This window comes from Pseudomonas sp. S3E17 (assembly GCF_024168685.1).
Lineage (GTDB): Bacteria > Pseudomonadota > Gammaproteobacteria > Pseudomonadales > Pseudomonadaceae > Aquipseudomonas > Aquipseudomonas marginalis.
Genome location: NZ_JALJWE010000001.1, coordinates 1,144,809 through 1,260,151 on the forward strand (window position 1 = coordinate 1,144,809; position 115,343 = coordinate 1,260,151).

The following is a 115,343-nucleotide window of genomic DNA, read 5'->3' on the forward strand; positions in this document are numbered from 1 at the left end:
AACAACATTCGCACCCGCCTTCGCCAACTGATACACCGTAGCGGCCCCCATGGCCCCCAATCCCAGTACCACTACATCACACCGCTCGGACATCAACGCTCACCGGTCAAAAAGAAGCCAGTTGAAAGTGAAGCCGATTAAGAATCAACGACTAAAAGAGCATATGCATATTATCAACCGAGCATCACCGGCCGCTCTGCTGCTGCAATACTACGCAGTGCTGAGTCCAAACACGCGCCTCTCCCGGCAACACAGGAGAGGCCGTCTGCCTGCATACCGTTGAGCTATCAGAGGAATAGAAAAAACAACATCATAATGATGGCACTGTCTGATACCGTGCACATAAACACAGCCACTCCGAGGATTGTCATGGGCGCAGGCGCTCCTATTCCGCCGAATGAAATTGAACGGCTTAAAGAGGTCGCGAAATTTTGTCCAGCTGACAGCGAGTACGATACTGTCTTCGATAAAATCGTCGAGATGGTTTCTGCTTACTTCAACGCACCCATAGCGCTGATTTCGATCGTCGATGAGCATCAGCAATGGTTCAAGGCGCGCGTAGGGCTTAAAGAGACGCAGACACCACGAGAAGTGTCCTTCTGCGCTTACTCCACGCTGGAAAACGCCCCGCTGGAGGTATTGGACGCGACGCTTGATCCCCGTTTTAAAGACAATTCCCTGGTAACGGGGCCTCCGTATATTCGTTATTACACAGGCACCCCACTGATTACCGAAGAGGGTTTTACGCTGGGAAGCCTGTGCATCATTGATACAGTCTCACGCGCCGCTATGAGTGAGCGTGATAGCGCGATGCTCAGCGGTTTTGCTGAACTGGTGATGATGCGCATCCACAGCATGCGCGCTCGAAACTTCGTCGACCAACCCACAGGGTTATTTAATCGACTCCGGTTTGAGGAGGATATACGCCAAGCACTCAAGACCCACAGCGCGTGCCAAGCGTATGCGGTTGACATCATCTCGCCAAAGTTCCTCAACGATATCGTGAAGGCGCTGGGTTACAGTTTTGCCACGGACTTGGTCCTGGCAATCAAAGCGCGCCTACAAAAACTATTACCGCCACAGTGTCTACTTTATAAAATTAGCCCGACGCGGTTTGGTTTCCTCCTTGAGGAGGATCAAACGGCCGAGCACATTTGTGAAAACATCCTCAAGGACTTCAAAAAGCCTGTCGAATGCCACGCCATCCCCATACTCATGCAAGTCGGGATTGGCGTCCTGCCTATTCATAGCTCAGGGCTCCAGCAAGACTGGCTTCGCCTGGTGGTCAGCGCTGCGGATGAGGCGCGTGACCGCAGGCTGGGATGGTCGCGCTATGAACCCCATTTTGATGCGGCTCAACAACGCGCGTTCACGTTGTTGAGTTCGTTGCCGGAGGCGGTCAGCGCCGACAAACAGTTCAGCCTGGTGTACCAGCCAAAAATCAAACTGCCCTCAGGACGGTGTCATTCAGTAGAAGCACTATTACGTTGGACACATCCTTTACTGGGGCCCATCAGCCCTGCTGAATTCATACCCTTGGCTGAAAAAACCGCACTCATACCCTCTGTTGGATTGTGGGTGCTCAACGCAATCATCCAGCAAGCGGTTATTTGGAAAGCGCAAGGTGTGCGCCTGCGGATAGCGATGAACATTACCGTCAGCGATCTTGAAAGCGCCGAATTCGTCGACGCGATGATCCATGAGATTCAACAGCACGGCCTGGACCCCGCTGGCTTTGAACTTGAGTTTACCGAAAGCATGCTCATGACCAACCCTGAAGAAGTCATCCGGCAACTGGAGCGTGTCCGTAAGTTTGGCGTAGAGGTTGCTGTTGATGACTTTGGCACCGGCTACAGCAACTGGGCTTATTTGAAGGAGCTCCCGGCCAATACCGTCAAGCTTGACCAATCTCTGATCAGCGGGCTGGGCAGCAATCAAAATGACAAGCAACTGGTTAAAACCCTGATCGGACTGGCTAAGGGGCTCGGCTACCAGGTGGTTGCAGAAGGCGTAGAAAATCAAGAAATCCTGGACCTGTTAATACAGTGGGGATGTTCCGAAGCACAGGGTTATTTGATCGCCAAGCCTATGAGCGCCGAGGCATTAGAAGCCTGGATAGCACAAGGAATCGATGGAGGTCGGGGCCGGTAGAATGACTGCCGGGGACGCGCAAGCAAGGACTCTGTAGATCGCGGAGATCACCTGCATCGTTGCGTCTTCGATCGTTCCTTCATTACGGCATACAACCCAACCGTGATCTGCCATCGCTCGCTCGAATGCCTGGGTACAAGCGCTATGTTCTTCCAGCTTATGGATCACCGTGCTGCTCAGCCCACGCCGTCTTGCCGCTGCCCTCGCCCATGAAATCTCAGGGGCGGTGACAATCCCGACATGCAGGTCTGGCACTTGCACGTTTCGATCAATGTTCAACTGCAGGATCTCTGCAAACGGAATTATCCGGCGAAACGCGGCATCCGACGGGTACCAGCGATCGATCAGGATGATGCTGCCTGGTGGCTGTTTAGCCAGCACCTGCCGGGAAATCCAGGCACGGCTGTCAGCAAAGCGTTCACACACCCGCAGCTCCAACTCCCGGGAGGGACTTCTGACGAGCTGGTTAACAAGCGCCATTGTTCCCTCCCGGTACGGATCGCTTTTTCTCTCGCAAAGCCGGATCACCTTTTTGTTGTCTGCCCTCAGTGCTTTCGTAACGGCCTCCAACAGCGTGGTTTTGCCGGTGCCCTTGGGCCCATCCAGAGAAACAAACAGCGGACGATTCATTCTTCACTTAACAATTGAGATACCGTTTTTTTGCCCTGTCCGGACGCTGGAACTGCTCAGTGCGGTGACGCGAAGGCCCTTATGAACAGAAAGTGATGAACACTCTACCCTTGTTTCGGCTCACGGGGCCCAAATCCACGCTGACAACCGCTGATGAGCATCGGTTATCGCCCATCAGTCATGCGTGATGGCTCATTGCGGCCACTGTTCAAGCAGTATCGAGACGAATTTTTCCGCCGCCGGCGAAAGCGATGCTCCCCGGCGGTAAACCAAGCCCAAGGAGCGGTTCACAACCGGCTCGATCAACGGGACGCTGACCAAGGTTGGATGATCTTCAGCCGGCATGGCCAGGCTCGGCATTGCCGAAACCCCCAGGCCGGCCTCCACCAGGCCCAGCGAAGTCGAGAGGTGCTGGACTTCGTAGAACCATTGCGGCCGCCAACTCAGGCCAGACAACGCGTGATCGAGCAACATGCGGTTGCCGCTCAGGCGTCCTACCCCGATCAGGCGGTAATCGCTCAATTCGGACCAGGTGACCGAACTGCGTCCAGCCAACTCATGATCACGCCGGCACGCCAATACGAAAGGCTCGCTGACCAGGGGCACGAACTCAATGTCCGGATGCTGCCCGCTCATCATGTTGATCCCGAAGTCGGCCTCCCCCCGCAGCACCGCTTCAAGCCCCTCATTGGCACTCAAATCCAGCAGTCGGATGCGGATTTTTGGGTAGCGCTCGTTATACAGGCGAATGACTGACGGCAAGAAATAGAAAGCCGCAGTCGGGATACACGCCAGGGTTACCCGGCCAATCTGGCGTTCGGCCAGTTCACGGATATTGAGAATCGACTCATCGAAGTCATCGAGCAACCGACGTGCCTTCGGCAGAAAGTCACGACCGACACTCGTGAGGCTGACCTTACGCGTGGTGCGATCCAGCAACGAGGTGCCCAACCCCTCTTCCAGTTTTTTAATTCGGCGACTGAGTGCCGGTTGAGACAGGTGCAAGGCATCGGCTGCTTCGTGAAAACTGCCGAGTTCAGCGATTTTCACGAAGGATCGAATGTCATTCAGCTCATATTCCATGTCTTATCTCACCCGCACAAGGCGTCAAAAGGAAACTCAGCGTAAATTTATCATTCGCAAAACGCAATAATCTCTTCAATCTTTGCATTTGAAACATTTTTTAAAGCTTGAGACTCTTGCTCCAAGAACATCAATTACACCGATTGATCAACAAGAGTCAGTATCATGCAAAGAATTCCCTGTGTGCTGATGCGCGGCGGCACCTCGAAAGGTCCGGTTTTTCTCGACTGGGATTTGCCCGCCGCCGTGGAGGCCCGCGACGAACTGCTGCTCAACCTGATGGGCTCCGGTCATGAACTGGAGATCGACGGCATCGGCGGTGGCAGCCCGCAAACCAGCAAGGTTGCGATTGTCAGCCCTTCGCTGCACCCGGATGCGGACGTTGATTACCTGTTCGTTCAAGTGATGGTTTCACAACGCAGGGTCGACAGCGCACCCAACTGCGGCAACATGCTGTGCGCGGTGGGCCCGTTCGCCGTCGAGCAGGGTCTGGTCAAAGGCACCCCGGAGCGCACCCGTGTGCGTATTCGCAACGTAAACACCGGCACCTTTATTCACTCCGACGTGTACACGCCGGATGGCAAAGTCAGTTACGAGGGCGATACCGCCATTGATGGCGTGCCCGGTACGGCCGCACCGGTGCAACTGACGTTCCTCGACGCAGCCGGCAGCAAGACAGGCAAGCTCTTTCCCACCGGTAACACGCAGGACGTGATCGATGGCATTGCGGTGACCTGTATCGACATGGCGATGCCCATGGTGCTTGTCGAAGCCAGCCAACTGGGCAAGCGTGGCGATGAGAGCCCGGCGGAACTGGACACCGATAAGGAATTCCTGCGGCGCCTCGAGACACTGCGGCTTCAGGCCGGCCTGGCCATGGGCCTGGGCGATGTCAGCGACAAAGTGATTCCCAAGCCGGTACTGGTTTCGCCCGCGAAAGCCGGGGGCACGATCCAGGTTCGTTACTTCATGCCGCACAACTGCCACCGCGCGCTCGCCATTACCGGCTCGATTGGTTTGGCCACTGCGTGCGTGATCGAAGGCAGCATCGTTGCGCAGATGCTCGGCGGGATCAGTACGCCGCGCCTTGAAGCGGTGCGGATCGAACACCCGAGCGGCGGAATTGATGTCGTATTGTCCTACACCGGCGTGAACGGTGAGACAATTCAGGCCTCAGTCGTACGCACCGCCCGCAGGCTTTTTTCCGGCTACGTCTACGCCACTGACTCGCAGCGCCTTGCCGGATAAATTCCGATAGTCGTTGGCATTTTTGCATCCGCACAATTCTAAAAATGGGTGATGCCATGAAAGTTGTTAAATCGCTCTACTTCCAGATCCTCTGCGCCGTGGCGCTCGGCATCGTGGTCGGGCATTTCTGGGCCCAGCAGGCCATTGCACTCAAACCCCTGGGTGACGCGTTCATCAAACTGATCAAGATGATGATTGCGCCCGTGGTGTTCTGCACCATCGTCACCGGCATCGCCGGGATGAGCGACAAGCGCTCCCTCGGGCGCCTGCTGGGCAAAACCATGCTGTTGTTCTTCGTCCTCACGGTGATCAGCCTGGTGATTGGCCTGGTCGCGGTGTACGTGTTCCAGCCGGGCGCCGGCATGAACATCGATCCCAGCCAGCTGAGCACCAAAGGATTGGCCCAGTACACGGAGTCGGCCGCAAAGCTTGGGGTGGTGGAGTTTTTCATGCACATCATTCCCGAGACGTTTATCGGCGCCTTCAGTAAAGGTGAAGTGTTGCCGGTGCTGTTTATCGCGGTGTTGTCCGGCTTTGCCCTGTCGTCGCTGGGCGAGCGTGGCAAACCCGTGCTCGACGTGCTCGAATCCGCCTCGCAAATGGTCTTCAAGATCTTTTCCTACCTGATGCGTTTTGCACCGGTCGGCGCTTTCGGGGCCTTGGCGTTCACTGTCGGCCAGTACGGCATCACCTCGCTGGGTTCGCTGGCGAAGTTGATCATGACCTTGTACATCGCCTGCGGCTTTTTCGTCTTCGTGGTATTGGGCAGCATTTGCCGCGCCAACGGCTTCAGCCTGTGGAAGCTGCTGCGCTATTTTCGCGAAGAGTTCCTGGTGGTACTCGGCACCTCCTCCACGGAACCGGTGATGCCGCGCATGCTGGAGAAACTCGAGGCACTGGGTTGCAAAAAAGGCGTCGTCGGCCTGGTGCTGCCCACCGGCTACTCGTTCAACCTGGACGGCACGGCCATCTACCTGTCGTTGGCGGCGATTTTCATTGCCCAGGCCTGCAACATTGATCTGAGCCTGACGCAGATCATCACCATGCTGGCGATCATGCTGCTGTCCTCCAAAGGCGCCGCCGGAGTTACCGGCAGCGGGTTCGTGGCACTGGCCTCGACCCTGACGGTCATTCACGACATCCCATTGGCCGGCCTGGCATTGCTGATCGGCGTTGACCGCTTCATGTCTGAAGCACGCGCCCTGACCAGCCTGGCCAGTAACGCCGTAGCGACGGTGGTGATTTCGATGTCTGAAAATGCCTGCCACCGCGACACGTTGAACCGGATGCTCGACGCAAAATCTTCTGCCGCACCGGGAAAAGCCTGGGACGACCTGAAGGACGCCAAGCGCGTCTAGAGACAACCGGATAACGCTTCCCCCCTGACTTGACTGCCCCCCCCTCCCCGCCAGGCGCGTTGTGCCGCCCGGCGGGTCAGGGCGCGTGCGCCTCGGCGTCAGCCATTTTTACGATAACAACAAGAGAATCGTCCTATGCTCGCTTTCCTTGGCTTGGCCATGGTGGTCGTATTCACCTATCTCATCATGACGAAGCGCTTGTCGCCCATCGTCGCGCTCACCGTGGTTCCCATCGTCTTCGCGGTGATCGGCGGCTTTGGCGGCACCACCGGCAAGATGATGCTCGACGGCCTGAAAATGGTCGCCCCGTCTGCCGCGTTGCTGCTGTTTGCGATCCTGTTCTTCGGCCTGATGATCGACGCAGGCCTGTTCGACCCGCTGATCCGCAAAATCCTGAAGAGGGTCAATGGCGACCCGATGAAGATCGCCGTAGGCACGGCCCTGCTGTCGTTGCTGGTAGCGCTCGACGGCGACGGCACAACGACCTACATGATCACCTGCGCCGCAATGCTGCCGCTGTATAAACGCATCGGCATGAACCCGATGATCCTGGCAACCATCTCCATGCTGTCGCTGAGCATCATGAGTGGCATGACGCCCTGGGGCGGCCCCGCGACACGGGCTATTGCCGCGCTGGGCCTGGATGCCGGCGAGTACTTCGTGCCGTTGCTGCCGACGATGATCGGCGGTGCCCTGTGGGTGATCTTCACGGCCTTCATACTGGGTCGCGCAGAGCGCAAGCGTATCGGCAACGTGCAGCTGCAAAGCGGCGGCGGCGATTGCTACATCGAGGCGATTCTCGAGGACACGCCCCACAAACGTCCGAAGCTGGCCTATGTCAATCTGGTGCTGGTGATCGCGGTGATGGCGGCGCTGGTGATGGGGCTGATGCATTCTGCGATCCTGTTCCTGATCGGCTTCGTGCTCGCGCTGATGATCAACTACCCGCAATTGGACATTCAGAAAGAACGCATCCTGGCGCACTCGGGCAATGCCATGACCGTGGTGTTGCTGGTATTTGCCGCCGGGATCTTTGCCGGGATCTTTTCCGGTACAAAGATGGTGGATGCCCTGGCACAGACCCTTGTCGACTGGATCCCGCCATCCTGGGGGCACCTGTTTCCGCTGGTGGTTGCGATCACCAGCATGCCGCTGACCTTTGTGCTGTCCAATGACGCCTACTATTTTGGCGTGGTGCCGATCCTGGCCAATGCCGCCGCCGCTTATGGCATCGACCCGGTCGAAATCGCCCGCGCCTCGATCCTGGGCCAGCCTGTTCACCTCATGAGTCCGTTGGTGGCCTCGACCCTGCTGCTGGTGGGCATGGTCGATCGCGATATCGGCGACTTCCAGAAGGCCACCGTCAAATGGGCCGTGCTGACCTCCCTGGTCGTCACCGCCCTGGCCTTGTTGACCGGTGCCATCAGCCTGTTCACCTGATCCACCCATAACTCCTGCTGCCTTCCAGCGCGCCTCACTCACGAGGCGCGTGCCGACCTGTACCCCAAATAACAACAACGAGTCATTTGCCATGAACCCTATGTATACCCGTCGAGCTTTGTTTTGCGCGTTAGGCCTGGTACCCGTCGCGGCGGCCAACGGCGAAGGTTTTATTGATGACAGCAAGCTCAAGCTGCAACTGCGCAATGTGTATTTCAACGAGAACTTTCGCGACGAGCACGGCTTGAGTGCGCGGGCCGCCAGAACGGCAAAGAGCGAACGCACCGAGTGGGCCCAGGGATTTTTGCTGGACTATCAGTCCGGATTTACTGCGGGCACCCTCGGCTTCGGCGTGGACGCCCTGGGGCTCTATGGGGTAAAGCTCGATTCAGGGCGCGGGCGCAGCGGCACCGGGCTCATGCCGGTGCATGATGACGGGCGGGCGGCCGGCGAGTTTGCCAGCGCCGGCGCTACGGCAAAAGCCAGGTTCGCCAAAACCACGGTCAAGTACGGCACCTTGCTGCCCAAGACGCCGGTGCTGATTTACAACGATGCACGCTTGTTGCCCCAGACCTACCAGGGCACCCAGGTCAGCAGCAGCGACATCGAGAACCTGACCGTGACCGGCGGACATCTGGACCGTTTCAAACTGCGCGACTCCACCAACAGCGTGCCGATCGTGCCTGATGGCTACAGCGGGGAAAAATCCGGTGATTTCAACTACGCCGGGGCTGAGTACAAATGGGGCAAAAACCTGCGCTTGAGTTATTTCTACGGGGAGCTCGAGCACTTCTACCGACAGAACTTCGCTGGCATCCAGCACGACCTGCCGCTGGCCGGCGGTGTGCTGACCAGCGACCTGCGCTACTTCAACAGCGTTGATAGCGGCTCGGCCTATGCAGGCAAAATCGACAATGACATGTTCAGCGGCCAGTTGTCCTACGTGATTGCAGGCCATACCCTCGGTGGCGGCTACCAGGCCCTTCGCGGTGATGCCGGATTACCCTACATCAGCGGCGCGACCGTCTACTCGTTCAGCAATGCCGGCATCGGCAAATTCATTGAGGAGGACGAGAAGACCTGGATGCTCAACTATGGCTACAACTTCGCCGCCGTCGGCGTGCCCGGCTTGACCTTCTCAACGCGCTACCTGAGCGGCAATGACGGCAAGTCCGCGACCACGGTCAAGGAATGGGAGCGTGATACCGAGCTGGCTTACGTTGTGCAAGCCGGCACGTTCAAAGGGCTGGGCGTGCGCATGCGCAACTATGTCTACCGTTCTGAGTTCTCCCGCGGCCGCGACAGCAATCGCCTCTACCTCACCTATGACATTGCCCTTTGGTAAGTCGACGATCGCGGCCCTTGCGGCCGCTTTCCTACAGATTCAGGTGAGGAACCCCACGCATGCTGTTTAAAAACAAAGTACTGATGCTGGTGCTGGTCCCGGTGGTGCTGTTGTCCACGGTACTGGCGCTGACAACGAGCACCACCTTGCTGTCGAGCGCCGAACAGGAAGTCACGGCGACCCGGGAACGCCTGCTGGATGAAAGCCGGGAACGCTTGAAAGACTACGCCAACCTTGCCCGAACCTCGGTAGCGGAACTGTATGCGCAGGCCGAGACAGGGGGCACAGCAACGCGTGCGCTGGCGATCGCGCGGCTGTCCCGGATGAAGTATGGGGACGATGGCTATTTTATCGGCTACGACAGTCAGGTCGTGCGCCTGTTTCGTGGTGACAGCAGCGAAGGCGTCGGCACCAACATGAGTGAGCGCAAAGACAGGAACGGGCTTTACCTGAACCGGGAAATGGTTGCCGCCGCGAAGAACGACACCCATTTCGTCAACTATTCGGGGGCCCTGATCAATACGGATAAAGTCGTTCCCAAGCTGGCTTACAGCTTTTACCTGCCGGCCTGGGACATGGTCGTGGTCACCGCGATCAATCTCGACCGTATCGAAAGCCAGGTTGCTCAAGTACGAGGGGAAATCCATCAGCGTGTGCGCAGCCTGGTCTACGGGATAACCGTCATTGCCTTGATTGCACTCGGGATCACCGGCGTGCTCGCAGGGTTAATGGTTAAAAGCAGCCTGCGTCCCCTGTCGCGGATTCGCGAGCACCTTGATGAAATCGCAGCGGGCGAAGGGGATCTGACACGGCGCTTACCCATCAGCCGCGACGAGTTCGGCCAGGTGGCCGTGTCGTTCAATGCCTTCGCCGATAAGATTCATGGGCTGGTCGGCCAGATCGTCGGCATGGCCAGAGAATTGAATACATCCGTGACCCAGGTGGCCGAACAGAGCAAATGCATCGATCAGGTCATGGAACAGCAACGCCAGGAAACCGATCAAGTCGCTGCAGCAATCAATCAGATGTCATCTGCGGCGCAAGAGGTCGCCAACAGTGCCCAGAGCGCTTCAGAGGCAGCAGGCGAAACCGATGTGCAGGCCCAGCACGCCAGGCAGGTCGTCAATGAAAGCATCACCCGGTTGGGCAGCCTGACCGAGGACCTGTCCGCGGGAGGCGCCTCGCTGAAAAGCCTGCAAGGCGATGTAGCAGGCATTGTCACGGTGCTGGATGTGATTCGCTCGATCGCCGAGCAAACCAACCTTCTCGCACTCAATGCCGCGATCGAAGCCGCCCGGGCCGGGGATGCAGGTCGCGGATTTGCCGTGGTTGCCGACGAAGTACGCGCGCTGGCAAGCCGGACGCAACTCAGCACCCAGGAAATTCAAGCGATGATCGAGCGCCTTGACCAGGCCACCACCAAGGTCGTCACTGCAATGAATCACTCCGGCGCAGCAGGTCATGGCGCCAGCCTGCACGCGGAACAAGCCGGGCAGTCGCTGGGCAAGGCGGTCGAGTTGATCGTTACCATCAACACCATGAACGCGCACATCGCCAGCGCCGCGCAAGAGCAGACGTCGGTTGCCGAAGCCATCAATCGCAGCGTCCACCAGATAGCCCGCGCGATTGAAAACGTCGCAGACCAGACCCAAAGCGGCGTACACACGGTCGATGAGCTGTACGCCATCGGTCATCGCCTGGAAGGCCTGTTGAGGCAATTCAAGATTTAACCGGTGTGTTTTCGGTGCCCAGTGCGTTGAGGCATTGTCCGCGGCGCTCAAAGCGCGGAATCGGCAACCCCAGGCTTTCGCGCAGGGTCGTCCCTTCATACGCTTTGCGATACACGCCACGGGCCTGTAATAACGGTATGACGTCTTGGGTAAAACGCTTGAATTGCTCGGGGTGCCCGATGTAGATGTTGAAGCCATCCACGGCGCGGGCCTCGAACCAGTCGGCCATTTTCTGCGCGACCGTGTCAGCTGTGCCGACGAATGCGCCGGGACGCAGTTGTCGACCAAACTCTACGGCCTGGCGCAGCGTGAAACCTTTCTCGCGGGCCTGATCGGCAATCCGCTTGGCCGCAGTAAAAAAGCTGCTGCGCGCAGACTCGAGGCTTTCCTGGGGAAACGGCGCATCGAGGTCGTACTGGCTGAAATCATGCCAGCCAAAGTTACGTCCGAATTCCTTCAGCGCGAGTTCAAAGCTGTGGTCGACCTGATGGTAGTGCTGCTCGATTTCACGGGCGTGCTCATCCGTGTCGCCGACGTAAATTTCAGCGCCAGGCATGACCAGTATCTGCTCCGGGTCGCGCCCCCGTTGTGCTGCCCTGCCCTTTACATCCCGATAGAACGCCTGGCCCTGCTCGATACTGGCGGCATGGGTAAAGATCACATCGGCCGTGGCGGCACCCAACTCGCGCCCCTGGGGCGAATCACCGGCCTGGAATATCACCGGCTGGCCTTGGGGTGAGCGTTGGATATTCAGCGGGCCGACCACCGAAAAATGCTCGCCCTGGTGATTCAGGCGATGCAGTTTGCTCGGGTCGAGAAACTGCCCGCTCGCCCGGTCGCGCACGAAGGCATCTTCCTCGTAGGAGTTCCACAAGCCCTGCACAACCTGGACGTGTTCAGCCGCTCGGCCGTAGCGCGTGTCGTAATCGTAGTGTTCGTCCCGGCTGTAATTGCCGGCGGTACCGGCATCGCCGCTGGTCACCACGTTCCATCCCGCACGCCCTTTGCTGATCAGGTCCAGTGAGGCCAGGCGCCGCGCAACGTTGTAGGGCGAGTTGTAAGAGGTGGTCAGCGTACCGACCAAGCCTATATGGCGTGTGCTCACGGCCAGCGCCGAGAGCAGCGTCAGCGGTTCCAGCCGATTCAGGTAATGGGAGGGCGACCCCGGTGTGATGAACTGGCTGTCGACGATAAACATCAAGTCGAACAACGCCGCCTCGGCCTGACGCGCAATATCGATGTACCAATCGACGTTGACGCTGGCGTCAGCCGGTAATTGAGGATCGAGCCACAGGTTATGGCGACCCGGCCCGCCACTGCCCATCGTCAAGGCGCCCAGTTTGAGCTGTCTGCTGGTCATGTTCAGAGTCTTCCTTGGCGCCTTCACGGCTGGTTCTCAGCGACGGCCGGCTGCAGGGACGCCGCGAATGACTGATCGAACAGATTGGCTGCCGGGTACGACTTGACCAACCCTTGGCCGGCAAAAAAGTCCACAGTCTTTTGCGCCTCTACTGGCGACTGCGCCGTCACGGGCTCGACGGTCGTGCGCGCACGGGCAAACCAGGCCCGCGCTATACCAGCGTCCGCACGCGTACGCCTGGCCCACGCATCGGCATAAGCGTCGGTGTTGGCCGGGGTTTGGCGAGCCCAGTCACGCGCCTTTTTCAGGCGCTGGAGAAAATCGCTGATCTGCACACGCTTGGCTTCGACGGCACGGGCGTTGGCTGCAATGAAGCTCTGGGCCGGGATCAACCCGTCAGCCGTCGCGAGCACCCGCGCGCCTTGGCGTTCCTGCTGTGTAACGTAAGGTTCCCAGGTGGCGATAACGTCCACCGAGCCGCCTTCCAAGGCATGGGAGGCATCCAGCGCACTGAGGTAGCGCAACTCCAGTGAGTCCGATGGCACGCCGGCTTTATCCAGCGCAGTCAACAACAGTTGCTGGCTCCAGGAGCCTTTCCAGATGGCCGCACGCTTGCCTGCAAGATCCGCAAGGCTCCTGATCGGCGAATCGTTTTTCACCAGAATGGCCACGCCGTCGAGATTTTGCCGACTGACCGCAATCACCTTGATGGGCGCGCCCAATGCGCCCAGGAATAGCACGGGCGCATCACCCAGCAAGCCAATGTCCAGGCTGCCGACGTTGAGTGCTTCGGCCACCGGCGACCCGGCGGTGAACTGCTTCCATTCAAGCGTATAGGGCAGGTTTTCAAGCACCCCCGCCGCTTCCATCGCGGCCTGGGCGTTGTAGCTTTGGTCGCCCACCACCAGCGTTTGCGCATTCGCGGTCAGGCACAGCAATACGGCCGCCAACCCGGCCGCCAGTCTCGTCAGGTAACGCACGTTCGTCTCCAGATGCCTTGTCAGGCCGTTCAAGTCGATCCGCGCGTACGGTCTCGGTAGTGTTCACAGGAATAATCTGCCCACACCATAAGCACCGGATCGGCCGCTGTAAACTTCTTATAATGCATAACGTAATTCTATAATAATGCGTAATCAGCATTTTAAGGCCGGCGTGCACCATCTGTTTCCAGCATACCCCATGCTCAAACGTCATAATCCCCGCCCCGCCTGCATGGTAATCTCGCGCGACCACGAATAGACATAGATCGTCACGTGACGATGACCAGAGCCAGGAAAGAACATGCCCAAAAAATCTCATTCGACGCTGCGCCGCAACTTCCGCGAATTGCTGGCCAAGCCGAGCTGCGTTGAAACCGCTTCCGTATTCGACCCCATGTCCGCCCGTATCGCGGCAGACCTGGGGTTTGAGGTGGGTATCCTGGGAGGGTCAGTTGCGTCGTTGCAGGTATTGGCTGCGCCCGACTTTGCCTTGATCACGCTGAGTGAGTTCGTCGAGCAGGCCACCCGTATCGGCCGCGTCGCCCAGTTGCCTTTTATTGCCGATGCCGACCACGGTTACGGCAATGCACTCAACGTGATGCGCACCGTCGAAGAGCTTGAGCGCGCCGGCGTTGCGGCATTGACGATTGAAGACACGCTGCTGCCGGCACAGTTCGGGCGCAAATCCACCGACCTGATTTCCATCCAGGAAGGCATCGGCAAGGTCCGCGCCGCCCTGGAAGCCCGTGTCGATCCTGAACTGTCGATCATCGCCCGGACCAACGCCGGCGTATTGCCGACTGAAGCCGTTATCGAGCGTACCCTGGCCTATCAAAAGGCCGGTGCCGATGGGATTTGCATGGTTGGCATCAGCGACTTCGAGCATCTGGAAAAAATCGCCGAAAACCTCACGGTACCGCTGATGCTGGTGACCTACGGCAACCCCAAGCTCCATGACGCCCAACGCCTGGCCAGCCTAGGCGTGCGCGTGGTAGTTGCCGGTCATGGCGCGTATTTTGCGGCGATCAAGGCCACCTACGACAGCCTGCGTGCCCAGCGTCAGTTGACCCACAGCACCTCGAACCTCAGCGCTACCGAACTGACCCATACCTACACGTTGCCAGAGAGCTATGTGGCGTGGGCTGAAGAGTTCATGGATGTGAAAGAGTAATCCCGAACCATCACCCTCCTTGCCTGGGTTGACTGACCCATCCACCTGCCCAGGCTTGGGCCTGCCCTAAGCCTGGTCCTGCCTTCAATTCGCCCGCCTTGGCTGCCAATTCTGGCCATTTGCCTCTATGCTTGCCGGCTTGACCGCCACACCTATCGAAAAGGACTCCGATGTCGACTGAACACGCCCCTAATCAAGCCGTTGCGCTGTGGAATATCCTCGTGGCCTCCGGTCTCGCGTCTTCGCCTCAGGTCGCTGTCGAGCAAATTGCCTGCCTGATTCTGATCAAGTATCTGGAGCACCTACGGTTTGACCGGTCCTGGACCGCGCTGCTGGAGAGCGCCGACCCCGCTCCCCTCCTGGCGGGCAATGTCTTTCGGCGCCTGCGGGACTATGAAGCGATCCACGATGTGTCCGACAAGGTGCGCCTGGACTTGAATGGGCTGTTCAGCGACGCCTATTTCCAGTTGGAATCCTCCAAACCCGAAGCCTTGCTCATGCTGTTGAAGGCCGTGGACGGGCTGTTCAACTTCGTTGAAAAAAGAACGCTTACAGCCCCGTCGGCCGGCAAGGCGTTCGATGATCTGCTCAAGCTCGCCGCCGTGGGTGGAAATTCGCTGAATACCACGCCGCCGCGACTGTCGCGATTTATCGTGTCGTTGTTGGACCCCACACCCGGTGCCCGCTTGATCGATCCCGCTGTGGGCACGGCGCGGTTATTGCTCGACGCCGAGCACTACATGATGAATAGCGGCAGCAAAGCTTCGCGCAGGATCCCTGTGGGCATCGACGTAGACAAGTCAATGGCGCGCATCGGCTGGATGAGCATGCTCTTGCACAAGCTCAATCCCACCCAGTTGCACACCGGTAACAGTGTTTCCCGACTGCTCGACGGTCATGCCGTCAAAAGGTTGCTGCAAAGCGCTCATTACGATTATGTCCTGTGTGACCTGCCACTGGGCAACGTAGGTGATGATGCCCTGCCGGCCAGTGCGGGTTACCTGCCGCCTAGCGCATTCAGTGAAAAAGATAAACTCACCCGCCGGCTGGAGCTGCTGTTCATTTGGCGCTCCCTTGACTTGCTTAAAATCAAAGGCCGTGCCGCCTTGATCGTGCCCCAGGGCGTGCTCTACGGAACCACGCGAGCACAGCGCCGATTGCGCCACGAGTTGCTCGTGCGGCATGTCGTCGAGGGGGTGATTCTGCTGCCGCCCGGAACACTGCCACAAGTCTCTACCCCCGTCGCCTTGCTGATCTTCAAGAAAGTCCAGAGTTCGGAGCATGCCTCAGCGCTGGACACCCACACCGCACCCAAGACCGGCAGCGTGTGGTTTTACGAAGTCGGGGAAGACAAGAACGACCTGTACGACGCCATGGTGCACTTTCGGCGGCGAAATAAGCGGTTGGAAAGCGGTGTGTATTATCAGCCTCTGGATGGGACAAAACAGGCCACTCGCGACTACTTTGTGAACGAAGTCATCGCGCTGTCTACAAACGACCTGGATGGCAGTGCTCCGGGTCGTCAGTTCATGCAGTTCTTCCCAAGCCGGGCCAGCGTTACCAAGCAATGGCGAGTGCCTGTTCGCGAGTGGGTGCCCAACCCCGAATGGCAGGACCTTACCGGTCAAATCAAGGGTTCCCACGACGAGGCCCGACGCGTGCGTCCGGAATACGCGGCAGAGATGGCGCGGCAACTCTATGTCGACGGCGTCCTGCAGGAGGGTTTCCTGGCCCCCCACTGTATCGAGGCCAACCAATGGAGCCTGGATCTCAATGATTACCGCTGGCCTGAAGCGCCGAGGGTTCCTGAGGGCGCCAGCACGCTGGAGCTGCTTGATGAGCTTTGCGCGATAGAACAAAGCATTCTCGACCGGTTGGGCGACTTACGTGGGCTGCTGGAGGCGGGCCAATGAGTGCCGTTTCCCGTTGGCGGGAAGTGCCGTTGCTGCAGGTGTGCAAGCTCAACCCGAGGCACAGCCTGCCCGCCGATGAATTGTCGGTCGACTACGTCGACTACGCGGGCATTGACGATGAAACCGGCGAAATCCTGAACACCAACCAGCGCTTGTTGGCCGACGTCCCTGAAGGCACCGCCATGTTTTGCCAGGGCGATGTGTTGTTTGCCGGCGTCACGTCAGGGCGTTGGATTTCGGCGGTGGTCGGCGACTTGCCACAGGGGGTGGGATTCGGCCCCCAGATGAGCGTTCTACGCCCAGGCCCCCAACTCTCTGCCCACTATCTCTGGCATTTCTTCCAACAACCTTGGCTCCGGCAACTCGCCGCACGCAGTAACACCTCAACGCGCAGCCAGCCCACCTTGTCCCATGGCTTTTTTCGCAACCTGCACATTGCGTTGCCCTCAATCGACGAGCAGCGGTATATCGTCGACGCGCTTGAGCAAGCGAGTGTCCGTCCCTATCGCGAAGCCGTAAACAGAGCCCACCACCTCAAGCGCGAACTGACAACGCGGCTCATGTTGCCGCCTGCCGGGACAACAGGGCCAGGCTGGGCACTGCTGACGTTGGCTGACATCGTTTGGATCAACCCTCACGATGACGGGGCCAAGGCTGGGTACGCAGCGGATACCGAGGTGGCGTTCTTTGCCCACCGGGATCTTTTGATGTCCCACCTACGGCCAACCTTGGTGCGTTTACACGACATGCCCAATCCCGGCCGTGAAGTTCGCACCGGTGACCTGTTGCTCGGAGCACATCCCGACCGGGTTACCTATGGCCAAGTGGGCGTCGTGCCCAAGGGGGATATGCCGAAATTCGCCTCGCGCACATTGACTGTCTTGCGTCCAAAGGATGAGGTTTGCGCTGACTACCTCGCGTCGTTGTTCCGATCGGCCTGGTTCGGCCTGACCGTAACGACCGAACGGCCTCTCGTTGAAAAGTATCTGGGGCGCATGAAGGTTGCACTGCCAACTCGGGCCGAGCAGCGCCGCATCCTTGGAATACTTGACGCGGTGCCTGTGACCGCGCTTGCGCAGGCCAAGAAAAAGTCCCGTGTTCTCTATCATGCAATCGCTAGGGACGCCTTCGACGGCAAGTTGTCCGCACGTTGGCGCGCGCCTTCACCGCCGTATGTGGCGCTATCGGTACCCGACGATGAAATCGACGCCAGTGAGGTTTCACCGGTCTTATCCAGCGCATTCAGGCGTGCCTACCGCACCACGGCGACTGAACAACTCTCCTTGCTCCAACGCCTGGTATGGCGCGGCCTGCGTGGACGCCGCCAGGCGCTGATTGTCGACGACCCTGAAAGCTTCGACGCCTTCTGCACCTCGCACGCCTTGAACCCTCTGCATGAATACGTCAGTCCCAGCCAGATCCGCCGGACCTTGGAACAACTCTGCGCGCTGGGCTTGATCCAGCACATCAGCCTTCCGCCCCGTGGCCAGGGCGATGCGGCGCCCTATCTGGCAGCGTTCCGCGCCTATCGGCAGAGCGCGGACGGGCACGTAAAAGACGGCCTGGCATCACGGGATGCCAAAGCATTGAGAGCGAGCATTCTCGAAGCCGAGTTGGGGTTATAAATGCGCCTGCGTTATCTGAGTATCGACCGTTACCCTCCACTGTCCCACGTCAAGATCAGTTTCTCGAACAAGGCCCCTTGGCCGGTGCTGGGTGATGAAACCAACCGCTGCGGGATCCATTTCATCGCCGGGCTTAACGGAAGTGGCAAGAGCCATCTGCTCAGGGCGATTTCCGCAATCTTCCTGGCAATGGCGGACGGGCAGCTCCCGGGTTTTCCCTTTACGCTGATCTATGAGTTGGGCGCGGATGAACAGTTTTCCGAAATCGTCTTCGACAACCCTGGCAAAAAAAGCGAAGCCGCCATCTGGCAACGCACGGAGAATCCTTTTCCCAAGCATTGCGCCGAAGCCACGTTCACCCAGTGCCTTGCCGCGTTGCGCAAGGGTGAGCATGAGTCACTTGGATTCGTCACGCGGGTACCCAGGGGCAGCTTCCCCCAAGGCGTGAAAGATCTGCTGCCCAAAGTCCTGGCCTACACATCCGGGTCATGGAGGCCCTGGCAAGCCATCTGGCAGCCACCGCTCAGCGCCGATGCGCTCCCCGATATCAACGATCAGGAACTCTACGGCCAGGGCATGGAGCGCCCGGCCGGCTGGACTCATTACGACGAGACCAGCGTACGGCTCGCAGAGTTGCCGAGCCGGCAAAGCAGCCCCTTGGCGTATATCAACCGTGATGCAAGTGACCTGCTCAGTCGGCCTTTCCTGCTCAGCGATAATCGACCTGACGCCGCGCTGCTGGCGGTGGTGCTGCACGATAACCTGGTCGCCCGTAGCGGCCTGGGAGAGCACCGGTTGGCCGCACTGCTGCAAAAAACCGGCTGGCATCAATTGGTCAGTGTGAGCCTGCAGATTGACCTGGATAAAGTGAAAGCCGCGCAGCCGGCGTTCCAGAAAAAAATTCATGACCTGCTGCTGATGGCCGGTGATGTGATTGCCATCCCACATCCAACTCGCTCATTGCGCAGGGTTTATTTCGATATCGACGGCCTTGTGCCTGACACGCGCCAGTCCTGCTTCGACCAGCGCTTTCACCACCAGGGCGTTCAGTATCAAGGGGATGCGCTGGCACTGATGCTGGGGGAAGCCAGCCAAAGCCCATTCAGTCGCTTCCATGAGTTGATTCGCTGGATGGCCCTTGGCCTGGTTGACGATTTTGAGATGTGCATTCGTCGCGATGTAAAAAACCGTCGCGAGGACGCCCTTCAGGACAAAGGCGTCATGGCCTACAGCGAAATGTCGGACGGCGAACAGATGGTCCTGCGTCGCTGGGCCTTGTTTTATCTACTGGCGGGTGAGCCGGACGCGCTGTTGCTCCTGGATGAGCCCGAGACCCATTTCAATGACAGCTGGAAGCGCGAAATTGTCGGCATCATCGAACACGCCATGGGCAGGGACAACAGCGCTGTCCTGGTGGCCAGCCACTCGTCGATTGTGCTGTCCGACGTGTTTGACGAGGAAGTCATTCTGATCACCAAAGACAGCGCCGGCCACTCCAGCGCCGGCACCTTGAACACGCGCACATTCGGTACCGAGCCCGGCGCGTTGTTGATGAAGGTGTTCAAGGCCAAGGACAGCATCGGTTCGCGGGCCAAGGCTCGCATCGAAGCGTTCCTGGAAGAGGTGAAGAATATCGAAGTCCCTCAGCCAGGGGACGTTGCCCGAGTCGAAACCTTGATTGCGCACCTGGGTACGGGTTTCCACCGATCGGAACTGCGGGTGCTGTTGAACCGCTGGAAGGAAAACGACGAAGTCAGGGCGCTCAAGCAACTGCTGCCAACCCTGAAAGAGGGGGCGATGCGCGAAGGCGTTCTCGAGTTGCTCAAGCAACATTACGAGGGCAAACCGAATGTTTAAGACGATTCAATACAGCAAGTGGGCCCCAGCGTTGGCCGCCTGCCAAAAAATGATGCACACCTTTGCCTTATGGCTGTGTGAGCCCACCGTCAATAGCAGCCGACTCACTGAAGCAGAACTCATCAAGGCACTGGGCACGCGGATCGAGGGCGAATGGCTCTGGCACTTCCTGGGGCGAAAGGTCAGCGCAACAACACTGTTGACGCACGCGATTCGATTGGCCGATCTCAGCGTCAGCGACAAAAACCACTTGAAACAGTGGGTGATGAAAACCAGCGATGTGTCGGACTATTTTTCATTGGCGCCCAACACCCTCGTGCTTCCCATCACAAGCCCATTGCAGACCGAGGACGACTGGAAGGCCCTGCAAAAACTGATGGAAGCGTTCTACTCGCCGGGGTTGCGTGAGGGGCTGCCTTATGGTGTGACGGGCAATGTCACTGACGACAAGCCCAGCCAGGTTACCTACGAGTCCTTCAAGCAGGACTTTCTAGAGAGGCACAAAGTCGACCCCGACCCCGATGCTCGTGAGGCGTGTGTGGTGTGCGGGGCTGAGCTGGGCAAGGCACATGTGGATCACTGGGTAGCAAAAGCGCAATTCCCGCTGTTGTCAGTATGTGCACACAACCTCATCCCGATGTGCGACGACTGCAACGAAGCGCCCAATAAAGGACAGGAAAAGGTCCACACCCAGGGCTCGTTCCAGGAGTGGTTCCATCCCTACAAACGGCAACCGGCGGGGAAATTTGCGCTGAAGCTGCTCCCGGTCAGCCTTAAGGTTCAACTGGAAAGTATCGATCCGATTGATGCGCCCCGGGTTGTCAATCTGAACAGCGTGTTCAACCTGAGCGACCGCTGGAGCAAAGAAGTGCGCGCCGAATACCGTAAGGTCCAACGCTTGCTGGAGCGCTGGCAGGTCGATAGAAAGGCGGCCCTGACGTGTCAGGAACTCGACAGGATGGTGCATGACATGGCTAAAGGCCTCAGCGAGGCAGAACCCAATCACGCCGTGCATCAAGCACTGTTTCAAGTGATCTGCGATCCGGCTCGATTTCTGGGGTGGCAAGCCGAACTGGAGGCAGACTTCAATGAAAAAGTCGCACTGGGCCTGGTATGACCCTCGCCCACACGGGAACACCTTGAACGTGGGGCTTCGCGCCAGCCAGGGCCATGACTGACCGGCGCGCCCGGCTTAGCCTACCCAGCCGACAGCCGTCTTGGGAATAACCTCCGACTCATCCAGTTTCGACGCAAACATACTCACGGCCTGCACCGCATCACTGGTGCTGGTGCGGATCTGCAAAATCACCGAACCCGCCTGGTCCGCCAGGTTCACGCCACGTTGCGCGCCTTCCTGGGTGGCGCTCATGCTGGCCACCGCGTCGCGGGTTTCCGAAAGGATCATGCCGATCATTTCGGCGATTTCCGCAGTCGAGCGGCTGGTACGCCCCGCCAATTGCCTGACCTCATCGGCCACCACGGCAAAACCACGTCCTTGGTCGCCCGCACGGGCAGCCTCGATGGCCGCGTTGAGCGCCAACAGGTTGGTCTGGTCGGCGATGCCTCGAATGGTATTGACGATGGCGGTAATTTGCTCGGAGCGGTCGCCCAGCTGCCCGACCAGGCGCGCCGATGCGCCGATATTCTCGGCGATCCGGCGCATCTCTGTCGCCGTATCCTGGATCACCTGGGTACCGTGCTCGGCAAACCGCTCGGTCTCGGAGGAAATATGGTAGGCCCGGGAGGCGCCGCGTGAGTCTTCCTCGAACTTTTCCACGCGTTCAGTGATGTCACTGGCAAACTTGACGATCTTGATCAGCGTGCCGTCGCCGTCGTAGACCGGGTTGTAACTGGCCTCCAGCCACGCGACACGGCCATGCTTGCCGAGACGTTTGAACTGCCCGGTGAAAAATTCACCGTTGTTCAAGCGTCGCCAGAAGTCGGTGTACTCGCTGCTGTTGATCAGGCTGGGTTCGCAAAACAGGCGGTGGTGCTTGCCTTTGATTTCGGCCAGCGTATAGCCCATGACGTGCAGAAAGTTCTCGTTGGCGTCCAGCACCTGACCGTTCAAGTCGAACTCGATCACTGCCATTGCCCGATCCACTGCGGCCAGTTTGCTGCGGGTCGCCGCCTCCTGTTCGACTTTGGCGGTGACATCCAGGGCGTACTTGACCACTTTCAGCACTTGGCCACGCTCATCCAGTACCGGGTTGTAGCTGGCTTCCAGCCAGACGGTTTTGCCGTGGGCATCCACGCGCTTGAAGGTGCCCGATACGAACTTACCGGCCTTGAGCTCACCCCAGAACTGGCTGTAGGCGGGGCTGTTGGTCAGCGCCGGCAAGCAAAAGTCCCGGTGGGATTTGCTCGCCAATTGGTCGCGACTGTAGCCCAGGGTTTTCAGGAAGTTATCGTTGGCACGCAGGACCTTGCCGTTGAGGTCGAATTCGACGACCGCCATGGAGCGTTCCAGGGCGCTGATCAGTCCTTTGTACTCGGTGACTTCGGCCGTCCTGGCCGCCAGTTCGGTTTTGAGTGTTGTATTGAACATGACGAGCCCTCAGCCGTGCGGAAAAACCTGTGTCTTGACTCGCTATCGGCTGGGAAATACGCGACTTTAAGGGGTGCAGCAGGATTATTTTCTGGCGTCAAATTATTGCTTGAGCCCGCAGGATTCAAGGCTTTGCGGCAAGCGAAGCCAAGCGCTCCCGCATGCCGGTACTGGCCGCCGGGCCGGCCTGCAACACGCAGTTCTCCAACGGTACGATATGTCCCTCTGCACTCGCCAACATCGGCTGCACCGGCCGCCCCGTGTCTCGCTCGACCAACTCGACACTGGTGCCCTCTTCGGCGTAATGCCGGTTACCCCACGCCACCAGGGACATCAGCACCATGCGGAAATCCTCGCCCTTGGCGGTCGGCACATATTCATAACGCGGCGGCCGCTCACTGTAGGCCCTGCGCTCCAGCATCCCCGCCTCCACCAACGCTGTCAGGCGACGCGTGAGCATGTTCGGCGCGATGCCCAGGCTGCGCGAGAACTCATCGAAGCGGCGCAGCCCCTGCAACGCGTCGCGCATGATCAGGATGCTCCACCACTCCCCTACCCGGTCGAGGCTGCGGGCGATGGGGCATTCGTCGCGGGTCAGGGACTTGCGTTGCATAAGGATTCCTTGGGGCCGGTGCACAGTTGTGTGATGCCATGTTACTTTCATCATGATAGTGACGTCCATAAGGTCTGGACCCTCAACGCAACCGGAGTCGATTGATCATGAGTAAACGTATCGTTGTGACAGGCATGGGGGCGCTGACACCGTTGGGCGCCGATGTGGAGTCAACCTGGAAGCGCCTGTTGAACGGGCAGTCGGGCATTCGTCGCCTGCCTGAAGAACTGATCGGCGACCTGGCCATCAGCATCGGCGGCCAAGTGCAGAGCGTGCTGCAGGACCCTGAAGCCGGGTTCGATCCTGATCGCCTGTTGGCCGCAAAAGAGCAGCGCAAGATGGATCGTTTCATCCTGTTCGCCCTGGCGGCGGCCGACGAAGCCCTGAAGCAGGCCGGCTGGGCCCCGGACACCGTGGAGCAGCAGGAACGCACCGCCACCATCATCGCCTCGGGCGTCGGCGGTTTTCCGGCCATCGCCGAGGCGGTACGTACCACCGACAGCAAGGGGCCGCGACGCTTGTCGCCGTTCACCATTCCATCGTTCCTGAGCAACATGGCCGCCGGGCATGTGTCGATCAACTATGGCTTGAAAGGCCCGTTGGGAGCGCCGGTCACGGCCTGTGCGGCGGGTGTGCAGGCGATTGGCGACGCTGCGCGGATGATCCGTGCCGGTGAAGTGGACGTGGCGGTGTGCGGTGGCGCCGAAGCGGCGATCCACCGCGTCAGCCTGGGTGGCTTTGCGGCGGCGCGGGCCTTGTCCAGCGACTTCAACGACGCCCCCGAGCGCGCCTCGCGCCCGTTCGATCAAGCGCGGGACGGCTTTGTGATGGGCGAAGGTGCCGGCATCCTGGTGATCGAAGAACTGGAGCACGCCCTGGCACGCGGTGCCCGGCCTATTGCCGAATTGGTGGGCTACGGCACCAGTGCCGATGCGTACCACATGACCTCCGGCCCGGAAGACGGTGATGGCGCGCGCCGAGCGATGACGCAGGCGTTGCGTCAGGCGGGGATCGAGGCGTCCGCGGTGCAGTACCTGAATGCCCACGCCACCTCGACGCCGGTGGGCGACAAGGGCGAATTGGCAGCCATCAGGACCGTGTTCGGTGCCGGTGGCCAGCTGGCGATCAGCTCGACCAAGTCCGCCACCGGCCATTTGCTGGGGGCTGCAGGCGGGATCGAAGCGATCTTCACCGTACTTGCCCTGCGCGATCAGGTCGCACCGGTGACCCTCAACCTGGAACACCCGGATGACCTGGCCGAGGGGCTGGACATGGTGCGCGGTGATGCGCGGCCGATGGCGATTGAATACGCGCTGTCCAACGGCTTCGGGTTTGGTGGCGTGAATGCCAGCGTGTTGTTCCGCCGCTGGGTATAAGCCAGCGGTTTGCCCCTGGGATTGTTTTCGGGGACCATGGCGCCTTTCCGTTACTGCCAACAAGAGGCGCTCATGGCCAACCACGACCTGTCCTACACCCCCGATCCGGATGCCGACTCGATTTCCTCCGACGTTATCGGTTTCAACGGCATCCTGGTCTCCACCCAGATCCCGACCCGCGCCGACGGCAGCCTGGAACTGGGTGACATCACCCTGCAAAGCGAATGCACCCTGCAAGCGCTGAAAGTCGCGCTGGAAAAGGCCGGCAGCTCCATGGACCGGGTCATGCACCTGACCATTTATCTGACCGATATGGCCGACCGGGCCGCGTTCAATGAGGTCTACAAACGCTTTTTTGCCAAGCCATGGCCCGTGCGTGCGGCGGTTGGCGTGGCTGCGCTGGCGGTAGACGGCATGCGCGTGGAAGTCACCGCGATGGCCGCTCAAGCCTGAAGTAATGCCGGTCAGGCATTTCACAGCTACAATGCGCGCCTCAACCGTGACAAGCCTGACTAAAAAAACTATGTCCTTGCCCAAGCATCACCTGGAATTGCTCAGCCCTGCCCGCGATGTCGCCATCGCGCGCGAGGCCATCCTGCATGGCGCCGACGCCATCTACATTGGCGGCCCGAGCTTCGGCGCGCGCCATAACGCGTGCAACGAAGTGAGCGATATCGCTCAACTGGTGGAATTCGCCCGTCGTTACCACGCCCGCGTCTTCACGGCTATCAACACCATCTTGCATGACAACGAACTCGAAGCCGCGCGCAAGCTGATCCATCAGCTCTACGACGCCGGTGTCGACGCGCTGATCGTGCAGGACCTTGGGGTGATGGAGCTGGATATCCCGCCCATCGAGCTGCACGCCAGCACCCAGACCGACATCCGCACCCTGGGCCGCGCCAAGTTCCTCGACCAGGCCGGGTTCTCGCAGTTGGTGTTGGCCCGCGAGCTGAACCTGCAGGAAATCCGCGCCATCGCCGACGAGACCGATGCCGCCATCGAGTTCTTTATCCACGGTGCCCTGTGCGTGGCGTTCTCCGGGCAGTGCAATATCTCCCACGCGCAAAATGGCCGCAGCGCCAACCGTGGGGACTGCTCCCAGGCGTGCCGCCTGCCGTACACCTTGAAAGACGACCAGGGCCGCGTCGTGGCCTTTGAAAAGCACCTGCTGTCGATGAAAGACAACAACCAGAGCGCCAACCTGCGTGCGCTGGTGGAAGCCGGCGTGCGCTCCTTCAAGATCGAAGGCCGCTACAAGGACATGGGTTATGTGAAGAACATCACCGCCTATTACCGCCAGCGCCTCGACGAAATCCTCGAAGACCGTCCGGACCTGGCGCGCGCGTCCAGCGGCCGTACCGCGCACTTCTTCCTGCCCGACCCGGAAAAAACCTTCCACCGTGGCAGCACCGACTACTTTGTCAGCGACCGCAAGATCGACATCGGCGCCTTCGACACCCCGACTTTCACCGGTTTGCCGGTGGGCGTGGTGGAAAAAGCCGGCAAGCGTGACCTGCAAGTGATCACCCATGAGCCGCTGTCCAACGGCGACGGCCTCAATGTGCTGGTCAAGCGTGAAGTGGTGGGTTTCCGCGCCAACATCGCCGAGCCCAAGGGCGAGTTCGAGGAAGACGGCGAGAAGCGCTACCGCTACCGCGTCGAGCCGAATGAAATGCCGGCCGGCCTGCATCAGTTGCGCCCGAACCACCCGCTGAACCGCAACCTCGACCACAACTGGCAACAGGCGTTGCTCAAGACCTCGGCCGAACGCCGTATCGGCCTGTCATGGGTCGCACGTTTGCGTGAAGAGCAGTTGGACGTCACCGCCACCAGCGAAGAAGGCATCTGCGCCAGCGTCACCCTGCCCGGCCCGTTCGGCGTGGCCAACAAGCCGGAACAGGCGCTGGACACCCTGCGCGACCTGCTTGGCCAACTCGGTACCACCGAGTATCACGCCACCCGCATCGAACTGGATGCACCCCAGGCGTTCTTCATTCCCAACTCGCAGCTCAAGGCATTGCGCCGCGAAGTGATCGAAGCCCTGACCGCAGCCCGTGTTGCCGCCCACCCCCGTGGCGGGCGCAAGGCCGAAACCACGCCGCCGCCGGTGTACCCGGAAGCGCACCTGTCGTTCCTGGCCAACGTCTACAACCAGAAAGCCCGCGACTTCTACCACCGTCACGGGGTGAAGCTGATCGACGCAGCCTTTGAAGCCCATGAAGAGAAAGGCGAAGTGCCGGTGATGATCACCAAGCACTGCCTGCGTTTCTCCTTCAACCTCTGCCCTAAACAGGCCAAGGGTGTCACGGGCGTGAAGACCAAGGTCGCGCCGATGCAGTTGATTCACGGCGATGAAGTGCTGACGTTGAAGTTCGACTGCAAACCCTGCGAAATGCACGTGGTGGGCAAGATCAAGGGGCATATCCTTGGGTTGCCACAACCGGGCAGTGTGGTGGAGCATTTCAACCCGGAAAATATCATCTTTCAGGGCACGCACTGACCCTATGGGAGCGGGGCCACCACCAGCCCCGCTGCAACCCCGCCGCCGCCAGCAGGATCGCCGCCACCCCCAGCCATTGCAGCCAGCCCAGGCGATGCCCGAAGGCAATCCAATCGACGAAGATCGCCGCAATCGGGTAGATAAACGACAGAGCGCCAGTGATGGCTGTGGGCAGTTTCTGGATCGCGCCATAGAGCAACACATACATCAAACCGGTGTGCACCACGCCGAGCGTGACCAATGCAGCCCAGGCGTTGGTGGTGGCAGGCAAGCTGTTCCAAGGCACCAAGGGCGCCAGTAACACAGCGCCGGTGGTCACCTGGATCAACGCCATCAAATGCGGTGGTACGTCCTTCAAACGCTTGATGATCAGTGCGGCAATCGCGTACAGCAATGCCGCGCCCAGCGCCAGGGCAATGCCTGCAAGGTAATCGTCGCCGGTTGGCTGATTACCATGGGCGGTGACGATCGCCAGCATTCCCAGGAACGCCAGGCTCAGCCACGCCAGTTTCTGCACGGTGATCTTTTCTCCCAGGAACAGCGCCGCCAGCATCACCAACATGAACGGCTGCACGTTGTACACCGCCGTGCTGATGGCGATCGAGGCGCGGGAATAGGATTCGAACAGCAGCAACCAGTTGCCGACAATCGCCACGCCACTGAGCATCGCCAGGCCGAACGTGGCCCAACTGAGCAGGTCCAGGCGCAGGTAGCCGAGCACCGCGCACACCAGCAACAGGGTCAGGCCGCCGATCACGCAGCGCCAGAACACCACTTCGATCACCGATACGCCGGACACCAGCACGAACCAGCCGATGGTGCCCGAAATCAGCATGGCGGCGATCATTTCCCACGAACCGCGACGGATGGATGAATCCATGATTGATGCTCCTCAAGTGAGGCTCAATTATGGCAATCTGCTTGTGCGCGGCTCCAGTGACTAAAAAAGGCAAAATCCCGCAATCACCTTTTCTTATTAGGCGAACACCATGATCGACACCATCGACCAGCAACTGATCGCCGCCTTGATGGATGACTCGCGGCTGTCCCTCAAGGCCCTGGCGGGCATCACCGGGCTGTCCTCGCCCAGTGTGGGCGAACGCCTGCGCCGCCTGGAAGAACGCGGCGTGCTGACTCACTACACCGTCGACATCGACCCCAGGCACTTCGGTTACCTGCTGCAAGCCATCGTGCGCATCCGCCCCCTGCCCGGCAAATTGCAGGAGGTGGAGCGGCAGATCCAGGCGATCCCGGAGTTTACCGAATGCGACAAGGTCACCGGCGAAGACTGCTTTATCGCGCGCCTGCACGTGCGCACCATGGACCATCTCGACAGCCTGCTGGATCGGATCAATGCCTATGCCGAAACCAACACCGCCATCGTCAAGAAAACCCCGGTAAAGCGACGTTTGCCGCCGCTGACCAACGACTGAACCGCAACACACCGATTCTTGTGGAGAGTGGGCCGGGTGTGGTGAGCAGGCTTCCTGTGGCAGGCGGGCTTGTTGTGGCAAGCAGGCCTGTTGTAGTGAGCAGGCTTGCTGTAGTGAGCGGGCTTGCTGTGGTGAGCGGGCTTGCCCCGCGCTGGGGCGCGAAGCGGCCCCTAAACCTGACTACTCACTATGCCTGGATAAACGCGGTGCCTTTATTGGGGCTGCTTCGCAGCCCAGCGCGGGGCAAGCCCGCTCACCACAACAGCCCCGCTCGCCAAAGGAGCCTAGTCGTGAAGGGCCTTGGCGGCGGGCAGCAAACTTTGAAACTTGCGATAACGCGCCTCCAACACCGGCTGCTGCGTCAGGTCAGGTATGTACCGGGCTTTGACCGGCATCCCCGCCGCGAGCAGCTCCGCCCCCTGCCCCATCGCCACAAACCCGAGCTTCGCCGCGCCAATACACGCGCTCAATTCACTGCCCTGCAACGTGAAGATCTCCCGCTGCAGGATATTCGCCAGCAGCTGCGCCCAGTACTCACTGCGCGCACCGCCGCCCACCAGGGCAAAGGCTCCCACGTCGGCGCCGGTCGATTGCACCGCGCGCAACGCATCGAGCAAACCGAAACCCACCCCTTCCATCACCGCATAACCGAGCATCGCCGGTGTGCAGTCGTGGCCCAGGTTCATGAAGCCGCCGCGCAGCAAAGGATCGTTGTGGGGTGTGCGTTCGCCGGCCAGGTACGGCAGGAACAACGGCGTCCCCAAAGGCACGTGCTGCTCAATCGGCAACTGCGCCTGCACCTGCTCCAGCAACGTCTGTTCATCCGCCATACCCGTCAGCCGTGTGACCCAGCGCAGGCAACTGGCGCCGGCGAGCATGGCGCCCATGGTGTACCAGCGGTTGGGCAGCGCGTGGCAGAAGCTGTGCACTGCACTGGCCGGATTGCCTGCAGCGTGATCGGTGATCGCAACAATGGCGGCGCTGGTGCCAAGGGTAATAAAGCCATCACCGGCGTTGACCGCGCCGATGCCGACCGCCGCCACAGGGTTGTCACCGCCACCGCCGGCAATCACCACCTCAGCTGACAGGCCCAGTCCCGTGGCCGTCAACAACGCGCTCGCCGCACCACCCTCCACCAGCCTGGGCAATTGCCCGGGCGTAAGGCCTGTAGCGCGAACCATAGGGGTAAACCATGCCCGCCGCGCCACATCCAGCCACAACGTACCCGCCGCGTCGGACATCTCGCTGATGCGCTCGCCACTCAAGCGCAAGCGCAGGTAATCCTTGGGCGACAGCACGCAGTCAATCGCCTGGAACACCTCGGGCTCATGCCGTTGCAGCCACAGCAGTTTCGGCGCGGTCAGCCCGGCCATGGGCAGGCTGCCGGTGACGTCGGCGAAGCCGGGACCCAGTTGTTCGGCCTCGGCCACGGCACGGGAGTCGTCCCACAGGATCGCCGGGTACAACACGCGGTTGTCCGCCCCCAGCAACACCGCGCCGTGCATCTGCCCCGACAGGCCGATACAGGCCACGCGGGTAAACGCCTCGTGTCCGCGCAGTTGCGCAAACGCCTGCAAGCAGGCTTGCCACCAGTCTTCCGGCGCCTGTTCAGACCAGCCGCTGTGCCGGCGCGACACGCTCAAGCGCACGCCGGCATGGGCCAGCACCGCGCCCGTGGGGTCCATCAGGATGGCTTTGAGTTCCGACGTGCCCAGGTCAATGCCCAGGGAAACAGGACTGTTCATGCGTGTGTTATTCCCATCAATGACAGCCACAGGAGTTACGTAACTGCAGGGTCGGCGCCAGGCGCACGCTCTGGGCCGCTGCGTCAGGCGACGCCATGCGTTGCAGCAACAGGTCGACCGCGCGGGCGCCAAGGGCCTTGACCGGCTGTGCGATCAGGCTCAGGCGCGGCACGAAAAAATCCGCCCAGTCAAAATCATCAAAGCCCACCAGGGCCATTTGTCTCGGCACGTCGAGCTGCGCGTCACGCAGGGCGTGCATCGCGCCGAGGGTCATCAGGTTATTGCCGGCCATGATCGCCGTGGGTGGCGAAGCCAGGCCCAGCAACTGCACCGTGGCCTGGCGCGCCGGCTCGGTGTTGGAGCCGCCGTTGACCAGCAGCTGCGGATCGAAGGCCAGCCCCGCCGCGTGCAACGCCGCGCGGTAACCCGCTACCCGCTCATCCGTGGTGCTGAACCCCGTGCGCCCGGCGATAAAGCCGATGCGGCGGTGCCCGTGCCCGATCAGGTGTTCAATCAGGGCCTGGGTGGCCTGGGTATTCTCCACCCCGACCTGGTCAAACTGCTCGCTCATCATGCGGTCCACCAACACCGCCGGAATCTCGTTGGCGCGCATGTACTCCAGGGCCATCGAACCGTTCGACGGCGCCAGCACAATACCGTCGACCCGCCGATGATGCAGCGCCGTGACCACCCGCAGCTCCTGCTCCGGGTCGTCGTGGGTGTCGACAAACAGCATCATGTAGCCGTGTTTGGCGCACTCGGTTTCAATCGCGTGCACCGTCTCGCTGAAGTAATGGTTGGACAGCGCCGAAATCGCTACGCCAATCGTGTTGGTACTGGACCGCGCCAGCGAGCGCGCCAGGGTGTTGGGGATATACCCCAGTTCCTGGATCGCCCGCCGCACCGCCAGCACCGTGGCCGGGCTGACCTTGCGGGTGCCGTTCAACACGTGTGACACGGTCGACGTCGACACCCCCGCCCTGCTTGCCACGTCATCCATGGTCACCACGACGCTGTTCCTCTCACGCTATCAATGTTTACTCGACCAGCCACTGTACGTACCGACGTTGTCGCGGGTGATCAGTTTTGGCGTGAGCAGGGTCACCGCTTCGGCCGGGGCCTTGTCGTTGAGCAGGTCATTGCCGACATTCACCGCCGTCTGCGCCATAGCCCACGGGTCCTGGCTGGCTGACGCCTGGATCTGGGTGTCGGTCTTCAACGCGTTCTCGATATCCGGCGCGCCGTCCACCGACGTGATGATAATGCCGCTGCGCTTGAGCTGCTTGGCCGCCAGGTCGCTGCCGATGGCCTGGGGGTCGTTGATCGCAAACAGGCCGTCGATTTTCGGGAAGCGCGTGAGGTAGCCCTGCATCACGTTCAGGCCGCCTTCGCGGGAGCCTTTGCCGTCCTGGTCGTCGGACAGCACCTTGATCTCCGGCGCGCCGGCCAATGCGGCTTTACAGCCTTTGACGCGGTCGGTCACGGCGGTGACTTGCGGACCGTTCTGGATAATCACGTTGCCCTTGCCGGCAAGCTTGTCCACCAGGTATTGGCAGGCCAGCTTGCCGGCTTCGACGTTGTCGGTCTGCACGGTGGCATTCACGCCCTTGGCGTCCACATCCACCGCCACCACCACGATGCCGGCATCACGGGCTTTCTTGATCGCCGAGGCCATGGCTGAAGGGTCGACGGCGTTGATCAGGATCAGGTCGACCTTGGACGAGATAAAGTTATCGATCTGCGAAAACTGCTTGCTCAAGTCGTAGTCGGCGGACACCGAGGTGACCTTGACGTTGGGGTTCAGCTCCTTGGCCCGGGCCGTGGCGCCATCGGCCAGGGTCACGAAATACGGGTTGCCGAGCGAGCCCATGCTGATGCCCAGGGCCTTGAGTTCGCGGGCCTCTGCGGCTTGGGACATCAGGGCAGCCAAGGCAATGACGGGAAACATGCGTTTAAGGTTCATGCGGGTCTCTCTTGTGATTGTTGTATGAGTGAAATCAGGTCCGTGCACCGGACTGGCGGTAGCGATCCAGCGCGACCGCGCCGATGATCACGATGCCCTTGATGATGTATTGCCAGATGTCCGACACCCCCAGCAGCACCAGGCCGTTGGTGAGCACCGCGATAATCAGCGCGCCGATCAGCGTGCCGCCGATGGTGCCGACACCGCCGGTAAAACTGGTGCCGCCGAGGATCACCGCGGCAATCGCATCCAGCTCGTAGGATTGCCCCAGTTGCAGGCCGTTGGCGGCGAACAGGCGCGAGGCGCTCATCACCGCCCCCAGCCCGGCCAAGGCGCCGGACATGGCGTAGACGAACAGCAGCACCTTCCACACCTTGATCCCGGAGAGCCGCGCCGCTTCGGGGTTGCCGCCCACCGAATAGATCTGCACGCCCATCACCGTGCGGCGCAGGATGAACCACGACAGCGCCACCACCGCCACGGCGATCACCACCAGCCAGGGCACGCCGAGGATCGAGTCGTTGCCGATAAAGGCAAACGGCAGGTCGGGGTTGAACACGGTCTTGTCGTCCGCCAGCAGACGCGCCAGGCCGCGCATAGCGGTGAGTGCACCAAGGGTGACGATAAACGGCGGCAGGCGCATGAAGGCAATCAACCCACCGTTGACCAGGCCCAGCAACAGGCCAAAGCCAATACCGGCCGCAATGCCGAACATGCCGAACTGCGGCGACATCGACGCCTGCAACGCCACCACGGCCGACGCCGCCAGGATCGCCCCCACCGACAGGTCGATACCCGCCGTGAGGATCACAAACGTCATGCCCGCCGCCAGCACCACGTTGACCGAGGCCTGCTGGGTGATGATCGACAGGTTCTGCATGGTCAGGAAGTTCTCGCTGGCCAGGGCGAAGCCCACCAGCAGCAAAATCAGCACCGGCAACATGCCGACGGTGCGCATCAGTTCGCGGGCACGTTCGGCCTTGCCTGTTGTTGCAATCATCGAATCAGCCATGGGCAACCACCTGATCGCCACCGGTGGCGAGGTCAATAATACGTTCCTGGGAGATGACGTGGCCGGAGGCCCCGCCGACTTCGGCCACCAACTGGCCTTCGCGCATGATCAGCACCCGGTCGCAGGTGCCGATGATTTCCGGCAGCTCGCTGGAGATCACCACGATGCCCACGCCGGCCTGCGCCAGTTGATTGATGATGCGGTAGATCTCGGATTTGGAGCCGATGTCCACGCCGCGTGTGGGTTCGTCGAGGATCAGCACGTGGGGCTTGACCTCCAGCAGCCGCGCCAGCAGGACCTTCTGCTGGTTGCCGCCGGACAGCGTGCCGACATTGACCTTGCCCGACGCCACGCGAATCGACAGTGACTTGATTGCATCATTGGCACGTTTCAAGCCATGGCCACGGTCGAGCACACCACCGGCACGGGCATCCGGCACACAGGCGCAGACGTTGATGTTGTCGGCCACGCTCATGTCCAGGAACAGGCCCTGGGCCTTGCGGTCTTCGGTGAGGTACACCACGCCGGCACGAATCGCATCCGCCGGGTTGCGCAGTTGGGTCACGGTCTTGCCCACCACTTCCAGGGTGCCGCTGGTGCGCGGATCGGCGGCGAAGATCAGCCGCGCCAACTCGGTGCGCCCTGCCCCGACCAGCCCGGCGATCCCCAGCACTTCACCGGCATGCAGGTCGAAGCTGCAGTTACGCACGCGCTTGCCATCGGCCATGTCACGCACGCGCATCACCACCGCACCCGGGTCGTAGGCGGCGTGTTCCTTCTTGTAGAAACCGGACAGATCGCGGCCCACCATCATCTTCACGAGGACTTCGGCCGACAGCGCGTCGCGGCTCAGTTCGCCGATGTATTGGCCGTCGCGCAGCACAGAGACACGGTCCGACAGTTCATAGATCTCGGCCATGCGATGACTGATGTAGATGATCGCCAGGCCCTGGCTGCGCAGTTGCTTGATCAGCGCAAACAGGCGGTCGGTCTCGCGGGACGATAGCGGCGTGGTCGGTTCGTCCATCACCAGGATCCTGGCATGGGCGTGCAAGGCCCGGGCGATTTCCACCAGCTGGCGCTCGGCAATCGACAGGCTGCTGACCTTAGTGGCCGGGGTAAATTCGGCGCCCAGGCGTTGCAGCACTTCGACGCAACCGGCTTGCATGCCCTGGCGGTCGATGGTCCAGCCACGGCGCAGTTCGCGGCCCAGGTAGATGTTCTCGGCCACGCTCAGGTTCGGGCACAGGCTCAATTCCTGGTAGATCACGGCGATGCCGAGGGCTTTGGCGGTGGCGGGGGTAAAGGTGGCGACGGGCTGGCCGGCCATGCGGATTTCACCGCCGGGATCGGCCTGGTAAGCGCCGGAGAGGATTTTCATCAGGGTCGATTTGCCGGCGCCGTTCTCCCCCATCAAGGCGTGGATTTCGCCGGGGTAGACCTTCAGGCCGACATTCTTGAGCACGCGCAAACCGTTGAAGGTTTTGCTGATGCCCTGCATCTCAAGCAAGGGTTCAAGGCTCATCAATGAGCTCCTGGTTTTATTATTTTTGTCGTTCAGCCCCCTTTGATCAGAGCCGATTGCCACCGACTCTAATCAGATACATTTACTTACGCAAGCGCTTGCGCAGTCCGTTTGTCGCTAGAAGAAACGTTTCATCAAGCGCATAAAGTGCCATTTTGGCATTTTTAACGTTTTGGCAGCAGGTGCACCAGGGTGTTATCCGCGTGGGCTTTCAAGGCCATGGTCAACCCTTTGCCGCTGCACATGACCGAACGTCGCCTGCCCTGCCTGGCGGCCCGCCGCCCTTTGCCGGCGTACACTCGTTTGAGTGTATCCATACCGAAGTGCGGGCAGTATCTGCTATTGTCCGGGGACCTCATCTCCTCCTCATCGCGTCCACGCGATTTTCTGTGAGCATGCTCTGCGGCCCTGTCATCGACATGGCCGGGCCGATCTGCCTGGAAAACACCGCCATGGACAAACCCGTCACTGGACCACCGCTTGAAGCCCAATCACGGGCTGAAAAAATCGTCGAATTCAAACGCCAGAAAACCCTGCTGAAAACCGGTGCCCTGCAAGACGCAATCTTCAACAGCGCCTACTTCTCCAGCATCGCCACCGATGAAAAGGGCGTGATCCAGATCTTCAATGTCGGCGCCGAACGCATGCTCGGCTATGCCGCCGAGGATGTCCTCAACCGCATTACCCCCGCCAATATCTCCGACCCCGACGAACTGATCACCCGCGCCGCCGCCCTCAGCCTGGAGCTGGACACGCCGATCACGCCGGGCTTCGAAGCCCTGGTGTTCAAGGCCTCCCGCGGCATCGAGGATATTTACGAGCTGACCTATATCCGCAAGGACGGCAGCCGCCTGTCGGCCATGGTCTCGGTCACGGCGCTGCGCAACCGGCATGACACCATCATCGGTTACCTGCTGATCGGCACCGACAACACCGCACGCAAACAGGAAGAAGCCGAGCGTAAAGGCTTTGAGCGCGCGCTGGAGGAAAAGAACCTGGAGCTGGAACATGCCAGCCATATGAAATCCGAATTCCTCGCCACCATGTCCCACGAATTGCGCACACCGCTGAATGCGGTGATCGGTTTTTCCGAGGCGTTGAAGGACGGGCTGGTGGGCGACATGAGTGAGACCCAGCGCGAATACATCGGCGACATCTTTACCAGCGGCCAGCACCTGTTGTCGCTGATCAACGACATTCTCGACCTGTCCAAGGTCGAAGCCGGGATGATGGACCTGGAGTTGGAAGCCGTCGAGTTGGCGGGCCTGTTGTCCAACAGCCTGTTGATCGTGCGCGAAAAAGCCGCCCTGCAACGCATCCAGTTGAAGCTCGAAAGCCAGGGCGACTTCGGCACACTGGCGCTGGACCTGCGCAAGACCAAGCAGATCATCTACAACCTGCTGGCCAATGCGGTGAAGTTCAGCGCGCACGGCAGTTCCGTGACCCTGGCGGTGCGCCAGGTGGCCCGCGCACAGGTCGGGCGAGTGCCCGGCGATTGGCCGATGCACGGGTTTGCCCTGCAACCCAGCGCCCACCAGCAGTTCCTCGAATTGAGCGTCAGCGACACCGGTATCGGTATCGCCGAGGAGGACATGGGCAAGCTGTTCAAGGCGTTCAGCCAGATCGACAGCAGCCTGGCGCGCAAATTCGAAGGCACCGGCCTGGGCTTGGCCATGGTCAAGCAGCTGGTCGACCTGCACGGTGGCAGCGTTGCGGTGGCCAGCCGTGAAGGCCAGGGCGCCCGGTTTGTGGTGTGGCTGCCACTCCACCGCGGCACGGAGGCTGGATGGCCCATATCCTGATCGTCGAAGACAACGAGGCCAATATGCGCCTGGCCCGACTGCTGCTGGTCAACGTCGGGCACACGGTGGTGTGGGCCGCCGACGCCGAGAGCGGGCTGACCCTGGCCCGTGAAGCCCAACCGGCGCTGATCCTGATGGACATCCAGCTGCCGGGCATGGACGGCCTGGCCGCTACCGCGCTGCTCAAACAGGATCCGCACACCGCCCATATCCCGGTGATTGCCCTCACCGCCATGGCCATGAAGGAAGACCGTGAAAAGACCCGATTGGCCGGTTGCGATGCCTACATCAGCAAGCCGTTGCGCTACAAAGAGCTGTACCAGGTGATCGACACGCTGTTGCAACACACCACCCTCTCCCCCCTCAGATGAGTCCTCTCCATGGCCAGCCAACCCGCAACGCTGTTGATCGTTGATGACGAACCCCAGGTTCGCAAGCTGCTGGAAACCCTGTTGCAACATGAGGGCTACCAGACCCTGACGGCGGCCAGCGGCGAGGAAGCCTTGCAACTCGTGGCCAAACAGCCACCTGACCTGATCCTGCTGGACATCATGATGCCGGGCATGGACGGCTACGAAGTGGCCAGCCAGCTCAAGGGCGACGCAGCCACGGCGAGCATTCCGATCATCATGCTGTCGGCCCTCAGCGAGTCGAGTGCACGGGTCAGTGGCCTGGAAACCGGTGCCGAGGAGTTCATCAGCAAGCCGGTGGAGCGGGTCGAACTGTGGCTGCGCGTGCGCAACCTGCTGCGGCTCAAGAGCCACGGCGATCAACTCAAGCGCCATAGCCAGTTGCTTGAGCAGCAACTGCAACACCATGCCGGTGACAGCGCACGGATGAACGTGCACGACCTGGCCCGCCAGGACCTGGAAAACGCCCTGCGCCTGGCCGTGGAACGCGAGGAATTCACCCTGCACTACCAGCCAAAAATCGCGTTGGCCGATGGGCAGATCTGCGCCCTGGAGGCACTGCTGCGTTGGGAGCGCCCGGGTTACGGCGCGGTATCGCCAGGGATATTCGTGCCTATCCTTGAAAGCCTGGGCTTGATCGTGGAGGTGGGCCGCTGGGTGATCCGCAGCGTGTGCCAGCAGATTGCGACGTGGCGGCGCAGCGCGATTGGCGCCGTCGAGGTGTCGGTGAACGTCTCCGGCCACCAGTTGATCGAGGGCGACCTGATTGCCGATATCGCGCGTATTCTCAATGAGACCGGCGTCGAACCCCATTGGCTGGAAGTGGAACTGACCGAAGGCTCGCTGATGGAGAATACCCAGCACACCATCGACAGCCTGCAACGCCTGCACGCCATGGGGGTGAAGATCTCCATTGACGACTTCGGTACCGGCTATTCGAGCCTGGCCTACCTGCGACGCTTCCCCATCGACACGCTGAAGATCGACATTGCGTTTATTCGCGAAGTCACCAGCAACCCCCAGGATGCCGCGATCACCCGCACCATTATCGAGTTGGCCCACAGCCTGAGCCTGCGGGTGGTCGCCGAAGGTGTGGAAACCCAGGCGCAATTGGCGTTCCTCAAGGAGGCGGGGTGCGATCAGATCCAGGGCTACCTGTTCAGCCGGCCGCTGCCCACTGAAGACCTGGAGCGCCTGCTGATCAATCGCCAATGAATTCAAAGCGACGCAATCACATTGAACCTGCAGTCGGCGACACGCCTCGAACGTGAATAGACCACGGCCCTGGATACCCCTCCCGATGACTTTTATTCTATGGATGGCCGTCCTCGGTGCCGTGCTGCTGACCCTTGCCCTCACCTCCTCTTACCTGCGCTGGATGCCTGTGACCACCTCGGCGGTGTGCCTGTTGCTGGGCGTGGGCATCGGCCCCCTCGGCGTGGACCTGCTGCACCTGGATATCAAGCAGTCTGCGCGCTGGATGGAGCACCTCACCGAAGTCGCGGTGCTGTTTTCACTGTTCGTCAGCGGGCTCAAACTGCGCCTGCCCCTGGGCCATCGCACCTGGCGCATCGCGTTCGGCATGGCCGGGCCAGTCATGCTGTTGACCATCCTCGGCAGCTGCCTGGCGCTGCATTACGTGTTTGAACTGTCATGGGGGGTGTCGCTGCTGGTGGGTGCCATTCTCGCGCCGACCGACCCGGTGCTGGCGGGCCTGGTACAGGTCAATAATGCACAGGATTACGATGCGCTGCGCTTCGGTTTGTCCGGAGAAGCCGGGTTGAACGATGGCACGGCCTTTCCCTTTGTGATTTTTGCCTTGGTCTTCATGCAGCACGGCGGCTTTGACGGTGACTGGCTAGGCGGTTGGGCGTTGAAGAACCTGCTGTGGGCGGTGCCGGCAGGGCTGTTGATCGGTTACTGGATGGGCCGGGGCATTGGCCGCACGACCCTGTGGCTACGCGTCAACAACAGTGATAGTACGCTCTCTCCGAATGACTACCTGACCCTCGCCCTGATCGCCCTGGCCTATGTGGTGGCCGAAGCGGTGGGGGGGTACGGCTTTCTGTCAGTGTTCGCCGCCGGGCTCGGGCTGCGTCAGGCAGAGTTCAGGTCAACCGGCAACTCCCACACGCCATCGGAGCATTTGGCGCTGCCGGTGGTGGGTCATCTTGAGGTGGAACCGGAGCACGCCCTGCAAGGGGATGTGAGTGAGCTGGCCGAGACCCAGATCGCCGCCGGCGTAATGATGGGCGACATGCTCTCGTTCGGCAGCCTGGTGGAGCGCTCGATGGAAGTGTTCCTGGTCACGGTGCTCGGCATCGTGCTGGCCAGTCATTGGGATTGGCGGGCATTGCCGTTGGCGGCGTTGCTGTTCTGCGTGATTCGACCGGTCAGTGTGTTTGCAATGCCCTGGGGTCGCCTGGTCGATCGCCAGCAGCGCGGGCTGATGGGCTGGTTCGGGATTCGCGGAATCGGCAGCATCTACTACCTGTTCTACGCGCTCAACCATGGCCTTGTCGGCACCAGCAGCGCGGTGGCGGTGAACCTGACGTTGTCAGTGATCGCCTTGAGCATCGTCGTTCATGGCTTGAGTACCCAGCCGATGCTCGCGTGGTATGAACGACGTGCCCAGGCGAAAGCTCAGTCCTGACGCTCGGTATTACCCACATCCGCCGCGTCATCCAGATCATTGAGCGGTACTTCTGCATCATCCATCAGGGAACCCGGGTCTTCATTGCCCGGATCGTTGAGTTCTTCTTCCAGTTCTTTGGACATGACCGTCTCCTCTAACCGCCTTGGGTATCGATATCGGCATCGGTTTCAGGCTTGGGCTCGCGCTCAGGCTTGAAGTCTGGACTGTAGTCGTTTTCCCTGGCTTTGGGGTCGGCGGCGGGTTTCGGGTCTTTCGGTGCATCGGCCGCCGTGCCTGGGGCCGGTTCGCCGCCGTCGATTGCCGGGTCGTTACGGTTGCTGGTCTGGGGGTCTTTGTCTGTGCTCATGGCTCACCTCGTTTGAAAAACGCAGACTGCGTAAAGGTAAGGTCCCGTGCCGGCCACTGAAGTTCCAATTGCTTAAGAGCCCGGGTTATCCACCTGGATATAAAACGCGTACGCCCCCAGCAACACCCAGAACACCATGAACAACCACGGCGCACGCATGGAGAACAGCAGCGACTTGCGGTAGCCCTTATGGGACGACTCCATTTCGGAAAACAGCGGCGACTCATCGTAGGCCATGCCCATCACCGGCTCGCTGCGCAGCAGTTCGCTCTGCTTGTAGTGCCAGTGATCGATGATTTCGTACGCGGCGCGGATCCCCGGCCAGGCATTCAGGGAACTGAGTATGCCGAGCAGCGTCAGGAACACCGGCACCACCAGGGTGAACAACTTGCCCCATTCCGGGTTGAGGTTGCCCATGCCGGAGACAAAGGCAATCACCAGGAACGACTGCGCGGTCAGGTAGGCATCGGTACGGTTGGCGAGGATGGTGGTTTCGTATTGGATTTCGCGACGGTAGAAGTCCAGGCGGTCCTTGGGCGAGCCGAAGATCTTGGCGTTGTGCTCGCTGTGGTCGGCCAGGTTCGCTTCCGGGGTGTCGGGTGAAATGATTCTGGGCACATCCGTGCTCCCTGCTGGGCTTAAACCCCTTAGAAGAATCGGGCCGTGGCGAAGTTCAAGTTTGTTGTTGCACCATCGCGGTGCGCAAACCGCTCCCTTATGGTGAGCAGCCTTGTCATGGCCTGCCTTTTTTGTGTGATAAGCGGGCTTAATATGGTGATCGGGCTTGTTGTGGTGAGCGGGCTTGCCCCGCGTTGGGCTGCGCAGCGGCCCCAAAAAAACTTGGGAGCGCTTCGCACTCCAACGCGGGGCAAGCCCGCTCACCACAGCAAGCCCGCTCACCACAGCAGTCCGGCTCCCCCAGCAGTCCAGCTCACCACAACAGTCCAGCTCACCCCAGAAGCCTGGTAACCCCAGAAGGCCCGCTCACCACAATGGGAAATCAGCGCGGGATGCCCATTCCGGCACACGCATTGCTTTATCCATTCATCTGCCCGAATACAGGAACATTCGTTACCCCCCGACCCAGAGCCGACCCCATAAGAAAGTAAGGACCAGGCCCGGTGGCACCATCAGCCACGGGCTCATAAAAAAATGCGTTTTTTAAAGCGGCAGTGCCACCCAAGGCAACCCTCGGCACTGACAAGGTACTGGAATGGCTCGATCTTTCTTCGATGAAATGAATGACGCAAACGGCGTGTGCCGTGCGCACTATCAGGACTTCTCCCGCTGGCTGGCCAACACGCCGCCGGAATTGCTGGCCCAGCGCCGTCGCGAAGCCGATCTGCTCTTCCATCGCGCGGGAATCACCTTCACCCTTTATGGCGACGAGCAGGACACCGAGCGCCTGATCCCCTTCGACATCATCCCCCGCAGCATCCCCGCCAGTGAATGGAGCGTGATCGAACGCGGTTGTATCCAGCGCGTCAATGCACTGAACATGTTCCTCGCCGACATCTACCACGACCAGCGCATCATAAAGGCCGGGATCATTCCGGCCGACCAGGTGCTGGGCAACGAGGGTTACCAGAAGGCTATGGTCGGCCTGGACCTGCACCGCGATATTTATTCCCACATCTCGGGGGTGGACTTGGTACGCGATGGCGACGGCACCTACTACGTGCTCGAAGACAACCTGCGCACCCCCAGCGGCGTGAGCTACATGCTCGAAGACCGCAAGATGATGATGCGCCTGTTCCCCGAAGTGTTCGCCAAGCAGCGTATCGCGCCGGTGGACCACTACCCCAACCTGCTGCTCAAGACCCTGAAAAGCGCCAGTCGCCTGGACAACCCCAACGTGGTGGTGCTGACGCCCGGGCGCTTCAACAGCGCGTTCTTCGAACATGCGTTCCTGGCGCGGGAAATGGGCGTGGAGCTGGTGGAAGGCGCCGACCTGTTCGTGCACGACCTCAAGGTGTTCATGCGCACCACCGACGGGCCCAAGGCGGTGGACGTGATCTACCGGCGTATCGACGACGCGTTCCTCGACCCGCAGGCGTTCAACCCTGAATCCATGCTCGGCGTGCCAGGGCTGGTCGCGGCCTATTGCGCCGGCAATGTGGTGCTGGCCAATGCCATCGGCACCGGCGTGGCGGACGACAAATCGATCTATCCCTATGTACCGGCGATGATCAAGTTTTACCTGGATGAAGAGCCGATCCTGCAAAACGTGCCGACCTTCCAGTGCCGCAAGCCGGATGAACTGTCCCACGTACTGGCCAACCTCGCCGACCTGGTGGTCAAGGAAACCCAGGGCTCCGGCGGCTACGGCATGCTGGTAGGCCCCGCTTCCAGCGCCGCCGAGATCGAAGACTTCCGCCAACGCATCAAGGCCCGCCCCCATGCGTATATCGCCCAACCGACCCTGAGCCTGTCCACCTGCCCGACCTTTGTCGAAAACGGCATCGCGCCCCGGCATATCGACCTGCGGCCCTTTGTGCTCTCGGGCAAGGAAACCCGCCTGGTGCCGGGAGGCCTCACCCGTGTGGCGCTGAAGGAAGGCTCGTTGATCGTCAACTCGTCGCAAGGCGGCGGAACCAAGGACACCTGGGTGGTGGAGGGCTGAGTATGTTGAGTAGAACCGCCGCAGATCTGTATTGGATGTCCCGCTACCTGGAGCGCGCCGAGAACCTGGCGCGCATGCTCGAAGTCAGTTACTCGCTGTCGCTGATGCCCCAGGCCGGGCGTAGCGATGGCCTAGACGAACTGGCGATGTCGTTGCTCAGCAGCGGCACCCTGGACAGTTACCTGGAGCGCCACCAAACCCTGGATGCCGAGCGCATGCTGCACTTCTTCGCCCTCGACGAAGAAAACCCGGCCAGCATCTACAACTGCCTGCGCGCCGCGCGGGGCAATGCCCATGCGGTGCGCGGGCGCATCACCGCCGATATGTGGGAAAACCTCAACGCCACCTGGCTGGAAATGCGCAGCATCGCCGCCGGCGGCTTGGCACGCCATGGCATCAGCCACTTCTGTGACTGGGTCAAGCAGCGTTCGCACCTGTTCCGCGGCGCGACCTCGGGGACCATCATGCGCAACGACGCCTATCGCTTCATTCGCCTGGGCACCTTTGTCGAACGCGCGGACAACACCCTGCGCCTGCTGGACGCGCGCTACGAGATGTTCGGCGAAGAGTCGGAAGAAGTCAGCGACCTGTCGGCACGCGGGTATTACCAGTGGAGCGCCCTGCTCCGCGCGTTGTCGTCGTTCGAGGCGTATACGGAGCTGTATCCGAATGCGCTGAATGCGCGGTCGGTGTCGGAGTTGCTGTTATTACGCAGTGACGTGCCGCGTTCGTTGCATGCCTGTATCGAAGAGTTGAGTCATATCCTCGCGGACCTGCCCGGCAGTTACGGGCGCACCGCACAGCGCCTGGCGGCGGAGTTCGAGGCGCGGCTGAGGTATACCGGGATTGATGAGATTCTCGAAGACGGCCTGCATAGCCGTCTCACGGAGTTCATCGACACCGTGCGCGAGTTGGCGCGTGCGATCCACAGTTCCTACCTGGAAGTGGTCTGACGGTTCAGTGCCGGCCCAGGAAATCGAGCAGCAACGTGTTAACCCGCGCGCCCTGCTCGTTCTGGATCCAGTGCCCGCAGTTGGCCAACACGTGCAGCTCCAACTGCGGCACGCATTCGGGCATGCGTTTGAGCGTATGGGCCTCGAATACGCCCACCGGGTCGCGGTCGCCAATCAGGAACAAGGTCGGTTGCAACACCTGGCGGCCGACGAGGAACTCGGTGCGCTGCCAGTTGCGTTCGAAATTACGGTACCAGTTCAATGGGCCGCGAAAGCCCTGTCCGGCGAAGGTTTGTACGTACACGTCTAGGTCTGCCTGTGAACACCAACGCGGCAATGCACCGGGCGTTGAAGTGCCCTCAAGCAACGTGGCGGTGGCCGGTTTCTGCTGTAGAAACACATCCTGGTCTTGCATGAACAGGCGCAAGGTGCGTTCGATATCGGCATCCAGTTCCTGCTCAGCTACACCCGGTTCCTGGAAATACAGGATGTAATTGAAGCGGTCGGCATACAGCTCGCGCATGATGTCGATCACCGGCCGACGAGCACGCCCGGCAAAAGGCACAGACATCGTGATCAACCGAGTGACGCGCTCCGGCTCGAGCAACGCCAGGTGCCAGGCCACCACGGCGCCCCAGTCATGGCCGACCATGGTGACCTGATCATGACCGAAGTGATCCATGGCCTGCTGAATATCGCCACACAGGGTCAACAGGTCATAGTCGGCGATCTCGGCGGGCGAACTCGATGGCCCGTAACCGCGCATTTGTGGGACAAACACCCGATAACCTGCCGCGGCCAACGCCGGAATCTGTTCACGCCAGGAGTGCCAGCACTCGGGAAACCCATGGAGCAGCCAGATGGGGCGACCCTGTTCCGGCCCCGAGACATGCACCCATAGCTCAATACCGTTTACAGGGATCTTTTGCGGGGGCAGTTGGCTCATGGGCGGGGCCTTTCCTGGAGGTTTTGCCTAGCCTGGGGGATCCGTTGTGCAAGAACCAGCATTATTGATGGCAGGAATAGCTCAATAAACCGTCCACCATTCCGGCAACAACTGGCGGACCCGCGCCTCCCCGAACCGATCATCCATCAACATCACCACGCCCCGGTCGTGCTGGCTGCGGATCACCCTCCCCGCCGCCTGCACGACCTTTTGGATGCCGGGGTACAGGTAGGTGTAGTCGTACCCTGCGCCAAAAATCGCCGCCATGCGCAGTTTTATCTGCTCGTTGACCGGGTTGAGTTGCGGCAATCCCAGGGTGGCGATAAATGCGCCGATCAGGCGTGTGCCCGGCAAGTCGATGCCTTCACCGAACGCGCCGCCCAGCACGGCAAAGCCGACGCCTTGGCTGTGTTCGGTGAATTGATCGAGAAAGCCTTGGCGTTCGGCCTCGGCCATGCCCCGCGACTGTTGCCACAGCGGGATCTGCGGGTGAGTTTCGGCGAGCAGTTGCGCCACCTGCTGGAGGTAATCAAAGCTTGAGAAAAACGCCAGGTAGTTGCCCGGTTGCTGGGCAAACTGACGGGCGATCAGCTCGACAATCGGCGCCAGCGAGGCTTGGCGATGCACGAAGCGGGTGGAGATGTCGCCGACGATGCGCACGTGCAGTTGTTCGGCCTTGAACGGCGATTCCACGTCGACCCAGGCCGTGTCCGCTGGCAACCCCAGCAGGTCGGCGTAATAGTGGCGAGGGCTCAAGGTGGCGGAAAACAACACGCTGCTGCGGGCCGCCGTCAAGCGCGGCCGGATGAATTCGGCGGGTACCACGTTGCGCAGGCACAGGGTCGAGCTGCTGCGTTTGCCGCCGAGCTGGCGCTTGCTGATGTCGAAGATAAAGTGCTCGTTGAACAGCTCGGCGACCTTGGTAAATTGCAGGGCTTCGAAGTAGAAGGCTTGCAGGTCACCACTGAGGGCTTCGGGGTGGTCGTTGAAGTAATCGCCCAGGGCGCTGGTGCACAGGTTCAGGGCCTGGAGCAGTTTGTCCGGGCGCAAGCTGTAGGCCTGGTACGGCGCGAGCTGGTCCTTGTGCAGGGCGTTCCATTCGCGGTTGAGGCGCTGCAGGGGTTTCTTCAGCGGCTCGGGCGCGGTGTCGCGCAGGATCTTCAGGCTGTACTGGTCGAGGCTCGCGCTGTACATCGAACGGGCGCGCTCGACCAGGTTGTGGGCTTCGTCCACCAGCACGGCAGCGCGCCATTGGCTGAGTTGGGCCAGGCCGAAGAGCATGGCACCGAAGTCGAAATAGTAGTTGTAGTCGGCAACCACCAGGTCGGCCCAGCGTGCCATTTCCTGGCTCAGGTAATAGGGGCACACCCCGTGATCGAGGGCGACATCGCGAAGGTTGTGTTGGTCGAGCAGGCGGACCCTGGACGCGGCAAGGCGCGCGGCGGGCAAACGGTCGTAGAAGCCCTTGGCCAAGGGGCAGGCGTCGCCGTGACAGGCCTTGTCCAGGTGCTCGCAGGCCTTGTCCCGCGCCACCAGTTCGAGAACGCGCAGGGGCAGGTCGCTGCTGGCCTGCAGCACCTTGGCTGCATCGAGGGCGAGTTTGCGACCGGGGGTCTTGGCGGTGAGGAAAAACACCTTGTCCAGTTGCTGGGGCGCCAGGGCCTTGAGCAGCGGGAAGATCGTGCCGATGGTCTTGCCGATGCCCGTGGGGGCCTGGGCCATCAGGCAACGGCCGGTGCTGACAGCCTTGTACACCGACTCGGCCAGAGTGCGTTGGCCGGGGCGAAAATCGGCATGGGGGAAACCCAAGGTCTGCGCCGCAGCGTCGCGCGCCTCGCGGTGCTGCATTTCCTGGCGGGCCCAGCCGAGAAACAGTGCACATTGCTGGTTGAAGAACGCTTGCAGCTCGTCCGCCTGGAAACGTTGATTGAGCAGGGTTTCGCCTTCGCCGACGATATCGAAATACACCAGCGCTACGTCGATATCCGTGAGGCCAAGCTTCTGGCACATCAACCAGCCGTACACCTTGGCCTGGGCCCAATGCAGTTGCCGGTGGTTGGCGGGCTGGGCAGCCAGGTCGCCGCGATAGGTCTTCACTTCTTCCAGGCGGTTGGCGTCCGGGTCATAGCCGTCTGCCCTGCCCCGCACCTTCAGTTGCTGGTAGTCGCCTTCGAGGGCCACTTCGTTCTGGTAGTGCGCGCTGCGTCGCGAAGCAACGGTGCGATGGCCCGCTATACCTTCCTGGGCGCTGGGCGACGGGGTAAAGCGCAGGTCCAGGTCGCCCACCTTGGCGGTGAACTCACACAGCGCCCGCACGGCTACGCTGTAGCTCAAGCGGGGTGCTCCGCCCAGCGTACGTAGCAGACGGTGACGGGCATCTGGTATTCGCCGCAGAACTCCAGCCAACGCAGCTGGTTGTCTTGCAGGCGGTCGCCAGGCCCCTTGACCTCGATCATGCGGTAGGTCTTTTGCGCCGGCCAGAACTGGATCAGGTCCGGCATGCCGGCGCGGTTGGCGCGGATATCCAGCAGCAGCCGTTCGAACCAGTAGCGCAGGTGTTCGGCCGGCAGGCAGGCCAAGGCTTGTTCCAGCAGGTCCTCACTGAGCAGGTTCCAGAACACAAACGGCGACTGGATCCCCCACTTATCGAGGTAGCGTTGGCGGATGGTGGTCGTGTAGCGCCCGTCCTGCAGTTGCGCAAAACACGCGTCAAACAGGGGGACGCGGCGCGCGTGGAAGTCTTCGCTGTGCAGGTCCGCCGGCCCGCGCTGGAACGGGTGGAAGAACGCCCCCGGCAGCGGCGCGAAGATCGCATCCCAGCACAGCAGGCCGAACAGCGAATTGATCAGGCCGTTCTCGACATAGTGCACCGGTGCATCAGGTGCGCTCAGGTGGGCCTGGACACAGGACTCCACCGACATCAACGGCTCCGGCAGCGCAAGTTCCAGGTCCAGGCGCGTGACTTCACGGGATTTGAGCGTCGGCAGCCGGGGTTCGCCCAGCTTGCGGCGCAGGCGGGGCATGACGCGCAACAGGTGCTGCTGTTCGGCGGCACTTTCCGGTGCTTGTTGCGCGACGCTTGCCAGGGCCATGGCCTGGGCGTAATCCTCCTGGCGCTCCAGCACGCGAATCAGCCGCGCGCGGGCGCCGGGATAAGCGCAGGTGCGGTAGACCTGCTGCGCCAGGTCCAACTCGGCACTGCGCTCGCAATACTGGCCGAGCTGGAACAACAGCTTGGCCCGGCGCTTTTCCAGCCAGGGGTTGTCGGTGTTCAGCGTGGCCACTTCAGCCAGCACCTGCGCCAGCGCCTCACCGCGTTCAAACGCCTGCTGGCATTGGTGCAGGAACAGAAAACCGTGCACGTCGGCGCGGCTGCGCAACCCCCGCGATTCGGCGCAGAACTCGACTTTTTCATAGGTGTAGATGCCCAGGTCGGCGAGGACAAACTCGGACCAGTCCTGATGCAGGTTGCCGAAGAACATCAGCCGCAGGCGGTCGCATAACTCCATCACGGTGAGGCTGTACAGCGTGTCGGCGAGGTCCGGGCACCAGTCGGCGAAACGGCGCGTGTCGGTGAACTGCGCCGCCAACCCGTCCAGCCAATCGGCCTTCTTGCCCTTGGGCTGGTCGATCCAGGGGGCGAAGGTGCTGAGGATCTCGCCTTTTTGCAGCAAGGCGAATAATGCTTCAAATGCCAGAAGATGGTTGTCGTCCACCCATCCCAATTCCCGCAAAGGCGCGGCAGCGGCATGGGGGCAACCGATCTCCACGTAGTGCAGCTTGCCCGCGCGAAAATGCACGCCCTTGCGCATCACCATGCGCACCAACAGCGCCTGGGACGCTTGCGGCAACCTGTCGAATTGCTGAATGAAATGCTGTTCGTCAGGGTCGAGCAGATCGGCATAGCGTTGCCCCAGCCAATGCAGGACCTGGCGGAAGTTATGCAGGTAATAGAGCGGATCGTCGAGGGGATTGGGCATGGCGGGCGCAGGTCAAATACTGGTTATGCATACAGAGTGCCGTTCCCCATACTGTGTTGCAATCGGTAATAGATAAATGGCGCACGCAACTTTTTGTATAAAAGTGATCAGATGGGGGAGTCGATGGCGTAAAATTTATGGCCCGCAGCCTTGGCGCGGGACTTTTCAGGGTTAACGGTAAGGGTTATGAACATGAAGAATTTGGGGCTGCCACTGGTTGCACTCACTTTTCTGGTATTGGCCGGTTGCGCGACGCAAACCGTAGTGACGCTGCAAAATGGCACGCAGTATTTGACCAAAGACTCTCCAAAAACCAAGACGGCCGATGGTTTCTACGAGTTCACCGACATTGCCGGCAAACACATCCGTGTCAAAGCCGACGATGTGGCGACGGTGCGCAAGGAGGACTGATTTCCAGCGGCCCGCACTGATCAAATGTGGGAGAGGGCTTGGCCCCCTCCCACCGTTTTAACCGATCACAATCCCCTCCCCCGACAAGCCAACCACCCCCACCAACGTCACCGAGTCCGCGCCAAAACTGATCACCGTATCCCCGCCCACGACCTTGGCGTGATCACGGTAATCCGCACTCCCCTCAACGTCCCTGAACACCAGCTTGTCCGTTGCTTGATAGCCGATAATCCGGTCCTGGCCAAACGGCCCGCTGAACAAAAAGGTGTTATGCCCGCTGCTGTCGCGGATCGTGTCATTGCCCTTGCCGCCCTCGATGAAGTCCGCGCCCTTGCCGCCCTGGATCAGGTCATTGCCGTCGCTGCCAATGATGTAGGTATCGCCCTTGTGCGGTTCGGCATTGCGGTTGAGGTCCTGCACCCAGGTGGTGGCGCGTGCCGGGTCGGACAGGTTGGCGACGATAATCGTCGAGTCGCGGCTCATCTGCTCATAGAACCCGGACTCGAGGATGCGCGTCATCCCATCGCCATACCCCGTAGGCAAATGGGAGATCCAGGTCGGCAGGTTGGTGATGGAAAACGGCAGCACATTCCACAGCGTCGAAGCGTAGTGGTCGTTGAAGCTGACGATATTGTCGGTGGTCGATTCATGGGGTTTGTCATGCACGCCCAACGACGACCAATTGAAAGTCGAGCCGTCCAGCGCCCGGAACACCGGGTCGTTTTCGTAGCCGATGTTAAGCACCTTGTCGCCGGCGCTCTGGGTCGGCGAGGCGTAGGCCAGGTAGTTGGCGTCCTGGTAGAAACCTGCCCATTTGCTGCTGCTCAAGTCGGCCATGCTGTTGACCGCCAGGCCGCCCAGGCTGTGGCCGCTGACCACCACGTCGTGGCCGCTGAGGCCGTGGGCACTGGCGTAGTCGGCGACGTTCTTGAGCAGGCCGCCAAAGGCTTCGCCGGCGTAGTTCTTGGCGTAATCCTTGGGCCCCAAGGCCGCGAGCAGATCGCTGACCAGATCGCCAATGGAGTCGCTGACCAGCGTTTCCCGAGGGCCCGACGTACCGCGAAAACCGATACCGATTTCCAGCAACTTGCCGGCGTCATCGTACTTGCCCAGCACCTCGACCTGGGCCGTGGTGTAGCCGGCCTTTTCGCCGAAGAACGTGCCGCGGGCGTCGACCTTGCCGGTATAGCCCAGGGTGCTGGCGCTGATGGGCGTCCAGCCTGCAGCCTGTACGGCGTCCAGGGCGGCTTTTTCCGAATCCGGGTTCCAGGGAATGCCGGGAATCACGCCCTGGGAATCCGTGCTGCCCAGCAGTGCGCCCACCAGCGTGGCGGGCAAACCGAGCGCCAGGCCGTTGTGCTGGTAGCCCACGGCAAAGCCGTTATCCAGGTTGTGGTAGGTATACAGCGTGATCGCCATGGCATCGGCGAACAGCGCTTTGGAGCCTTCGGCCCCGAGGTTTTTATAGTCGAACACACCCATGGTCTTGCCTCTCTGTTGTTGGAATTGTCGAGAAAGTCAATTAATGCGGTGCCGGCCCGAACGCCTCATCCACCTTGGCCAAGTCGGTGTCGCGCAGGTTGCCGGCGTAGTAGTGCAATTTGGTCCAGGCCATCAGGTAGTCGTAACGCGCCTGGGCCAGGTCACGCCGCGTGCTGTAGAGCTGTTGCTCGGCGTTCAACGCATCGAGGTTGACCCGCTCGCCACCGAGGATGCTCTGTTTGGTCGACACCACCAGCGCTTGCGCCGAGGCCAGGGCCTTTTGATAGGCGCGCAGTTTGCTCACGCCGGAAAGGCACGCGCTGAACTGCCGACGCAGTTCGATCAGGGTCTCGCGGGTCTTGCCTTCCAGCTCATACTCGGCCTGTTCCATGGCGCGGCTGGCCTGGCGAGTGGACGCGGAGATGCCGCCACCGGCATACAACGGCAGGCTCACTTCGACGCCGATGGTGTTGGTGTCGTAGCGCTGGTTGTAGGTGTTGCCGCTGTCGGACTCCTGCTGGCGCGAACTGGCATACGCAGTGACCTTGGGCAGGTGCCCGGCGCGGTTGCGCTCCACTTCATAACGTGCGACTTCCAGGGCCTGGCGCTGGGACGCCAGCGTGGGGTTGTTGCTGATCGCCAGTTCATGCCAGGTGTCGTAGTTCGCCGGGGTCAAGGTGAACGCGGCAAAGCCTTCGTTCAACGGGGCGAGGTCGTGGATATTGACGCTTTGCACACCGATCAGCGCGCCCAGTTCTCTAAGCGAGGCATCCTGCTCATCCAGCGCCTGGATCTCTTCGGCGGTGGCCAGCTCATAGCGCGACTCGGCTTCGAGGATATCGGTGCGGGTGCCCTCGCCCTGCTGGAACAGGTGCCGGTTCTGCTGGAACTGCTGCTCGAAGGCCTTCTTCTTGGCCCGTGCGATGTCGATCTGGTCCTGGGCAAACAGCGCCTGGGTGTAATAGCTCAGCACCCGCACCAGCAAGGCCTGGCTCTTGTCGCGAAAGCTTTCGTCGGCGAACAGTGCCTGGGCCACGCCCTTGCGGTAGTTGGCGTAGGCCTCATAGTCGAACAGCGGCTGTTGTAGGCTGAAGGTCGAGCCGTAGCTGTTGTAGTTGCGGTCGTCGTGGTAATTGCCGCCGCGCCCGTCGGGCAAAGTGGCCTGGGAGTTGTTGCGGCCCTTGTTGTAGTTATACGACAGCTTGGGCAGCAAGCCGGCGCGGCCGATGGTGCGGTTTTCCAGGCCGGCGTCGCGCTCTTTGATCGCGCCGAGAAACACCGGATCGTTACGCAGGGCCTGCTCGTACACATCGAACGGGCCCATGGCGGCCTGGGCATGGACGCAGGTGAACAGCAAGGCGATGAACACAGCTTTCATGCTCATTCCTCGGTCAACGCGGAGCCGGCGCGGTCGAGCAGCGGCTTGAACAGGTAATTGAGCAACGAACGCTCGCCGGTGCGTACGAACATCTCGGCGGGCATGCCCGGCTTGATCACCAGGCCGTGGAGCGTCTCCAGTGCCGCCTCGCTGACGGTGGTGCGCAGCACGTAATACGGCGCGCCGGTTTTTTCGTCGAGCATCTGGTCGGCGGAAATCAGGCTGACCTCCCCCGGCACACGCGGGGTGCGGCTCTGGTTGAAGGCGGTGAACAGGATATCCACCGGCAGGTGCATGCCGACCTTGTCCACCAGGTGCACCGGCAAATGCCCTTCCACTTCCAGGCGCGTGCCCTGGGGCACGATTTCCAACAGGGTTTCACCGGCACGCACCACGGCGCCTTCGGTGTGCACGCTGAGGTTGACCGCAATGCCGTCGGCCGGTGCGTTGATCTCGCTGTGTTGCAGATCGAAGCCGGCCGATGTGAGCTGCTGCTCCAGGGTCAGGCTGCGCAATTGCGCGTCGGCCAACTGGCTGCGCACGTCCTTCTGGTATTCCTCGCTGTGCTGCTGCAATTTCAGGCGCGATTCAAGGATGCCCTGCTCCACCCGGCCGCTCTCTCCGGTGTTTTGCGCCAGGTCCTGTTGCACCTGGGACAGCTGGCGTTGGTACTCCATCAGCCGGTTGCGCGGGATATAGCCGTTGTCGGCCAGGGGTTGCAGGTTGCTCAGTTGGTCGCGCAGGGACTGGGCCTGGGCGGTCAGGTCGCTGCGGGCGCGGCGCATGCCGTTGAGCTGCGCGGTGGCGCCCTCGATATTCGCGCGGATGCCCGCCTGTTCACGAGCAAAGGCTTCGCGACGGCTGCTGAACAATTGGCGCTGGCCTTCCAGGACCAACGCCAGTGCCGGGTCGGGGTTGCTGCTCAGCTCGGCGGGAAAGGTGATAGCGGATTGGTTGTCGCGCTCGCTCTGCCACCGCGCGACGCTGGCCCAGGCCATGCGGTATTGGGCTTGCAGGGACTGCACGTCGGCCTGGTGCTGGGTCTGGTCGAGACGGAACAGCGGCTGGCCTTGCTTCACCAGTTCCCCCTCCTTGACCAGGATCCGACTGACCACGCCGGGGCTGAAGGTTTGCACCGCCTTGCGTTTGCCCGACACCACCACCGTGCCCTGCACCGGGATGCCCTGGTCCAGGGGCGCAAGGCTGGCCCAGAGGAAAAAGCCACCGGCACCGACCAGGGTCAGCAGCCAGCCCATGCGCGCAAAGAACCGGGCGTCGCGCTCTTTGAAACGTGGTTCAACAGTGATACTGCTCATGCGCCTGGATTCCTTCCGGCTTGATACTGACGGCTGAAACTCACACCGGGTTTATCCTTCGGTGCTTCCTGCTGGCCCGACAACGCCCGCAGCACGTCCTGGCTTGGCCCGAATGCCTGCAAACGCCCTTCGTTGAGCACCAGCAATTTATCGGCCTGGGCCAAGGCCGAAGAACGATGGGTCACCAGCACCACACTGCTGCCCTGAGCCTTCATCTGCACAATGGCGCTGGCCAGCGCGGCTTCGCCGACGGTGTCGAGGTTGGAATTGGGCTCATCCAGGACGATCAAGCGCGGCCCGCCGTACAGCGCACGTGCCAGGGCTACGCGTTGTTTCTGGCCGCCGGACAGGCCACCGCCGTTATCGCCGAGGACCGTGTCATAACCGTGGGGCAAGCGCAGGATCAACTCATGCACGCCGGCTTGCTGCGCAGCCTTCACTACCCGCTCGGGGTCGGCCTCGCGAAAACGTGCGATGTTGTCGGCGATGCTGCCGCTGAACAGTTCGATGTCCTGGGGCAGATAGCCGATGTGCGGGCCGAGATCGTCGCGGTCCCAGCGGTGAATATCCGCACCGTCCAGGCGCACGGTGCCGGCCAGGGTCGGCCACACGCCCACCAGCACGCGGGCCAGGGTAGATTTGCCGGAGCCGGAGGCGCCAAGCACGCCGAGCACTTCGCCGGCGCCAAGGGTGAAGCTGACCTGATGCAGGGTGGGCATGCGCCGCCCGGGCGGGCCCGCGCTGACCTGTTCGAAGCTGACCTGGCCCTTGGGTGCGGGCAATTTCATCTGCTCCACTTCCGGCGGGAACTCGCGCAGCAGTTCGTCCAGCCGCTGATAGGCCAGCTTGGCCGAACTCCATTGCTTCCAGACGGCAATCAACTGGTCGATGGGGCTGAGTACGCGGCCCATCAGGATCGAGCCCGCGATCATCATCCCGGCGGTCATGTCGCCCTTGATCACCAGCAGCGCGCCCAGGCCCAGCACCAGGGATTGCAGGCACAGGCGCAGGGATTTGCTCAAGGAGGTGATCACCGACCCGGTATCACTGGCTCTGTTCTGCAAACCCAGGAACTGCGAATGCACAGCAAACCAGCGGTGGCGCAACGCGCCGAGCATGCCCATGGCCTGGATGGTTTCGGCGTTGTGCAAATGGCTGGTGGCCAGCTGCGTCGACTGCTGGGAGAAGCCACTGGCCTCGCCCAAGGGTTTCTTGGTCAGGTATTCGTTGAGGCACGCAAGGCCGATCAACAGCACTGCGCCGGCGGTGGCCAACACCCCGAGCCACACGTTGAAGAGGAAAATCACAAACAAGTAGATGGGAAACCACGGCGCATCGAAGAACGCGAACAGCGCCGGCCCGGTGATGAATTGGCGGATATGGGTCAAGTCACCCAGGGATTGCCCGGCATGCCCCTGGCCGCGTTGCAGGTTGCGTTCGAACGCGGCCTTGTATACGCGCAAGTTGAAACGCCGCTCCAACTGGCTGCCGATGCGGATCACGATAAAACTGCGGATGACTTCGAGCAGGCCAATAAAGGCAAAGAAGCCCACCACCATCAGGGTCAACATCACCAGGGTGGTTTCATTCTGCGAGGAGAGCACACGGTCATACACTTGCAGCATGTAGATCGATGGCACCAGCATCAACAGGTTAATCAACGCGGTAAAACAACCGACGCTGATCAAGATGCTCTTGTATTCACCCAGCGCCTTGAATAAAGGCGCAACCGCATGGGGCCTGGCCATAGGTTCTGATCTTCCTTGAATCAAATTACGCGCATAAGTTTGCCGTCCTCCGCGATAGAGGCCGCTCAACTAATGAAATCGAGTTATAGGCTTATAACAACAACTAAGGCACTCGTTTTAATTCAACCACGGTGCCGGACTTCGTCCGTGCCTGGTACTCACCGTCTTTCTGACGATTCAGATGGGTGATCCCGCTGCCTTCGGCATTGAACAGCCAGATACCGTCGGGTGTGGGCGACCAGGTCAGGGGCTTGTCCCCCAGCCACTGCGCCACACAGGCCACATCGCCGCCTAGGGCATTGGCCTGCTCGAGCAGGTCCAGTGCACACACCTGATCCTGCTGGTGCAACTGCCAATGCCCGGCCAGTTGGGCGCTGGTGGGTAAAACAAGACTGCTCGCCATTGCGTGGGCTCCTGCCGACACGAACATCACCTGCAACACGCAGGCGATCACATTGTAAAAACGCTGCATCTGAACGCTCCAGCCTGGAGGCGCGGCGCTTGCGCGCCGCGCCCGTGCATCATGCCACGATGTCGCTGACCGCTGCCTGGCCGACGGTGGTGACGAGGAAATCCGCCACGCCGTGCCCGGAGAAGTCGACCGCCAGCGTACCCAGGTTGGTACCTGCCGCGTAGCTCAATACCGCATCGCCGGCATGCCCGGTGAAGGCATTGACGAAGGTCAGGCCGGCCCCTTTGGTGATGCCGCTGAGGTCGATCTTGTCGGAGCCCGAGGTGAAGTCAAAGATCTTGTCCGCCGCCCCTGGCTTGGAGTCGGAACTGGCGCCGAACACAAACGTGTCGTTGCCCGCGCCGCCCCACAGTTGATCCGCGCCGCCAGCGCCGTAGATGAGGTCGTTGCCGGCCCCACCCTTGATCACGTTGGCCGCGTTGTTGCCGATGATCAGGTCGTTGCCCGCACCGCCGAACGCGTTCTCGACGGTCACGCCCTTGGCGATGGAGACGTTGCCCACCAGGCCGCCAACGTCGGAGAACGAGGCCTCATTGAGGTTGATCTTCTGGTTCTGGGTGAAGCCGGAGAAGTCCAGAGTGTCATTGCCGCCACCGTCCCAGACCGAGAACACCAGCTTGTCGGCGTTGGACGTGGCGCTGAGGAAATCACGCCCGGTGTTGGAGTTGAACCCGTAGGTGGTGTCGCCGGCACGGGTGTTGTAGTTGGCACCGTAGAGCTTCTGGATCGCGGCGATGTCGTCGATCAGCGGGCCGGAGGCGTAGGCTTCGACCCCGCCTTTACTGAAGTTCTGGTTGGTGTTGCTCTCGCTCCAGTAACTCATGAGGCTGTAGCCGCGCGTGTCCTGTCCATAGGTCGCGTCGTTGTAGGTCGGGGCGCCTTCGCCGGCGTTGTAGTCGCCAGGGTGAGCCAGGCCCAGGGTGTGCCCGATTTCGTGGGTCAGGGTCTGCCGGCCGTAGTTGTTCAGGTCCGGGGTCTTGTTCGGCGTGTAGCTGTTGTTGGTCAGGTACCACGAGGTGCCGTCGTAGCCTGCACCGGTGCCGGGCAGGTAGGCGAAGGCTGCCGCGCCGTCCTGGCCGCTGCTGTAGTTGCCGAATGTCATGTGGCCGTCACCGCCGCTGGCTTTTTCGGTAAAGGTGACGTTGGCCACGTCCGACCAGGATTGCATGGCCAGTGCGGCCTGTGCTTTCTGCTGGGCGTTGAACTGGCTGAAGCCCGAGATGCCATGTTTGTTCATGGTGCTCGAGGACGCCGAGGTCAGGAAGGTGTAGGTCAGGTCGATCTTGCCGTTGCCGTCAAAGTCCCGGTACGCGGCGCCGTCGCGCAGCAGCTGGGTGGCTGCCTGGTCAACGGAATAGGAGGGTTTGCCATTGACCGTGAGGTTGCCACCACGGTCATACAGATGGCTGAAGCTATCGATTTGCGAGTAAGCGGTGCTGGCTTGCGCCGCCGACACGATAGCCTTGTCTTTAACTTTTGACATAAACGTACTTCCTTGTTTGCAAGTTCATCAGTCTTTGATCGATAGGAATCTCGCGGGCGAGATCGTCCTATCACTCGCCTCTTTTGAAGGCGTCACGAAACTGACACAACTTGAAATCTTTCGTCTACATCTTTTCCAGCCTGAAAAGCGGACCCACAATAGCGCCAACAAGTTTGGCTCCGTATTTATTGGGTGGCGTTGCTTTTGTCTGACAAAACACACCGGGCACTTATTTAAATATTAAATAGCGTTAATGCCGCTCAAGTTGAGCGGCACACTTGATAATTGGATCCATAATATTGTCACGGTGTCATTGGCAACATTAAACAGCCACTATTTATATGTATATATCGGCGTTGTCCCCTATTACCGGGACACGCGCCAACCCGTGTCGTGCAATGCCTGTAACAAGGTCTCGCCTTTCAAACCCGGCACCTGTACGCCGTCGTCGGTCACCATGTCTTCGCCCGCCAGGATCGCGTTGATGATCGCTTCTTCTACCGCTTCCGCCGCAGCGCTGAACAGCGGGGAAATATGATCGTTATTCACCATCTGTAAGGTGCTGCTCAACGGCAGGCCCTTGCGCGCGTAGTCTGCTGGCGGCAGCTCCTGGTTGCCGGTGGCGAAGGCCAGGAACAGGTCGCCGCTGGAGTCCTCGGTGCCGCCGCCGGTGCGCGCGATGCCGATAGACGCGCGTTGTGCCAGGCGCTGGCATTGGTGCGGCAGCAGGGGCGCATCCGTGGCGATGATCACCACGATCGAGCCCATGCCCGGCGTGCCTCGTTCGGCGAAGGGTGACGGGATGTCCATCAAGCGGCGGCCCACCGGATAACCGTCGACCCGCAGCTCCTGGCGCTTGCCATGGTTGGCCTGCACCAGCACGCCGACGGTCCAGCCGCCCTGCTCTGCCGGCAAGCGCCGCGAAGCGCTGCCGATACCGCCCTTGAATTCATGGCAGATCATCCCCGTCCCACCGCCCACGGCGCCTTCTTGCACGGGGCCGCGTTCGGCGCTCTCCAGCGCCTGGCGCACATGCTCGGGGGTGACGTGCTGGCCCCAGATGTCGTTGAGCAGGCCGTCGTAGGTTTCCATCACCACCGGCATGCACCAGTACACCGCCGGATCCGCCAGGCGCTCGCGTTCCAGGGCAATCAACGTGTCGCGCACGATGCCGATGCTGTGGGTGTTGGTGATGGCCAGCGGCGTGGTCAACAGGCCTGCCTCGCTGATCCATTCCAGGCCGGTGGCGTCGCCATTGCCGTTCAGCACGTGATACCCGGCAAAGCACGGCTGCAACCGCGCTTCCCCGGCGCGGGGCTGGACCACGCTGACACCGGTACGCACCTGTTTGCCGTCGACACGGGTCTTGAGCGTACTGTGACCGACCCGAACCCCGGGAACATCGGTGATGGCATTCAACTCACCGGGTGTGCCCAGCCCCAACGTGATGCCCAATTGACGTGCACGCATAACCACTCCTTACAATTTCTGAAAGGCCGGACTCGACCGGCCGCTGATGCAATACAGAATCACCGACAGGGCCAGCAAGCCGATGATGATCATGATGTCGCGTACTGACGCCGCGTAGATCAAGGTCACCAGCAAGTAACCCGCGCCCAGCACAGCCAGCAGCGCCGGCAACGGCCACAGCGGCATGCGATAGGGATGCTCGCGGTCGCGCAGCAGCACGCGGCTCATCAGCGCGCTCAACGCCACCACCAGGTACACCAATATGATCAGTAATACGCTGAACGAGGTGAGGTCGGCCAGGTTGGAGCTGAAGCTCAGCAACGCCGACGGGATCGCCAGGAACAACGTGGCCAGCCAGGGTGAATCCCAGCGCGGATGAATGCGGGTGAACAGCTTGTTAATGGTAGGCGTCCACAATGCATCGCGCCCGCTGCTGAACACCACGCGGCCGATCTGGATAACGATGGCGACGATGGCATTGAACACCGACAGGAAGATGCCCGCGCTGACCAGGCGCGACAGGGTTTCATTGCCATGGCTGGTGAGCAGGTAGCCGATGGGGTCCGGGCTGCTGATCATCGCACTCAGTGACGGCGCGCCGATCAACAGCGCCGTGATCGGCACCAGCTCGATCACCACCACCAGGCCCAGGGACCACAGCACCGCCTTGTGTACGCCCTTGCCCCTGCATTTCATGTCTTCGGCCAGCAATACGGCGGGGCCGTAACCGTTGTAGGAAAACAGGCCAATGCCTACCGCGCCGATCACCAAAGCCCAAGGCGCCAGGTGCAATACACCGTTTTCGACGATCTGGGGTTGAAACAGCACGCTGGCGGGCTGCACCGGGTTACCGAAGCCGATGCACACGATCACCAGCAACGCCGCGACTTCCAGCAGCAGGCAGGTCCCGGTGATCCAGGCGTTGAGCTTGATATTGAGGATGCCCAGGGCGTAGCTGCACACCACGATCACCAGAGCCACGGTTTGCGCGTCGAAGGTGGTACCCAGGGCATTGTTGAGATAGGTTGCGGCACCGGTGGCCAATACCGGCGGAATAAACAACAGCATCACCAGCACGGTCAGGAACGTCGCGTAGCCGGCCATGCCACCGAACACGCGCTTGGCATACACATACTCGCCACCGGCGCTGTTATGGGCGCGGCCCAGTTCGGCGTAGCAAAACGCGAACATGAGCGCCAGCAGCCCTGCCATCACGAACGCCAGGAACACGCCGCTGCCGGCCTGCTGGATGGCAAAGGGCGCGATCACGAAGACGGAACTGGCGGGGGTCACCGCTGAAACGGTAATGGCCACCACATCGAAGACGCTCAGGGTGGGTTTCAGCACGCCATCGGGCGTGGGGGAAGTGCTCATATCGTTATCCTCTGTCGTTGTTCTTGGTGTGAGGCAGAAACGAAAGGTCTGAACGTGGCGGGATATGTTTCCCGCTGAATGCTGCCGACGTTAACGGTTGGGCTAGTGCCAGCCAATTCCCCTATTGGCGTACTCCCCTTGACGGAACCCGGCAAAAGCCGAACCCTTGGGACGATCTTTTGTTGGCGGGAGCCTGCTACATGAGCCTGTTTCGTGAAGTCGGCATGCACGCCGGCCTGGGCCGCACCGTTGCGCACATCGGCACCGAGCGTTTCTGGAAACAGCTGGTGCTGTTGTTGCACCAGTGCGTGCCCTTCGATAACGCGCTGGCGATCTTCTACCCCGTGGAGGGCCCGCCCCAGGCCCTGGAAGAATACGACGCCCAGCCGAGCAGCAAGCCGGCGTCGATGCTGGTGTACCTCAATGGCCTGTATTTGCTCGATCCGTTCTTCCAGGCCTGTCGCGAGGGTTATGCCAGCGGTGTGTATCGTCTTGAGGAAGTGGCGCCGGACCATTTTCGCCAGAGCGAATATTTCCTCAGTTACTTTCACGACAATGTGCTGGAAGACGAGGTGCAGTTGATCCTGCAATTGCCGGGCGCGGGGACGTTGTCGCTGTCACTGGGCATGCAGCGGCGATTCAGCGTTGAGGAGACCGGGTTGCTGACCACCCTGTCGGCCTGGGTGCTGCCGTTGATGCAGCAGCATTGGCAACAAAGCACCCGGCGCGTGCCGGCCATGGACAGCCAGATCAGGGATGCACTGAGCCAATTTGGTTGCGGCGTGCTTTCGGACCGCGAACTGGAAATCGCCCGCCTGGTACTGCGCGGGTTCTCGTCCAAGGCCATGGCCGAACGCCTGCATATCTCGCCGGACACGGTGAAGGTGCACCGCCGGCATCTGTACGCGAAGCTGGACATCTCGTCACAGCCGGAACTGTTTTCGTTGTTTATCCAGTCGTTGGGGCATGACCTGGAAAACCCGTGAAGCCCAGGATGTACTCAAACCAAATGTGGGAGGTCCCACAACCTCTTCGACCTAGCGCTGTCGCCCAGCAAACTGGGCCCCCTGTGGTGAGCGGGCTTGTCCCGCGTCGGGCTGCGCAGCAGCCCCAAAACCAGGCGCAGAGGAATACCTGATACACCGCATTCGTCTTCATAAGGGGCGCTTCGCACCCCAGCGCGGGACAAGTCCGCTCACCACAAGAATGCGGTCGCCTGAAATTGTTTATGCAAGACTCAGATTAATGGGGGGGCTTGCCCTCCCCCCGCATCAGACTTCTTCAGCGGCCCATACGAATGGTGTTCCACACCCGCGTGCGAATCCGGTCGATGTTCAGCGGCATCGCTTCCAGTGCGAATAACTTGCCCATCATTTCGTCGCTGGGGTAGATCTTGGTGTCCGCCTTGATCTCAGGGTCTACCAGGCTATCCGCTGCACGGTTGCCGTTGGCGTAGTGCACGGAGTTGGTGATGTCCGCCATCACCTGGGGCTCCAGCAGGTAGTTCATGAACGCGTAGCCGGCCTTTTCATCGGGGGCATCGGCGGGCATGGCGACCATGTCGAACCAGATTGCGGCGCCTTCCTTGGGAATCTCATAGCCGATCTTCACCCCATTTTTGGCCTCCTTGGCGCGGCTTTCGGCTTGCAGTACGTCGCCGGAGAAACCAACCGCCACACAGATGTCGCCATTGGCCAGGTCGCCGGTGTATTTCGAGGAGTGGAAGTACGCGACATACGGCCGCACTTTCATCAGCAGCGCCTCGGCCTTTTTGTAGTCCTCGGTTTTTTTACTGTGGGGTGGCAGCCCCAGGTAATTAAGGGCGATAGGCAGCAATTCCGGGCCGTTATCGAGGATCGCCACCCCGCACTTGCTGAGCTTTTCCATGTATTCGGGCTTGAAGATCAGGTCCCAGGAATCCACCGGGGCGTTATCCCCCAACACGGCCTTGACCTTGTCGATGTTGTAACCGATGCCGGTACTGCCCCACAGGTACGGGAAGCCATGGGCATTACCCGGGTCGTTGTTTTCCAAGGCCTTGAGCAGCACGGGGTTGAGGTTTTTCCAGTTGGGCAACTGACTCTTGTCGAGCTTCTTCAGGGCGCCGCCCTGGATCTGCCGTGCCATGAAGTGGTTGGACGGAAACACCACGTCGTAGCCGGAGTTACCCGTCATCAGCTTGCCGTCGAGGGTTTCGTTGCTGTCATACACGTCGTAGCTGAAACCGATGCCGGTTTGTTTCTGGAAATTCTTCGTGGTGTCCGGCGCGATATAGCTGGACCAGTTGTAGATCTTCACCGTCTCGGCGGCCTGGCTGATAGAGGCCACCAACATCAAGGGCAATAGGGCAATGGCTTTCATGGTTCGATTTCCTGGCGATTTTAGGGCTGTTTTTATGGCAGGCGATCAAGGATCAAAGCGTTACAAAATCAGTACGTAGGTTTTGCGCACGGTGTCCTGGATGTCCCAGATACCGGTGCTGTTGGCCGGCAACATCAGTGCGTCACCGGCTTGTATGTGAACGACTTCCCCGTTGTCAGGGGTGAAGGTGCAGCGCCCCTGGATAAAGTGGCAAAACTCCTGGGCCTTGATCTGCCGACGCCAGCGGCCCGGCGTGCATTCCCAGATACCGGTCTCGACGCCGTCGCTGCGTTCAACGCTCAAGGTCGAGGCCACGGCGATCGGCTCGCCCAGGGGCACGGCCACCGGCGATGAGTCCGGCAGGTGGGCATGCAGCGTGTCTTTGAATTGAGTGATGCTCATGGCGTTTTCTCGTGTAGGTGAAACGGCTCAGTGCATGAAACCTTCCATGAACCCGGCTATGCCGATCGCCAGCTTGCGGCGCCAAGGCGCGGTGTTGGGATTGGCCAGCACCTGGTCTTCATGGACGAAACTGCGAATGATCGCGTTGTAGCCAAGCCAGCGGCATGGCTCCGGCTCCCAGGCCTTGAGCGCGTGCAGGCCACGCTCGCGGATCACCCAGGGTTGGTGGATCAGCGGTGTGTCGCGACCAAGGATCAGGTCGGCCAAGGTGCGGCCACCCAGGTTGGTGGCACCGACGCCCTCCCCGCCGTAACCACCGGCCAGGGCGATGCCGGTCTTGTGATCGCAGAGCATGTGCGGGCGAAAACGCCGCGACATGCCAAGGTTGCCGCCCCAGGAATGGGTAATTCGCACCTTTTTCAGCTGTGGGAAGAGTTCGCCGAACAGGTAGCGGCGCAGTGCCACTTCGCTGTCAGTCAAATCAAAGTTGTGGCGCAATTTGCCGGCGAACTGGTAACCGCCGCGGGCGCCGAACACCAGGCGGTTATCCGCGGTACGCTGGCCATAGGTGACCTGGCGGCTGCTTTCGCCAAAAGCCTGGCCATGGCTCAGGCCGATTTCATCCCAGGTACCGGCGGGCAGCGGTTCGGTGGCAACGATCAGGCTTTGCACCGGCAACTGGTATCGGCCCAGGGGCGGCAAGGTATCCGCATAACCTTCGACAGCCGGCACCACCCAGGCAGCGCGTACACGGGCCTTGGCGGTGCGCACAGTGCCGGACTGCCAGTGGGTGACCGGACTGTTTTCATAAATCGTCACGCCCATGCTCTCCACCACCCGCGCAAGACCGCGCACCAGCTTGGCCGGGTTGATCGTGGCGACATGGGGGGCATGGATACCGCCATAGGGCTTGGCGATGCGGATCTGCTCAGCCAACTGTCGAGGGCTCAGCCAGCGGTAGTCGGCTTCGGTCAGGCCTTGGGCGTAGAGCTTGTCCAGGTAAGCGCGCAGGCTGCCTTCCTGTTCGGGATAGCGAGCGGCGCAGTACAGCGCGCCGCCCTTGCGGTAGTCGCAGTCGATGCCTTCACGGGCCAGGACCTGGGCCACTTCGTCGGGAATGCCATGCAGCAGGTCGAATGAGGCGCGGCGCTGTTCAGGCGCAAGGCCGGCCAGCAGGCGGTCTTCGCCCAGCAGATTGCCCATCAGCCAGCCGCCGTTACGACCCGAGGCGCCGAAGCCAGCGGTTTGCGCCTCGATAATCGCGATCTTCAGCTCAGGCGCCTGGCGTTTCAGGTAGTAGGCGGTCCACAGTCCGGTGTAGCCGGCACCGATAATGGCCACATCGACGTCCAGGTCATGCTCAAGGGCCGGCCGCGCCGACAGCGGGTCGTCCAGTTGGTCCATCCATAAACTGATAGTGCGCCAAGCCGGCATGCCAAGTTCCCCAACCACGTTTCGATGGGGGATCCTAGAACTGCGGGTTATTCGCTGTCTTGCGCGCGTGCACGCAGGGAAATTTGTTTGACGTAGGCCTTGGGCGACTGGCCAGTGTGCTGGCGGAAGGCGCTGTAGAACGCCGACAACGAATTGAAACCGGCGGCGAAGGCCAGGTCGTCGACCTTGATCGGTGGCTGCGCTGTATCCAGTGCGGCCAGCAGGTGCTGGAGCCGAGCCTGGTTGACGTAGCGGTAGAAACTTTGCCCCAGCACCTGGTTGAGCAGGTAGGAAATCTGATTGCGGCTGTAGCCACACTCCTTGGCGACGCGTTGCAGGTCCAGTTCCGGGTCCAGATAAGGCTGCCTGCGCTCGAAGTACTGCTGCAAGTCATTGGCCATATGCCCCAATTGCTGGGGTGACAGGCCCAGGCGGCTGACGCTGGGGCGCTGGGCCTGGGAGGGTTGTTCATGCACCAATGACGCGTACTCGTTGACGCGCCAGATCAACCCATCGCGGACGGTGATGGCCTCGCTGGTACGGAATGACACCAGCCCCTGACCGCCGCGCAAGGTGATGCGGTACTGGATGAATGCCGTGTCGCCATCGGCACGGATGCGGTCGGTATGTTCAATGGCTTCGTCGGCTTCGCGGGGCATGCTGGCTTGCAGGTACTCACGCAGTTCGGCGTAACCGACCACACGGTTCTGGAAAAAGTCGTGGTACTGGATGTCCGGGTGGTAGTAGGACATCACGCCGTCAAGGTCGCGATGACGCCAGCACAGGTGGTGGCGCAACACCAGCTCACGCGTGGCGTGGGTGTTATGGCAATCATCGTCTGGCGCGATGTCGGGCATGGAAGGCTCTGAGGCGGGTAAACCTCGGAGATTGCCGAATTTTGCCACTGCCGACAATGGCCAATTGGAACTTCGCATTAGTGGCATTGTGCCTAATCGTTAGTAAGAGATGACCCACATCAAGTGAATGGCTGAGAACCGCCGAACGGGGCAGAAAAAGTCACCTTGTACTTGCGAACGAATGCTATTTTTAGCTTCTACGACGCCACGACCAGTGACGGTCCTGGCCCCCTGCCGCGAGCTAAAGGAAGCGCTCAATGAACAAGGTGGGCAACATGAACAAAGTGACATTCCCCAACGCCTGCCAGCTGATGCGCTGGCATTTTCATCCGATGGGCTTCGAGGGCAGCATGGATGCGCCCGGCAGTATGGTCGCCCGCCTGTTCGACCGGGCCAGCGGCGAGACGCTGATTGCCATCGCCGGCATCCCCTGCGCCACCGTGATGAATGCTGCCGATGTGGAGCGGATTATCGAGGCGGTGGAGGATGAGTTGGAGTCGTTTGTGCCGCCGTTGTCGCTGAGGGCCTGATCCCGCAGTCAACAGAAAGATGGTCAACTGTGGGAGGGGGCTTGCTCCCGATAGCAGAGTGCCAGTCACCACCTACAGTGACTGAAACAACGCTATCGGGAGCAAGCCCCCTCCCACAGTTGGATTGCGTTCATTCTCTAGTGGCGCTGATCGTCGAAAAACGCTTTCCTGCCGTCGACCCGCTCCGAGGCCTTGGGCACATTCACCGCCTGGCCTTCGGTTTTTTCCACATACCAGTAGCAATGGCTCACGGCCCGGGTAATCCCGACGTAGGCCAGGCGCAGTACTTCGTCCTTTTGCGCAGTGTCGTAGGGTTCGCTGTCCCCGTCCTTGCCCAGGCCCGCCATGCGGTAGACCTGGTTCTTGTAGGGCGAGCTGGTCACATGCTGGCAATCCCCGAGCAGGAACACCGCATCCGCCTGCAGGCCCTTGGCGCTGTGGTACGTCAGCTGCTTCAACCTGCGCGTCGCTGCGGGCAAGCTAGAATCAACATTAACAATCGACTGAATATGCTCTTGAATCAGTAGCTTATCGCTACTTTTTCGATACAGCATTAATATCGAATCGCCCCGTTGATAATGCTCCAGCAGTTGCCGCCCCAACGCCGCATCGTCCCGCTCCAGTACCGTGACCGGCACCAAGGCTTTTGGCGTGCCGCTGGCCTTGGCCTTTTTCCCCGGGATAGCCGGTGCGGCGCGCACGATATGTTCTGCGGCGTCGATGATGTGCTGATGGCTGCGGTAGTTCTCGCCGAGCATGACGCGGGTAGTACTCGGCGCCGGGAATTCCTGGTTGAATTCCATGAAGTACTTGGGCGAACTGCCGCGCCAGCCGTAGATCGACTGCCAGTCATCACCCACGCACAGCAAGGACGAACGTTGCGCGCCACGGCCCACATGCATCGCCGGCCCACGACTGCGGATTTCCCGCAGGCTGGCGCGTATCCACGAAACGATCTGGGGCGATACGTCCTGGAATTCGTCAATCATCAGGTGCGACATCGGCCGCAGCAGCGGATCGCTGAGGAGCTTGAGGTTTTCCGGGGTGTTCTCGCCGAAGAGCGAGAACATGCGGTTATAGGTCATGATCGGCGGCGACTGATCCAGCAGGTGGTCTTCCAGGGCTTTCCAGAAAATGCTCAGGGCTTCGAAGAAGAAGCGGTCCGGGTCGTCCTTGGCGAAGCTCATCTGGCCGACGGCAGTCGGCACATCCAGCCCCAGGTTCTCGATAAAGCCGGCGGCCATCACGAAACTGTCCAGCAGCGGCGCCGACGCCAGCTCGCCCTTGACCTTGTAATCAAAGCCGGGACCTGCGCTGGCGTCCCCGGCAAGGCTGCTTAACAGACGCTTTGATGCATCATAGCTATCCAGCCATATCAATGGCTTACGACAGAAAGCTTGAAACAGGGTGCGCTTTACCGCCCACTCTGCACGGACCGACAGCTTCGAATTCGGCCGGCTGATCTGGGCATTTTCCCTGGAATCAAAGCCCAGCACTACCCACGCATCCAGCGCCGGGATATAGCCGTGGCAATGGAACTGCGCGCCATTGATTTCGAAGCGCTGGCGACTGGGCTCAATCCCCTTGATCGGCCAGGCGCCGGCACGAAACCACAGGTCCTCGATCACATCGCAGAGTTCTTCATCGCGCTTGGCCGCCAGTTCGGTCACCGCTATGCGCTTCTGTACATCCGGATGATCGCGCTCCAGTTCGCGCAGTTGCAGGCCGTGGCGTGCCAGCGGCGCAATCAGTTCACGAAACCGTGCATGTCGCCCCTGCAACTGGTGGTAGCAGGCATTCATCTGCTGGCGCTGGGCGTCGCTGATGCGCAGGTCGAACGGGTTGCTGTCAGCGTCTTCGAAACCGGCACTGAGGTTTTCGAACGCCTGCAGGCGTTCAAAACCCGGCAGGCTGCGGACCATCGGCAGAATGCGCGAGTGAAAGGTGCGCACCACCGCCTGGGCTTCTTTCATGCCAATGGGTTGGCCCCACAGGGTGAGAATGTCCATGAGCTTGTCGATGAAGTCTTTGCGTGACTCGCGGGTGAAGGTCACCACGGTCATCGAGCTCAATTCGAAGCCCAGGTAATGGGTGAGCAGCAAAATACGCAGCACCAGCGAGGTGGATTTACCCGCGCCGGCACCGGCGATCACCGAGGTTGACGGCGTATCGCTGAAGATCATCTTCCATTGCGCCGCGCTCGGCTGGGCATGGGCCGGCAGCAAGCGGGCCACATCAGCCTTGATGCGTTTCTTCACGTCAGCGGTCAAGGGCAGCCGCCAATCGTCGAACAGGCTGTCATCGACGCCGGGCGCGCGGTGCTCATCGGGACGGAAGTCGCGGATCAACAGGACTTGTCGGCCCTCCTCGAGGCCATCGGCCTTGCCCTCGCGATAGCCATACTCCACGCCGGCCTCGTGGCCACTGCGAAAACCATCGGCCTGCCCATGCAACCAGGAAAACCGGTGCTGTGCGCGCAAACGCGTCAGGCCATGGCCAAACAGGCGTGCGGCGAGGCGTTTGAGCAGCGGCATTTCCGCCAATGGGCGCAGTTCGGGGGGCAGATCAGGCTTGTGTTGCGGCACGCGGACTCCTGCGATGAGCTGGGTTTTGACAAGGGCACCATGGTCGCCGGAATCGGCGCTCAGTTCCAGCCAATTGCTTTACCGTCATGCAGTTAGGCGATGAAGTGAAAGTCAAAACACTGTTTACCCATCGAATCTGCTGATAGGAATAAGGCATTTTTTACGCTTTTTATCGATCATGGGCTCACGGATCATAGCGCCATCAACAGGAGACGATCATGCTTGAACTTCGACCTTTCAACGCCCTGGGCGGCGCCCACCACGGCTGGCTTGACGCCCATCACCACTTTTCATTTGCCGAATACCACGACCCCAAGCGCATGCACTGGGGCAACCTGCGGGTCTGGAACGACGACATCATCGCCCCCGGCACCGGCTTCCCGCAGCACGCCCATCGCGACATGGAGATCATTACCTATGTCCGTGAAGGCGCCATCAGCCACGCCGACAACCTGGGCAACAAGGGCCGCACCGAAGCCGGCGATGTGCAGGTGATGAGCGCAGGCACGGGGATCGCCCACAGCGAGTACAACCTGGAAGCGACGCCGACCAAGATCTTCCAGATCTGGATCATCCCTAACGAGGCCGGCCTGCCACCTTCCTGGGGCGCCAAGCCGTTTCCGAAAGGCGATCGCGAAGGGTTTGTGACCCTGGCCAGTGGCAAGGCCGGTGACAGGGAGAGCCTGCGCATCCGCGCGGATGCACGCCTGGTAGCGGCGAACCTGAAAGCCGGGGAAAGCGCGGAATACCGCTTGGACAGCGGGCGCCGAGCTTACCTGGTGCCGGCGACCGGCGTGATTGAAGTCAACGGCTTGCGTGCGCAGGCTCGAGACGGTGTAGCGGTTGAGGATGAGCAGGTGTTGCGGGTGACGGCGATTGAAGACAGCGAGATCGTGTTGGTCGACCTGGCCTGATCAACCCTGTGGGAGGAAGGCAATCCTCCTCCCACAGTGGTTTTGCGCTGTTACTGGGAGATGGCGCCGTCTACCAGTACCTGCGCCTCTTGCACCAGCTGCTTGAGGTGATCTTCACCAATAAAGCTCTCGGCGTAGATCTTGTAGATGTCCTCGGTGCCCGATGGCCGTGCGGCGAACCAGCCGTTTTCGGTCATCACTTTCAGGCCGCCAATCGCCTGGTCGTTGCCCGGCGCGTGGCTGAGGATCTGCTGGATGCTTTCCCCGGCCAGTTGCGTGGAGGTCACCTGCTCAGGCGACAGCTTGCCCAACAAAGCTTTCTGCGCCGGCGTGGCCTTGGCGTCGACACGAATGGCGAACGGCTCGCCCAAGGCATCGGTGAGGCCACGGTAGATCTGGCTCGGGTCCTGGCCTTTGCGCGAGGTCATTTCCGCCGCCAGCAAGGCCGGGATCAGGCCGTCCTTATCGGTGCTCCACACCGTGCCATCCTTGCGCAGGAACGACGCCCCGGCGCTTTCTTCGCCGCCAAAGCCCAATGAGCCCTCGAACAGGCCATCGGCAAACCACTTGAAGCCCACCGGCACTTCATACAGGCGCCGCCCCATGCGCGCGGCCACGCGATCGATCAGGCCGCTGCTGACCACGGTCTTGCCCACGGCCGCATCGGCGCGCCAGTCGGGACGGTTCTGGAACAGGTAGTCGATGGACACCGCCAGGTAGTTGTTCGGCGCCAACAGGCCGCCGGACGGGGTCACGATGCCATGGCGATCATGGTCCGGGTCGCAGGCGAACGCTACGTCAAAGCGCTCCTTGAGACCGATCAGGCCTTGCATGGCGTAGCTGGAGGACGGGTCCATGCGGATCTGGCCGTCCCAGTCGACGCTCATGAAGCGGAACGTGGCGTCGACTTCAGTGTTCACCACCTCCAGGTTCAGTCGATAGTGCTCGGCAATCGCCGACCAGTAGCGCACCCCTGCTCCGCCCAGCGGGTCCACGCCCAGGCGCAGGCCGGCACTGCGGATGGCGTCCATGTCGATCACGTTGATCAGGTCGGCCACGTAGCTGTTGAGGTAATCATGGCGATGGGTGGTGTCGGCCTTGAGCGCCTGCGCATGGGTGATGCGCTTGACCCCGGCCAGTTTATTGGCCAGCAGCTCGTTGGCCTTGGCTTCGATCCACTTGGTGACGTGGGTATCGGCCGGGCCGCCGTTGGGCGGGTTGTACTTGTAGCCACCACTTTGCGGCGGGTTGTGGGACGGCGTGATAACGATGCCGTCGGCCAGGCCGCTGGTACGGCCACGGTTGTAGCAGATGATGGCGTGGGAAATTGCCGGGGTTGGCGTGTATTCATCGCCTTCGGCCAGCATCACGTGCACACCGTTGGCAGCCAGCACTTCGAGTGCGCTGGCACCGGCCGGGGTCGACAGTGCATGGGTGTCCAGGCCGACGAATAGCGGGCCGTCGATACCCTGGGCTTCGCGATACAGGCAGATGGCCTGGCTGATGGCAAGTACATGCCATTCGTTGAAGCTCAGGTCGAACGAGCTGCCACGGTGCCCGGAGGTACCAAAGGCTACGCGCTGGGTAGAGATCGCTGCATCAGGCTGGCCGGTGTAATAGGCCGTGACCAGTCGCGGGATATCCACCAGCAACTGGGCCGGCGCCGGTTTGCCCGCAAAAGGACTGATTGTCATGCATAAACCTCGGATAGAAGGATTCGGAAAAAATGGCAGTTTACTGAGAGTTGGACTGCTGCGCGACGGTATCGATCCTACATCGTTAAGAGAAATTTCACCCAGTCTGCGCCTGGCGCAACGCGTCGCTCAATGCTTCCAGGGCAATGTCCAGATTGGGTTGCCCGTGAAAGGTGTGACTCACGCGCAGGTGCTGCTGGTGCAAGCCACTGACACTGAACAGCTCCCCGGGGGCGATCACCACTTGCCGTGCCAGCAGGCGCTGAAATGCCTGGCGCATGTCCACCGTACGGGTAGAGGCCAGCCAGAACGCAGCACCGGCGGCCGGCATCCGATAAGTCACCTGGTCGCCCAAATGCTGCTCCAGGCGCTGGCTCATGTGCGCCGCCTGCTCGCTCAAGCGTTGGCGCAGCGTGCGCAGGTGCTGGTCAATCCGCCTGCTTTGGTACAAACGGGCAATCGCGCGCTGACGGATCGACGATAAACGGAATGAGCGCAGCAGGAACTGACGCTGCAACTCATTGCTCATGTGCCGGCACAGCAGGTAGCCGTAGGGGGCTTCCGAGCCAAGCACCTTCTCGAACGAAGAAAACACGATCAGCCGCTCAGGGTTCACCCGTTCGCGCAATGCGGTGTGGGGGGCTTCGAAACCCAGCTCACCAAAGGTGTCGTTTTCAAGCAACCAGCAACCGGACTGCTCCAGCAGGTGTGCCACGTCGAGACGTTCGTCGATTGACATGGCCACCCCGCCGGGCAGGCTGACGGAAGACGAGAGCAACACCAGATGCACCGGCTCATCGCGCAACAGCTTCCCCAGCACGGTTCGATCCAGGCGACCCTCCGGCGTCCAGGGCAACTCGATGATGCGTACCCCGGCGTCCTGCAACAGGCGCAGGATCAGCCAGTCGCAGGGCGACTCGACAATCACGGTGGTGCCCCGCAGGCCCAGCACTTCGATCAGGATATCCAGCACGCCGCGCAGGTCGGCACCGATATACACATCGTCGGCATGCCAGCAGCGCGTGGGCGACGAGGTATAGCGCGCGGCCAGGGCTGCGCGTAATTCCCACACACCGTAGGGCTGGGACCAGGGCTGCAAATGCGACGGGTACTGGCGCACCAGTTCCCGCTCGAGCCGCAGCAGTGTTTCATCCAGGGAACCCAGCAATGCCGGCTCGTCACCACTGAGTACCAGCATGCCGGGGCGCCGGGCCGCCGCGTAGAGGCGATCAAGCAGGTCCCCGCCGGCCCACGCCAGCGGGTTTACCGACATCGGCCAGGCGTAATAGCCGGATTTGGCCACCGAATACACCCTGCCTTCCTTCTCCAGCAGCGCATAGGCGTATTGGATCGTCGAAATGGACACGTTCAGGCGTCCGGCCAGCTGCCGTAACGACGGCAGTTTTACCCGGGTGTCAGTACTGACCTCGTTGATCAGACTGATCATGTAGCGATAGACCGCCTGATACGCGAAATCCGCCTGACGCTCGCCACGCAGGGTCATCGCCCGAACAATGGCACGGCCTGCGCGGCGCCCTGGGCTGCAGCGGCGCGACACATGCCGTTTTCTCTGGCCTGCGGCCGTTTGCGGTACAGGTGCTGCAACAAAGGCATCGGCAAACCGCTGGTATCCGTTACCCACTGCTGCAGCATTTCGGCGGAACCGTTGCCCTGGAGGACTTTGTGCAACTCAGGCAACGCCACCAGCATGCCCGGGTGACATTGGCGCAGATAACCTTCCAGTCGCTCTCCGTGATGAACAAACGGTGAAAAAAGCAGGCAGGTCAGCTGGGTCTCATCCAAGCCGAAGAACTCCTGGGCGTAGGTACTCCAGAGCATGCGCCCTTCGCGGGTCCCGGCCTGAATAAGCAAGTCGTCGGGCATGCGCAGACGGCGCATGTACGCGGCGGCCTGCTGCACAAAGCCTTCGACGCCTTCTTCATAAGTCAGCGCACGCAGGCATTCGGCCTGCAACCCACGCAGATGAGCCATCAGCAACGGATTGGAATAGATCGGATGGCTGAAGTGAAAGCCGAGTGGATCGGGAGCGTAGGCCATGAACTCGGTCAGCAGGGAGGTCGACGCGATGTCGACATCTTCCAGCAGGTCGGCGATGCCGATGTAGGCCAAGTGACGATGCCCTGCCGTGCTGGGGTTATCGCTGGCTACGTAATGCTCACCGAACACATCCTGGTAATAACCGGTGCTCCACTCGTCCATGTGTGCGAACAACGCGTTGAGGGACATCGGATGGCCCTTGGGAACACGGACGCCTGCACCCTGGGCGGTTTTCTTGAGCCAGGTAAGAAACTGACTTTGCCTGCGCGGGGAGTCACCACTGACCAGCGCGTGGACGCCGCCATTGCACGTGGTGACACGCTGGTAAAAATCACCGACGGCCAGGTAAGTGTCGTTGCACAGGGTGGCGCGGCAGTCCCCGGCGCTCACATGGCCCACCATCAACATATTGCGCTGGCTGATCTTTCGCCCGATCGCTGAGGCCGGGCGCTGGTGATTGAAGGGGTGTACTTCCTGGTTTTCCACCATCAACAACTCGACACGCGGGTCATCGTGGAGAAACAGCCGGCCGTAGCCGCGATTCAGGGTATCGAGCTGCCCCTCTGTCATGCCCGCGTGCCGTAACGTCGCGACCCTCAGTTGAAAGGTACGTGGCGCGCGACCGGCAATGGTCAGTTGAGCCGCTCGCAGCAGCGCCAGGGTATAGCTGCTCACTTCACCGCCACCGTGGGCCACCAGTACCTTGAAGTCCCCCACCTGTTCCATCCCGCCTGCCGCGACAATGATTCGCTGGACCAATAACTGGAGAGCGGTACGCCCCGCGCGAGTGAAGTGCCCGATCAGACGTTGCAGAACTTGCTGGTAAACATGATTCATAGCCTGTTCGTGAATAGTGCTCATAGTTCTACTACCCGAGTTGAAATATCAGTTTCAAGCAACTGCTGACAGTGTTTGCTTGACCTATTTTGCGTGTAGGAAAATCGCGCCATGTAGTGTGCGTCGACGTTTAAACACTAGCACCGCGCAACAAAACGACATGAATTGCCGGGCAGCATTTCTTACCCGCGCAAGCGAACAACCCAATGAAAGTAATGGAAAAACCCTTTTAAAAAGCCTTCCTTAGGACTCTTCCGACAAGCTCCTACGCTTTTTTAGCCCGCTTTTTAAAGAAGCGTCCGACAATAGACTCAAACAACTTTTCCATTTGCAGGGTCGGTGCACTTTATGAAAGTAGCTGTCTTGCTGAGTACACATGTCTGCCGCGCCGATAGTTCGAATAACTATCTGCAGCCGAGTCAGAGATTCAATCATTGCTCAATCCTTGAGATGAAAGTGAAGGCGCAATTATCAGTGTTGGAATAATGATTCATAGATACAGAAACTGGCCGAAAACCAGTTCAGATGAACAACTGATGTCGCGTAAAAGGCGCACATGCAAGGACGCCGCGCTGGAATTCAGGGCGGCGTCAGGGAGAAAGGGCCGGATTTGTGGGCTAAAGCGCCAGGTCGGCAGCTTCTGGGGCGGGCGGGTTAAGCCCTGTCAAATGGCGCATTTGCCCCATTCAGTCAGGCGTCGGAGCACTCATTTACGAATACTCCTACAGCTCAAACAGCCGCAACCTGCAATGCAACCCGCTCGCGGCACGGGCATTCGTCCATGTAACGGTGGGCTTCGACAAACTGATTGAACGGAAACACCGTGGTTTTCAGAGGCACGAGCACACGATCGGCAGTCAGTTGGTTGATGTCACGCAACGCGCGCTGCAACGCCACATGATCCTGGATGATGCCCAGCTCCGGCTTGCCGGTGAAGTTGCCGATACAGTGCACGAAGAACTGAATGTTCTTCTGGAACGCCGCACACGCCGGGAACGGTGTCTGGTTACCACCCTGCAAGCCATACAGCACCAGGCTGCCACGGGGCGCCAGCACATCACCGAGCAGCGACATCTGCGGGCCACCCAAGCCATCGAACACCACGTCGACACCGCGGTTGTCAGTGAACTTGTTGATTTGCATCAGCAGGTCCTGTTCCTCGGTGACAATGACTTTTTCTGCGCCCAGAGAAAGCAGGTACTCGCGCTCAGCGCTGTCCTTGGTGGCGGCAATCACCCGCACACCCAGGGCCTTGCCCAGTTGCACAAACGAAGGGCCGGCGCAATGGCTGGCGTCGGTCACCAGGGCAAACTGCCCGGGCTTGACCCGTGCCAGGTCCACATACGCAAAGTAGGCAATCAGCAGCGGCGTGTAGTGCACGCTGGCTTCGATGGGGCTCAGGACGTCCGGATAGCGGGTCAGGGCCGAACGGGGCAGGACGATCTGCTCGCCATACACCGGGTAATCATTGGGGCTCTCGGCCGGAAAACTGGCCACTTTATCGCCCACTGCCAAGTCATCCACGCCCTCGCCCAAGGCTACGACCACCCCGGCCATCTCATGGCCAAGGCCGGATGGAAGGCGTGCGTGGGAAGACGCCAGGTTCTGGCGCCACAAAATGTCATACCAGCTGATGCCAATCGCCTCGACACGGACCTGCACTTCGCCCGGTGCGGGCTGCGCGGCTGCATGCTCTTCGCACTTGAGCACCTCGGCCGGACCAAACTTGTGAAAACGGATCGTGCGGGACATCGCAAACCTCGTCAAAGTAACCTCTATTGCCATGAACTCTATCTGGGCTTTCCGGCTAAGGCCACCGGTCGCCGTTAATAGTCGACATGTCTGTCATTGATTCCGCATCTGAGGAATAGACCTCAAGTATCGTAGGAAAACTCAATTAGCCGGTGCAGAGTACCAGCCTTTCCCCGTAAGATTCATACCGGTCACGCGTCTGAATGGACCTTCAGGGCTCTTATATCGCCGTTCTCGTCAAATAAAGCTGACTCTTCCAGGACACAAGATGAACCGTAACGACCTGCGTCGTGTCGACCTTAACCTCTTGATCGTATTCGAAACCTTGATGCATGAGCGCAGTGTGACCCGCGCCGCCGAGAAATTGTTCCTCGGCCAACCAGCCATCAGCGCCGCGTTGTCGCGCCTGCGTGGGCTGTTCGACGACCCCCTGTTCGTGCGCACCGGCCGCAGCATGGAACCCTCGGCCCGGGCCGTGGAAATCTTCGCCCTGCTCTCCCCGGCCCTGGACTCGATTTCCACCGCCGTCAGCCGCGCCGCCGAGTTCGACCCGGCCACCAGCACCGCGGTGTTCCGCATCGGCCTGTCCGACGACGTCGAATTCGCCCTGCTGCCCCAACTGCTCAAACGCCTGCGCGCCGAAGCGCCCGGCATCGTACTGGTAGTGCGCCGGGTCAATTACATCCTGATGCCCGGCCTGCTCGCCTCCGGCGAAATTTCCATCGGCGTCAGCTACACCGCCGACCTGCCGGCCAACGCCAAGCGCAAAGTACTGCGCCGCAGCCTGCCGAAGCTGCTGCGCGCCGACAGCGTGCCGGGCTCCCTGAGCCTGGACGACTTCTGCGCCCGTCCCCACGCGCTGGTGTCGTTCGCCGGCGACTTGAGCGGGTTCATCGATGAAGAACTGGAGAAACTCGACCGCAAGCGCCATGTGGTGCTGGCGGTGCCGCAGTTCAACGGGCTGGGCACCCTGCTCTCGGGCACCGACATTGTCGCCATCGTGCCAGACTATGCCGCCGAGGCACTGACCGCCGCAGGTGGTTTGCGCGCGGAAGAACCGCCGTTGCCGGTGCGCTCGTTCGAGCTGCATATGGCTTGGCGAGGGTCGCAGGACAATGATCCGGGGGAGCGGTGGTTGCGGTCGCGGATTCAGATGTTCTTTGGGGACCCCGAGAGTTTGTAACAGAATTCTACCATGATCTATAAATGTCTATAAAACATTAGCTTACAGCATCTCGAGTCCATGGACGCCCGTCCAATTCCAAGGAGTTCTGAGGCTTTTGGGGGCATAATTGGGGGCACATTTTTTATTTTTTAAAAAACGATGCCCCCAATTATGCAAGCCCGAGAAGGCGCTTTCCTCAAGCGAAAACTGACTGACGCTTTCGTACGCGCACTGACTACCCCTGGCAAACATGCCGATGGAGAAGTCCCCGGTCTTTACTTGGAGGTGAGCGCGTCACGAAAAATCGGAAACCCTCCTTCCAAGTTCTGGCGCTTGAAATATCGCCTTCATGGCAAGGAAAACCGGTTTTCGATCGGTACGTACCCTGATATTGGCCTTAAAGAGGCGCGCGACATTGCCCGCAGCGCACGCCGCGACGTGGCGAACAGCATCGCGCCGCTCAAGGCTAAAACTGCCAAGATCGAGGCACAGCGGCTCAATGAACAGCGCACCTTCGCCTACGTAGCCGAGCAGTGGATGGCTTTCAAGTCTGCCCAACTGGTGAGCAAATCCATTGCGGGTTTTCGCGGAGCATTGAGAAACCACATTCTGCCTGCAGTCGGCAGTAAACCGGTCAGCGAGATCAAGCTTGAGCACATCACCACCATCATCACGGAACTGCGCCAGCAACGTCTCATGGCTATGGCCCGGCGTGTACGCACAATCATCCGCTCCATCCTCGGCTTTGCTGAAGGCCGCGGCTGGGTGGAGCGCAACGTGGCGCTCAGTAATGTCGAGGAGTTGAGGATTCGCCACGTCGTAACCAGCAATCCGGCGATTGAAAGGCCAGCCGATCTGGGCAGGTTTCTTTTACGCCTGGATGAGTGCGACGACGGCAGTGTTGCCAACGCGATGCGTCTGCTGGTCATGTTGCCAGTGCGCCCTGGCGAGCTCGTGCGGATGCGCTGGGAAGATGTCGACTTGGTCGGCGCCGATTGGCGCTACGTAGTGAGCAAAACCAGGCATCTGGACAAAAGCAAACACATCGTGCCTTTACCTGAACAAGCATTGCTCCTGTTGCGCAAGCTAAGACAAACCCGCGTAGTGGATGACGAAGGTAAAGGTTGGGTGTTCGTCTCGCCGGTCTATCCAGGCCGCCCGATCAACCCGACGTCAATGCTCAAGTCGTTTCAGCATATCTGGCCAGAGTACGGCATCACTGCCCACGGCTTTCGTGCCACCTACCGGACTATTGCCCACGAACACTTGGGAATTGATCCCATCGTGCTCGAATTGTCGCTATCCCACCGGATGCCAGGTGCGCTGGGGGCTGTGTATGCACGTGCGCAACTGCTAGCGCAACGCCGGGAAGCGGCTCAACAATGGGCTGACTATCTGGACCTGTTGAGGCAGAACGCCGCGCGAGTGACGACAGATTGACGATGCTGGTTAAAAATCTAGATAGTGGAGCGGGAAACGAGACTCGCATCTAGCGTCCGACCCATTGAAATCTAAGGGGTTTATTTTCTTGCCGAAGCAGGAAAGGACTCAATTCTGGACTTATTATTGAGTCGTTTCAACAGCAAAAAGACCGATCGCCAGGAAGGGTTATTAGATTCTGCGCTCTGGCAGCTGAAAACTGTACCGAAGCGACGTTCGGCAGCCCTATCCTCAGCAAAGCAAATCCTTGGCAAACGGGTGAGTTCATTTACGTATTCATGAATACACAATCCGATCCGGATGAGCGGCGTGATTTCGGCTCACCAGAACAGCATCCTCAATGCCAACGTAACCACGACTATATTAAAAACGGACTCCATCCACTGGTCGCCTTTCTTTAACGCAAACTTCGCGCCGGCATTTGCACCCAATAACGTGCCAATAACTAGGCAACATCCGTACTGCCAGTTAATGATGCCGCTGACGCCGAAAATTATTAGTGAACCCACGGAGAGTACTAGCCCGCCGACTTTGCGGGTCCCAACCGATTCGCTGATGGTTTTTCTAAAAAAGATAATGAATAAATACGTCGAAAGCTTAGCTTGTCCACCGAATAACCCGCCGATCATGCCTACTGGTATAAAGAGGATATAACCAAATAGGCGCCTGATCGCTGAGGGAGGCGTTTCGCCGCTACGAGGTTTTTTTACAAGGGACAATGCGACGAGCAGCAATGTCAGCCCGCCAATTACTTTGTGCAACAGCGCAGGATCTATTTGAAGAAGAAGGCTCGCTCCTCCCAGGGCCCCAACCAACCCCAGTGCCGCAGCAGGAAAGGCCAGCGCATAATCGACCTTTCCCTGATTATGGAAGTGCCGCAGTCCGGCAACCATCGTGCCTAACGAGGCCAAACGCGCTGTGGCGATCGACGACTGAGGCGGAATCCCCAGCCAGATCATCACCGGAACGGTTAAAAACACACTCCCACCGGTGTTGGTCCCGACGAATCCCGTTATTATTCCGAGGAAAACCAGCCCGACGCCTGTCAACCACTCATGACTCATCATGTTCAAGCTCGCATAAGATTCAAGGCGCGGTTACTCGCTCAAGTAAGCAGGGTCTATCCAGTGATAACAATTTCTGTTTCGGGAATTGGCGGTCACATGAAGCTTTGCGGTATGCACGAAGCTGTACTCGCCGATGATCGGGCGCCGTCGGTCAAAGGCGTCGCTTAGCTCTTTCGAAACGATGTTGCTGAGCTTAAGAATTTTCGAGGCTTTACCACTGCAAGCTATTGAGTTGAAGTGAAAATTAGCAATCAGAAGGCATGTTTCGGTGATGCCGCATCGTTCGCCAATGCCATTGACCGTGCAAGAAACAAAAGTAGCACCCGCCTCAATGGAGGCCAAGGTATTTGCCATCGCCAAACCTCTGTCGTCATGGAAGTGAACTTCGAGGTCAATACCAGGTAATGATTGTCTAATTAGCTTAATAGTCGTCTGAACCTTGAAGGGTTCGCAAACCCCTAATGAATCTGCATAGTAAATTCGATCCGCTCCGGCAGCTTTAACAATTTTAAACGTCTCAATCAAATCATCAAACAGCGTTCTGGATGCGTCTTCAATAGTATAGCGAACTTTCAGACCCAGTGATTTTGCATACAGTACACTTTGTTCAATGAGATCTTGTATCTGTGTTTTTTTCTAATACGGTATTTCTGTGTCGTTTCATTGATGCCCGCAAATATGCCTATCCAGTTTGCCCCTGTCGCTGCAACAGCACCAATATCATCTTGATGAGCGCGGGAATGCGCAAGAACATTTTTGACGATTTTTGATTGCACAAGGGCCGTGACTCTGTCAAATTCTTGTTTCGACGCGTATGGGTGGCCTGCTTCGATAAAGTCGATACCCGCGTTCGCAAGTGCGTAGGCCATTGTCAAAGTAGACTTAGTTGTAAGTTTAACCCCAGGAGCTTGATTTCCTTCGCGCAGCGTAGAATCAACGAACGTTATAAAACGTCATAAAATAAATTCCATTGCCTTAAAAGGTTATACGGCTTTTGAGTGTTCAATCAGCTTATAGAGTGAGGTATATGAAAGTAGTTTTTCCTCGTCTACCTCTACCCCTAACCCTGGTTTATCGATTGATAAGCTTAACTTGCCCATCGCGAAATGAATAGCAACTCTCGTCAATTATATCGTCTGCGAATCTCTCAGTAGGGCACCCGTATCCTGTGGTTGCTACATTTTTTAGGGTAGAGACAAAATGATGAGGGGCCGCAGTACCAATACCAAATGGGTGCATACTACCGGTACTGACTTGCAAATCGGCGATTTCGGCTGCGGCACATAAGCGACGAGAGGCTAATATGCCACCCGACTTGAATGGTTTCAGGCAGATTACGTGCGCGGCGTTGAGATGAATTATCTCCTTTAAATCTCGGGCGTTGAAAACGCTTTCATCGGCAATGATAGGAGTGCAGACATTTCGTTTGACCTCGGCCAAGCCGGCGATATCATGGCCGGGTGTAGGTTGCTCGACAGCAAAAACTCCGTGCTGTTCTATACGCTTTATAAACTGAATCGCGTTGGAAATGTCATAGGCACAGTTGGGATCCACTTCCAATTCAAAATTGTCTCCTAAAGCCTGCCTTACAGATTTAAAACAAGCGTAATCATCTTTCAATACCCCGGACCCCTTGAGTGTCAGTCGCTCATAGCCGAGCCCCTGTAACTCAAGCGCACGCTCAGTGACCACTTTAGCGGAAGCAAACGGTAAGCTACGGCTTACCTTGTAGCTAAGTGCATACGCTCCTCCTAAGTTACAAACTGAAACGTCATATACTTTCCCGCAAGATCGAGAAGCGCATGATCTATCGCACACTTGGCAAACAGATGCTCCTTAATCAATAGGTCCAAATCACTCATTATTACTTCAAACAAATATGGGTTTTTACCAATTATTACAGGGCACAAGTAGGCTTCCAATACTGCCAGCATCGTTTCGGGAGTATCACCTTGAGCAGGATACCCTCTCGATATAATTCCCGACTCTCCCCATCCAATTAGTCCTGTGTCTGTAGTAAGCTTGAATACTACATGCCGGCCTTTGGCGGTTATATTAATTGCGGTTTGATAAGGATTCTTATATGGCATTTCTGTCAAGAACACTTCAGCTTTAGCAATGAGCATAGAGTAACTTCCTGTTGGCGACCATTGATGCTGGAGCTTAAGTGAAATGTACTGGGTTGATCGCAGCAATATCAAGCATTGTGACTCCCGCATCCCCGGCCAACAACATGAATAAAATTTCATGTCTTCACATATTGATTTTTTTCAAACCGTTGATTGATTTTTTTCTCTATTGAATTTAAAGCAATTTTATTTATGACACTTTTTCACACTATGCGGCTTGCCATCCGTCTTTCCCGCTCTTTATAACCACTACCGCCTCCGCACTCGCTAAATTATAGATATTTAATCTAAAAAACTGAGATAGGTTGGTGCTGATTAAAGACTGACCCCCACTCCATCTTAATTTGACAGGATCAATATTCGGCAGCAGAAGGTCTGGGCGGAGTTCGATGGTCGCTATAGAGACAACCGCGGAAATCGTAGCCGCTATTGGAAATCGCGCCCCAAGCCCCACTTGGCAGATAACATTCATAGCCAGCACCGCTCCAACTGAACCTAACCTGAAGCCACTCAGGATCGGGAATCAAACCGTTTGATAAATTTTGCTGGGTATTCAAATCATAGCTTGTCTCATTCACCAGGCCCCGCCGGCTTTTTGCGCCGTACTCAACGTTCAGGAGATGCACTTGAAGCCCAGCACTTGCCTCGTGCGCTGCTTGTCCGCGTCCATACTCTGTGCGGTTCTGATATCACCCCAGTGTGCACGGGCCGATGTTCATCCTGTGGGCTTTGCCAAGGGGGTCACCGGGGGCGGTAACGCCACGGTTGTGCGCCCCTCGACGCCCGATGAACTTAAAACGGCTCTGTGTGCGACCTACGACACCCGAGGTCAGTGCACAGATGACACGCCGCGCATCATTACCCTGGACCACACGTTCGATTTTCGCGGTTCGGTCATCACGAACGGCAGCGCCCAGGTCACAGAGGCCGGCTGCATGGCCAATGCCTGCGCCCATGGCGGCGGGCAATGGGCGATCGATGGCGCCAATCATTTTTGCCAGTCCAAGCCAACGGCCACCGTGACCTATGACAAGGCCGGGTTGCAGCGCCTTAAGATCGGTTCGAACAAGACGTTGATAGGTCTGGGCAATCATGCCGGTATCCAGGGAATGGGACTGTTCATCGGGGGCGGCACGCACAATGTCATTGTTCGTAACCTGACCCTATCTGACATCAACCCCCGGGTGGTCTGGGGCGGCGACGCGCTCACGCTGGACGATGCCGATGGCGTCTGGATCGACCATGACACGTTCGTACGCATTGGCCGGCAGATGGTGGTCACCGGTTGGGGCAGCGCGACACACGTGACGCTGTCCTACAACGAGTTCGATGGCCGCACGTCCTACTCCGCCACCTGTGACGGTCATCATTACTGGGTATGGTTGTTCTTGGGGCATCACGACACCCTCACGCTGGTCGGCAATTACGTGCATGACACCTCGGGACGCGCGCCTCATTCCGGCGGCATGGGCGATGCCGATATTCGCGCGCAACTGGTCAACAACGTGTTCGCACACCTGTCCTATCAGGGCGCTATCATGTCGCGCACCGCCACCTCGCACCTGCTGGTGGAAGGCAACGCCTTCGAGGACGTGTCGCATCCTTTGTTCAACGATACCCGGCAACCGGGTACGGCCTTCGCGCCCTTCGCCCCCCTAGCGCAAACGGCTGGGGATGCCTGCCGGGGCGCGATCGGCAGGCCTTGTGTGGTCAATCAACAACATCTGAGCGGCGACGATTACCGGCCCCAGGATGTGCCGGCGCTTACAGCGTTTAGCGCGTACCGTGAATACCTTATCACGCCACAGCCTGCTGAGATTGCGCTGGCCCAAGTGCCCAGAAACGCCGGAGCAGGCCACCTTAACGCGGGGACAAACTGATGCGACGTGCACTGCTGATGGTGTTGTGTGGCATGGCGGTTGTCGCTCACGCGCACGCCGCCAGTTTCGGGGCGACGCGCACGGGTACCCGGATGGTTGTCGATACCGGCGCCGATCTGGTCTTCAGCGTGGATACCCGTAACGGCGATCTGGTGTCCATTCGCTTTCACGGCCACGAGTTGCAGACAACCGAGCCCAAAGCCTCGCAAATCGCTTCCGGCCTGGGCACCGCGCAAGTGGACGCCCGCACGGTGGGCGACGTCATCGTGATCAGCGCACGGGCAGGTGATTTGATCCAGTACTACCTTGCCGATAAAGGGCGCAACGCGATTTACATGGCGACCTATGCCCCGACTTTGATGCCGGTGGGCGAATTGCGTTTTGTTGCGCGGCTCAACGTCAATACGTTGCCAAAGGCCACACGCGGGACCGACTCCAATGTCGGCACCGCGATCGAAGGCAAGGATGTATTCCTGCTGCCGGATGGGCGCACCAGTTCCAAGTTCTACTCGGCACAAGCGATGATCGACGACCCGCTGCACGGGGTTAAGGGCCCGGGCGTCGCGGTGTATATGCTGATGGGCAATCGGGAACTCAGTTCCGGGGGGCCGTTTTTCAAAGATATCGCCACCCAAAAGACCGCCGCCACTCATGAACTGTACAACTACATGTTTTCCAACCACACCCAGACCGAGCCCTATCGAGGCGGCTTGCACGGGGTGTATGGGCTGCTGTTCACTGACGGTGACGCGCCTTGCGAAGCGTTGACCAACCTGGCTTTCGTCAACAACTCCCTAGGGCTCGCAGGCTTCCTGGACAGTGCCGGACGCGGCGCGGTGACAGGTCGCGTTTCCGGGGTGGCCCCTACCCTGCCCGCCGTGGTGGGCCTGAGCAATACCAACGCCGAGTATTGGGCACCTGTCGATGGCAACGGCCAGTTTTATCTGACGGATGTACGCCCAGGGCAATACCGAATGACGCTTTATCAACGCGAACTGGAAGTGGTGCAAACCACTGTGGAGGTAAAGGCTGGCGGCACCGCGCAGACGCCCCTGAACGCACGGCCACCGACAGGCCAGGTGAAATGGCAAATCGGCGTACCCGATGGCACCCCGACGGGCTTTCGTAACGCCGGGCTGCTGTCATCGGCCCATCCAAGCGATACAAGAATGGCGTCATGGGCTCCTGCCACCTATACCGTCGGCAGCAGTCCTCTCGACGCGTTTCCCGCTGCGCAATGGCGCGACATCAACAGTCCCACTCGGATCGAGTTTGTCCTGGCCGCCGACGAGGTACGTGACTATCACCTGCGTGTGTTTATCCCGCTGGCTCAAGGCGGTGGTCGCCCACAAGTAAGCGTCAACCAGCATTGGACCGCACCCGTGCCTCCCGCCTCCACCCAACCCAACAGTCGCGGTATCACCCGAGGCACTTATCGAGGCAATAACACCGTGTTTGAGGTGAGCATTCCGGCCAGCGCATTACGACCGGGCACAAATACGCTGGAGATCGGCGTTGCATCGGGCCAAGCCGGAAGCGGTTTCCTGAGCCCCGGCTTTGTGTTTGATAGCGTGCAGTTGATGTAGACCCTATCTGTATGTTCGGACAGCAAGCCATGTAATCACGCTGGTAACTCAGCCCTGACCAGGGTCCCGCCTTGGGGGCAATTGCTTGCGGTAATCGTCCCACCATGGGCCTGGCAGATGGCACGGGCGATGGACAGGCCCAAGCCACTGCCACCGGAGTACCGGGCCCTGGAACGCTCTGCCCGCCAGAAACGGTCAAACACGCTGTCCAGGTGTTGCGCCTCGATGCCGGGGCCGCGGTCACCGATTTCAATCACGACCCGATCATGAATTTTATGCGCCATGACGTTCAGTTCGCCACCGCCACCCGCGTAGCGCAGCAGGTTATCGAACAGGATGTTCAGCACCTGCCCCAGGCGATCACGATCGGCATGGATATGAAGCCCATCTGCAATGCTGACGTGCGTTTGAATATGAGCCTCATCCAGTTGCGGCTGGAACCAGGCAAGCCGTTCCGCGAGCAAGGCGGCCAATGAAAAATCGCTGCGCTCCAGCACCAGCCGGCCCGCCCTGGCCATCGACAACAGATGCAGGTCATCCACCAGTTTTCTGAGTTGGTCGAGCTGGCGTTTGACCATGCTTAACTGCACGGCATCGCTCGGGAACACTTCATCAAGCATGCCCTGAACTCGGCCCATAGCCGCATTCAACGGCGTGCGCAGTTCGTGAGCAATGACCGCGCTAGACTCACGCACATCACGCTCGTAGCGCTCCAATTGCGTGGTCATGCTGTTGAAGTCGCTGACCAACCGTTGCAGCTCGTCGGGTGCTTGTTTGTGAGGTGGCAGGCGGGTGAAAAAATCCCCACCGGCAACGCGCCGTGCACCTTGGGCAATCGCAGAAAACTGGCTGGACAACGGTCGCGAAAACCACATGCCACAGACAATGATGATCGGGATGGCAGCCATCACCAGGCAGGCCAGAATCAGCCAGTCGCGGTTGGCTATGTCCGGCTGGAAGAACTCCACCGGATAGTATTCGGCAACCAGCTGGCGCAAGCGTGTCTCGTTGAGCTGCGGCTCGGCGCGCAGCTGCAGCAACTCCTCGCGCGCCGCCGGCGGCAAGTGCTGCAAAAAATTTCGGTCTGACAGCCTGAAGTTGATCCACATGCAGAGGGCGATCACCACCACGGCGCCGATCGCCAACAGGCTCATGCGCATGCCGACCCAGCGCCACAACGGTTTGTCGTTGCCCCGTGATTTCTCAAGCATGTTGCTCACCTGAACCGATAGCCAATGGAGCGCACCGTCACCAGCACACCCGCGATGCCCTGGCTTTCAAGCTTGCGCCGCAGGTTATGCACATGTGCGTCCACCACGCGGGCCAACGCTTCGCTGTCCGGCAGGCAGATTTCGAGCAGTTCATCGCGGGTGAAGGCTTTCGAGGGTGTCTTGAGCAACGTGACCAGCAGTTTGAATTCCGTGGGTGTCAGGTCCAACAGCTGCGGTTGCCCATCACCGCGTTCAATGGCAGCAGTAAAGGCAATGAGGTCGATCCGCAGGTTTTCATAACGCAGCAGTTGCTCCACCGGTTGGCTGCCCGCGGCACGCCGCAACACGGCGTGCACCCGCGCCACCACCTCGCGCGGACTGTAGGGCTTGACCACATAGTCGTCGGCGCCATAACGCAAGGCACCCAGTTTTTCCGGCTCGTCGCCCATGGCCGTGACCATGATCACCGGCGTGTCGCTGCTGCGACGCACGGCGGACAACACCTCGGTGCCACTCAAGCGCGGTAGCATCACATCCAGCAATATCAGGTCGGGCCGCCAGCTCTTGTGCAGGTCGAGACCGCGGTGGCCGTCTTCGGCCAACGCCACCTCAAAGCCGTCCCGCTGCAAATAGGCTTCCAGAATATTGGCGCTGTCGGCGTCGTCTTCGACGATAAGGATACGTTTTCCAGACACAAATACGCCTCTTGATGAAACCTTGATAATTCACGAACGGTTCATTGAAAGTCCGCTGCCAGTATTGCCTTACGCCTGACTTTCGCGAACCGATCCTATGCCGACCACTGCATCGCTGTCCAAGCCTATCAAGCTGTCTGAACGCGTAAGCACGGTTTTGCTGCTGGTCGGCATGTTGGCTGGTTGCTCACTGACTCCGGCGTACCAGGCCCCCGCGCTGCAGGTGCCGAACAACCTGCACGGCGGCCCCGAAACGGGCGCGCCATCGGTCATGACCAACGCGGTAGAGGTGCTTACCGAGGAAGAAAAACAGTTGCTGATCGGGCTGGATTCATCGGCGCAGCTACCCCGGTTGGTTGATCAGGCCCTGAACTACAATCGGGACCTGCGCCTGGCGTTATTGCGGGTCGAGCAGGCTCGCGCCCAGTATGGCATTTCCCGTGCCGATCGCTGGCCAACGGTGGCACTGGGGCTGCAACGCAACCGCCAGCACTTGCACGACAAGGCTGCCGACGAGCGTTATGGCCAGGACATCGCGGTCGCCTCCGTGGGCGTGTCGGACTTCGAGCTGGATTTTTTCGGCAGGGTTCGCAGCCTGGCCGACGCGGCGCAGCATGAATACCTGGCGACGCACTACGGCGCCCTGGCGGCGCGCAAGGCGCTGATCGTTGAAGTGGCACGTTTGTATTTGCAGGAGCGCTTGCAAGCAGGCGTGCAGGGCGACACGCAGTCCATTTCCGACGACCAAAACCAGCTGCTGAGCATGCTCGTCGGCCAGCAAAAGGAAGGCCAGGTAGCCCAGGACATGGTCGATACCCAAAGCATGGAGGTTCATCGAGCTACCCAGCAATTGCAGGATGCAAGCGCCGACCATGAGCGCGCATTGCAGGCGCTGGCATGGGTCACCGGTTATCAGGTCGCCCCTACGACGGAGGCCACACAAATCCCCGTCATCGACCTCGACACTCCGCCATGGCTGGTCGAACTGCCGTCACAGCGACTGTTGCAGCGGTTCGATGTGCGCCAATCTGAAGAAGCGCTGCGCGCAGCGAATGCCAACATCGGTGCCGCGCGTGCGGCGTTCTTCCCCTCGATCACGTTGAGCACTGGTGCAGGCATAGCCAGCCCACGCTTGAGCAGCTTGTTTTCATCCGGCAGCGGCGCGTGGCTGTTCACACCGCAACTGAACCTGCCGCTGTTCGACGGTGGCCGTAACCAGGCCAACCTTGATTTGGCCACTGCGCGCCAACAGTCAGCTGTCGCCCAATACGAAAAGACCGTACAGGACGCCTTCCGCGAAATCGCCGACCTGTTGAGCCAACGCCAACAAGCATTGGCCAACGCCACCACGCAAATCGATCTGGCGGCGTTGACCGCATTAAAAGCCAAGCGTATCGACCTGCAGATAGCCGCCGGTGCGGCTGCGCGTTCGGAGCACCCGGCGGCTGCAATTCGCCTGGCTGAATCGGCCATCGCATTACGCAAGGCCACGTATCAGTTGTTGCTCAACCGCTTGGCACTGTATCGCGCGCTGTCCGGCGCACCACTGTTTTCCTCCGCAGAAAGGGTTTCACCATGAACTTGACCACTCCCCCTAACCGCGCCGTGCTATGGGGTGCCGCGCTGCTTACATGCAGCACGCTCATGACCAACGCACAGGCGGCCGGTGCCAGCCCTGCTGCCGACGAGACCACGGCAACCCTGGGAATCGGCATGGGCGTCACGCCGCGCTACATGGGCGCCGACCGTTACCGCGCCCTCGTGTTGCCGATGTTCAGCATCCAGCGTGGCGTGCTGTTTGCCGACACCACCCGAGGCGTCGGCGTGCAGTTTCAATCCGACAGCGGCTTTGCCGCCAGCGCGGCAATCAACTACGACCTGGGCCGCAAGGACAAGGACAGCAACACACGCCCGGGCGATCGAGAGCTGCGCGGCATGGGCGATATCAACGGCGCCACCGTTGCCGACTTCACCCTCAGCCAGCAGTTGCTTGACTGGCTGTCGATCAGCGGCGAAGCCGAACTGCGCATGGCCGGCGAGAATCGCGGCAACCGCTACCGGTTCGGCCTGGAAGGCATCCTGTTCCACGCAGGCAGCGACACCCTGGCCCTGGATATCGACGCCCATGCCGGTGATGGCCGCTACAACCAGACCTTCTTCGGCGTCACCCAGGCACAGAGCCAACGCTCACTCTACGGGCGATACGACGCCGACGCCGGGATCTACGCCTACTCCGCCGCCTTGAACTGGCAGCACAGCCTGGACGCGCAATGGTCGACGCTGGTCAGCCTGACGCTGACCCAGTACGCCGACCAGGCACGAAACAGCCCGCTGGTGAGGCGTGAGAGCGCCGGCCTGGGCATGTTCGCTATCAACTACACCTTCTGATAACAAGGCGTCCAGCATGCAGGGTTTTGCTCAGTTGTTTCGTCCTTGGGGCCGTCCCCTGATGCTCGGTGCTGCCTGCCTGATGATGGCGGCCTGTTCGCGTGAGGAAGCTGTGCCGGAGCCCGCCGTAAGGTCGGTGAAAGTCGCCAGCGTGCGCGCCGCAGGGTCCGATACCGCGCCATTGACCGGTGTGGTTCGCCAACGCCAACGCGCTGCCTTGGCCTTCGAGGGTGCGGGCCGATTGATGGCGTTGAATGTCGACGTCGGCGATACAGTGAAACAAGGCCAGGTGCTGGCGAGGCTGGATACGGTGGCCGTCCGGTTACGCCTGAAACAAGCGCAGGCGGCCTTGTTCGCCAGCGTGGCGCAAACCGGCGAGCGCAAGCACAACAAGGTTCGCCAGCAGCAGCTGTATGCCCAGGGCAGCGTCGCGGCCAGTGCCATGGAGCAAGCCGAAACAGCGTGGCAGGCCGCTGTCGCACAGCAGGCCGCCGATGAAACGGCACTGGACCTGGTGCGGCGCGATCAGCGCCAGGGCCAGCTGATTGCGCCATTTGACGGCCGCGTTGTGGCAAGACCCGCGCAGCTGTACAGCGAGTTATCGGCAGGCCAAGTGGTGATGGAGCTCGAAGCCAGCGGCGCGTTGCAGGTCATCGTGCAAATCCCGGTGGAACAGGCCGCCGGCCTCAAACCTGGCGACCACGCCATCGCAGCCGACCCGGCCGCGCCTGGGTCCACCCTGCCGCTGGTGCTGGAAGGCTTGTCGACGCGTGCGCAGAACGGCCTGTTGCAAAGCGCACGTTTTCACCTGGACGCCCACGACCTCGCGCTCCCCAGCGGCGTGAGCCTCAATGTGCGGTTGGCGGACCCTGCCCCGCTCGCGCTGACCATCCCGGTCCAGGCCCTGCGCATGGGCGGTGATGCCAGCCAGGTGCAGGTATTCGTCTATGACCCAACCCGGGGCAAGGTCGCCCAACGTGATATCACGATCGGCCTGATCGACCAGGGCCGTGTCGCCATCGACAAAGGCCTCAAGGGCGGCGAACAAGTGGTTGTCACGGGCGTCGCGTTTCTCACTGACGGCCAGCCCGTCAACCTGCTCTCACCCTCCAGTCGTTTGAGCACACCCGAATGATCAACCTGACCCGTCACGCCTTGGGTGCGAGCCGCCTGACGTTGTTCACCGCCCTGCTGATCCTTCTTGCAGGCGTGGCAACATTCCTGAGCTTCCCGACCCAGGAAGAGCCCTCGGTGACCATCCGCGATGCGCTGGTGAGTATCCAGTTTCCTGGGTTGCCCAGCGAACGCGCCGAAGAGCTGCTGGCCCGCCCCACGGAAGAAAAACTGCGCGAGCTGTCGCAGATCAAAAACATCGTGACGACCATCCACCCCGGCAGCGTGGTGATCCAGGTGACGGCTCGCGATGAAATCAAGGACCTTGGGGTGCTGTGGCAACAGGTACGCAATAAAGTCGCCGAAGCGGGTGCCGGCTTTCCACCGGGCACCCAAGGCCCGTTTGTCGACGACAATTTCGGGCGCGTCGCTGTCGCCTCCATTGCCGTCACGGCGCCGGGCTACAGCATGAGCGAGATGCGCGGGCCGTTAAAGCGCCTGCGCGATCAATTGGGCGGATTACCCGGCATTGGCCAGGTCACCTTGCACGGTATCCAGGACCAACAGCTATCGATTGATTTCAACCCGCAGCGCCTGGCTGGCCTGGGTTTGTCTCCACACCAACTGTTCCAGCAATTGCAGCAACAGAATGTGCTGGCGCCAGGCGGTATCGCCGACATTGGCGGGCAGATCACCACACTCACCGTGACCGGTGAACTGCTCAGTGTGGATCAACTGCGCGCGTTGCCCATCCAACTGCCTGACTCGAGTGGCGGCGCACAAACCGTGACGCTAGGCGCCATGGCACAGGTATCAGTGATGGCTGCCGATCCACCCCAGACAGCCGCGGTGTACCAGGGTCAGGACGCGGTGGTGCTGGCCGTGTCCATGGCCGCCGGGCAGAACATTCATCAGTTCGGCGCAGCCCTGCGCGCGCGTTTGGCGCAGCTGGAACAGCAACTCCCGCTAGGCTTTTCGGCGCATATCGTGACGTTTCAAGCCGATGTGGTCGATCAGCAAATGGCCAAAATGAAGCATGTGATGATCGAGACTGTGGTCATCGTCATGGCCGTGGTCATGCTGTTCCTGGGCTGGCGCACCGGGCTGGTGGTAGGCGCCATCGTACCGCTGACCATTCTGGGTACGTTGATAGCCATGCGCATGCTGGGGGTGGAGCTGCAAACCGTGTCGATCGCCGCGATTATCCTCGCGCTCGGCTTGTTGGTGGACAACGGTATTGTGATTGCCGAGGACATCGAACGCCGGTTGCATGCCGGTGAAGAACGGCGCCAGGCCTGCGAAGAAGCTGGACGCACCCTGGCAATACCGTTGTTGACCTCATCGCTCGTGATTGTGCTGGCCTTCTCGCCATTCTTTCTTGGCCAGACCAGCACCAATGAATACCTGCGCTCATTGGCCATCGTGCTGGCACTTACCCTGCTCGGCTCATGGTTACTGAGCATCACGGTTACGCCGTTGTTGTGCCTGTATTTTGCCAAAGCTACGCGCCACGAGGCGTCAGAGGGCAACTACGACAGCGGTTTTTACCGTGGTTATCGGGCCATCATCTGCCGAGTGCTGCGGCACAAGACTCTGTTTCTGATGGCCATGCTGGTGCTACTGGTTGCCGCCCTCTTCGAACTGATGCGTGTGCCCTATGACTTTCTGCCCCAGTCGGACCGGTTGCAGTTTCAGGTGCCCATCACCCTGGAGCCCGGCAGCGGCTCGCGCAGAACCTTGCAAAGCGTACGCGAGATCAGCCTGTGGCTGAGCAAGGAACCGCAGGTGGTCGATAGCATCGGCTACGTGGGCGATGGCGGGCCGCGTATCGTGCTGGGCCTCAACCCGCCGTTGCCTGCACCGGAAACCGCTTACTTCACTGTCAGCGTCAAGGCGGGACCGGATATCGAAGCGGTCATGGACAATATGCGTCGCTATCTGCTCAAACAACACCCTGAGCTGCGCGCCGAGCCCAAACGGTTTTCCCTGGGAACCACCGAGGCCGGTGTCGCCATCTATCGTGTAATTGGCCCGGACGAGAACGTACTACGCTCGCTGGCCGGGCAGATTGAGAAGGCCCTGCGTAACGTGCCGGGCACACTGGATGTGCGCGATGACTGGAGCACGCGCCTGGCGCGCTACACCGTCGAGGTTGATCAGCACAGCGCGCGCCTTGCCGGAGTGGAAACCCAAGCCATCGCCCAGGCCTTGCAACTGCATTTCGGCGGCATTCAGGTATCGTCACTGCAGGATAACGAAACCCGCGTGCCCCTGGTGGTGCGCGAACCCGCTGCGACCAACCACGACTCGCCGGATCTGCGCGGCATTCTGGTCTACCCGGCCGACGGCTCGACGCCCTTGCCACTAACGGCCATTGCACACATCGGCGCATCCAGTGAACCCTCCACGCTGATACGCCGCAATCAGGAACGCAGCATCACCGTGGTCGGGCACAACCCTTCGCTGACGGCGACCTCCATTGTCGAGCAACTGGCGCCACAGTTGGCTGCGCTGGCCTTACCGCCGGGATACCGCATCGAGTTGGGGGGCGAAATTGAAGACTCTGCAGATGCCAACCAGGCGCTGTTGCAGTACCTGCCTCACGCATTGATCGCCATGCTGCTGTTGTTCGTCTGGCAATTCAATTCGTTCCGCAAGCTGCTGATCGTGGTCTCCGCAATCCCCTTTGTATTGATCGGCGTTGCGGTCGCGCTGTTGATCACCGGCTACCCGTTTGGCTTCATGGCCACGTTTGGCCTGTTATCCCTGGCGGGGATTATCGTGAATAACGCCGTGCTGTTGCTGGAACGTATCGAAGCGGAAATCCACGAGGGCCTGCCGGTGTACGAGGCTGTAGTGAACGCCGCCGTGAAACGCCTGCGCCCCATCGTCATGACCAAGTTGACCTGCATTATCGGGCTGATCCCGCTGATGCTGTTTGCCGGGCCACTGTGGGAAGGCATGGCGATCACGCTGATGGGCGGTCTGGCGCTGGGGACACTGGTGACCCTGGGGCTGATTCCTGTGCTCTACGTTGTGTTGTTCAACAAAAAACTGGGAGCTTTTCGCCCAGGTAAATCAGGCAGCGCGCGTGGGTAATCATCACGCGCCGCTTACGACCAGCAAGGCGACTGCAATAGTCGATCCGACAAACTGCAGTCGCCTTGCTGGTCTATTCAGATGCACATTCTCATAGAACCTGTAAAACTCATCGACTGCTTTGTCCTGGGTGCTTTGTTCATGCTCCTTGGGTCATTTCAGGCGCCAGCCTTCACCTTCTCTGGTGATCAAACCCCGCTGTTCGAGCGATATGACGTAGTTTCGATGTCCCTTTTCACTCTTGCGGCGAAACAAGGGCAATACGTACGGTAGAACTCCGGGAACGAGCATCGCTAGACGCGCGGTCCATGATTCGCTGGGGCGAACGAACAGTTCAAGCCGAGGTTTTTCAAGCGCCTTGATGACCGCTTTAGCCACATCTTCGGGCATTTGAGGCGGGTCCATAAACTGCATCTTGTTGCCATCTTCAATGGCCTCGCGCATCAGCATCAGCGTTTCCGTCGCCGACGGGTTCACGATGGTGAATTTCACGCCTAAGCGTTTGCTGTCCAACCCCAAGCACAGCATGGCACCACGCAAGCCAAATTTGGTTGCCGAATAAATGCATGTTTCCGGCATGGGAAATAATCCTCCCAGGGAGACGATTGAAATAACCCGACCATCCCTGGCTGACTGCAACAACGGTAAAAAGGCCTGACATAGTTCCAAAGGGACCATCATGTTGAGCTGAACTTCACGTGCAATCGATTCGACTGGCCTGATTTCGAAAGGAATATTGCTCAATATCCCAGCGTTATTAACCAACAGGTCAAGGCGACCGATCTCGTTTTCCACATAGTTTACGAGCGCCCCAAGGGACTCGCGATCAGTAAGGTCTGCTCGATAGGTCAATGCCAGCGGCCCGAGTGCGGAAGCGGCTTGGGCCAAGCGGGCTGCATCGATATCGACCAGCACGCACTTGACGCCTCGCGCGATCAACGCAGCAGAGATAGCACGCCCCAGCCCACCGGCGCCCCCCGTAATCAGCGCTATCCAGCCTGTAAATGAAGTGTTACTTGCCATGCAGACTCTCCTCCAGCACGTCATGAATGACAGGCACAGCGCTCTCTGGAAACGGCCGATCGAGCTTGATTGCCGCATACACGTCTTCCGTCAATCGCGGCCAATACAAATCGGTTCGCAACTTCGCCAGGTAAGCGGTGAATGATCGAGCATCCAGATAGACCGCATGCCGATCCGATTTAATGAACTCAATACCTCCACTAAGATCCGGATCGTCGCTCTGAATCAATTGATCGAATTGGCGTGCCGTGTCGAGCCCATCCAATTGCGCGCGAAAATACGCCGCCAGGGTGAGCGCCTGGGTATCGAACAGTTTGAAAGCACTGGAATTCTGATCGAGGTAGCCGATGGCGCAGAGGTTACGGTGAGTGCGGCTGAACATCGAAAGATAAAGAAGAGGTCTGCCGTTCTTCCATTCGAAAAACTGCTCGGCACATTCCGCCCCCCATTTGAAACCCGTGGCACAGAGAATCAAATCGATTTTTTCCCGTGTGCCATCTTCAAAAATGACAAAATCGCCCTCCAGTCGGTCAATGTTTTTCCTGACTGCAATATTGCCGTGTTGAAGATGGTGCAGCAGTTGCGAATTCACAATAGGGTGCGTCTCGAACAAGCGATGGTCTGGCTTTGGTAAGCCCCAGCGTGTCAGATCTCCAACCAGCAGCTTCAGCAGAACCTTGAATACGGGCCTGGCCAACCACAATGGCAAGTGTGGCCCGTTTTCACCGAATACATCCGCAGGCATACCAAACACGTGTTTGGGGATGAAATAGTAACCACGCCGCATGCTAATAAAGGCTTGTTTTGCGTGAATAGCGGCTTCGCAGGAAATGTCCGCGCCGGAGTTACCCGCGCCCACCACTAACACGTTTTTACCGTGGAATTCCGACCCGGATTGAAACGAATTGGAATGACGTATTTCCCCATTGAACTCACCACGAAACAATGGGTGGTTAGGCTTCCAGTTTGTCCCGGTCGCTAACACGACCCAACGATATCGCCGTATTGAGCCATCACTGAGGGCGACGGACCAGCGACCCTCGGAATCTTTCTCGATCAGCGTTACCGTCGTATTGAATTGAATAGACTCACGTAGCCCGAACGTGGCGGCAAAACTTCTGAGGTAACGCGCTATTTGGCGATGGGATGGATACTCCGGAAAGTCCCTGGGCATTGGAAATCCGACGAAACCAGAAAGATCCCTGGATGAGATAAAGTGCGCCGAATCGTACATGGGCGTACCGATATTGGTGATGTCCCAAATCCCTCCTACATCCGAATGGCGCTCGAATTGGTCATAGGCGATTTTATTAGCTTTGAGTGCACGTGCGGCGCTCAGCCCGCCCGGCCCGGCGCCAATAATACAGGCGGTATTTCCGCGCTCGATAATCGCTGCGTCTTGTTCTGGGTTCATTAAGCTTTCCTTGGAAATTCAGTTCAGTGTCGAACCGGAATCTAAAGGGAAGTCGGTGCTTTCGATGAGCCTTTCACGGCCATTCAGGGGACCATTGCGGACAGATAAGCTGCGTGCGCAAGAAACTTATCCGACATGCCAGCAAGAGCAGTAAGTGAGGTGCTAGATTACCGGCGGTAGGGGTGACCTCCACCGGCCCCATCCGATGCAGAGAGTTCGACCCATGTTAAAACCCGCAGCCGCTGCCCAGCATTGGACGCAGCACCCCCAACAAGATGCAGCCGTGGTGGTTCCCAACGTCGCACGGGCCTTGTTCAGCCTGTTGATGGAAAGCGGACTGTCGACGGAACGCATTTGTCGTGGTCTAGGCTTCGGCTATACCGAGCTGCTTGATCTGGATATGCGCTTGTCTTATCGGCAGACCCGAATGCTGATTGTCCGAACGCAGCGCGCAGTCAAAGACCCTGCATTAGGGCTCGCTACCGGCATACGTCAGACACCGGTGTCCTGGGGGCTGGCAGGCCTGGCCATGCTGACCTGTCAAACCTTGGATGAAGCCATCACCTATGGACTTGAACATCAAGGTGATACCGGCGCGTTGCTGGAGCACCGTGCCAGCTTTCATCCTAACGAGTTCATCATTGAGGTCAAACCCAAAGTGTTTGATCTTGAAATTGAGCCCTTCTTGATCGAGGAAGCCTTTTCGAGCGCTGTGTCCGTGGTGCGGCGGCTTATAGGGCCAGCCTTCAACCCTCTCAGGGTGGAGTTATCGTATGCGCGCCCGGATTATGCCCAGGCCTATCGGCGGGTATTTCGTTGTCCGGTTAAATTCATGGCCGGGAAAAATCGCTTGATCTGCGAACCTCACTGGTTGAACACGCGTCTGCCGGACTATGACGACATGGCGTGTGGCCCGTTGCGAGCTAAATTGGATCAAATGATGAACCGACGCGACTCGCGCAACGATCTGGTTGAAACCCTCTCCAGTCATATTCGCCTCAACCTCGACGACCCTGAAGCCCTGCAGAGCTTTTCAAAGAAGCTCAACATGAGTGAACGTACGCTGCGTCGTCGCCTGACAGACCTGAGCGTGACGTACAGCGGCCTGCTGGATCGGATCAGGCACGAGCGAGCCTGCGACTTACTGCAAAACACCGCTATGTCGATAGCCGACATCGCCCACACCCTTGGCTTCAGCGATGCCCGCGGCTTCAGGCGCGCCTTCAAACGCTGGACGGGGGCGGTGCCGAATACGCAGCGCACCGCCTGACACGCTCTATGCCGAGGTGTCCTTGAAGACGATCATGGGTGAAGACACGCCGCTGTCATTGGCCAACACCGGCAACTCTCGACGCAATACCCAGAGCGTGATCGGTTTGGGCAGAACCCTGGCCAAACGGATCAGCCACCTCATTGGCCAAGGAAACAAGTAGTCCCAACGTTGGCTGCGCATCGCGTAGAGCATATGATCGACGGCGGCCGCTTCAGAAATTTCCAGCGGTGCCGGCATGCCATCGTTCGCGGTCTGCGCGGTGGCCACAAACCCTGGGTAGAGCGATAGAAAGCGAATACCTTGGTTACCAAACTCAATACGACAGGTATCGATCAACAGGCGCAGTGCCCCCTTGGCGGCGCTATAGGGCCCTTGCAACGTCACCCCCAGGAAACCCGCCAGGGAATTGGTGTGCACGACAAAACCATGCCCCTGGCGACTCATCTGCTCCAAGGCGGGGAATAGATAGTTGACTACCACATCGTAGTTCGAGCGCATATACGCAGTGACGTCGGCTGCTGTCATCTGCCGCATATCCAACGCGGGGGCACCGCCGGCGTTGAGCACGACCACATCCAGACGACCGTATAACTCGACAATTTCATCCACGAGACCGGCCGCCGCATCCTCATCCAAGGCATCCACTGCTGAAACCAGGCATTTCCCTCCCTGAAGCGTGATTTCCAGTTGAAGGTCATTTAACAGCTCCTTGCGCCGGGCCGTGGCCACTACCCAGGCGCCTTCCTGTGCCAGACGCACAGCCAGCCCTCGCCCCATACCGGAGGACGCCCCCACTACCAGCACGACTTTGCGCGCGAAGCTGACACGCTTGCTTGCCGGGCACTGGCGGAGCAAGCCGACCAGCGTCAATGCAAGCAGCGAGAACGCGGTACTGACCAGCAACACGTACTCGGCGTTCTCCCCCACTACCCACTGCGACGCCATTAAGGGGCCGAAGGCGCATCCCAGCAGTTGCATACCTGGCACCAGCGCCGCTATCCGCCCCGAGTGATCAAGTTGTAGCGCGATACGCACCTGGAAAGGCGTCAACATCAGCCAGATCAAGCCAAACGCGCCGCACAACATCAGGAATAGCCTGACGCCCATATCGGCAGAGAAATACATACCTAGTGCGATGCCGCCCAACAGCAACGCGGCAACTGCCAACAACGAAAAATCCGAGACCCGGCGTACCAGGACAATCCCCAGGCACCCACCCACCACTTGCATAAACAGGGTACCGGAGATGAGTAATTGTGAGTTCTGTGCACCAAGCCCCACGTATTTGCTTAACGGCTCAAGGTAAGCCCAAAGACCACCTATGGCGCTGAGTTGCATAAAGACCAGCCCCAGCAATAGCAGGTGATTAAGGCCCCAACTGAAACCACCCTCATTCGTTCGCAGTGCCTGCTGACTGGCAAGCCGGATAGGCTGCCACCGGACCAACAGCAAAGAAGCCGCCGTCAGCGCCCCCAAAAATACAAAACCATATGACGATGTGCCCTGAATGGGCAGTACCCAATAAGCCAGCACCGCAGCTACCAACGCCTGACCAAGGGTTTGCACCACCATGAACACACCCGCCACGCGGTCAGGTGCAGGGCCTTGGACGATCAGGTTCACGGTCCCCCACAACATCAAACCTTCGGCCAACCCGGCCAATGCCCGCGTCAGTGCGAGTGAGCTATCCCCAGTGGTATTGGCCGTGACCAGGTCCATGCCCGATGCAGCCAGAATGGCAACGACTGTAACCAGTCGCAGGCTAAACACAGAGCGTAATAAATCACCCAGGACGACGCCCAACCCCAGCGAGAGGATTTCGCCCATTGCGACCAAACCGACGCCCTCAAGTGACAGTCGGTTTTGCGCCAGTAATTCTCCCAGCAGCAAGGGTTGCAGCCCCACCATCAATACGGCGATAGAGCCCAGCGCCAAGGCCGAACCCAGGTGTATACGGGAAACAACGGACGACATGTGCATGGCGTTACACCTCTTGAAGGGTTTTCAGTAACCGCGGTTTTCCGGTGGAATCTCGCCTCGGGCAAAACATTGCGTCGCACGTTTTTCATCTTTCATCAGGCGGCTGTTGGCAACCCACACCACCCACCAAGGCAACAGCGTCATTCTGGCGCCGGACGCTTTGGCGAGGGTGAAGGCCTTGGCGCACTTTTCAAACAGTTGCGCATTCAGCGCCATCCGGGTGCCGGTTGTACCCAGGGTGACGGGCACGCCCTTGATCAACACTGCATTGCCGCCACGTTGCAGCGCGGCGGCAATGTCCTGGACTGAAGCAGCCGGTCCGTCCATATGGCCAATATGCCGAGCTTGCTCGTCAAATAAAATCGGCATCACCCCACCAAAGTCCCGCAGGCTCCTGGCGAAATCGCCACCGCCCAGCAGAACGGCCCCCACATCGGCCCGCGCTTGATAGATCGCATGATGGGTCTGGCTGTCACCTGTAACATGCACTGGCCAGTCGATACAGATGGGTGCCGCATCATCGAGCCGTCCCCACCACATGCGCTCCTTGCCCGGAATGCGCAAAGAAACGCTGCTTCTCGACTCCACCAGGCTGCTCAGCCGTTGCCGGAGCTCCAGCCACTGTTGTCTCAGTACATCTTGCATCGCGCTCACCTCACACCAATTGAAAAACGGCGTCGAAGCGCTCGAGCGCGTCGTCGATAACTTCGTCGGTATCGGCCAGGCTGGTATAGATCCTACTGCCCGCCAGCGTGATCAAACCGTGCGCCGTATACGCAGCGCCCATTTCTTCCATCATGTGCTTGCGCGACTTGGCTTCATTGCGTGCTCGCAGTAGCTTGAGCGGATTGCTGGTGTCCAGCAACAGCACGCCCGACGTTTGCAGATGCACGATTGAGCCCATGTTGTAGGCCACATAGGGCAACCCACGACGGTTGATAATTTCCTCAAGCCCCTTACGCATACGGTCGCCGGCACGTCCCGCAAGGGCAGGCGCATTCAGTTTGCGCGCCTCGATCAATGCGTAGTAGCCCGCCACGCAGGACAACGGGTTGGCCGACAGCGTGCCACCGACGAAGGCGCGCCGAGCCGATGTGCCAATGCCGCCCGCGAGCAGTTGCATGACATCTCTACGCCCACCGATCGCACCGGCCATGGGGTAGCCGCCGGTCAAACATTTCCCGAGCACGGTAATGTCGGGCATCACGTTGAAATAGCCTTGTGCGCCACCCAAGCCGGCGCGAAATCCGGTGACCACCTCGTCAAAAATAAGCAGCGTATCGAACTCGTCGCAGAGCTTGCGCAATTGACGATTGAAATCCGGATGCACCGGGCGTGTGCCGCTTTCCGGACCAAAGGGTTCCACCATGATCGCCGCCGTGCCGCCACGTAGTCGATTGATCTGCAAGCGCCGGCGCAACGCATCGAGGTTATTCGGTGGGCTCTCCTGAGTGTTGGCCGTGGCGCCCCGAGGAATACCGACAGCCTCCATACGGCCGGTACCCGGCAAACGCATGCCATACACCAACTGATCACTCCAGCCGTGATAGGCACCGCCGATCTTGATCACCCATTTCTTGCGGGTATAGGCACGCGCCAGGCGCACTGCTGCCATGACGGCCTCGGTGCCGGAACCCAGCAGGCGCACCATATCCACGCCAGGCATCACTTCGCAGACCAACTGCGCCAGCTTCACCTCATATTCATGTAGCAGGCCGGTAACCGGGCCGCAGTCGTCGAGAATCCGATTGACCTGCTCACGAATGGCCGGATGGTTGGAACCCAGCAAGGTCGGCCCCCCGGCTTGCAGGAAATCGATGTAGCGATTGCCGTCCACATCGGTAAGGTACGCGCCCTTGGCCTGGGCGACGGCGAGTGGAAATGGATGGTTGAACGCGAGGTTATGCTGAACGCCCCCCGGTATGAATTTTTTGGCCTCCTCAGCGAGCCGCCTCGAACCCTGACAACGCTCGTCGAAGTAGCCCATGACCTTGCTCAGCGCCTCGCGCTTCAAGGGGCGAATCGGCTGTTTGACCAGCGCATCGAAACGTCGATACAGCGAGTCAACATCAGGCCATTGCGAAACCGCTGAGTCTGCCGGCGAAGGCAATGTGGCTGGATCAAGAGGCTTGTTCATGATGGGGTCTCGGAAGAAGGGTGAGCATTGACAGCGCTGGAACGCACCAGGGCGTCGACCAGACGTGACAAGGCGGCAGGTGAATGCGCTTTATGACGGGACTGCTCGGTGATTTGCCTTAACAGATAGTCACGACAAAAGGTTTCAAGGAGCTCGAGGCGCGACAGGGTCGTCTCAACATTCGGACCGCAGCACAACACTCCGTGGTTGCGCATAAGGTAAGCGTTGTGATCCCAGCTAATCGCCCGCCCGAACTTACCGGCCAACCAATTGGAGCCCGAGGGTGCATACCCCACCAAAGGAATATATTTGCCCAAAGACTCCCACAACTCCGGGTCCTCCACATCCAGAGGCTCACCGAGCAAGGTGCAGGCACTGGCCACGGGCTGATGGGTGTGAATACTGCACTGCACATCAGGCCGCGCACGCAGGATTTTTGCATGCAGTCCGCTCTCGACCGAGGGCGCGCGCTCACCAGAGAGCTGCGTTAGATCCTTGAGGCGCAGCACACACACATCCTCCGGGCGCATGGTGAAATAGTCGGTGGCCGACGGCGTAACAGCGATGTGCTGCGCATCAATGCGCAACGCGAGATTACCGCCCGTCGCCGCAAAAAAACCGCGGTGACACAGATGCTGTGAAAGCTCGACGATTTGTTGTTGCACATGACTCATGAGGCACTCTCCTGTGTGGGATTCAGGCGCCGATACAGCGGCGCGAGGCGCTTGCGGACCTCCTGGAACGTGGCGAATTGGTCGTCATAAAGCGCGCGGGTGACCCGGGACGGTTCAAACAGGCGATGGGGACGTTTGAGACTCGGAAGGTCGTGAAACTGCAACTTGCCCAACGCTACCGCCGCAATAAATGCAGCCCCGCGGGCGTTAGTCTGGATCGCGTTCTGCGGTTGCTGGATAACACGCCCGCAGACGTCGGCAATGATCTGGCACCACACTTCCGATTGGGCACCGCCACCGGTAGCGACGATCACTTCGCTGGGCTGACCGAGAAAGCGCGAGAACGGCTCGAACATCCAACGCGTATTCAGCGCGACCCCTTCCATAAAGGCGCGAATGATGTCTTCGCGGGAGTGCTCCAGCTTCAGGTTGAACAAACCGGCGCGCAGGCTGGGATCACTGATTGGCGAGCGTTCGCCACACAACCAGGGCGTGTAGATCAACCCTCTCGAGCCCGGCGGCACCCGTGCGGCGATGCGGTCGAGCAAGGCGTAGACGTCCGGCTGCTGTTCATCACTGAGCAACTCATCCGGGTGGTACAGCACTTTGTCGCGCAGAAAAGACAGGTTCGCCCCCGCCGCCGACTGCATGGCCATGGCGAGGTAGCGGCCGTTGACGGCACTGGGCACCGCAGCAATATGGTGCCTCACGCTGGTTTTTTTGAACGGGACGTGTGCGCCCACCCACGACGAGGTCCCCAGATACAGGTGCGGGGCAAAGTCGCTGACGGTGGCGCCGACGGCCACCGCGGAGGTGTCGACGGCGCCCGCCACCACTTGCGTTGTGCGCGCAAGTCCGAGGGCCTCTGCAAGCTCCGGGCGTAACGTGCCGATAACATCGGTGGAACGGACCAGCTCAGGTAGTTTGCCGGCTTCAACACCCAGGGCCTTGACCAGGCCGTCGTCGTAGCGGATGCAATGAGGGTCGCGGTTATCGGTGATCCATGCTGTCAACATCGAGTCGCTGGTAGCGCAATAGCGACCTGACAGGCGCAAGTTCATATAGTCGAGCACATTGAGGAACTTGTGGGTTCGCTCATAGCGCTGCGGCTCGTGATCGAGGATGTAGGCCATGTGTCCCGCCGAATCCATACCGGACAACGAGGCCACACCACCGGTCAGGCGCAGTGAACGCCAGAGCTTGAGTGGCCCGTACCCAGCCAGGCTGAACCGCCCTCCTCCCATGCGTTTTTTAACCGCACCGGCCCCTCGTTTGTCCAGCCACAACATCGCGCGCCCAATCGCCACTCCGTCTCGATCCACGCACACCGTGCCTTCGCTCTGTGTCGAACAACACACGGCGATCACCTGGCGCCGCCGCACGGGATCAGCGCTCAACAGTTCGTTGGCGCCGCGCAGAAAGGCATTCCACCAATCCTGCGGCTCCTGCTCAACGCTCAACCCGTTCACATGCAACGGCACACTGTGAAATGCCCACGCACGAATCTCGCCCTCCAATGAGACCAGGGCACACTTGCAACCGGAGGTGCCGAGGTCCACCGCGAGGACGAGTTGCTCCAGACCGGTGGCCGCCTGAGGCGTCCGGGATAAGAAAAGCGAAGTCATAAGGGTCTACTCAGAAAGTACGCGAAATCGATGCAACCCAACGGTTGTCATCTGTGGAGCGCACATGCCCGTCGTCCTCGGCCATATACAACTCGCGTGCCCGCGTCTTGGCGGTCACCCAATCAAGCCCCCAGTCGAAGCCCCACAAGTGATGGATCAAGCCAATGTCGTAGTCGGCCGCGTTCGCTTCTGAGAAGTTAACGATTTGCTGATAACCGGCATGCAGCTTGAGCGTGGTATTCATCCCGAGCGGGTATTTATAGTCCAGGTCATAGAGCATGCTGCCACGGGAGTTGCGATCCCCCTTGGCGTAGCACTCCAAACCCTTGGTGGGATCGTCACGGAACTGCAACTGAGCTCCACACACACCGCCGGTATTGGCGCCACGGTAGGTTTTGGACAAGACCCGGGCAATTCGGCCTTCAAGCGCCCCGTAACCGATTTCCAACACGGCAAACTGGCTGTTGTAGTTGCTCCTACGCTCATCGGTGGGGGTGAAGGTTTCAAAATCGAATTTGTTCGGCGCTTTGAATTGCGAACCGGGGAAAATCTCCGCTGCCAGACCCATGCCGTAGTGCCAAGCCTCAGGATCGCCGAAACGATAACCGCCCGCGAGTAAGACACCAAGACCATCCCCTTCAAGAAATTGCTTCTTGTCGACGGTGGTGAATTCGGCCAGCGCCACCAAGCCTGATTCATGGGCGACCTGAATGGTGACTCTGGCACCCGGCCGGTTCAAGGAGTCCGACACGCCCCGGGTTCTGACATCGGACATGGCCCTAGCCGTGACATCGATTGCATAGCTGGCCATCTCGTCGGCGAGTGCCAAAGACGGGCTGACGATAGGCCACAGCAAAGCCGCCATCAGATAATGGTGTGTAATTGCACGCATGGGGCTCTCCCACAAGAAAGGTCGGACTTACAAAGTGCAAACCGGTGCAGGAGGCAGTGAGGCAACGCGTTCAAATTGCTCTGTCTTGCCGAGGATCTCGGTGCCGACAAAAGCGCGGACATTGAGGACCCCCTCTTTGACCCGAACGACGCCTTTATATTTTTTATGATCACGGGGATCAAACACCCAACCATCGCGCCACGCTTCCTGGTCGAACCGATCCAGTTGCATGATCTTCACGCCGCAATCGCTGGTGGTGGAGGCTACGTCCTTGACCCAGACTACCTTTCCACACAGCGCGCCGGGTTTGTCGGCACAATCATCGACCTTGACCACAGCATCCTTTTCCGACGTGAGCCACAGGCCCTTCGCCTCCTGTGGGCCCACCGCCGCATAGCCACTGGAAGAGCACATCAGTGCCAGTGAGAGGAAAAGCCATTGCCGCACGTTCTTCATAGTCATCACCTGTATTTTTTGTTTTAAGAGACCGTCACACTAATGACGCATCGGTTATGATAGTCATCGCTACACGATAGTTATAACTACCATTAACGGCCTCAGCAACACTTTTTTTCATTTTGATACGCTGAGTCTTAAACCTTTTTTTGCTAGGTACCTATGGCCAAGCTCAACACTGCCAGCACCCGCGCCTCCAACGCCGGGAAAACCAAGGAACACAAGAAGCCGCCTGCACAGCAGCGCAGTACTGAAACCTACGAACGGATACTGGTCGCGACCGCGCAAACTCTGTGCGATGTGGGAATCGAGCGTTTGTCCACCAACCTGGTTTGCGAATGTGCAGGGCTGACCCCGCCGGCGCTATATCGCTACTTTCCGAACAAATACGCGCTACTGACCGTGCTGGGTGAGCGCCTGCTGGAAAAACAGAACGGCCTGATTGACCATTGGATCACCCCGCAATTGTTGTCTGGCCCGCCCGAAGCCCTGGAATCTGCGCTAGCCGAATTGATCCTGGCCACCTATCGGGTCACTGACGCCACGTTGGGCGGCATGTGGATTCTCAAGGGGCTGCGCGCGGTACCCGCGCTGGAGCATGTAAGGATCGACTCCCACCGGCGAGTATCCGGCGCACAGGCAGAAATTCTCGCGCAGGTGTTCCCACAGGTAGATCCACAGCAGCTCGCTACAGCGGCCAGGGTGGCGGTGGAGATGATCCACGCAACCATTGAGCTGTTGTTTGATGAGTCGCTGAACCCCAAGAGCGTCTGTGCGATGGTCGCTTCTATGATTGTCAGTCATTTGGATCGGCTGGCGCCTGTACCAAATGCGTAAAACGAGGCGTCCCACGGCCCTCGCAAAAACGCAGTTCCACGACAGATGTACGAGACGCCATCACCTATTGCAACGATCCTTTAAAGATGATCTCAACCCACACTGAGTACTTCACTGGCAGGTTTAATCGGCAAGCGGTGTGGGGAGGTACGGCATCGCACATGCCTATAGCCTTGCTGCCGGCAGGTTCCAGGCCTGATTCGGCCCGGACTCACACTGCGTGGGGAACAGCCTGCTGCGGTGACCGAACACTCAATCCAATTTGCGTGTAACGACATAGCTGGAAATAATCCCGGTCAGTAACCTGGAAGGTGAAATACGCGCCAGCCAAATGATGATTTTATTGCTCAGCCCCGGCACCACAGACATATGTCCTGCCTGCATGGCTTGGTATCCAGCACGAGCAACCTCCTGCGGCTGACTGTAACCCAGCTTGGCGAGTCGACGATCATCGACCAGACCTGCATTAAAGAAGAAAGCGGTTTTCGTGGCACTGGGGGCGACATGGGTGCAGGTCACGCCCGTGCCGCGTAAATCGCACGAGAGCGCCTCGGAGAGGCTGATGACATAAGACTTAGAAGCGGCATACCCCGTTTCCAAGCCATGAGGAATGATATAGCCCGATGCCGCGCTGACATTGAGGATCCGGCCACGCCCCCGCGGGAGCATTTGTTTGACGTAATGCAACGTCAATTCAGACAACGTTACAACGTTGAGTTGAAGCATTGCGGTCATTTGAGCCTGGTCGTAGCCTTGAAATTCGATGCCGACAATACCGACGCCTGCATTGTTTACGAGATATTCGATGGGCAACCCCAGTTCATTGACTTGCTCGATAAGTGCGGCGGCGGCGCCAGGCAAAGAGAGGTCTTGGCAAAGTGCGTAGGCCTCCACTCCAAATACCGATTTTAGCTCCAGCACTTGGGCCTGGAGTTCATCCCAACCCCGCGGACTGGAACACAAAATAACGCCAACACCATCCCGAGCGAACAACTTGGCAAACTCCGCTCCGATACCTCTGGATGCCCCAGTAATCAACGCATACTTCATTCATCACGCTCCCAATTAAAGACGTTCTCGACGCCTCCAGTGTATGAGTGTGATCACGAAATTCGGGGCCGCCCAGAGGCCAGTTTGGAGTCCATGCAGGCCAGGCTCATCGAATGTCAATTGTGGCCTTTTCGGACCCCTAGATGGTCCTGACTCAACCTGTTTCAGTTCCTATCCGCCGATTACTCTCATTAAAACGAGGCGAGTTGCCCATTCCTTTACCTGATGATCCCACCGGAAAGCCTATGAGCTGCTTAGAGACAAAAATTCCCCTTGCGGGACCGGTACGAAACTACATCTATTACCGTGGGATTTTGGCTGACTATCAGTTGCCTGCTGCGTTCATAGATCTGGACCATTTGCTGATCAATCTGGAGCAACTGAGATTGCGTGCCGGCCCCTTGCCTATACGGCTGGTGACGAAGTCAGTACGCTGCGTCGAAATGATTCGTCGGATCATGGAGGCTGGCCCGTTCATGCAGGGCCTGCTGTGCTACTCCGCAGGCGAAGCCGCCTGGCTGGCCAGTCAGGGGTTCGACGATATCGTCGTAGCCTACCCCACCGTAGATGTACGCGAGATTCTCAAAGTGACTGCCCAACTGCGCAGGGGCCGATCTATCACCTTAATGGTCGACAACTTGGCACAAGTCGTGGCGATCAACGAAATCGCCCTTAGCGAAGACGTCGTAATTCCGCTGTCGATCGATCTGGACATGTCTTCCAATTTTCCTGGGCTTTATTTTGGAGTACATCGCTCGCCCATCAATGATGCTGTCAAGGCCCTGAAGTTGGCCAATCAGATTGTCGAGCGCCGAGGGGTGATGCTCGAAGGCCTCATGGGCTACGAAGGACAAATTGCCGGCCTGATGGACGCGGTGCCGGGGCAAGCCCTGAAGAATAAAATCATCCGCTATCTCAAGCGAAGGTCCATCCGGGAAGTTAACGCTCGGCGACAAGACGTTGTGAAGGCTTTGCTGGACGCCGGGCATAAGTTGCGCTTCGTAAACGGCGGCGGAACAGGCAGTTTCGAAAGTACCCGTGAAGACAAATCGGTCACTGAGCTGGCAGCGGGTTCCGGGCTCTATGCGCCCACGCTGTTCGACCATTACCAGGCGTTTGAACTGCTCCCGTCCGCAGGGTTTGCACTGACTGTCACGCGAACACAGGACGCTGGTGTAATGGTCTGTTCCGGCGGTGGCTACATCGCTTCCGGGCCGGCGGGAAAGGATCGCTTGCCAACCCCATGGTTGCCGGCTGGCTGCACCTTGATTGACAACGAGGCGGCCGGCGAGGTCCAGACACCGTTGCGCCATCCTTTGGCATCGGCGTTGAAGATCGGCGACCCCGTCTTGTTCCGTCATGCCAAAGCGGGCGAGCTCTGCGAGCGATTTAATGAGCTGCTTCTTATCCGCAACGGGCGAGTGGTGGATCGTGTTCTTACTTATCGTGGCGAAGGCAAGAGCTTTTTCTGACAGCGTCGAGCCAGCCCCGCTCCTTCTCTTTCCTCAAGGCACTACGCCAGGAACATAACGTAATGAACCATCCAGCGCGCATTCAAAGCCCTTCGATCCAGGATAACGACCCGCTCACAGCACTTTTCGACGCTCAGCAACAAGCTGTGCTCGTACACGGCGCGCCCAACTACAAGCAGCGTATGGCGGACTTGGAGGCCTTATTGCAGCTGATTAAGGCCAATCATGATGTGCTCATCGAGACGGTCTGCAAAGACTTCGGCAACCGCTCGTTCGCTGAAACCAAACTCAGCGAATTGATGCCCATCGTCAATGGCATCAAACATATTCGCGCCCATCTCAAAAGCTGGATGCGGCCCAGCAAACGTAAAGTGGGCATGGCGTTCAAGCCGGCCACTGCACGTGTGATGTACCAGCCGTTAGGCGTCGTAGGCATTTTGGCGCCCTGGAATTACCCGCTGACATTAACACTGATACCGCTTATGGAAGCGCTAGCCGCCGGCAACCGGGTAATGCTCAAACCGTCAGAGCTCACCCCGCATACGGCTGAGCTGCTCAAACGCCTGCTAGGCGAAATTTTTCCTGCCGAGCAAATCAGCGTGATCATAGGCGATGCCTCCCTGGCCAGCCGGTTCAGTGAACTGGCCTTCGATCACCTGGTATTCACCGGTTCAACGAATGTGGGTCGGCATGTTATGGCCGCCGCCGCACGTAACTTGACCCCGGTAACACTTGAGCTCGGAGGTAAGTCGCCAGTGGTCATCGGCTCGGATTTCCCCTTAAAGAAAGCTGCACGCCTGGTTGTAATAGGCAAACTCTTCAACGCCGGCCAAACCTGTGTAGCTCCCGACTACGCCATGGTACCGCGCCACTTGGTGGACACCTTCGCCGCAGAGTGTTTAAACGCCGCGAAACAGCTGTATCCGAGCATCCAAGGAAATAAGGACTACACCTCGATCATCTCGCCTAGACACTACGATCGACTGATGAAAATGATTGATCAGGCAGGAGCCGGTGGGGCGAGGATCTGGCAAAACGGTATGGTCCGCGGGACGGATGAGCGCAAAGTGCCCCCAACCATTCTGACCAATGTGCCCCTGGACGCCGACGTGATGTGCGAAGAAATCTTCGGGCCATTGTTACCCGTCATTGGCTACGACAATCTCGAACAAGCAATCGCCTTTATCAACGCTCGCCCCAAACCTCTTGCGCTCTATGGTTTTTCGAATGACAGCGCCTTCGTTGATCAGTTGCTTGAACAAACTCGCTCCGGCGGGGTGACGATCAACGGCACGATGCTGCACGCTACCCAGGACGACCTTCCTTTTGGAGGTGTCGGTAACAGTGGAACCGGCGCCTATCACGGCTATGAGGGGTTCATTCGCCTGTCTCACGCTCGAGGCGTATTCAAGCTGAGCCGCTTCAACATGTCCGACAAGGTTTCGGCCCCCTACGGAGCCATGACGCGTCTAGTGACCCGCTTAATGCTCGGCCAATAACAAGCTCCTCCCCTAAATAACAAAAATGAGGTGACTCAATGTCATCGGCATCATCTGAATTACCCACCTTGCGCTCTGAACTACGCGGAATCGCAGTGATCCGACTGGCTCTGGCCTACTCCCTCGCTACCGCGGGCCTCAGCCTGACACCTTTCCTAGTGGCCTCGGTCATGCTCAGGTTTCAGTTGGACGAGAGCGTCGCCACACAAATGGCTGGGGTCGAAATATTGGGGATAGCCATAAGTTGTGCACTGCTTCCACGCTGGATTACCCGCACTGCAGGCACTTTCACGCTATTGGGTACAGTGGGAATCGTGACGGGCCAGCTCTTCAGTGCAATGGCGACAACCGTGATTGGCGTCTGCATAGCACGAGGCCTGACAGGCTTATGTGAAGGAGCATTGTTTGTCATTGTGGGGGCGGCGATCTCCCAGCGCATGGGAACCGATCGGTTATGGGGCAAGATCAATCTGATTGCCGGCGGGATAAACGGCAGCGTCCTGATCATGATCTCAAACCTGCCGGAAGGCTGGCTGAGCCGTTGGCTGTTTCTCATGCTGACCGGCGTCGCCCTAGTGATTGCGCCTTGGATAACCACGATTGGCAAACTCACTCATAATGTAGTCCAGGTTTCCAGACGCATCAAACCGCCAAAAAAGTTGGTGTTGAGCGTTTGGGTCTGCACTGTCCTCATTTATGGCGTTCAGGCGTCTCAGTGGGCCGTGTCAACGCTTGTTGGAAGCCACGCCGGATTGACCGGCACCACAACCGGCGTGCTGCTCTCGATCTCGTCGTTTCTGGGGTTTGCTGGCGCGATCGTGCCCTCTATCCGCGGCTGCCACAATCACAGACTGAGTATTATCTGGTTTGCTCAATTGATGCTGGCAGGCTCGATTATCTGGTTTTTCCTGGAGGGCGACGCGTGGTCCTTTTTCTTGAGCCAAGTGATAATGAATACAGCATTTTTCATCATTATTCCCTTCCTCAGCGGGCTGCTTTCGGACGTTGATCCTGACGGTTCACTCATCGCAAGAACAGTCGTTATCACCTTCCTGGGAGCCGGAATTGGAACAGCTGTGGCGGGGTCGTTGTTCTCTCAGCTCGGTGCTATTCAGTTCGCCTGCGGCCTTGGCCTGGGCATTGCGTTTACGACGCCATTCGTCTGGCTTTCGCTTCGATCGGCTCGCCCCGCCAACGCCTACGCAACAATGCTACAACATTGAAAATGGGCCGTGACGTACCCACCACGTCCGGCAGCCCGACGATCAATTGATAACTAGGCCGCCCCGGGCAGTTGTCCTTAGCGCAACGGAAACATTTGAAGCATCCTTCACTTCCCCGTTGATTAGCCCAGACGATCATGTATTAATCATTCGGCGGCTACACTTCCTTTTGAGCGTCAAGCCAGCACCCTCAAATGGATAAAGGGAGATTCCTCGAATCTCCTTCCCGGATGCGTTTCCCCAACGCCAGGGAAGCCCTCAGACAGACATAAAAACCTCCCTTCCAAATTATAAGAGGTTACTGCAAATGATCGGATCATCTCGCTACGCAACAGCCGAATTACAAGTGAATCTCCTGCGCAGCTTGGCTGACGTAAGCGTGGATCTGGGGATAGATGCGAACCGGCTGTGTATCGGACTTGGCTTTGATGTTGCAGATCTATCCAATCCGCAGAGTCGTGTGTCTTTTCGGCAGGCTTGCCTGATGATCAGACGTGCACTGGACATGACCAAAGGCCGCAATCGTAGTCTCGGCCTGGACATGAGTGCCCATGAGAGCATTGCCTCCATGGGGCTGGTCGGTTATGCCATGTTGACCAGTGCTACGTTGGAGAGCGCCATCGACTTGGGCATTGCCATGCAGAAACATACCGGAGCGTTGTTGAACTTTGAAAAAGTAGAGAACGCCGGAAGCTTTTCAATCAGGGTTATCTGCGGCTTTCACGAACCCGATATCCAGACATTTCTGGTCGAAGAAGCCTTCGGGGTGTTCCTGAATATCGCACGCGCACTTCTTGGAGAAGAGTTCACACCGGCCTCCATTGAGCTGAGCCATCCAAGGCCTCTCTATGCCGCTCAATATGAACAACTGTTCAAGTGCCCTATACGCTTTGATCAAAAAGACAACACCTTTACGTGTGACGCCCGCTGGGCAAACAAACCCATCGCCACACATGATTCGCTGAGCAACCGGCAGGTCCTTGAATTGCTGAAAATCAGCGAGCATCAGAAATCCGGCGAAAGCGAATTCATCGAGTCAATAGAGCGCATAGTACGACGCGACCTGCGCCATACAATCAGCCTGTCATCCGTCGCATCGCAGTTGTGCATGAGCGACCGTACATTGCGCCGACGCTTGACCGAGCATGGCCTGTCTTACCAGGCAGTACTGGATGACTTACGCAAAAACCGTGCGTTATCCCTGTTGAACAACCCTCGACTGACACTTGACGAAATAGCTTACGAAGTCGGGTTCAGCGACGCTCACAACTTTCGCAGAGCGTTCAAGCGATGGACTGGGCATGGCCCCAGGCAAGCCATCGCCTGAACAGCCGACGGAATAAGACCTCCATCCCCTCGCAGACACGCCTCTGAGCCAGGTGAGTGGAGGTCACGCCGTTATAGTGCTCGCCGAGTACTCAAAAAACACGGGAAACGGAAAACACCCACTTGTTTTCGTCCGTGGGTCGCTGATGATCGCCATCCTGGGCAATGAACAACTCCCGAACCCGCGTTCTGGGTGAGACCCAGTCCAGACCCCAGTCGAACCCTAGATACTGATGGACAACGCCTACGCCGTAATCGTAGAAACTGGCTTCGGAAAAATTCTTGATCTGCTGATAACCCGCATGCAACTTCAAGGTCGTTGCAACGCCTAAGGCGTACTTATAGTCCAGGTCATACAACATGCTGCCCCGTGAGTTATGGTCTCCCCGAGCGTAGCACTTCAGTGCATCCGTGGGATCGCTCATATACTGCAGCATCGTGCCGCATACACCTGAAGTATTAGTACCGCGATAAGTTTTCGAAATAACTGTGGCGATCCGCGCCTCCAGCGCACCATACCCTAACTCCACAAAGGCAAACTGACCGTCATAGTTAGTGGTTCGCACGTCGGTCGGCACAAAATTTTCAAAATCAAAATGACTCGGCGCCTGATATTTCCCACCCGGGAAAAACTCAGCGGCCACGCCCACGCCATAATGCACGGCGTCAGGGTCGCCAAATCGATAACCACCAGCCACAAGCGCGTTGTATTTGTCACTGTTCAAATATTGTTTGTCGCTCACCGTTGTGAGTTCGACCAAACCGATGAGACCACTTTCATGTGCAAGCGTGAAAGACACCTTCGCACCCGGGCCATTCAACGAGTCAGATGTCCCTCGATTGCGTATGTCGGAGGCTAACTTTGCAGTCACATCCAGCGAATAGCTGGCAATATCATCATCTGCCTGTGCCGCTGAAGCAACAGAGCTCATTGAGATCAGCGTCAATACAGAGACGTTAATACTTCTAAGGGTTGATTTCTTCATGGGTACACCCTTTCATTGTTATTGAATTAAGAGAAAGGCAGTTAAGAAACGTCTAACGCAGTAGGCCCAGTGATAAAAATGCATGTTTTCTTATTGAGTAGAAGCGTCAGTGCCACTTGTACGAACAACTACAAACGGAAGTTCCCACTAAGCGTGACCCTTTACTCACGTGGTTTCTGGCTGAAGGATTCCAGTCTGAAGCCATGCCAGGCAATGGCCAGAAGCTGGAATCGGCGCGGCCGGTATAACGCATTGATAAAATGCTCAAAGCGACTGAACTTTCCTTGGGTATAGGGATACCAGTTGGCCTCGATCTTGGGCGTTGCTTTGTCGATCAACACAGCCTTGCTGCGGGTGAACCCCAACAACCCTTCCGGCCCTCGCAACTTTCCAAACCCACTCTTTTTGGCCCCACCGAAAGGCAAGCCTGGGTTCCCCTCACTCATGTTGACGTTATTTATCGAGACGCCACCTACGTCCATCGCCCGCGCAACGCGCAGTCCTCGCTCGCGATCAGACGTAAACACACTGGCACACAGGCCATAACTGGTGGCATTGGCCTCACGAATAGCCTGAGCCTCGCTGGAAAATTTCATAACGGGAAGCACAGGACCGAAAGTTTCGTCTTTCCACACGAGCATTTGCGGGGTGACCTGGTCGAGGATAATCGGCTGCACGATCAATGAGTCCCGCGTAGGCACTTGGCCAAAGCGCAAGCGCGCGCCGGAATCAAGTGCCTGTTGCACATGCTCGATAACCTTGTCTCTCTGAAAACCCACCGTCATTCGACCAATATCCGCATCGCCACTATCGTCAGGACACACGACAATTTTCCCTGCCTCTTTTACCAACTCATCGACAAAGGCGTCATGAAGGGTGTCCTGCACCAGCAGCCGCTCCACAGCGCTGCAGGATTGACCCGCGTTGGTAAAAGCGCCCCACAGTGCACCTGCGACCGAACGTGAGACCGGCGCATCTGCAAATACGATCATCGGGTCCTTGCCGCCCAGTTCGAGCTCGACAGGAATCAAGTCCTTGCTCGCCTGGGCCATTATCTTGCTGCCCGTTGACCCGCTGCCGGTAAAAAACACCTTGGCCGGTTGCTCATCTATAAGCGCCGCGCCCAAGCGTCCGTCGCCATACACAACTTGCACCAAACCTTGAAGCACCGGCGAACACGCCAAGACTTTTTCTATCAACCCCGTACAAGGGGCATGTTCGGAAGGCTTATAGACAACAGCGTTTCCGGTGGCAATAGCGGCTACGATACCCGTGATTGCATTGTGAAAAGGGTAATTCCACGGACAGATAATCAGCACAACACCCAGGGGTTCATGCAGCAATAGCGACTGTTTGCCCAACAGCGTGATCGGTGTCTTCACTTTTTCTGGACGGAGCAACCGTGCCGCATTTTTTTCAAGCCAGTTGATCCAATCGACTGTCCCTAAAATCTCAGCGATCAGCGCATCGGTCCGGCACTTTCCAACATCTTTCATAACACGCTCAATAATCATCGAACGGTTTGTAAGAATCGTTTCCTTTAACTTTGAAAGTTCAGCAACGCGCTCTTCGGTTGTGAGATTGGAATAGATTTCAAATCCAGCGCGGGCTGCATCGAAAGCCGCTTTGGCCAGGGCTAACTCAGGTGCATCTACTTTACTATTCATAGTTATTTAACTTCCAATCAAGACCATAAGTCATTATCAAAACGTGGCTTGTTAGTGTGGGAGATCACCCATCACCTTCGTGGCTCATGCGACGCATCCGCAAACAGGTGATTGATCTAAAATAACCAAGCGCACCCGCTGCAAGCAGGGGCGAGATGGACGAAAAAGGGTTGAAAACGGACTGCCACCAAGACGCTGATAAGCGTGTACATCTGCGCTTTCAAAAAAGTCACCAGCGGGTTTAGATAACCGTTTGACGCTTAGTTGCCAAGCGTATGCGATGGATGATGTGCGCCCTTCTTCCTGAACGAGGTTTTTATGCGAACGGTTAGAACGGGATCCTGCCGGTCAGAATATCCCACCACATCCGCCAATCGCCGATGAAACTATTGATGGGATGATTGAAGGTAGCAGGTCGATTTCGCTCATAAAAAAAATGACCGACCCAGGCGAAGGTATACGCTTGAACCATAGCGAGAATGAGCATCCATCCACTACCCGTAAAGACAGCGACGATCGTCAATAGAATAGCTATCGTCGAACCAATAAAATGCAGGCGACGTGACGTCCGGTTAGAATGCTCAGTCAGATAAAATGAGTAGAACGCTCTAAAATTATTAAACTTCACTGGCGCTGTCATTTGCATCTCCCGTAAATTAATTCAACAGCTTTATTGCGATAAGGAACGAGTTAGTCCTTGTAGGCGGCATTGAGGCGATCCAACTTTCTTAAGAGTGCTGGCCAGACAAACTCGCCCCCCAAACCTCCAGTCTGTAAGCGCGCTGCGTCTGCCACGCGTTCAAGGATGTGTGGATCAATGCAAAGCAAGTCACCACCTACCTGCGCAGAAACCTGGATCTGACAGGCACTTTCAAAGATATACATCGCTAAAAAAGCATCCGCGATAGTTCTCCCGACAGTCAGCAGCCCATGGTTGCGCAACATCAGAAAGTTGTTCGGACCCAAGCTGTCCTGCAAGCGCGGCTTCTCGTCATCACGCAGTGCGACACCTTCATAGTCGTGATAGCCAAGACCGGTGAGGACGAAAGACGCCTGCTGTGATACGGCAAGCAGACCGGCACGCTGGGCGCTGATCGCCACACCAGCCCGCGTGTGAGTATGCAATACACACTGGACATCCGTGCGCTTGGCA

The 115,343-nt window shown here is 59.4% G+C and carries 94 protein-coding genes and 2 pseudogenes (2 of these 96 cut by a window edge); 39 read left to right on the forward strand and 57 right to left on the reverse strand.

Annotated elements, in window-relative coordinates:
- Positions 1–93: the 5' end (the start) of an N-methyl-L-tryptophan oxidase gene (gene solA, locus J3D60_RS04695; protein WP_065927548.1), read on the reverse strand. The gene continues 1,092 nt to the left of window position 1, outside the view; only the first 93 of its 1,185 coding nucleotides appear in the window; it begins with the start codon at positions 91–93; its stop codon lies off the left edge, out of view.
- Positions 94–369: 276 nt separating this feature from the next.
- Between solA and J3D60_RS04700 the strand changes: the two genes are divergently transcribed.
- Complete coding sequence (locus tag J3D60_RS04700; protein WP_253490099.1) at positions 370–2,151, forward strand: GGDEF and EAL domain-containing protein; 1,782 nt, start codon at positions 370–372, stop codon at positions 2,149–2,151.
- On the opposite strand, the gene J3D60_RS04705 is transcribed toward J3D60_RS04700, so the two are convergent.
- Together J3D60_RS04705 and J3D60_RS04710 are read right to left on the reverse strand one after the other, a co-directional pair.
- Complete coding sequence (locus tag J3D60_RS04705; RefSeq protein WP_253490101.1) at positions 2,104–2,781, reverse strand: dTMP kinase; 678 nt, start codon at positions 2,779–2,781, stop codon at positions 2,104–2,106. The genes J3D60_RS04700 and J3D60_RS04705 overlap by 48 nt on opposite strands.
- Positions 2,782–2,973: 192 nt before the next feature.
- A complete protein-coding gene (locus tag J3D60_RS04710; RefSeq protein ID WP_027605835.1) occupies positions 2,974–3,864 on the reverse strand; it encodes a LysR family transcriptional regulator in 891 nt (296 codons plus the stop codon).
- A 165-nt stretch (positions 3,865–4,029) separates the two neighbouring features.
- Between J3D60_RS04710 and J3D60_RS04715 the strand changes: the two genes are divergently transcribed.
- The 5 genes from J3D60_RS04715 (at position 4,030) to J3D60_RS04735 (ending at position 10,985) form a co-directional block, all read left to right on the forward strand.
- Positions 4,030–5,112, forward strand: coding sequence for a 4-oxalomesaconate tautomerase (locus tag J3D60_RS04715; RefSeq protein ID WP_253490103.1), 1,083 nt, complete (start codon positions 4,030–4,032; stop codon positions 5,110–5,112).
- 44 nt (positions 5,113–5,156) lie between these two features.
- A complete protein-coding gene (locus J3D60_RS04720; protein ID WP_065941472.1) occupies positions 5,157–6,470 on the forward strand; it encodes a dicarboxylate/amino acid:cation symporter in 1,314 nt (437 codons plus the stop codon).
- 135 nt (positions 6,471–6,605) lie between these two features.
- The gene (locus J3D60_RS04725) at positions 6,606–7,910 is read left to right on the forward strand and encodes a CitMHS family transporter (protein ID WP_065941471.1); all 1,305 of its coding nucleotides are present in this window, start codon (positions 6,606–6,608) and stop codon (positions 7,908–7,910) included.
- A gap of 91 nt (positions 7,911–8,001) precedes the next feature.
- Complete coding sequence (locus J3D60_RS04730; RefSeq protein ID WP_253490105.1) at positions 8,002–9,255, forward strand: OprD family porin; 1,254 nt, start codon at positions 8,002–8,004, stop codon at positions 9,253–9,255.
- A 59-nt stretch (positions 9,256–9,314) separates the two neighbouring features.
- A complete protein-coding gene (locus J3D60_RS04735) occupies positions 9,315–10,985 on the forward strand; it encodes a methyl-accepting chemotaxis protein (RefSeq protein WP_253490107.1) in 1,671 nt (556 codons plus the stop codon).
- Here the strand turns inward: J3D60_RS04735 and J3D60_RS04740 are convergent.
- Positions 10,975–12,345: an LLM class flavin-dependent oxidoreductase gene (locus J3D60_RS04740; protein WP_253490109.1), complete on the reverse strand. Its 1,371-nt coding sequence runs from the start codon at positions 12,343–12,345 to the stop codon at positions 10,975–10,977. The two genes, J3D60_RS04735 and J3D60_RS04740, sit on opposite strands and share 11 nt — an antisense overlap.
- 23 nt (positions 12,346–12,368) lie before the next feature.
- A complete protein-coding gene (locus J3D60_RS04745) occupies positions 12,369–13,325 on the reverse strand; it encodes an ABC transporter substrate-binding protein (RefSeq protein WP_253490110.1) in 957 nt (318 codons plus the stop codon).
- 301 nt (positions 13,326–13,626) lie between these two features.
- On the opposite strand from J3D60_RS04745, the gene J3D60_RS04750 reads away from it, so the two are divergent.
- From J3D60_RS04750 to J3D60_RS04770, 5 genes are all read left to right on the forward strand, one after another.
- Complete coding sequence (locus J3D60_RS04750; RefSeq protein WP_065941466.1) at positions 13,627–14,496, forward strand: oxaloacetate decarboxylase; 870 nt, start codon at positions 13,627–13,629, stop codon at positions 14,494–14,496.
- Between the two features lie 170 nt (positions 14,497–14,666).
- Positions 14,667–16,409, forward strand: a complete 1,743-nt coding sequence (locus tag J3D60_RS04755; protein ID WP_065941465.1) for a class I SAM-dependent DNA methyltransferase — start codon at positions 14,667–14,669, stop codon at positions 16,407–16,409.
- Positions 16,406–18,034, forward strand: a complete 1,629-nt coding sequence (locus tag J3D60_RS04760) for a hypothetical protein (RefSeq protein ID WP_253490111.1) — start codon at positions 16,406–16,408, stop codon at positions 18,032–18,034. The genes J3D60_RS04755 and J3D60_RS04760 overlap by 4 nt, the downstream gene beginning before the upstream one ends.
- Positions 18,035–19,891 (forward strand): AAA family ATPase, encoded by a 1,857-nt coding sequence (locus J3D60_RS04765; RefSeq protein WP_253490112.1) that lies wholly within the window; start codon positions 18,035–18,037, stop codon positions 19,889–19,891.
- On the forward strand, positions 19,884–21,008 hold the full coding sequence (locus tag J3D60_RS04770) for a hypothetical protein (protein ID WP_253490113.1): 1,125 nt from the start codon (positions 19,884–19,886) through the stop codon (positions 21,006–21,008). Before J3D60_RS04765 ends, J3D60_RS04770 begins: the two co-directional genes overlap by 8 nt.
- Positions 21,009–21,083: 75 nt before the next feature.
- Here the strand turns inward: J3D60_RS04770 and J3D60_RS31250 are convergent, their stop codons facing one another.
- Positions 21,084–22,439: a PAS domain-containing methyl-accepting chemotaxis protein gene (locus J3D60_RS31250; RefSeq protein ID WP_115487345.1), complete on the reverse strand. Its 1,356-nt coding sequence runs from the start codon at positions 22,437–22,439 to the stop codon at positions 21,084–21,086.
- Between the two features lie 124 nt (positions 22,440–22,563).
- Positions 22,564–23,052, reverse strand: a complete 489-nt coding sequence (locus J3D60_RS04785) for a helix-turn-helix domain-containing protein (protein ID WP_253490114.1) — start codon at positions 23,050–23,052, stop codon at positions 22,564–22,566.
- Between the two features lie 107 nt (positions 23,053–23,159).
- Here J3D60_RS04785 and fabF point away from each other — a divergent pair, with 107 nt between their 5' ends.
- The 3 genes from fabF to J3D60_RS04800 all read left to right on the forward strand — a co-directional run bounded on the left by fabF (position 23,160) and on the right by J3D60_RS04800 (position 26,931).
- Positions 23,160–24,428: a beta-ketoacyl-ACP synthase II gene (gene fabF / locus J3D60_RS04790; protein ID WP_253490115.1), complete on the forward strand. Its 1,269-nt coding sequence runs from the start codon at positions 23,160–23,162 to the stop codon at positions 24,426–24,428.
- Positions 24,429–24,500: 72 nt separating this feature from the next.
- On the forward strand, positions 24,501–24,881 hold the full coding sequence (locus J3D60_RS04795; protein ID WP_065941458.1) for a RidA family protein: 381 nt from the start codon (positions 24,501–24,503) through the stop codon (positions 24,879–24,881).
- 70 nt (positions 24,882–24,951) lie between these two features.
- Complete coding sequence (locus J3D60_RS04800) at positions 24,952–26,931, forward strand: U32 family peptidase (protein WP_253490117.1); 1,980 nt, start codon at positions 24,952–24,954, stop codon at positions 26,929–26,931.
- Here the strand turns inward: J3D60_RS04800 and J3D60_RS04805 are convergent.
- A complete protein-coding gene (locus tag J3D60_RS04805; protein ID WP_253490119.1) occupies positions 26,909–27,811 on the reverse strand; it encodes a DMT family transporter in 903 nt (300 codons plus the stop codon). The two genes, J3D60_RS04800 and J3D60_RS04805, sit on opposite strands and share 23 nt — an antisense overlap.
- A 109-nt stretch (positions 27,812–27,920) precedes the next feature.
- On the opposite strand from J3D60_RS04805, the gene J3D60_RS04810 reads away from it, so the two are divergent.
- On the forward strand, positions 27,921–28,364 hold the full coding sequence (locus J3D60_RS04810; RefSeq protein ID WP_027605815.1) for an Lrp/AsnC family transcriptional regulator: 444 nt from the start codon (positions 27,921–27,923) through the stop codon (positions 28,362–28,364).
- 284 nt (positions 28,365–28,648) lie between these two features.
- On the opposite strand, the gene xylB is transcribed toward J3D60_RS04810, so the two are convergent.
- From xylB to J3D60_RS04835, 5 genes are read right to left on the reverse strand one after another with little or no spacing between them, the layout of a single operon-like run.
- Complete coding sequence (xylB, locus tag J3D60_RS04815; RefSeq protein ID WP_253490120.1) at positions 28,649–30,109, reverse strand: xylulokinase; 1,461 nt, start codon at positions 30,107–30,109, stop codon at positions 28,649–28,651.
- 16 nt (positions 30,110–30,125) lie between these two features.
- Positions 30,126–31,118: a LacI family DNA-binding transcriptional regulator gene (locus J3D60_RS04820; RefSeq protein ID WP_253490122.1), complete on the reverse strand. Its 993-nt coding sequence runs from the start codon at positions 31,116–31,118 to the stop codon at positions 30,126–30,128.
- A gap of 21 nt (positions 31,119–31,139) precedes the next feature.
- Complete coding sequence (locus J3D60_RS04825) at positions 31,140–32,072, reverse strand: ABC transporter substrate-binding protein (protein ID WP_092358053.1); 933 nt, start codon at positions 32,070–32,072, stop codon at positions 31,140–31,142.
- Between the two features lie 34 nt (positions 32,073–32,106).
- Positions 32,107–33,084 (reverse strand): ribose ABC transporter permease, encoded by a 978-nt coding sequence (locus J3D60_RS04830; RefSeq protein WP_027605811.1) that lies wholly within the window; start codon positions 33,082–33,084, stop codon positions 32,107–32,109.
- Complete coding sequence (locus tag J3D60_RS04835; protein WP_253490124.1) at positions 33,077–34,609, reverse strand: sugar ABC transporter ATP-binding protein; 1,533 nt, start codon at positions 34,607–34,609, stop codon at positions 33,077–33,079. Before J3D60_RS04835 ends, J3D60_RS04830 begins: the two co-directional genes overlap by 8 nt.
- Before the next feature lie 452 nt (positions 34,610–35,061).
- Here J3D60_RS04835 and J3D60_RS04840 point away from each other — a divergent pair, with 452 nt between their 5' ends.
- The 4 genes from J3D60_RS04840 (at position 35,062) to J3D60_RS04855 (ending at position 39,474) form a co-directional block, all read left to right on the forward strand.
- Positions 35,062–36,411, forward strand: coding sequence for a HAMP domain-containing sensor histidine kinase (locus tag J3D60_RS04840; protein WP_253493952.1), 1,350 nt, complete (start codon positions 35,062–35,064; stop codon positions 36,409–36,411).
- Positions 36,396–36,782, forward strand: coding sequence for a response regulator (locus J3D60_RS04845; RefSeq protein ID WP_065941451.1), 387 nt, complete (start codon positions 36,396–36,398; stop codon positions 36,780–36,782). The genes J3D60_RS04840 and J3D60_RS04845 overlap by 16 nt, the downstream gene beginning before the upstream one ends.
- A 9-nt stretch (positions 36,783–36,791) precedes the next feature.
- On the forward strand, positions 36,792–38,036 hold the full coding sequence (locus J3D60_RS04850; RefSeq protein WP_253490126.1) for an EAL domain-containing response regulator: 1,245 nt from the start codon (positions 36,792–36,794) through the stop codon (positions 38,034–38,036).
- Between the two features lie 85 nt (positions 38,037–38,121).
- Positions 38,122–39,474 (forward strand): sodium:proton antiporter, encoded by a 1,353-nt coding sequence (locus J3D60_RS04855; protein WP_065927575.1) that lies wholly within the window; start codon positions 38,122–38,124, stop codon positions 39,472–39,474.
- Here the strand turns inward: J3D60_RS04855 and J3D60_RS31255 are convergent.
- The 3 genes from J3D60_RS31255 to J3D60_RS04865 all read right to left on the reverse strand — a co-directional run bounded on the left by J3D60_RS31255 (position 39,465) and on the right by J3D60_RS04865 (position 40,441).
- Positions 39,465–39,599 carry a hypothetical protein gene (locus tag J3D60_RS31255; RefSeq protein ID WP_256097785.1) on the reverse strand — a complete coding sequence of 45 codons (135 nt, stop codon included), beginning with the start codon at positions 39,597–39,599 and terminating at the stop codon, positions 39,465–39,467. The genes J3D60_RS04855 and J3D60_RS31255 overlap by 10 nt on opposite strands.
- 11 nt (positions 39,600–39,610) lie before the next feature.
- Complete coding sequence (locus J3D60_RS04860) at positions 39,611–39,823, reverse strand: hypothetical protein (RefSeq protein WP_065927576.1); 213 nt, start codon at positions 39,821–39,823, stop codon at positions 39,611–39,613.
- Between the two features lie 72 nt (positions 39,824–39,895).
- Positions 39,896–40,441, reverse strand: coding sequence for a hypothetical protein (locus J3D60_RS04865; protein ID WP_027605795.1), 546 nt, complete (start codon positions 40,439–40,441; stop codon positions 39,896–39,898).
- Between the two features lie 595 nt (positions 40,442–41,036).
- Between J3D60_RS04865 and J3D60_RS04870 the strand changes: the two genes are divergently transcribed.
- Complete coding sequence (locus J3D60_RS04870; RefSeq protein WP_065941448.1) at positions 41,037–42,446, forward strand: circularly permuted type 2 ATP-grasp protein; 1,410 nt, start codon at positions 41,037–41,039, stop codon at positions 42,444–42,446.
- Between the two features lie 2 nt (positions 42,447–42,448).
- Positions 42,449–43,399, forward strand: coding sequence for an alpha-E domain-containing protein (locus tag J3D60_RS04875; RefSeq protein ID WP_065941447.1), 951 nt, complete (start codon positions 42,449–42,451; stop codon positions 43,397–43,399).
- A 4-nt stretch (positions 43,400–43,403) separates the two neighbouring features.
- Here the strand turns inward: J3D60_RS04875 and J3D60_RS04880 are convergent, their stop codons facing one another.
- The 3 genes from J3D60_RS04880 to J3D60_RS04890 all read right to left on the reverse strand — a co-directional run bounded on the left by J3D60_RS04880 (position 43,404) and on the right by J3D60_RS04890 (position 48,325).
- Positions 43,404–44,345 carry an alpha/beta fold hydrolase gene (locus tag J3D60_RS04880; protein ID WP_253490128.1) on the reverse strand — a complete coding sequence of 314 codons (942 nt, stop codon included), beginning with the start codon at positions 44,343–44,345 and terminating at the stop codon, positions 43,404–43,406.
- An 81-nt stretch (positions 44,346–44,426) separates the two neighbouring features.
- On the reverse strand, positions 44,427–46,679 hold the full coding sequence (locus J3D60_RS04885; RefSeq protein WP_253490129.1) for an ATP-dependent DNA helicase: 2,253 nt from the start codon (positions 46,677–46,679) through the stop codon (positions 44,427–44,429).
- Positions 46,676–48,325: a VRR-NUC domain-containing protein gene (locus tag J3D60_RS04890; protein ID WP_253490130.1), complete on the reverse strand. Its 1,650-nt coding sequence runs from the start codon at positions 48,323–48,325 to the stop codon at positions 46,676–46,678. Before J3D60_RS04890 ends, J3D60_RS04885 begins: the two co-directional genes overlap by 4 nt.
- A 186-nt stretch (positions 48,326–48,511) precedes the next feature.
- Between J3D60_RS04890 and J3D60_RS04895 the strand changes: the two genes are divergently transcribed.
- The gene (locus J3D60_RS04895) at positions 48,512–48,736 is read left to right on the forward strand and encodes a YgdI/YgdR family lipoprotein (protein ID WP_065941443.1); all 225 of its coding nucleotides are present in this window, start codon (positions 48,512–48,514) and stop codon (positions 48,734–48,736) included.
- A 57-nt stretch (positions 48,737–48,793) separates the two neighbouring features.
- Here the strand turns inward: J3D60_RS04895 and J3D60_RS04900 are convergent, their stop codons facing one another.
- The 8 genes from J3D60_RS04900 to J3D60_RS04935 all read right to left on the reverse strand — a co-directional run bounded on the left by J3D60_RS04900 (position 48,794) and on the right by J3D60_RS04935 (position 59,459).
- The gene (locus tag J3D60_RS04900; protein ID WP_253490131.1) at positions 48,794–50,218 is read right to left on the reverse strand and encodes a lipase; all 1,425 of its coding nucleotides are present in this window, start codon (positions 50,216–50,218) and stop codon (positions 48,794–48,796) included.
- 40 nt (positions 50,219–50,258) lie between these two features.
- Positions 50,259–51,596 (reverse strand): TolC family outer membrane protein, encoded by a 1,338-nt coding sequence (locus J3D60_RS04905; protein ID WP_065941441.1) that lies wholly within the window; start codon positions 51,594–51,596, stop codon positions 50,259–50,261.
- Between the two features lie 2 nt (positions 51,597–51,598).
- A complete protein-coding gene (locus J3D60_RS04910; protein ID WP_253490132.1) occupies positions 51,599–52,912 on the reverse strand; it encodes an HlyD family type I secretion periplasmic adaptor subunit in 1,314 nt (437 codons plus the stop codon).
- Entirely contained in the window at positions 52,909–54,660 is a 1,752-nt protein-coding gene (locus J3D60_RS04915) for a type I secretion system permease/ATPase (RefSeq protein WP_065941439.1), read from the reverse strand. Before J3D60_RS04915 ends, J3D60_RS04910 begins: the two co-directional genes overlap by 4 nt.
- Positions 54,661–54,763: 103 nt before the next feature.
- On the reverse strand, positions 54,764–55,132 hold the full coding sequence (locus J3D60_RS04920; RefSeq protein WP_027605779.1) for an AprI/Inh family metalloprotease inhibitor: 369 nt from the start codon (positions 55,130–55,132) through the stop codon (positions 54,764–54,766).
- 49 nt (positions 55,133–55,181) lie between these two features.
- Positions 55,182–56,615, reverse strand: a complete 1,434-nt coding sequence (locus J3D60_RS04925; RefSeq protein WP_065941437.1) for a serralysin family metalloprotease — start codon at positions 56,613–56,615, stop codon at positions 55,182–55,184.
- Between the two features lie 366 nt (positions 56,616–56,981).
- A complete protein-coding gene (locus J3D60_RS04930) occupies positions 56,982–58,085 on the reverse strand; it encodes a P1 family peptidase (RefSeq protein ID WP_253490133.1) in 1,104 nt (367 codons plus the stop codon).
- Positions 58,086–58,094: 9 nt separating this feature from the next.
- Positions 58,095–59,459, reverse strand: a complete 1,365-nt coding sequence (locus J3D60_RS04935) for an APC family permease (protein WP_253490134.1) — start codon at positions 59,457–59,459, stop codon at positions 58,095–58,097.
- 200 nt (positions 59,460–59,659) lie between these two features.
- Between J3D60_RS04935 and J3D60_RS04940 the strand changes: the two genes are divergently transcribed.
- A complete protein-coding gene (locus J3D60_RS04940) occupies positions 59,660–60,445 on the forward strand; it encodes a helix-turn-helix transcriptional regulator (protein ID WP_253490136.1) in 786 nt (261 codons plus the stop codon).
- A gap of 295 nt (positions 60,446–60,740) precedes the next feature.
- On the opposite strand, the gene J3D60_RS04945 is transcribed toward J3D60_RS04940, so the two are convergent.
- Genes J3D60_RS04945 through J3D60_RS04960 form a run of 4 tightly spaced genes read right to left on the reverse strand, consistent with a single transcriptional unit; the run spans position 60,741 to position 64,513 of the window.
- Positions 60,741–61,820, reverse strand: coding sequence for a polyamine ABC transporter substrate-binding protein (locus J3D60_RS04945; protein WP_253490138.1), 1,080 nt, complete (start codon positions 61,818–61,820; stop codon positions 60,741–60,743).
- Between the two features lie 60 nt (positions 61,821–61,880).
- Positions 61,881–62,222: a cupin domain-containing protein gene (locus J3D60_RS04950; RefSeq protein ID WP_253490140.1), complete on the reverse strand. Its 342-nt coding sequence runs from the start codon at positions 62,220–62,222 to the stop codon at positions 61,881–61,883.
- 27 nt (positions 62,223–62,249) lie between these two features.
- The gene (locus J3D60_RS04955) at positions 62,250–63,656 is read right to left on the reverse strand and encodes an FAD-binding oxidoreductase (protein WP_253490142.1); all 1,407 of its coding nucleotides are present in this window, start codon (positions 63,654–63,656) and stop codon (positions 62,250–62,252) included.
- Positions 63,657–63,703: 47 nt separating this feature from the next.
- A complete protein-coding gene (locus J3D60_RS04960; RefSeq protein ID WP_065941430.1) occupies positions 63,704–64,513 on the reverse strand; it encodes an AraC family transcriptional regulator in 810 nt (269 codons plus the stop codon).
- A gap of 257 nt (positions 64,514–64,770) precedes the next feature.
- On the opposite strand from J3D60_RS04960, the gene J3D60_RS04965 reads away from it, so the two are divergent.
- Positions 64,771–65,043 carry a DUF1652 domain-containing protein gene (locus J3D60_RS04965; protein WP_027605770.1) on the forward strand — a complete coding sequence of 91 codons (273 nt, stop codon included), beginning with the start codon at positions 64,771–64,773 and terminating at the stop codon, positions 65,041–65,043.
- Positions 65,044–65,180: 137 nt separating this feature from the next.
- Here the strand turns inward: J3D60_RS04965 and J3D60_RS04970 are convergent, their stop codons facing one another.
- A complete protein-coding gene (locus J3D60_RS04970; protein WP_253490144.1) occupies positions 65,181–67,628 on the reverse strand; it encodes a UvrD-helicase domain-containing protein in 2,448 nt (815 codons plus the stop codon).
- A 218-nt stretch (positions 67,629–67,846) separates the two neighbouring features.
- Here J3D60_RS04970 and J3D60_RS04975 point away from each other — a divergent pair, with 218 nt between their 5' ends.
- Entirely contained in the window at positions 67,847–68,542 is a 696-nt protein-coding gene (locus J3D60_RS04975) for a pirin family protein (protein WP_253490146.1), read from the forward strand.
- Between the two features lie 50 nt (positions 68,543–68,592).
- Here the strand turns inward: J3D60_RS04975 and pgm are convergent, their stop codons facing one another.
- The 4 genes from pgm to J3D60_RS04995 form a co-directional block, all read right to left on the reverse strand.
- Entirely contained in the window at positions 68,593–70,236 is a 1,644-nt protein-coding gene (gene pgm, locus J3D60_RS04980) for a phosphoglucomutase (alpha-D-glucose-1,6-bisphosphate-dependent) (protein WP_253490147.1), read from the reverse strand.
- A 97-nt stretch (positions 70,237–70,333) separates the two neighbouring features.
- Complete coding sequence (locus tag J3D60_RS04985) at positions 70,334–71,740, reverse strand: PLP-dependent aminotransferase family protein (RefSeq protein ID WP_253493953.1); 1,407 nt, start codon at positions 71,738–71,740, stop codon at positions 70,334–70,336.
- Positions 71,737–73,155, reverse strand: coding sequence for a hypothetical protein (locus tag J3D60_RS04990; protein ID WP_253490149.1), 1,419 nt, complete (start codon positions 73,153–73,155; stop codon positions 71,737–71,739). The genes J3D60_RS04985 and J3D60_RS04990 overlap by 4 nt, the downstream gene beginning before the upstream one ends.
- Before the next feature lie 705 nt (positions 73,156–73,860).
- Positions 73,861–74,883, reverse strand: coding sequence for a zinc-dependent alcohol dehydrogenase family protein (locus J3D60_RS04995; RefSeq protein ID WP_065941424.1), 1,023 nt, complete (start codon positions 74,881–74,883; stop codon positions 73,861–73,863).
- 268 nt (positions 74,884–75,151) lie between these two features.
- On the opposite strand from J3D60_RS04995, the gene J3D60_RS05000 reads away from it, so the two are divergent.
- Entirely contained in the window at positions 75,152–76,066 is a 915-nt protein-coding gene (locus tag J3D60_RS05000) for a LysR substrate-binding domain-containing protein (RefSeq protein ID WP_120448544.1), read from the forward strand.
- Positions 76,067–76,219: 153 nt separating this feature from the next.
- Positions 76,220–77,488 (forward strand): site-specific integrase, encoded by a 1,269-nt coding sequence (locus J3D60_RS05005; RefSeq protein WP_146476422.1) that lies wholly within the window; start codon positions 76,220–76,222, stop codon positions 77,486–77,488.
- 320 nt (positions 77,489–77,808) lie between these two features.
- Here J3D60_RS05005 and J3D60_RS05010 read toward each other — a convergent pair whose 3' ends face one another.
- The 4 genes and pseudogenes from J3D60_RS05010 to J3D60_RS05030 all read right to left on the reverse strand — a co-directional run bounded on the left by J3D60_RS05010 (position 77,809) and on the right by J3D60_RS05030 (position 80,681).
- Complete coding sequence (locus tag J3D60_RS05010; protein WP_253490151.1) at positions 77,809–78,555, reverse strand: sulfite exporter TauE/SafE family protein; 747 nt, start codon at positions 78,553–78,555, stop codon at positions 77,809–77,811.
- Between the two features lie 30 nt (positions 78,556–78,585).
- Positions 78,586–79,502 (reverse strand): annotated as a pseudogene (locus J3D60_RS31320) (LeuA family protein).
- Positions 79,503–79,626: 124 nt separating this feature from the next.
- A complete protein-coding gene (locus J3D60_RS05025) occupies positions 79,627–80,373 on the reverse strand; it encodes a mandelate racemase/muconate lactonizing enzyme family protein (protein WP_367399663.1) in 747 nt (248 codons plus the stop codon).
- A complete protein-coding gene (locus J3D60_RS05030) occupies positions 80,307–80,681 on the reverse strand; it encodes a hypothetical protein (protein WP_253490155.1) in 375 nt (124 codons plus the stop codon). The genes J3D60_RS05025 and J3D60_RS05030 overlap by 67 nt, the downstream gene beginning before the upstream one ends.
- Before the next feature lie 671 nt (positions 80,682–81,352).
- Here J3D60_RS05030 and J3D60_RS05035 point away from each other — a divergent pair.
- Together J3D60_RS05035 and J3D60_RS05040 are read left to right on the forward strand one after the other, a co-directional pair.
- Positions 81,353–82,564 carry a pectate lyase gene (locus J3D60_RS05035; protein ID WP_253493958.1) on the forward strand — a complete coding sequence of 404 codons (1,212 nt, stop codon included), beginning with the start codon at positions 81,353–81,355 and terminating at the stop codon, positions 82,562–82,564.
- Positions 82,564–84,150, forward strand: a complete 1,587-nt coding sequence (locus J3D60_RS05040) for a rhamnogalacturonan lyase B N-terminal domain-containing protein (protein ID WP_253490157.1) — start codon at positions 82,564–82,566, stop codon at positions 84,148–84,150. The genes J3D60_RS05035 and J3D60_RS05040 overlap by 1 nt, the downstream gene beginning before the upstream one ends.
- 35 nt (positions 84,151–84,185) lie before the next feature.
- Here J3D60_RS05040 and J3D60_RS05045 read toward each other — a convergent pair whose 3' ends face one another.
- Positions 84,186–85,361, reverse strand: coding sequence for a cell wall metabolism sensor histidine kinase WalK (locus J3D60_RS05045; protein ID WP_253490159.1), 1,176 nt, complete (start codon positions 85,359–85,361; stop codon positions 84,186–84,188).
- Between the two features lie 5 nt (positions 85,362–85,366).
- A complete protein-coding gene (locus J3D60_RS05050) occupies positions 85,367–86,056 on the reverse strand; it encodes a response regulator (protein ID WP_253490161.1) in 690 nt (229 codons plus the stop codon).
- A gap of 97 nt (positions 86,057–86,153) precedes the next feature.
- Between J3D60_RS05050 and J3D60_RS05055 the strand changes: the two genes are divergently transcribed.
- From J3D60_RS05055 to J3D60_RS05070, 4 genes are read left to right on the forward strand one after another with little or no spacing between them, the layout of a single operon-like run.
- On the forward strand, positions 86,154–87,635 hold the full coding sequence (locus J3D60_RS05055) for an efflux transporter outer membrane subunit (RefSeq protein ID WP_253490163.1): 1,482 nt from the start codon (positions 86,154–86,156) through the stop codon (positions 87,633–87,635).
- The gene (locus J3D60_RS05060; RefSeq protein ID WP_253490164.1) at positions 87,632–88,444 is read left to right on the forward strand and encodes a MipA/OmpV family protein; all 813 of its coding nucleotides are present in this window, start codon (positions 87,632–87,634) and stop codon (positions 88,442–88,444) included. Before J3D60_RS05055 ends, J3D60_RS05060 begins: the two co-directional genes overlap by 4 nt.
- Before the next feature lie 16 nt (positions 88,445–88,460).
- Entirely contained in the window at positions 88,461–89,579 is a 1,119-nt protein-coding gene (locus tag J3D60_RS05065; protein ID WP_253490165.1) for an efflux RND transporter periplasmic adaptor subunit, read from the forward strand.
- Positions 89,576–92,656 (forward strand): efflux RND transporter permease subunit, encoded by a 3,081-nt coding sequence (locus tag J3D60_RS05070; RefSeq protein WP_253490166.1) that lies wholly within the window; start codon positions 89,576–89,578, stop codon positions 92,654–92,656. The genes J3D60_RS05065 and J3D60_RS05070 overlap by 4 nt, the downstream gene beginning before the upstream one ends.
- 3 nt (positions 92,657–92,659) lie before the next feature.
- Here J3D60_RS05070 and J3D60_RS31325 read toward each other — a convergent pair.
- The 3 genes and pseudogenes from J3D60_RS31325 to J3D60_RS05080 all read right to left on the reverse strand — a co-directional run.
- A pseudogene (locus tag J3D60_RS31325) lies at positions 92,660–92,764 on the reverse strand (hypothetical protein); the annotation flags it as partial.
- A gap of 45 nt (positions 92,765–92,809) precedes the next feature.
- Positions 92,810–93,679 (reverse strand): SDR family oxidoreductase, encoded by an 870-nt coding sequence (locus J3D60_RS05075; protein WP_253490167.1) that lies wholly within the window; start codon positions 93,677–93,679, stop codon positions 92,810–92,812.
- Positions 93,669–95,093, reverse strand: coding sequence for an NAD(P)/FAD-dependent oxidoreductase (locus J3D60_RS05080; protein WP_253490168.1), 1,425 nt, complete (start codon positions 95,091–95,093; stop codon positions 93,669–93,671). Before J3D60_RS05080 ends, J3D60_RS05075 begins: the two co-directional genes overlap by 11 nt.
- Positions 95,094–95,316: 223 nt before the next feature.
- Between J3D60_RS05080 and J3D60_RS05085 the strand changes: the two genes are divergently transcribed.
- The gene (locus J3D60_RS05085; protein ID WP_253490170.1) at positions 95,317–96,363 is read left to right on the forward strand and encodes an AraC family transcriptional regulator; all 1,047 of its coding nucleotides are present in this window, start codon (positions 95,317–95,319) and stop codon (positions 96,361–96,363) included.
- Between the two features lie 6 nt (positions 96,364–96,369).
- Here the strand turns inward: J3D60_RS05085 and J3D60_RS05090 are convergent, their stop codons facing one another.
- Genes J3D60_RS05090 through J3D60_RS05120 form a run of 7 tightly spaced genes read right to left on the reverse strand, consistent with a single transcriptional unit; the run spans position 96,370 to position 104,130 of the window.
- Positions 96,370–98,346 carry an SDR family NAD(P)-dependent oxidoreductase gene (locus J3D60_RS05090; protein ID WP_253490172.1) on the reverse strand — a complete coding sequence of 659 codons (1,977 nt, stop codon included), beginning with the start codon at positions 98,344–98,346 and terminating at the stop codon, positions 96,370–96,372.
- A gap of 24 nt (positions 98,347–98,370) precedes the next feature.
- On the reverse strand, positions 98,371–98,991 hold the full coding sequence (locus J3D60_RS05095) for a class II aldolase/adducin family protein (RefSeq protein WP_253490174.1): 621 nt from the start codon (positions 98,989–98,991) through the stop codon (positions 98,371–98,373).
- A 10-nt stretch (positions 98,992–99,001) separates the two neighbouring features.
- Positions 99,002–100,483 (reverse strand): aspartate aminotransferase family protein, encoded by a 1,482-nt coding sequence (locus J3D60_RS05100; RefSeq protein WP_253490175.1) that lies wholly within the window; start codon positions 100,481–100,483, stop codon positions 99,002–99,004.
- Entirely contained in the window at positions 100,480–101,157 is a 678-nt protein-coding gene (locus J3D60_RS05105; protein WP_253490177.1) for a class II aldolase/adducin family protein, read from the reverse strand. Before J3D60_RS05105 ends, J3D60_RS05100 begins: the two co-directional genes overlap by 4 nt.
- Complete coding sequence (locus J3D60_RS05110) at positions 101,154–102,782, reverse strand: FGGY-family carbohydrate kinase (protein WP_253490179.1); 1,629 nt, start codon at positions 102,780–102,782, stop codon at positions 101,154–101,156. The genes J3D60_RS05105 and J3D60_RS05110 overlap by 4 nt, the downstream gene beginning before the upstream one ends.
- A gap of 10 nt (positions 102,783–102,792) precedes the next feature.
- Positions 102,793–103,674: a TorF family putative porin gene (locus J3D60_RS05115; protein WP_253490181.1), complete on the reverse strand. Its 882-nt coding sequence runs from the start codon at positions 103,672–103,674 to the stop codon at positions 102,793–102,795.
- A gap of 27 nt (positions 103,675–103,701) precedes the next feature.
- On the reverse strand, positions 103,702–104,130 hold the full coding sequence (locus J3D60_RS05120) for a DUF2147 domain-containing protein (protein ID WP_253490183.1): 429 nt from the start codon (positions 104,128–104,130) through the stop codon (positions 103,702–103,704).
- Between the two features lie 162 nt (positions 104,131–104,292).
- Here J3D60_RS05120 and J3D60_RS05125 point away from each other — a divergent pair, with 162 nt between their 5' ends.
- Entirely contained in the window at positions 104,293–104,967 is a 675-nt protein-coding gene (locus J3D60_RS05125) for a TetR/AcrR family transcriptional regulator (RefSeq protein WP_253490185.1), read from the forward strand.
- A 252-nt stretch (positions 104,968–105,219) separates the two neighbouring features.
- On the opposite strand, the gene J3D60_RS05130 is transcribed toward J3D60_RS05125, so the two are convergent.
- Positions 105,220–106,017: an SDR family oxidoreductase gene (locus J3D60_RS05130; RefSeq protein WP_253490187.1), complete on the reverse strand. Its 798-nt coding sequence runs from the start codon at positions 106,015–106,017 to the stop codon at positions 105,220–105,222.
- Positions 106,018–106,160: 143 nt separating this feature from the next.
- On the opposite strand from J3D60_RS05130, the gene J3D60_RS05135 reads away from it, so the two are divergent.
- The 4 genes from J3D60_RS05135 to J3D60_RS05150 all read left to right on the forward strand — a co-directional run bounded on the left by J3D60_RS05135 (position 106,161) and on the right by J3D60_RS05150 (position 111,538).
- Entirely contained in the window at positions 106,161–107,489 is a 1,329-nt protein-coding gene (locus tag J3D60_RS05135) for an amino acid deaminase/aldolase (RefSeq protein ID WP_253490189.1), read from the forward strand.
- Between the two features lie 62 nt (positions 107,490–107,551).
- A complete protein-coding gene (locus J3D60_RS05140) occupies positions 107,552–108,988 on the forward strand; it encodes a coniferyl aldehyde dehydrogenase (RefSeq protein ID WP_253490191.1) in 1,437 nt (478 codons plus the stop codon).
- 38 nt (positions 108,989–109,026) lie between these two features.
- A complete protein-coding gene (locus J3D60_RS05145; protein ID WP_253490193.1) occupies positions 109,027–110,211 on the forward strand; it encodes an MFS transporter in 1,185 nt (394 codons plus the stop codon).
- A gap of 307 nt (positions 110,212–110,518) precedes the next feature.
- Entirely contained in the window at positions 110,519–111,538 is a 1,020-nt protein-coding gene (locus J3D60_RS05150) for an AraC family transcriptional regulator (RefSeq protein WP_253490195.1), read from the forward strand.
- Between the two features lie 91 nt (positions 111,539–111,629).
- Here J3D60_RS05150 and J3D60_RS05155 read toward each other — a convergent pair whose 3' ends face one another.
- The 4 genes from J3D60_RS05155 to J3D60_RS05170 form a co-directional block, all read right to left on the reverse strand.
- Positions 111,630–112,523 carry a TorF family putative porin gene (locus J3D60_RS05155; RefSeq protein ID WP_253490197.1) on the reverse strand — a complete coding sequence of 298 codons (894 nt, stop codon included), beginning with the start codon at positions 112,521–112,523 and terminating at the stop codon, positions 111,630–111,632.
- Between the two features lie 161 nt (positions 112,524–112,684).
- Positions 112,685–114,190, reverse strand: a complete 1,506-nt coding sequence (locus J3D60_RS05160) for an aldehyde dehydrogenase family protein (RefSeq protein WP_253490199.1) — start codon at positions 114,188–114,190, stop codon at positions 112,685–112,687.
- Positions 114,191–114,518: 328 nt separating this feature from the next.
- Positions 114,519–114,830 carry a DUF962 domain-containing protein gene (locus J3D60_RS05165; RefSeq protein ID WP_253490201.1) on the reverse strand — a complete coding sequence of 104 codons (312 nt, stop codon included), beginning with the start codon at positions 114,828–114,830 and terminating at the stop codon, positions 114,519–114,521.
- A 50-nt stretch (positions 114,831–114,880) separates the two neighbouring features.
- Positions 114,881–115,343: the 3' portion of a class II aldolase/adducin family protein gene (locus tag J3D60_RS05170; RefSeq protein ID WP_253490203.1), read on the reverse strand. It continues 293 nt past the right edge of the window; 463 of the gene's 756 nt are visible here — the last part of the coding sequence; its start codon lies off the right edge, out of view — the gene reads right to left on this strand; it ends in the stop codon at positions 114,881–114,883.

Coding starts and splice junctions, on each gene's coding strand:
- J3D60_RS05125 (WP_253490185.1), top strand. CDS start 104,293: ATGGCCAAGCTCAACACTGCCAGCACCCGCGCCTCCAACGCCGGGAAA.
- J3D60_RS05165 (WP_253490201.1), bottom strand. CDS start 114,830: ATGACAGCGCCAGTGAAGTTTAATAATTTTAGAGCGTTCTACTCATTT.
- J3D60_RS04785 (WP_253490114.1), bottom strand. CDS start 23,052: ATGCAACGCAAGTCCCTGACCCGCGACGAATGCCCCATCGCCCGCAGC.
- J3D60_RS04995 (WP_065941424.1), bottom strand. CDS start 74,883: ATGTCCCGCACGATCCGTTTTCACAAGTTTGGTCCGGCCGAGGTGCTC.
- J3D60_RS04940 (WP_253490136.1), top strand. CDS start 59,660: ATGAGCCTGTTTCGTGAAGTCGGCATGCACGCCGGCCTGGGCCGCACC.
- J3D60_RS04830 (WP_027605811.1), bottom strand. CDS start 33,084: ATGGCTGATTCGATGATTGCAACAACAGGCAAGGCCGAACGTGCCCGC.
- J3D60_RS04760 (WP_253490111.1), top strand. CDS start 16,406: ATGAGTGCCGTTTCCCGTTGGCGGGAAGTGCCGTTGCTGCAGGTGTGC.
- J3D60_RS04915 (WP_065941439.1), bottom strand. CDS start 54,660: ATGGCCAGGCCCCATGCGGTTGCGCCTTTATTCAAGGCGCTGGGTGAA.
- J3D60_RS04755 (WP_065941465.1), top strand. CDS start 14,667: ATGTCGACTGAACACGCCCCTAATCAAGCCGTTGCGCTGTGGAATATC.
- J3D60_RS05070 (WP_253490166.1), top strand. CDS start 89,576: ATGATCAACCTGACCCGTCACGCCTTGGGTGCGAGCCGCCTGACGTTG.
- J3D60_RS05005 (WP_146476422.1), top strand. CDS start 76,220: ATGCAAGCCCGAGAAGGCGCTTTCCTCAAGCGAAAACTGACTGACGCT.
- J3D60_RS04715 (WP_253490103.1), top strand. CDS start 4,030: ATGCAAAGAATTCCCTGTGTGCTGATGCGCGGCGGCACCTCGAAAGGT.
- J3D60_RS04740 (WP_253490109.1), bottom strand. CDS start 12,345: ATGACCAGCAGACAGCTCAAACTGGGCGCCTTGACGATGGGCAGTGGC.
- J3D60_RS05075 (WP_253490167.1), bottom strand. CDS start 93,679: ATGGCAAGTAACACTTCATTTACAGGCTGGATAGCGCTGATTACGGGG.
- J3D60_RS05105 (WP_253490177.1), bottom strand. CDS start 101,157: ATGAGTCATGTGCAACAACAAATCGTCGAGCTTTCACAGCATCTGTGT.
- J3D60_RS05150 (WP_253490195.1), top strand. CDS start 110,519: ATGATCGGATCATCTCGCTACGCAACAGCCGAATTACAAGTGAATCTC.
- J3D60_RS04725 (WP_065941471.1), top strand. CDS start 6,606: ATGCTCGCTTTCCTTGGCTTGGCCATGGTGGTCGTATTCACCTATCTC.
- J3D60_RS04700 (WP_253490099.1), top strand. CDS start 370: ATGGGCGCAGGCGCTCCTATTCCGCCGAATGAAATTGAACGGCTTAAA.
- J3D60_RS04950 (WP_253490140.1), bottom strand. CDS start 62,222: ATGAGCATCACTCAATTCAAAGACACGCTGCATGCCCACCTGCCGGAC.
- J3D60_RS04765 (WP_253490112.1), top strand. CDS start 18,035: ATGCGCCTGCGTTATCTGAGTATCGACCGTTACCCTCCACTGTCCCAC.
- J3D60_RS05085 (WP_253490170.1), top strand. CDS start 95,317: ATGTTAAAACCCGCAGCCGCTGCCCAGCATTGGACGCAGCACCCCCAA.
- J3D60_RS04705 (WP_253490101.1), bottom strand. CDS start 2,781: ATGAATCGTCCGCTGTTTGTTTCTCTGGATGGGCCCAAGGGCACCGGC.
- J3D60_RS04875 (WP_065941447.1), top strand. CDS start 42,449: ATGTTGAGTAGAACCGCCGCAGATCTGTATTGGATGTCCCGCTACCTG.
- J3D60_RS04910 (WP_253490132.1), bottom strand. CDS start 52,912: ATGAGCAGTATCACTGTTGAACCACGTTTCAAAGAGCGCGACGCCCGG.
- J3D60_RS04945 (WP_253490138.1), bottom strand. CDS start 61,820: ATGAAAGCCATTGCCCTATTGCCCTTGATGTTGGTGGCCTCTATCAGC.
- J3D60_RS04835 (WP_253490124.1), bottom strand. CDS start 34,609: ATGAGCCTTGAACCCTTGCTTGAGATGCAGGGCATCAGCAAAACCTTC.
- J3D60_RS04895 (WP_065941443.1), top strand. CDS start 48,512: ATGAACATGAAGAATTTGGGGCTGCCACTGGTTGCACTCACTTTTCTG.
- J3D60_RS05065 (WP_253490165.1), top strand. CDS start 88,461: ATGCAGGGTTTTGCTCAGTTGTTTCGTCCTTGGGGCCGTCCCCTGATG.
- J3D60_RS04810 (WP_027605815.1), top strand. CDS start 27,921: ATGATCGACACCATCGACCAGCAACTGATCGCCGCCTTGATGGATGAC.
- J3D60_RS05080 (WP_253490168.1), bottom strand. CDS start 95,093: ATGAACCCAGAACAAGACGCAGCGATTATCGAGCGCGGAAATACCGCC.
- J3D60_RS04975 (WP_253490146.1), top strand. CDS start 67,847: ATGCTTGAACTTCGACCTTTCAACGCCCTGGGCGGCGCCCACCACGGC.
- J3D60_RS04985 (WP_253493953.1), bottom strand. CDS start 71,740: ATGACCCTGCGTGGCGAGCGTCAGGCGGATTTCGCGTATCAGGCGGTC.
- J3D60_RS05130 (WP_253490187.1), bottom strand. CDS start 106,017: ATGAAGTATGCGTTGATTACTGGGGCATCCAGAGGTATCGGAGCGGAG.
- J3D60_RS04935 (WP_253490134.1), bottom strand. CDS start 59,459: ATGAGCACTTCCCCCACGCCCGATGGCGTGCTGAAACCCACCCTGAGC.
- J3D60_RS05145 (WP_253490193.1), top strand. CDS start 109,027: ATGTCATCGGCATCATCTGAATTACCCACCTTGCGCTCTGAACTACGC.
- fabF (WP_253490115.1), top strand. CDS start 23,160: ATGAGTAAACGTATCGTTGTGACAGGCATGGGGGCGCTGACACCGTTG.
- J3D60_RS05160 (WP_253490199.1), bottom strand. CDS start 114,190: ATGAATAGTAAAGTAGATGCACCTGAGTTAGCCCTGGCCAAAGCGGCT.
- J3D60_RS04965 (WP_027605770.1), top strand. CDS start 64,771: ATGAACAAGGTGGGCAACATGAACAAAGTGACATTCCCCAACGCCTGC.
- J3D60_RS05045 (WP_253490159.1), bottom strand. CDS start 85,361: ATGCTTGAGAAATCACGGGGCAACGACAAACCGTTGTGGCGCTGGGTC.
- J3D60_RS04960 (WP_065941430.1), bottom strand. CDS start 64,513: ATGCCCGACATCGCGCCAGACGATGATTGCCATAACACCCACGCCACG.
- J3D60_RS04720 (WP_065941472.1), top strand. CDS start 5,157: ATGGGTGATGCCATGAAAGTTGTTAAATCGCTCTACTTCCAGATCCTC.
- J3D60_RS04840 (WP_253493952.1), top strand. CDS start 35,062: ATGGACAAACCCGTCACTGGACCACCGCTTGAAGCCCAATCACGGGCT.
- J3D60_RS04750 (WP_065941466.1), top strand. CDS start 13,627: ATGCCCAAAAAATCTCATTCGACGCTGCGCCGCAACTTCCGCGAATTG.
- J3D60_RS04870 (WP_065941448.1), top strand. CDS start 41,037: ATGGCTCGATCTTTCTTCGATGAAATGAATGACGCAAACGGCGTGTGC.
- J3D60_RS05100 (WP_253490175.1), bottom strand. CDS start 100,483: ATGAACAAGCCTCTTGATCCAGCCACATTGCCTTCGCCGGCAGACTCA.
- J3D60_RS04920 (WP_027605779.1), bottom strand. CDS start 55,132: ATGCAGCGTTTTTACAATGTGATCGCCTGCGTGTTGCAGGTGATGTTC.
- J3D60_RS05135 (WP_253490189.1), top strand. CDS start 106,161: ATGGTCCTGACTCAACCTGTTTCAGTTCCTATCCGCCGATTACTCTCA.
- J3D60_RS04770 (WP_253490113.1), top strand. CDS start 19,884: ATGTTTAAGACGATTCAATACAGCAAGTGGGCCCCAGCGTTGGCCGCC.
- J3D60_RS05155 (WP_253490197.1), bottom strand. CDS start 112,523: ATGAAGAAATCAACCCTTAGAAGTATTAACGTCTCTGTATTGACGCTG.
- J3D60_RS04735 (WP_253490107.1), top strand. CDS start 9,315: ATGCTGTTTAAAAACAAAGTACTGATGCTGGTGCTGGTCCCGGTGGTG.
- J3D60_RS05000 (WP_120448544.1), top strand. CDS start 75,152: ATGAACCGTAACGACCTGCGTCGTGTCGACCTTAACCTCTTGATCGTA.
- J3D60_RS05120 (WP_253490183.1), bottom strand. CDS start 104,130: ATGAAGAACGTGCGGCAATGGCTTTTCCTCTCACTGGCACTGATGTGC.
- J3D60_RS31255 (WP_256097785.1), bottom strand. CDS start 39,599: ATGTCCAAAGAACTGGAAGAAGAACTCAACGATCCGGGCAATGAAGAC.
- J3D60_RS04795 (WP_065941458.1), top strand. CDS start 24,501: ATGGCCAACCACGACCTGTCCTACACCCCCGATCCGGATGCCGACTCG.
- xylB (WP_253490120.1), bottom strand. CDS start 30,109: ATGAACAGTCCTGTTTCCCTGGGCATTGACCTGGGCACGTCGGAACTC.
- J3D60_RS04880 (WP_253490128.1), bottom strand. CDS start 44,345: ATGAGCCAACTGCCCCCGCAAAAGATCCCTGTAAACGGTATTGAGCTA.
- J3D60_RS04905 (WP_065941441.1), bottom strand. CDS start 51,596: ATGAAAGCTGTGTTCATCGCCTTGCTGTTCACCTGCGTCCATGCCCAG.
- J3D60_RS05010 (WP_253490151.1), bottom strand. CDS start 78,555: ATGATGAGTCATGAGTGGTTGACAGGCGTCGGGCTGGTTTTCCTCGGA.
- J3D60_RS04955 (WP_253490142.1), bottom strand. CDS start 63,656: ATGCCGGCTTGGCGCACTATCAGTTTATGGATGGACCAACTGGACGAC.
- J3D60_RS05115 (WP_253490181.1), bottom strand. CDS start 103,674: ATGCGTGCAATTACACACCATTATCTGATGGCGGCTTTGCTGTGGCCT.
- J3D60_RS05140 (WP_253490191.1), top strand. CDS start 107,552: ATGAACCATCCAGCGCGCATTCAAAGCCCTTCGATCCAGGATAACGAC.
- J3D60_RS05030 (WP_253490155.1), bottom strand. CDS start 80,681: ATGCTCATTGCTAAAGCTGAAGTGTTCTTGACAGAAATGCCATATAAG.
- J3D60_RS04730 (WP_253490105.1), top strand. CDS start 8,002: ATGAACCCTATGTATACCCGTCGAGCTTTGTTTTGCGCGTTAGGCCTG.
- J3D60_RS04710 (WP_027605835.1), bottom strand. CDS start 3,864: ATGGAATATGAGCTGAATGACATTCGATCCTTCGTGAAAATCGCTGAA.
- J3D60_RS31250 (WP_115487345.1), bottom strand. CDS start 22,439: ATGTTCAATACAACACTCAAAACCGAACTGGCGGCCAGGACGGCCGAA.
- J3D60_RS04860 (WP_065927576.1), bottom strand. CDS start 39,823: ATGAGCACAGACAAAGACCCCCAGACCAGCAACCGTAACGACCCGGCA.
- J3D60_RS05095 (WP_253490174.1), bottom strand. CDS start 98,991: ATGCAAGATGTACTGAGACAACAGTGGCTGGAGCTCCGGCAACGGCTG.
- J3D60_RS04990 (WP_253490149.1), bottom strand. CDS start 73,155: ATGAGCACTATTCACGAACAGGCTATGAATCATGTTTACCAGCAAGTT.
- pgm (WP_253490147.1), bottom strand. CDS start 70,236: ATGACAATCAGTCCTTTTGCGGGCAAACCGGCGCCGGCCCAGTTGCTG.
- J3D60_RS05090 (WP_253490172.1), bottom strand. CDS start 98,346: ATGCACATGTCGTCCGTTGTTTCCCGTATACACCTGGGTTCGGCCTTG.
- J3D60_RS05110 (WP_253490179.1), bottom strand. CDS start 102,782: ATGACTTCGCTTTTCTTATCCCGGACGCCTCAGGCGGCCACCGGTCTG.
- J3D60_RS04845 (WP_065941451.1), top strand. CDS start 36,396: ATGGCCCATATCCTGATCGTCGAAGACAACGAGGCCAATATGCGCCTG.
- J3D60_RS04930 (WP_253490133.1), bottom strand. CDS start 58,085: ATGCGTGCACGTCAATTGGGCATCACGTTGGGGCTGGGCACACCCGGT.
- J3D60_RS04900 (WP_253490131.1), bottom strand. CDS start 50,218: ATGGGTGTGTTCGACTATAAAAACCTCGGGGCCGAAGGCTCCAAAGCG.
- J3D60_RS05060 (WP_253490164.1), top strand. CDS start 87,632: ATGAACTTGACCACTCCCCCTAACCGCGCCGTGCTATGGGGTGCCGCG.
- J3D60_RS04850 (WP_253490126.1), top strand. CDS start 36,792: ATGGCCAGCCAACCCGCAACGCTGTTGATCGTTGATGACGAACCCCAG.
- J3D60_RS04890 (WP_253490130.1), bottom strand. CDS start 48,325: ATGCCCAATCCCCTCGACGATCCGCTCTATTACCTGCATAACTTCCGC.
- J3D60_RS04800 (WP_253490117.1), top strand. CDS start 24,952: ATGTCCTTGCCCAAGCATCACCTGGAATTGCTCAGCCCTGCCCGCGAT.
- J3D60_RS04805 (WP_253490119.1), bottom strand. CDS start 27,811: ATGGATTCATCCATCCGTCGCGGTTCGTGGGAAATGATCGCCGCCATG.
- J3D60_RS05040 (WP_253490157.1), top strand. CDS start 82,564: ATGCGACGTGCACTGCTGATGGTGTTGTGTGGCATGGCGGTTGTCGCT.
- J3D60_RS04925 (WP_065941437.1), bottom strand. CDS start 56,615: ATGTCAAAAGTTAAAGACAAGGCTATCGTGTCGGCGGCGCAAGCCAGC.
- J3D60_RS05055 (WP_253490163.1), top strand. CDS start 86,154: ATGCCGACCACTGCATCGCTGTCCAAGCCTATCAAGCTGTCTGAACGC.
- J3D60_RS04825 (WP_092358053.1), bottom strand. CDS start 32,072: ATGAACCTTAAACGCATGTTTCCCGTCATTGCCTTGGCTGCCCTGATG.
- J3D60_RS04855 (WP_065927575.1), top strand. CDS start 38,122: ATGACTTTTATTCTATGGATGGCCGTCCTCGGTGCCGTGCTGCTGACC.